Origin of the sequence: Rosistilla ulvae, assembly GCF_007741475.1 — a bacterium.
In the GTDB taxonomy this organism is placed as follows: Bacteria; Planctomycetota; Planctomycetia; order Pirellulales; family Pirellulaceae; genus Rosistilla; species Rosistilla ulvae.
In genome coordinates this window covers 2,652,889-2,768,231 of the sequence record NZ_CP036261.1, presented here as the reverse complement: position 1 = coordinate 2,768,231, position 115,343 = coordinate 2,652,889, and the positions used below count along the sequence as shown (strand labels likewise).

Annotated in this window: 84 protein-coding genes (2 of these 84 only partly in view); 37 read left to right on the top strand and 47 right to left on the bottom strand. The window is 57.8% G+C overall.

Annotation, left to right across the window (positions count from 1 at the left end; all coding sequences use genetic code 11):
- The 4 genes from EC9_RS09915 to uvrB form a co-directional block, all read left to right on the top strand.
- On the top strand, positions 1-450 hold the 3' portion of the coding sequence (locus EC9_RS09915) for a methylated-DNA--[protein]-cysteine S-methyltransferase (protein ID WP_218934706.1). 90 nt of this gene lie to the left of the window's left edge; the window shows 450 of its 540 coding nt (coding positions 91-540); its start codon lies off the left edge, out of view; the stop codon is at positions 448-450.
- Positions 451-579: 129 nt separating this feature from the next.
- Positions 580-711: a hypothetical protein gene (locus EC9_RS27150; RefSeq protein WP_261342924.1), complete on the top strand. Its 132-nt coding sequence runs from the start codon at positions 580-582 to the stop codon at positions 709-711.
- Between the two features lie 334 nt (positions 712-1,045).
- A complete protein-coding gene (locus EC9_RS09910; protein ID WP_145344562.1) occupies positions 1,046-1,252 on the top strand; it encodes a small basic protein in 207 nt (68 codons plus the stop codon).
- A gap of 463 nt (positions 1,253-1,715) precedes the next feature.
- Positions 1,716-3,818, top strand: coding sequence for an excinuclease ABC subunit UvrB (gene uvrB / locus EC9_RS09905; protein WP_145344559.1), 2,103 nt, complete (start codon positions 1,716-1,718; stop codon positions 3,816-3,818).
- Between the two features lie 47 nt (positions 3,819-3,865).
- Here uvrB and EC9_RS09900 read toward each other — a convergent pair whose 3' ends face one another.
- Positions 3,866-5,437 carry a protein adenylyltransferase SelO gene (locus tag EC9_RS09900; RefSeq protein ID WP_145344556.1) on the bottom strand — a complete coding sequence of 524 codons (1,572 nt, stop codon included), beginning with the start codon at positions 5,435-5,437 and terminating at the stop codon, positions 3,866-3,868.
- A 385-nt stretch (positions 5,438-5,822) separates the two neighbouring features.
- Here EC9_RS09900 and katG point away from each other — a divergent pair, with 385 nt between their 5' ends.
- The gene (gene katG, locus EC9_RS09895; protein WP_315852323.1) at positions 5,823-8,186 is read left to right on the top strand and encodes a catalase/peroxidase HPI; all 2,364 of its coding nucleotides are present in this window, start codon (positions 5,823-5,825) and stop codon (positions 8,184-8,186) included.
- A gap of 725 nt (positions 8,187-8,911) precedes the next feature.
- Here the strand turns inward: katG and EC9_RS09890 are convergent.
- Complete coding sequence (locus EC9_RS09890) at positions 8,912-10,315, bottom strand: DUF1501 domain-containing protein (protein ID WP_145344553.1); 1,404 nt, start codon at positions 10,313-10,315, stop codon at positions 8,912-8,914.
- A gap of 10 nt (positions 10,316-10,325) precedes the next feature.
- On the bottom strand, positions 10,326-13,370 hold the full coding sequence (locus tag EC9_RS09885) for a PSD1 and planctomycete cytochrome C domain-containing protein (RefSeq protein ID WP_145344550.1): 3,045 nt from the start codon (positions 13,368-13,370) through the stop codon (positions 10,326-10,328).
- A 215-nt stretch (positions 13,371-13,585) separates the two neighbouring features.
- Here EC9_RS09885 and EC9_RS09880 point away from each other — a divergent pair, with 215 nt between their 5' ends.
- Positions 13,586-14,167, top strand: coding sequence for a TetR/AcrR family transcriptional regulator (locus EC9_RS09880; protein ID WP_145121396.1), 582 nt, complete (start codon positions 13,586-13,588; stop codon positions 14,165-14,167).
- A 24-nt stretch (positions 14,168-14,191) separates the two neighbouring features.
- Here EC9_RS09880 and EC9_RS09875 read toward each other — a convergent pair whose 3' ends face one another.
- From EC9_RS09875 to map, 3 genes are all read right to left on the bottom strand, one after another.
- Positions 14,192-14,683, bottom strand: a complete 492-nt coding sequence (locus EC9_RS09875) for an HD domain-containing protein (protein WP_145344547.1) — start codon at positions 14,681-14,683, stop codon at positions 14,192-14,194.
- 772 nt (positions 14,684-15,455) lie between these two features.
- Entirely contained in the window at positions 15,456-16,034 is a 579-nt protein-coding gene (locus EC9_RS09870; protein ID WP_145344544.1) for a YdeI/OmpD-associated family protein, read from the bottom strand.
- A gap of 80 nt (positions 16,035-16,114) precedes the next feature.
- Complete coding sequence (gene map / locus EC9_RS09865) at positions 16,115-16,867, bottom strand: type I methionyl aminopeptidase (RefSeq protein ID WP_145344542.1); 753 nt, start codon at positions 16,865-16,867, stop codon at positions 16,115-16,117.
- Positions 16,868-17,328: 461 nt separating this feature from the next.
- On the opposite strand from map, the gene EC9_RS09860 reads away from it, so the two are divergent.
- Positions 17,329-17,715, top strand: a complete 387-nt coding sequence (locus EC9_RS09860; protein WP_145344539.1) for a group II truncated hemoglobin — start codon at positions 17,329-17,331, stop codon at positions 17,713-17,715.
- 88 nt (positions 17,716-17,803) lie between these two features.
- On the top strand, positions 17,804-18,670 hold the full coding sequence (locus EC9_RS09855; protein ID WP_145344536.1) for an alpha/beta hydrolase: 867 nt from the start codon (positions 17,804-17,806) through the stop codon (positions 18,668-18,670).
- Between the two features lie 732 nt (positions 18,671-19,402).
- Here EC9_RS09855 and EC9_RS09850 read toward each other — a convergent pair.
- The 9 genes from EC9_RS09850 to dgoD all read right to left on the bottom strand — a co-directional run bounded on the left by EC9_RS09850 (position 19,403) and on the right by dgoD (position 30,020).
- Positions 19,403-20,515 (bottom strand): alpha/beta hydrolase family protein, encoded by a 1,113-nt coding sequence (locus EC9_RS09850; RefSeq protein WP_145344533.1) that lies wholly within the window; start codon positions 20,513-20,515, stop codon positions 19,403-19,405.
- A 357-nt stretch (positions 20,516-20,872) separates the two neighbouring features.
- The gene (locus tag EC9_RS09845) at positions 20,873-21,724 is read right to left on the bottom strand and encodes an alpha/beta fold hydrolase (RefSeq protein ID WP_145344530.1); all 852 of its coding nucleotides are present in this window, start codon (positions 21,722-21,724) and stop codon (positions 20,873-20,875) included.
- Between the two features lie 109 nt (positions 21,725-21,833).
- Entirely contained in the window at positions 21,834-22,649 is an 816-nt protein-coding gene (locus EC9_RS09840; RefSeq protein ID WP_145344527.1) for a haloacid dehalogenase type II, read from the bottom strand.
- 104 nt (positions 22,650-22,753) lie between these two features.
- Positions 22,754-23,500 carry an SDR family oxidoreductase gene (locus EC9_RS09835; protein ID WP_145344524.1) on the bottom strand — a complete coding sequence of 249 codons (747 nt, stop codon included), beginning with the start codon at positions 23,498-23,500 and terminating at the stop codon, positions 22,754-22,756.
- 813 nt (positions 23,501-24,313) lie between these two features.
- Positions 24,314-25,027, bottom strand: coding sequence for a hypothetical protein (locus tag EC9_RS09830; protein ID WP_145344521.1), 714 nt, complete (start codon positions 25,025-25,027; stop codon positions 24,314-24,316).
- Positions 25,028-25,175: 148 nt separating this feature from the next.
- Positions 25,176-26,504 (bottom strand): MFS transporter, encoded by a 1,329-nt coding sequence (locus EC9_RS09825; RefSeq protein WP_145344518.1) that lies wholly within the window; start codon positions 26,502-26,504, stop codon positions 25,176-25,178.
- Between the two features lie 39 nt (positions 26,505-26,543).
- Positions 26,544-27,464, bottom strand: coding sequence for a dihydrodipicolinate synthase family protein (locus tag EC9_RS09820; RefSeq protein ID WP_145344515.1), 921 nt, complete (start codon positions 27,462-27,464; stop codon positions 26,544-26,546).
- Positions 27,448-28,842 carry an alkaline ceramidase gene (locus EC9_RS09815; RefSeq protein ID WP_145344512.1) on the bottom strand — a complete coding sequence of 465 codons (1,395 nt, stop codon included), beginning with the start codon at positions 28,840-28,842 and terminating at the stop codon, positions 27,448-27,450. Before EC9_RS09815 ends, EC9_RS09820 begins: the two co-directional genes overlap by 17 nt.
- Positions 28,842-30,020 (bottom strand): galactonate dehydratase, encoded by a 1,179-nt coding sequence (gene dgoD, locus EC9_RS09810; RefSeq protein WP_145344509.1) that lies wholly within the window; start codon positions 30,018-30,020, stop codon positions 28,842-28,844. The genes EC9_RS09815 and dgoD overlap by 1 nt, the downstream gene beginning before the upstream one ends.
- A 157-nt stretch (positions 30,021-30,177) precedes the next feature.
- On the opposite strand from dgoD, the gene EC9_RS09805 reads away from it, so the two are divergent.
- The 5 genes from EC9_RS09805 (at position 30,178) to EC9_RS09785 (ending at position 37,790) form a co-directional block, all read left to right on the top strand.
- On the top strand, positions 30,178-31,062 hold the full coding sequence (locus EC9_RS09805; protein ID WP_145344507.1) for a GntR family transcriptional regulator: 885 nt from the start codon (positions 30,178-30,180) through the stop codon (positions 31,060-31,062).
- 10 nt (positions 31,063-31,072) lie between these two features.
- The gene (locus EC9_RS09800; RefSeq protein ID WP_145344505.1) at positions 31,073-34,378 is read left to right on the top strand and encodes a PSD1 and planctomycete cytochrome C domain-containing protein; all 3,306 of its coding nucleotides are present in this window, start codon (positions 31,073-31,075) and stop codon (positions 34,376-34,378) included.
- Positions 34,379-34,402: 24 nt separating this feature from the next.
- Positions 34,403-35,857 (top strand): DUF1501 domain-containing protein, encoded by a 1,455-nt coding sequence (locus EC9_RS09795; RefSeq protein WP_246106046.1) that lies wholly within the window; start codon positions 34,403-34,405, stop codon positions 35,855-35,857.
- A gap of 265 nt (positions 35,858-36,122) precedes the next feature.
- A complete protein-coding gene (locus EC9_RS09790; RefSeq protein ID WP_145344503.1) occupies positions 36,123-37,118 on the top strand; it encodes a DUF1559 domain-containing protein in 996 nt (331 codons plus the stop codon).
- 216 nt (positions 37,119-37,334) lie between these two features.
- Positions 37,335-37,790, top strand: coding sequence for a hypothetical protein (locus EC9_RS09785; RefSeq protein WP_145344501.1), 456 nt, complete (start codon positions 37,335-37,337; stop codon positions 37,788-37,790).
- 102 nt (positions 37,791-37,892) lie between these two features.
- Here EC9_RS09785 and EC9_RS09780 read toward each other — a convergent pair whose 3' ends face one another.
- Entirely contained in the window at positions 37,893-40,427 is a 2,535-nt protein-coding gene (locus EC9_RS09780; RefSeq protein WP_145344493.1) for a protein kinase domain-containing protein, read from the bottom strand.
- A 299-nt stretch (positions 40,428-40,726) separates the two neighbouring features.
- On the opposite strand from EC9_RS09780, the gene EC9_RS09775 reads away from it, so the two are divergent.
- Complete coding sequence (locus EC9_RS09775) at positions 40,727-42,421, top strand: hypothetical protein (protein WP_145344491.1); 1,695 nt, start codon at positions 40,727-40,729, stop codon at positions 42,419-42,421.
- 112 nt (positions 42,422-42,533) lie between these two features.
- Here EC9_RS09775 and EC9_RS09770 read toward each other — a convergent pair whose 3' ends face one another.
- The 7 genes from EC9_RS09770 to EC9_RS09740 all read right to left on the bottom strand — a co-directional run bounded on the left by EC9_RS09770 (position 42,534) and on the right by EC9_RS09740 (position 53,625).
- The gene (locus EC9_RS09770) at positions 42,534-43,556 is read right to left on the bottom strand and encodes a succinylglutamate desuccinylase/aspartoacylase family protein (RefSeq protein ID WP_246106045.1); all 1,023 of its coding nucleotides are present in this window, start codon (positions 43,554-43,556) and stop codon (positions 42,534-42,536) included.
- Positions 43,557-43,565: 9 nt separating this feature from the next.
- A complete protein-coding gene (gene tadA / locus EC9_RS09765; protein ID WP_145344489.1) occupies positions 43,566-44,042 on the bottom strand; it encodes a tRNA adenosine(34) deaminase TadA in 477 nt (158 codons plus the stop codon).
- Between the two features lie 2 nt (positions 44,043-44,044).
- Positions 44,045-44,755: a 3-keto-disaccharide hydrolase gene (locus EC9_RS09760; RefSeq protein WP_145344487.1), complete on the bottom strand. Its 711-nt coding sequence runs from the start codon at positions 44,753-44,755 to the stop codon at positions 44,045-44,047.
- 47 nt (positions 44,756-44,802) lie between these two features.
- Complete coding sequence (locus tag EC9_RS09755) at positions 44,803-45,726, bottom strand: D-hexose-6-phosphate mutarotase (RefSeq protein ID WP_218934705.1); 924 nt, start codon at positions 45,724-45,726, stop codon at positions 44,803-44,805.
- Positions 45,727-45,748: 22 nt separating this feature from the next.
- Positions 45,749-47,065, bottom strand: coding sequence for an MFS transporter (locus EC9_RS09750; RefSeq protein ID WP_145344483.1), 1,317 nt, complete (start codon positions 47,063-47,065; stop codon positions 45,749-45,751).
- A gap of 168 nt (positions 47,066-47,233) precedes the next feature.
- Positions 47,234-52,048 carry a tetratricopeptide repeat protein gene (locus tag EC9_RS09745; protein ID WP_145344481.1) on the bottom strand — a complete coding sequence of 1,605 codons (4,815 nt, stop codon included), beginning with the start codon at positions 52,046-52,048 and terminating at the stop codon, positions 47,234-47,236.
- A 44-nt stretch (positions 52,049-52,092) separates the two neighbouring features.
- Positions 52,093-53,625 (bottom strand): sulfatase, encoded by a 1,533-nt coding sequence (locus tag EC9_RS09740; protein ID WP_145344479.1) that lies wholly within the window; start codon positions 53,623-53,625, stop codon positions 52,093-52,095.
- Positions 53,626-54,135: 510 nt separating this feature from the next.
- Between EC9_RS09740 and EC9_RS09735 the strand changes: the two genes are divergently transcribed.
- The gene (locus EC9_RS09735; protein ID WP_145344477.1) at positions 54,136-54,432 is read left to right on the top strand and encodes a hypothetical protein; all 297 of its coding nucleotides are present in this window, start codon (positions 54,136-54,138) and stop codon (positions 54,430-54,432) included.
- Between the two features lie 830 nt (positions 54,433-55,262).
- Positions 55,263-55,676 (top strand): GxxExxY protein, encoded by a 414-nt coding sequence (locus EC9_RS09730; protein ID WP_145344475.1) that lies wholly within the window; start codon positions 55,263-55,265, stop codon positions 55,674-55,676.
- A gap of 114 nt (positions 55,677-55,790) precedes the next feature.
- Here the strand turns inward: EC9_RS09730 and EC9_RS09725 are convergent, their stop codons facing one another.
- Positions 55,791-56,288, bottom strand: coding sequence for a hypothetical protein (locus tag EC9_RS09725; RefSeq protein ID WP_145344473.1), 498 nt, complete (start codon positions 56,286-56,288; stop codon positions 55,791-55,793).
- 359 nt (positions 56,289-56,647) lie between these two features.
- Between EC9_RS09725 and EC9_RS27145 the strand changes: the two genes are divergently transcribed.
- From EC9_RS27145 to EC9_RS09710, 3 genes are all read left to right on the top strand, one after another.
- Positions 56,648-57,493: a hypothetical protein gene (locus EC9_RS27145; RefSeq protein ID WP_145344471.1), complete on the top strand. Its 846-nt coding sequence runs from the start codon at positions 56,648-56,650 to the stop codon at positions 57,491-57,493.
- A gap of 160 nt (positions 57,494-57,653) precedes the next feature.
- The gene (locus tag EC9_RS09715) at positions 57,654-58,406 is read left to right on the top strand and encodes a hypothetical protein (RefSeq protein WP_218934704.1); all 753 of its coding nucleotides are present in this window, start codon (positions 57,654-57,656) and stop codon (positions 58,404-58,406) included.
- 241 nt (positions 58,407-58,647) lie between these two features.
- Positions 58,648-59,775 (top strand): patatin-like phospholipase family protein, encoded by a 1,128-nt coding sequence (locus EC9_RS09710; protein WP_145344467.1) that lies wholly within the window; start codon positions 58,648-58,650, stop codon positions 59,773-59,775.
- A 60-nt stretch (positions 59,776-59,835) separates the two neighbouring features.
- Here EC9_RS09710 and EC9_RS09705 read toward each other — a convergent pair whose 3' ends face one another.
- The 4 genes from EC9_RS09705 to EC9_RS09690 form a co-directional block, all read right to left on the bottom strand.
- Positions 59,836-60,423: a cytochrome c oxidase subunit 3 gene (locus EC9_RS09705; protein ID WP_145344465.1), complete on the bottom strand. Its 588-nt coding sequence runs from the start codon at positions 60,421-60,423 to the stop codon at positions 59,836-59,838.
- A gap of 35 nt (positions 60,424-60,458) precedes the next feature.
- On the bottom strand, positions 60,459-61,052 hold the full coding sequence (gene clpP, locus EC9_RS09700) for an ATP-dependent Clp endopeptidase proteolytic subunit ClpP (RefSeq protein WP_145344463.1): 594 nt from the start codon (positions 61,050-61,052) through the stop codon (positions 60,459-60,461).
- A gap of 68 nt (positions 61,053-61,120) precedes the next feature.
- A complete protein-coding gene (locus EC9_RS09695) occupies positions 61,121-61,741 on the bottom strand; it encodes a ClpP family protease (RefSeq protein ID WP_145344461.1) in 621 nt (206 codons plus the stop codon).
- Positions 61,742-61,998: 257 nt separating this feature from the next.
- The gene (locus EC9_RS09690; protein WP_145344459.1) at positions 61,999-62,850 is read right to left on the bottom strand and encodes a Spy/CpxP family protein refolding chaperone; all 852 of its coding nucleotides are present in this window, start codon (positions 62,848-62,850) and stop codon (positions 61,999-62,001) included.
- Between the two features lie 259 nt (positions 62,851-63,109).
- On the opposite strand from EC9_RS09690, the gene EC9_RS09685 reads away from it, so the two are divergent.
- Positions 63,110-64,357 (top strand): coiled-coil domain-containing protein, encoded by a 1,248-nt coding sequence (locus EC9_RS09685; RefSeq protein ID WP_145344456.1) that lies wholly within the window; start codon positions 63,110-63,112, stop codon positions 64,355-64,357.
- 120 nt (positions 64,358-64,477) lie between these two features.
- A complete protein-coding gene (locus EC9_RS09680) occupies positions 64,478-67,477 on the top strand; it encodes a secretin N-terminal domain-containing protein (protein WP_145344455.1) in 3,000 nt (999 codons plus the stop codon).
- Between the two features lie 236 nt (positions 67,478-67,713).
- On the opposite strand, the gene EC9_RS09675 is transcribed toward EC9_RS09680, so the two are convergent.
- Entirely contained in the window at positions 67,714-70,662 is a 2,949-nt protein-coding gene (locus EC9_RS09675; protein WP_145344453.1) for a YCF48-related protein, read from the bottom strand.
- A gap of 60 nt (positions 70,663-70,722) precedes the next feature.
- Positions 70,723-71,103, bottom strand: coding sequence for a fluoride efflux transporter FluC (locus EC9_RS09670; protein WP_218934703.1), 381 nt, complete (start codon positions 71,101-71,103; stop codon positions 70,723-70,725).
- Positions 71,104-71,368: 265 nt separating this feature from the next.
- Here EC9_RS09670 and ilvB point away from each other — a divergent pair, with 265 nt between their 5' ends.
- The 5 genes from ilvB to pgl all read left to right on the top strand — a co-directional run bounded on the left by ilvB (position 71,369) and on the right by pgl (position 77,152).
- Positions 71,369-73,144 carry a biosynthetic-type acetolactate synthase large subunit gene (ilvB, locus tag EC9_RS09665; protein WP_145283771.1) on the top strand — a complete coding sequence of 592 codons (1,776 nt, stop codon included), beginning with the start codon at positions 71,369-71,371 and terminating at the stop codon, positions 73,142-73,144.
- A gap of 218 nt (positions 73,145-73,362) precedes the next feature.
- Complete coding sequence (gene lepB, locus EC9_RS09660; RefSeq protein WP_145344449.1) at positions 73,363-75,222, top strand: signal peptidase I; 1,860 nt, start codon at positions 73,363-73,365, stop codon at positions 75,220-75,222.
- A 74-nt stretch (positions 75,223-75,296) separates the two neighbouring features.
- A complete protein-coding gene (gene lptB / locus EC9_RS09655) occupies positions 75,297-76,148 on the top strand; it encodes an LPS export ABC transporter ATP-binding protein (protein WP_231746066.1) in 852 nt (283 codons plus the stop codon).
- Between the two features lie 27 nt (positions 76,149-76,175).
- Positions 76,176-76,418 (top strand): hypothetical protein, encoded by a 243-nt coding sequence (locus EC9_RS09650; protein WP_145344448.1) that lies wholly within the window; start codon positions 76,176-76,178, stop codon positions 76,416-76,418.
- Entirely contained in the window at positions 76,415-77,152 is a 738-nt protein-coding gene (pgl, locus tag EC9_RS09645; protein WP_145344446.1) for a 6-phosphogluconolactonase, read from the top strand. The genes EC9_RS09650 and pgl overlap by 4 nt, the downstream gene beginning before the upstream one ends.
- A 55-nt stretch (positions 77,153-77,207) precedes the next feature.
- Here the strand turns inward: pgl and EC9_RS09640 are convergent, their stop codons facing one another.
- From EC9_RS09640 to EC9_RS09630, 3 genes are all read right to left on the bottom strand, one after another.
- A complete protein-coding gene (locus EC9_RS09640) occupies positions 77,208-78,305 on the bottom strand; it encodes an acyl-CoA dehydrogenase family protein (protein WP_246106044.1) in 1,098 nt (365 codons plus the stop codon).
- The gene (locus EC9_RS09635) at positions 78,302-79,657 is read right to left on the bottom strand and encodes a dicarboxylate/amino acid:cation symporter (protein WP_145344444.1); all 1,356 of its coding nucleotides are present in this window, start codon (positions 79,655-79,657) and stop codon (positions 78,302-78,304) included. Before EC9_RS09635 ends, EC9_RS09640 begins: the two co-directional genes overlap by 4 nt.
- Positions 79,658-79,871: 214 nt before the next feature.
- Positions 79,872-80,894, bottom strand: a complete 1,023-nt coding sequence (locus EC9_RS09630; RefSeq protein ID WP_145349074.1) for a DUF1559 domain-containing protein — start codon at positions 80,892-80,894, stop codon at positions 79,872-79,874.
- 875 nt (positions 80,895-81,769) lie between these two features.
- On the opposite strand from EC9_RS09630, the gene EC9_RS09625 reads away from it, so the two are divergent.
- Both EC9_RS09625 and EC9_RS09620 read left to right on the top strand, forming a co-directional pair.
- Positions 81,770-84,814: a VWA domain-containing protein gene (locus EC9_RS09625; protein WP_145344443.1), complete on the top strand. Its 3,045-nt coding sequence runs from the start codon at positions 81,770-81,772 to the stop codon at positions 84,812-84,814.
- Between the two features lie 1,053 nt (positions 84,815-85,867).
- Positions 85,868-86,593: a carboxylesterase family protein gene (locus EC9_RS09620; RefSeq protein ID WP_145344441.1), complete on the top strand. Its 726-nt coding sequence runs from the start codon at positions 85,868-85,870 to the stop codon at positions 86,591-86,593.
- 117 nt (positions 86,594-86,710) lie between these two features.
- On the opposite strand, the gene EC9_RS09615 is transcribed toward EC9_RS09620, so the two are convergent.
- Genes EC9_RS09615 through EC9_RS09600 form a run of 4 tightly spaced genes read right to left on the bottom strand, consistent with a single transcriptional unit; the run spans position 86,711 to position 89,373 of the window.
- Positions 86,711-87,055 (bottom strand): cupin domain-containing protein, encoded by a 345-nt coding sequence (locus EC9_RS09615; protein ID WP_145344439.1) that lies wholly within the window; start codon positions 87,053-87,055, stop codon positions 86,711-86,713.
- Entirely contained in the window at positions 87,048-87,620 is a 573-nt protein-coding gene (locus tag EC9_RS09610) for a sugar O-acetyltransferase (protein WP_145344437.1), read from the bottom strand. The genes EC9_RS09615 and EC9_RS09610 overlap by 8 nt, the downstream gene beginning before the upstream one ends.
- 17 nt (positions 87,621-87,637) lie before the next feature.
- Positions 87,638-88,537: a metallophosphoesterase family protein gene (locus EC9_RS09605; RefSeq protein ID WP_145344435.1), complete on the bottom strand. Its 900-nt coding sequence runs from the start codon at positions 88,535-88,537 to the stop codon at positions 87,638-87,640.
- Positions 88,538-88,554: 17 nt separating this feature from the next.
- Positions 88,555-89,373: a lactonase family protein gene (locus EC9_RS09600; RefSeq protein WP_246106043.1), complete on the bottom strand. Its 819-nt coding sequence runs from the start codon at positions 89,371-89,373 to the stop codon at positions 88,555-88,557.
- Positions 89,374-89,574: 201 nt separating this feature from the next.
- Here EC9_RS09600 and EC9_RS09595 point away from each other — a divergent pair, with 201 nt between their 5' ends.
- Positions 89,575-90,087, top strand: coding sequence for a MarR family winged helix-turn-helix transcriptional regulator (locus EC9_RS09595; RefSeq protein ID WP_145344433.1), 513 nt, complete (start codon positions 89,575-89,577; stop codon positions 90,085-90,087).
- Between the two features lie 214 nt (positions 90,088-90,301).
- Positions 90,302-90,745: a DoxX family protein gene (locus tag EC9_RS09590; RefSeq protein ID WP_145344431.1), complete on the top strand. Its 444-nt coding sequence runs from the start codon at positions 90,302-90,304 to the stop codon at positions 90,743-90,745.
- 213 nt (positions 90,746-90,958) lie between these two features.
- Here the strand turns inward: EC9_RS09590 and EC9_RS09585 are convergent, their stop codons facing one another.
- Positions 90,959-91,705 (bottom strand): class I SAM-dependent DNA methyltransferase, encoded by a 747-nt coding sequence (locus EC9_RS09585; protein ID WP_145344430.1) that lies wholly within the window; start codon positions 91,703-91,705, stop codon positions 90,959-90,961.
- Between the two features lie 222 nt (positions 91,706-91,927).
- Between EC9_RS09585 and EC9_RS09580 the strand changes: the two genes are divergently transcribed.
- The 3 genes from EC9_RS09580 to EC9_RS09570 are packed head-to-tail and all read left to right on the top strand — an operon-like array spanning position 91,928 to position 96,962.
- Positions 91,928-92,548, top strand: a complete 621-nt coding sequence (locus EC9_RS09580; RefSeq protein ID WP_145344428.1) for a TetR/AcrR family transcriptional regulator — start codon at positions 91,928-91,930, stop codon at positions 92,546-92,548.
- A gap of 26 nt (positions 92,549-92,574) precedes the next feature.
- A complete protein-coding gene (locus EC9_RS09575) occupies positions 92,575-93,804 on the top strand; it encodes an efflux RND transporter periplasmic adaptor subunit (RefSeq protein WP_145344426.1) in 1,230 nt (409 codons plus the stop codon).
- Positions 93,801-96,962 carry an efflux RND transporter permease subunit gene (locus EC9_RS09570; protein WP_145344424.1) on the top strand — a complete coding sequence of 1,054 codons (3,162 nt, stop codon included), beginning with the start codon at positions 93,801-93,803 and terminating at the stop codon, positions 96,960-96,962. Before EC9_RS09575 ends, EC9_RS09570 begins: the two co-directional genes overlap by 4 nt.
- Before the next feature lie 482 nt (positions 96,963-97,444).
- On the opposite strand, the gene EC9_RS26455 is transcribed toward EC9_RS09570, so the two are convergent.
- On the bottom strand, positions 97,445-97,660 hold the full coding sequence (locus tag EC9_RS26455; RefSeq protein WP_218934702.1) for a hypothetical protein: 216 nt from the start codon (positions 97,658-97,660) through the stop codon (positions 97,445-97,447).
- On the opposite strand from EC9_RS26455, the gene EC9_RS09565 reads away from it, so the two are divergent.
- The 3 genes from EC9_RS09565 to EC9_RS09555 are packed head-to-tail and all read left to right on the top strand — an operon-like array spanning position 97,650 to position 100,556.
- On the top strand, positions 97,650-99,014 hold the full coding sequence (locus tag EC9_RS09565; protein WP_218934701.1) for a substrate-binding domain-containing protein: 1,365 nt from the start codon (positions 97,650-97,652) through the stop codon (positions 99,012-99,014). The genes EC9_RS26455 and EC9_RS09565 overlap by 11 nt on opposite strands.
- Complete coding sequence (locus EC9_RS09560; protein ID WP_315852322.1) at positions 98,986-99,921, top strand: ABC transporter permease; 936 nt, start codon at positions 98,986-98,988, stop codon at positions 99,919-99,921. The genes EC9_RS09565 and EC9_RS09560 overlap by 29 nt, the downstream gene beginning before the upstream one ends.
- Positions 99,918-100,556 (top strand): ABC transporter ATP-binding protein, encoded by a 639-nt coding sequence (locus tag EC9_RS09555; RefSeq protein WP_145344418.1) that lies wholly within the window; start codon positions 99,918-99,920, stop codon positions 100,554-100,556. Before EC9_RS09560 ends, EC9_RS09555 begins: the two co-directional genes overlap by 4 nt.
- Positions 100,557-100,792: 236 nt before the next feature.
- On the opposite strand, the gene moeB is transcribed toward EC9_RS09555, so the two are convergent.
- The 7 genes from moeB to EC9_RS09520 all read right to left on the bottom strand — a co-directional run bounded on the left by moeB (position 100,793) and on the right by EC9_RS09520 (position 113,160).
- A complete protein-coding gene (moeB, locus tag EC9_RS26930) occupies positions 100,793-101,950 on the bottom strand; it encodes a molybdopterin-synthase adenylyltransferase MoeB (protein WP_145344416.1) in 1,158 nt (385 codons plus the stop codon).
- On the bottom strand, positions 101,951-102,220 hold the full coding sequence (locus EC9_RS09545; protein ID WP_145344414.1) for a MoaD/ThiS family protein: 270 nt from the start codon (positions 102,218-102,220) through the stop codon (positions 101,951-101,953).
- A gap of 16 nt (positions 102,221-102,236) precedes the next feature.
- Positions 102,237-103,007, bottom strand: coding sequence for a HesA/MoeB/ThiF family protein (locus EC9_RS09540; RefSeq protein WP_145344412.1), 771 nt, complete (start codon positions 103,005-103,007; stop codon positions 102,237-102,239).
- Between the two features lie 87 nt (positions 103,008-103,094).
- Positions 103,095-104,069 carry a hypothetical protein gene (locus EC9_RS09535; RefSeq protein ID WP_145344410.1) on the bottom strand — a complete coding sequence of 325 codons (975 nt, stop codon included), beginning with the start codon at positions 104,067-104,069 and terminating at the stop codon, positions 103,095-103,097.
- A 5-nt stretch (positions 104,070-104,074) separates the two neighbouring features.
- The gene (locus EC9_RS09530; RefSeq protein WP_145344408.1) at positions 104,075-108,091 is read right to left on the bottom strand and encodes an outer membrane protein assembly factor BamB family protein; all 4,017 of its coding nucleotides are present in this window, start codon (positions 108,089-108,091) and stop codon (positions 104,075-104,077) included.
- 889 nt (positions 108,092-108,980) lie between these two features.
- Complete coding sequence (locus EC9_RS09525) at positions 108,981-111,206, bottom strand: hemolysin D (RefSeq protein ID WP_145344406.1); 2,226 nt, start codon at positions 111,204-111,206, stop codon at positions 108,981-108,983.
- Positions 111,207-111,225: 19 nt separating this feature from the next.
- Positions 111,226-113,160 (bottom strand): efflux RND transporter periplasmic adaptor subunit, encoded by a 1,935-nt coding sequence (locus EC9_RS09520; RefSeq protein WP_145344404.1) that lies wholly within the window; start codon positions 113,158-113,160, stop codon positions 111,226-111,228.
- 274 nt (positions 113,161-113,434) lie between these two features.
- Between EC9_RS09520 and EC9_RS09515 the strand changes: the two genes are divergently transcribed.
- Positions 113,435-114,334: an efflux RND transporter periplasmic adaptor subunit gene (locus EC9_RS09515; RefSeq protein ID WP_145344402.1), complete on the top strand. Its 900-nt coding sequence runs from the start codon at positions 113,435-113,437 to the stop codon at positions 114,332-114,334.
- A gap of 24 nt (positions 114,335-114,358) precedes the next feature.
- On the opposite strand, the gene EC9_RS09510 is transcribed toward EC9_RS09515, so the two are convergent.
- Positions 114,359-115,343, bottom strand: the 3' portion of a protein-coding gene (locus EC9_RS09510; protein WP_145344400.1) for a TolC family protein. It continues 1,061 nt past the right edge of the window; only the last 985 of its 2,046 coding nucleotides appear in the window; its start codon lies off the right edge, out of view — the gene reads right to left on this strand; it ends in the stop codon at positions 114,359-114,361.

The following is a 115,343-nucleotide window of genomic DNA, read 5'->3' as shown; positions in this document are numbered from 1 at the left end:
GTCGAGCTGTTTGCCGACGCGACCTCCCCCAAGATCCAAGCAGCCCTGAATACGCCCCAGCCAGCGGCAACCGCTGAAGCCGGCCGATTCGCCTCTCGGATCGACGACTATTTTGCCGGCAATCCGACTTCGTTTGCAGACATCCGGATCGATCCGTCCGGCTGGACAGCCTTCAACACCGCTGTCTACCGCGCCTGCCGCGAAGTGCCGCCAGGAGCGACGATCAGCTACAAAGAACTCGCCCGCCGCGCCGGACGTCCCGCCGCGGCCCGCGCCGTGGGTCAGGCGATGGCCCGTAACCGGATTCCGATCGTGATCCCGTGCCACCGCATCGTTGGCAGCAGCGGTCGGTTGACCGGATTTTCAGCTGACGGGGGGATCGATACCAAACGCTGGTTGCTCGATCGGGAGAGTGGTCGATCGCTGTTCGAGATCGATCCTTCGGCTTAACAGTGGCTGCAAACGGAACCGAGTGACGGAACCGACCAACGCTAGCTAGACGAGAACGTACGCCGTCAGGATTGATGTCATCAACATCATCAGGGCGAGCAGCCACCATTTGCGGGGCGGATTCAGCCGATGTTCGCTCGCCAACTGGCGTACCGCCAATCGAGCGGTCTCGACGTCGGCCCCGGTTTCTTCGCAACATGCAACAACGGCATCATGCCAATTGCCTTGCTGAAGAAGATGAAGCACAAGATCCTTCTGTGAATCCGTCATAAAATTATCGTGAATCGAAGGTGGGAGAACCGATGCTAGGTGCAACAAACTCTAGGCGAAGGCCAATTTGAACGGAATTCGTCGCGATGCGATCATTGCATCCGCGGCAAATCCCTGGCTCGGGGCACAAAACATTTGGGTATTTTAGGAGGGGCAGGGTGGATTCGCTAGCCCTGACACAAATTCTCGCCAGCAATTGCTGCGTTGAGGTTGTTATTTCCGTAATATCCCCATAGATTATCCCCCAGAGCGCAGCGCAAAAGCGATCGCGAAACCCGTAAACTAAATTTTAACCTGCATTTAAAACGTCGGAGTGTCACCTCCCATGACAATGGATAAAAGCCTGAAGGTTCAGGCCGGAGCGATCAAGAGTCGCAATGTTCTCACCCGTGCCGAACGTATCTCGCGGTTGCAAGAACTCGACAAGTGGACGGATGACTCGAATGTCGTGGGCATGCCCAAAGTCCGCGTGCAGAAGGTTTCGCTGAAGAAAAAGAAGAAGGTCAAGAAAGAAGACGACAAGAAGAAGTAGTCTTCCGCCTTTGCAAGGGCCCCTCCTTCGGCCCCAATCCAACATACAAAAAACGGTTCGCTCTGCTCGAACCGTTTTTTTCGTGCGCAGATCGCTCACTTCGTCGCCCCGCCTCAATAACACCACCGCGACTTCTCGGCCTCGCGATCACACGATCGCCCCCACCGATGGCGTGGGCGAAGCAACAGGTCACGTTGTGTCCGATGCTCCTACCGGCCCGACGCCATCGCTCCGCGACCTGTATCGGGGCTAATCACTTTTTCAAACTGCAGCGTTGCAGGAAATGGTAACCCGCAGCGTAAGCGAGGAATTCACACGGCGCCTCAGCTTACGCATCGGGTTACCAAGAAGGCCTAAATTGAAACACTGAATAGCTCCGCGACCTGTTATTGCCCGGCTGGGCAAGGGGTACGTTGTGGGTGAGAATGGGAAGATTCAAAAATCGGCTACGTGGGGGATCGTCATGAAGACCAAACAGCTGGCACCGGCAAATTTTCATCTCGCCAGCCCCTTCCCCCCTGCAGGCGATCAGCCTCGCGCGATCGAAGCGTTGGTCAACGGCCTGCACGGCGGCAAGCAGCACCAGGTGCTGATGGGGGTCACCGGATCGGGCAAGACCTACACGATGGCGAACGTCATCCAAGAGATGAAGCGGCCGACGTTGGTGCTCAGCCACAACAAGACCTTGGCCGCCCAGCTCTATTCGGAATTCAAAGAGTTCTTCCCCGAGAACGCCGTCCACTATTTCGTCAGCTATTACGACTACTATCAGCCCGAAGCCTACATCCCGCAGCGCGATGTCTATATAGAAAAGGACTCGTCGATCAACGAAGAGATCGACCGCCTGCGGTTGGCATCGACCAGTTCGTTGATCAGCCGCCGCGACGTGATCATCGTCGCCAGCGTCTCGAGCATCTATGGTCTCGGTTCGCCGCAGGACTACAAAGAGATGGTCGTCCGGATGAAGGTGGGGGAATCGTTCGATCGCGACGCGCTGTTGCTGCGGTTGATCGACATTCAATACAGCCGCAACGATGTAAATTTCGAGCGCAGCAAGTTCCGCGTCCGCGGCGACTGTATCGAACTGTGGCCCAGTTACGAAGAATTTGCCCTGCGGATCGAGATGTGGGGGGATGAGATCGAACAGATCTCGATGATTCGGCCGGTCTCGGGCGAGATCATCGGCCGCACCGACGAAGTCTATGTCTACCCGGCGAAACACTTTGTGATGCCTGAAGACCGGATCGCCGCGGCGATCGAATCGCTCCAGCAAGAACTCGAGGAGCAGCTGGAGAAGATGAAAGGGCAAGGCAAATTGCTCGAGGCGCAACGTTTGTCGGCGAGGACTCGCTTCGACCTGGAGATGATGCAAGAGGTTGGCCATTGTCCCGGCATCGAAAACTACAGCCGTCCGCTGTCGGGCAAACCGCCCGGCGCGACGCCCGATACGTTGTACGACTATTTCCCCAAGGACTTTCTCGTTTTTGTCGACGAATCGCACGTCACCATCCCGCAGATCCGAGCGATGTTTGCGGGCGATCAAAGCCGCAAGAACACGTTGGTCGAACACGGCTTCCGGTTGCCCAGTGCGCTCGATAATCGTCCGCTGAAGTTTGACGAGTGGGAACAGAAATCGGGCCAAACCATTTTTGTTTCCGCCACGCCCAGCGATTACGAATTGGATCAGACCCATGGCGAAGTGGTCGAGCAATTGATCCGCCCCACGGGCTTGCTCGATCCGTTAGTCGAAGTCCTGCCGGCTCATGGGCAGGTGAATCATTTGGTTGGAGAGATCCGCAAGCGAGCGGCGGTGGATGAACGCGTGCTTGTCACAGCGCTCACCAAGCGGCTGGCCGAAGATCTTTCCAGCTACTTCCAGGAACAAGGTCTCCGTTGCCGCTGGTTGCACAGCGAATTGAATGCCTTCGAACGGGTCGATCTCCTAAAAGAACTGCGCGAAGGGAAGTTCGACGTGCTGGTCGGCGTCAACCTGCTCCGCGAAGGCCTCGATTTGCCCGAGGTCTCGTTGGTCGCGATTTTGGACGCCGACAAGGAGGGCTTCTTGCGCAGCGAGACCAGCCTGATCCAAACCATCGGTCGCGCCGCGCGAAACGCCAACGCCCGCGTGATTCTGTACGCCGACAAGATCACCAAATCGATGCGGCTAGCGATCGACGAAACCGCTCGCCGTCGCGAGATCCAAGAAACGTTTAATCGAGAGCACGGGATCACGCCGACAACGGTCAAACGGAACATCAAATCGGGAATCGATGCCGCCGCGAAACAGCATCGCGACACGACCGCGGCCGCCCAGGAACCAACCGAAGGCCGCTACGTCACGCTCGAATACATTGCCGAATTGGAGGCGGAGATGCTCGCCGCCGCCGAAGAGCTAGAATTCGAACGGGCCGGGGCGTTACGCGATCGGATCGATAGCCTCAAGGGACAGGTCGGCAAACGATTGGTCGAATCGGAACCCGACCAGGAATCGAGCGGGAAATCGGGGCGAGGGCGCCGCAAAAAAGGGGCTGGTCGCCGAAGCGTGCCACGCCCTAAAAAGGGATGACGATCCGATAGCGTCGCCCCCCTCGGAGCTGCGAATAATCGACGGAACTACGAACTGCACGAAAGCATCGAACATCCGACCTTATCGCGGGCCCAGTCGGGCCGCTTGGCAAACCAGTTTTCGTGCTCCGGTTGCTCGGCGTAGGGCGTCTTCAACAGTTCGTACAGTTCGTGAATCAACGAGACGTCGCCGGCGGTCGCTTTGTCGATCGCCATTTGCGCCATGTAGTTCCGTAGCACGTACTTCGGATTCACGCCATTCATGCGACGGGCGCGATCGGCATCGGACGGCTCGCTCGCTTGCAAACGCTGCACGTACGCGGTGAACCAACTTCGCCATCGCTCCAAAACCTCCCCGGATAATTCCGCGGGAGCGTAAAACGCGTCGGCGATCGGCTCCAGAAAATCAATCCCTTCGCCGATCGCGTGCTCCCGCCCGACCGACGCTAATCGGCGGAAGAAGATCGTCATATCGGTCTCGGTCAAATGCAGCAGTTGTTCCAGGTCTTCGAACAGCGTTTCGTCGCCATCGATCGGTTCATCCAGGCCCAGTTTTGCCGCCATCATCGCAGCGTATTGGACCGGAAACGCCGTTTGAAATTCCGCCAATACCTCGCGCAACGGTTCCGCATCGCCGACCAACGGCACAAGCGCGCTGGCCAGCTGAGCGAGGTTCCAGAGGGCGATCTGCGGCTGGTTGCCGTAGCGATAGCGCCGTTGTTGGCGATCGGTCGTGTTGGGAGTCCAGGCGTGATCGTAACCCTCCAGCCAACCGTAGGGTCCGTAATCGATCGTCGCACCATGGATCGACATGTTGTCGGTATTCATCACTCCGTGGACGAAACCGACTCGCTGCCAATCGATGATCATCGCCAAGGTCCGCTGAGTGACTTGACGGAAGAATTCGACATAGCCCGCCTCGCCCGTAGCGATCTCGGGAAAGTAATGTTGGATCGTGTAATCGGCCAATTGACGCAATAGATCGTGTTCGCCACGCGACGCCAGGATTTGGAAGCTTCCGAAGCGAATGAAGCTAGGTGCGACGCGGCAGACGACGGCGCCCGGTTCATACTCCGGATGACCGTCGTACATTACATCGCGCAGCACCGCGTCGCCGGTTGTGATCAACGACAACGATCGCGTCGTCGCGACGCCCAAGTGGTACATCGCTTCGCTGCACAGATGCTCGCGAAGCGACGACCGCAGCACCGCCAGACCGTCGGCGGTCCGAGAGTACGGCGTTTCGCCGGCCCCTTTCAACTGCAACATCCAGTGTCGGTCATCGTGCTTCACCTCCGCGATGTTGATCGCCCGGCCGTCTCCCAACTGCCCCGCCCACGATCCAAACTGATGCCCGCCGTAACACATCGCATACGGATCGGCTCCGTCGGGAACCACAGCCCCGCTGAAGACGCGGGCAAACATCTCCGACTGTATATCGTCGGCATTTAATCCGATCATTGCGGCAACGTCGGGGGCGGCGTGCAGCAGCTGTGGCTTCGATGGCACGCGCGGCGTGACGTACGAAAACGCGGCCTGATGAACTTGACGTCGCCGGTTGGAACGATCGGGATCAGCGGGCAGTTCATGGATGAAGCGATCGTCGATCGGCAGATGCATGGGGAAGTTCTTTTCTGTTGACGTTGGCTTGGTGGGGCGAGTTCGCAGATCGACCGATAAGGCCCACGCCGATCGAACGAGCGACGGAGGTGCCCCCACCATACCAGAGGCGCTCCGAAAACGAGACCCGACCGCTCCTCCGCCCCCGTCCTCTAATGGGGGAGATCATTGTACGGCGTACCACGGAATCCTATGGTAAAGGGTTGCGTTCATACGTCCCAAGGCAAGTCCTTGAATCCAATGCACGTAACACATGCCCGATATCCAGGGAATGCATTGGATGCATCGCTGGCATTCGCAGATACTTACTTAGGTCCATTGGACGACCGGCAGCCCTAACGCAAGACACGGTTGCACAAACCGCATCAACCTCAGGAGTGATCGAATGACCCAATCAATCTATTTTGCTTGTTTAATGACAAGCTTCGCCCTGCTCGGCATGGCAACCACCGGATTCGCCGAGGATCCACCGTCGGATGGTTCGTCGGGGGATAGTCTCAAGGGGATTCAAAAATGCCCGGTGATGAGCCCGCCGATCGATCCCAGTGCGCGGCACACCGCTGCGGGGGCGTATTCCAACGGCGACTGGTGGCCCAATCAATTGAACCTGCAGATCCTGCATCAGAATTCGGTGAAGAGCAATCCGATGGGGGATGGGTTTGATTACGCGGCGGAATTTAAGAGTCTCGATCTCGACGCGTTGAAGAAGGACATCACGACGTTGCTGACGACGTCGCAGGATTGGTGGCCAGCCGATTACGGGCATTATGGACCGTTGTTCATCCGCATGGCTTGGCACAGTGCGGGGACCTATCGCGTAGCCGATGGTCGCGGCGGTGCCGGTTATGGGACGCAGCGCTTCGCGCCGCTGAACAGCTGGCCCGATAACGCCAGCTTGGACAAGGCACGTCGTCTGCTGTGGCCGATCAAACAGAAGTATGGCAAAAAAATCTCTTGGGCCGATCTGATGGTCCTGACCGGGAACTGTTCGCTCGAATCGATGGGCTTGAAGCCAATCGGGTTCGCCGGTGGACGCGAGGACGTCTGGGAACCACAACAAGATATCAACTGGGGCCCCGAGACGACGTGGTTGGGCGACAAGCGGTACCATGGCGATCGCGAGTTGGAAAATCCGTTGGCCGCGGTCCAGATGGGACTGATCTACGTGAATCCCGAGGGGCCCAACGGCAAGCCTGATCCGTTGGCGGCAGCACACGACATCCGCGAAACGTTCGCTCGGATGGCGATGAACGATGAAGAAACCGTCGCCTTGATCGCCGGTGGGCACACGTTTGGCAAAGGTCACGGCGCGGCCGATCCTAGTAAATATGTAGGCCCCGAACCCGAAGCGGCGGGACTGGAAGAACAGGGCCTCGGCTGGAAGAACTCTTTCGGCAAGGGGAACGCTGAGGATACGATCACCAGCGGTTTGGAAGGAGCTTGGAGTACGACGCCGACCGAGTGGTCGAACAGCTATTTCGACAACTTGTTCGACTACGAATGGGAGTTGACCAAGAGTCCCGCTGGTGCGCATCAGTGGACGCCGAAGGACAAATCGGCCGAGGGAACCGTTCCCGACGCGCACGACCCTAACAAATCGCACGCGCCGATCATGTTCACGACCGACCTGTCGCTGAAGCTGGATCCGATCTACGGACCGATCTCCAAGCGGTTCCACGAAAATCCCGATCAGTTTGAGAAGGCGTTCGCCAACGCTTGGTACAAGTTGACGCATCGCGACATGGGCCCCGTTTCGCGATGCTTGGGACCTGAGGTCGCCCCGCCGCAATTGTGGCAGGATCCGGTTCCCGCGGTCGATCATGCTTTGATTGGCGAAGCGGAGATCGCACAACTGAAGAAGAACTTGCTCGACTCTGGACTTTCGATCTCCGAATTGATGGAGACCGCATGGGCCTCCGCCTCCACCTTCCGCGGCAGCGACAAGCGTGGCGGTGCCAATGGCGCTCGGATCCGCTTGGCTCCGCAGAAGGATTGGGCGGTCAACCAACCGGCGGAACTCGCCAAGGTTTTGAAGACGTTGGAAAAAGTCCAACAGGACTTCAACGGAAATCAATCGGGTGACAAGCGGGTTTCGCTGGCTGATCTGATCGTGTTGGGCGGTGTCGCTGCGGTCGAACAAGCGGCCAAGAACGGCGGACAGGAAGTGCAGGTTCCGTTTTATCCGGGGCGCACCGATGCGACCGATGAACAGACCGATGTCGAAGCGTTTGCTGTTCTGGAACCTAAGGCTGATGGCTTCCGCAACTACTACGGTCATACGCTCGACCGCCCCGCAGCGGAATTGTTGGTCGACCGAGCGAACTTGTTGACGTTGACGGCCCCCGAGATGACTGCGTTGGTTGGCGGGATGCGTGTGTTGAACGTGAACGCCGACAACTTGAAGTTGGGCGTGTTTACCAAACAGTCCGATACGTTGTCGAACGATTTCTTCGTGAATCTGTTGGACATGGACACGGTTTGGAAGAAGTCGCCGATGTGTGAACACTTCTTCGAAGGACGCGACCGAGAGAGTGGTGAACTGCGTTGGCAGGCGAGCGCCGTCGATCTGGTCTTCGGTTCGAACTCGCAACTGCGAGCGATCGCCGAAGTTTACGCCAGCGAAGACGCGAAGCAGAAGTTCGTCCACGACTTCGCAGCGGCTTGGTCCAAGGTGATGAACCTCGATCGATTTGACCTCGATCGCGAACAACGCAGTGGAACGCAAGTCGCTCTCGTCGGCGGGCGCTAAACGTTCCCGATCGCAAACGGTCCGCGCCACGTGCGCGGACCGTTTTTATTTTGACTTAGCTCTCGCAGTTGGCAGCTTGTTATACGTGCTGGGTAGTTCTGAAAAAGTTTGATGTCGCAGTGTTAAGATTGGCAGAATGATGGGGGCAGAATAATGATGCGCGACAAATCATTCTGCCAACGTTCGCTCTGTCCGGGGCATCTGGCGGAGAGTTATTTGCAGAAGGGATTTCAGAACCTTTGAAGGAAACAATTTTAAGATTGGCAGAATGATGAGGGCAGAATAATAATGCGCGGCGAATCATTCTGCCAGCGAATCATTCTGCCAGCGTACGCTCTGTCCGGGGCATCTGACGGAGAGTTATTTGCAGAAGGGATTTCAGAACATTTGAAGGAAACAATTTTAAGATTGGCAGAATGATGAGGGCAGAATAATTAATGCGCGGCGAATCATTCTGCCAGCAATCATTCTGCCAGCGTACGCTCTGTCCTGGGCATCTGGGCGAAAGTGATTTTTGCAGCAGGGATTTTAGAACATCTGAATGAGCCAATTTTTAGATTGGCAGAATGATCGGGGCAGAATAATAATGCGCGGCCAATCATTCTGCCAGCAATCATTCTGCTTAGATCATTCTGCTTAGATCATTCTGCTTAGATCATTCTGCTTAGATCCCCCGCTGCAAACGAAACCGAGTTCTGAACCCGGCAGTAACAAACGCAGCGGCGTCAACTCAAAATGTCTTTCACGACATGGGCTTCTTCGACGCCTGTCAGTTTGAAGTCGAGGCCTTGGAATTTGTAGGTGAAGCGGTGGTGATCGATTCCTAACATGTGCAGCATCGTAGCGTGGAAGTCGCGGACGTGGACTTTGTTCTCGACTGCGTTGTATCCGAAGTCGTCGGTCGCGCCGTAAGTTGTTCCGCCGCGGACACCGCCGCCGGCCAGCCAGATCGAAAAGCCTTTGATGTGATGATCGCGGCCACTTCCCTGCGCCATCGGTGTTCGGCCGAATTCGCCTCCCCATACGATCAGCGTCTCGTCCAACATTCCACGCTGCTTCAGATCTTGCACAAGCGCCGTTGTCCCTTGATCGACAAGCGATGCCGTCTTGGCAACTCCCGCTTTCACTCCGCCGTGATGGTCCCAGCCGCGATGATACAGTTGGATAAAGCGGACGCCGCGCTCGGCCAAACGGCGAGCCAACAAACAATTGCTGCCAAACGATCCATCGCCGGGCGTGCAGCCGTACATCTCGATCGTCTTCTGGGATTCGTCCGACATGTCGGTCAATTCGGGGACCGATGCTTGCATCCGGAACGCCATCTCGTAGGTCTTGATCCGCGTCGCAATCTCGGGATCGTCCAAGACCTCGTTGCGATGTGAATCGATCCGCGCGATCGCGTCGACGATCTCTTTCTGTTGGCTCGGTCCAACACCCGCCGGATTGCCGACGTAATGAACCGGGTTCCCCGTCGCGTGCAGCTGCACTCCCTGGTGCTGGCTCGGTAGAAAACCGGAATGCCACTGCCGGGAACTGATCGGTTGCGATTGACCTCCTCCTTCGCTAGTCAACACGATGTAGCCGGGCAGGTTCTGCGTTTCCGCACCAAGGCCATACAGCACCCACGATCCCATCGACGGTCGACCGCTGATCGCCGTGCCGGTGTTGAAGAATGTATGAGCCGGGTCGTGGTTGATCTGTTCGGTGTGCATCGATTTGATCACGCACATCTCGTCTGCCAGTTTCCCCATGTGCTTGAAAATCGACGTCATCTCCAGCCCCGATTTCCCCTGCCGGACAAACGGATGTTGGGGCCCCATCACCTTGAGCGCCCGGTTTTGCAGCTGAGCGATCGGCTGTCCCGCGGTCAACGACTCCGGCATCGGCTGGCCGTCGAGTCGCGCAAGTTCCGGTTTGTTGTCAAACGTTTCCAGATGGCTCGGTCCACCCGCCATGCATAGATGGATCACCCGTTTGATCCTTGGCCGATGGTGAGGCACGTCTGCCAGCGTCGCCGCGCCGGCGTCGCTATCGAGCAACGATGCCAGCGCGACTGAGCCGAGGCCAACGCGACGCAAAAACGTTCGGCGAGCCAGCATATTGTCGTTGGAACGGAAAGGATGGTTCATAGCTTCGACTCTAATACCGAGTGATTGTTTCGTTGAGGTTTAACAGCACGCGGGCCACGCTGATCCAAGCGGCCAGTTCCCCGGTGTCGAGCGTATCGGGAACGGGAGCCTTCCCGTGGGCGACCATTTGTTGGGCTTGGTCGAGGTTGCCGGCAAAGTGCTCGTAGTGGCTGGCGTAGAGTTTTTCAAGCTCTTGTCGGACGAAGGGATCGGCGTCGCGGAGCACAGTTTGGCGGTAGGCCCAATCGATACGATCAGCGACCGCTCCATCGGATTCACGCATGATCCGAACGGCAAAGGCGCGGGCGGCTTCGACAAAACTCGGGTCGTTCAACAGCGTTAACGCTTGTAGCGGCGTGTTGGATCGCGATCGCATCGCCGTGCATTCCTCGCGGCTGGGAGCATCGAAGGCCTTGAGCATCGGATGCAGAAACGTTCGCTGCCAGTGCGTGTAGACACCTCGCCGATATTGATCGGGGCCATCGTCGGCGACGTACGTTCGTCGTGGGAAATTCAGCTGAGCGTAATAGCCCGCCGGTTGATACGGTTTGCTGCTGGGGCCTCCCACCTTTTCGACCAACAGCCCGCTGATCATTAGGTTGGTATCGCGAACCATTTCGGCACTGATCCGAAACCGACCTTGGCGAGCAAACAGATCGTTGTAGGGATCTTGGGCACGCAGAGCGGCGGACGGTTTGGACGATTGTCGGTAAGTCGCGCTGCGAGCGATCATCCGCAGCATCTGTTTTATGTCCCAGCCCGAATCGACAAACTCGACCGCCAGATAGTCCAACAGTTCGGGATGGCTGGGGAACGTTCCCTGGCCGCCGAAGTCGTCGACGCTGCTACAGATACCGCGGCCGAACATTAGATACCACAAACGGTTCACCATCGTCCGCGCGGTCGACACGTTCTCTGGCTCGCACATCCAATTGGCCAAGTCGAGTCGCGTGGCACGGCCTTCGGTTTCCAAGGTTCCTAGAAATTCGGGGATCGCCGGTTCGACGACTTCCCCCAATTCGTCCATCCAGTTCCCGCGGTGCAGGATTTTGATCGGCCGAGGCGTCACCGATTTGCTGATCGGCGTCGTGGTGATCGTTTTGGCAAACCCGTTGCGAGCGGCTGTGGCTCGGTCGACTTTCACCGACTGTTCGATATGCGCCGGGTGCGTGGCCAGGTAATGTTCACGCAATTGTTTTGTTTGTTCGTCGCTGCGGGAATCGGCAGGTGTTCGCAGTGCGGCGACGAGGTCGGGGGCCAGGGCGTCGGTGATTCGCGTCCCTGCGGAGTCCCAGTAGGCGGTTCCATCAAATTGAGTAAACGCCATTCCGTTGACGACGTCACCCGGCTTGAATCCGACGTCGGCCGCATCGACTTCCAGACGAATCCACTTCCCCGTTTCAGGCAGCTTCCCTTGGCGACGGTAGGCGAGGGAGATCTGTTTGGGATTGTTGCGCCCGTAGGAGATGGCGTCACTGCCCCAGACAGCGCGGTGGTTCCAATCGCCATCGTTCCACTGCAGCATGATCGCGACAGGTGGGGTTTCCGGATCCAAATAGACCCATCCGAACAACCGCGTCTTCGCCTGGATAGTGATCGTTTGTTTGGCGTTGATGAAGTAGTGCTGCGTCAATTTGTTGGCGACTTGTTTCCACGCAACCTCCCCCGACTGAACGGGACCGGTCGCGCCAGTCACCGCGTTCCAATCGCCGCTCAACGTCGCTGTCGGCGGCTGATCGTCGAGCCAGATTTCGACACCCTCATTCGGTTCTTCTGCTGTCTCTAAAGCTGCCGCTTCCCACTCCGCTTGCCCCGCTAAAAGCGAGCTTTGCAGTTCCGCCAGGTCTTGTTGGGCGCGATCGACTTGCTGATCCAACGCCGCCAATTGTTGACTCTCTTCGGTGGTAGGGACCGGGATCTGCGGCGGACGTTGGCGTGCACCGTATTTGCCTTGCTCTTGCAGGTCGGCGAAAAAAGCCCCCAACGCGTAGAAATCTTTGGCTGTGTAGGGATCGTATTTATGATCGTGGCATTGAGCGCATCCGACCGTTGCTCCCATGAAGACCTGCGACACATTGCGAACGCGGTCGGCGAAGTAGATCGCCAGGTATTCTTTCGGCTGGGCTCCTCCCTCTTCCGTCGTTTGGTTCAAGCGGTTGTAACCCGACGCGACGATTTGATCGAGCGTGGGATTGGGCAACAGGTCGCCCGCCAGTTGTTCTCGCACAAATTGGTCGTAGGGGAGATTGCGGTTGAAGGCGTTGATGACGTAGTCGCGGTAGGGGGACATCGAGACGTCTTGGTCGCCGTGGTATCCGACGGTGTCGGCGTAGCGAACCAGGTCCAACCAATAGATCGCCATCCGTTCGCCAAAGCGAGGCGAATCGAGCAGCTGGTCGATCAATTGTTCATACGCTTCGTTCGCCGGATTGCTAACAAACTGTTCGGCTTGCGCCCGCGTCGGTGGCATGCCAGTGAGGTCCAGGGCCAGCCGGCGGACCAATGTCACCGGATCGGCGGCGGGCGATGGTTCGACACCAACCTCGGCCAGCCGCGCAGCGATCCAGCTGTCGATCGCGTTGATGCCCCAGTTGTCGTCCTGAAGCGGAGGAAGCTCTGGGCGACGCAGAGGCGTGTAGGCCCAATGGACTTCGTATTCGGCTCCCTCATCGATCCAACGCTTCAGTAGCGCGATCTGCGATTCATCGAGCGGCTTGTGCAAAGCGGCTGGCGGCATCCGGAGATCGTCGTCTTCCGAAAGAACCCGCTCGATCACCTCGCTCGTCGCCGCATCCCCCGGGACGATTGCGGCCGCGACCGCTTGTTCGCGGACATCCAACCGTAGTCCGCCGGCGACCGTTTCGGCATCGGGGCCGTGACAGGCGAAGCAGCGATCGGAGAGGATCGGTCGGATGTCGCGATTGAAGGAGATCGGCTGCGGTTCGGCCGACCGAACTTCAGCCGCCGCCAATAGAACCGCGATGCAAAGGAAGAACCAACGGCAATGGGGAATGCCACGTCGGAGAGACTTCTGGCATAGGCTGCGGATATTCATCGGTCACAGTCGCAGGTAGGGCGGGGGCGGAAGGGGCGAGCGAACAGCAAGGGGGTTGAGTTTGATTTTAACCGGTTTCCGCGGGGAATGCGCGCTCCGCTGTCGGTAATTCCTGTATGAAATGGAATTGGCGATTGCCGACCATTTCATTTGACCGATAGGTCCAAACAATGTACATTTGAGTGGTGAATTAGGTGAGCGTTGGGAGATCGGCCATGCCTTGGGAAAAATCATTCGACGAAGCGGAGGTGCTCGATAAAGCGATGCATGTCTTCTGGGAGAAGGGTTATGCATCGACATCGATCACCGATCTGACGACGGCAACCGGTATCCAACGGGGCAGTCTCTACAACGCCTTTTCCGGCAAACAGGAACTCTTCGTCCGCTCGCTGTTGAAATACGATACCGAGCAACGTCGAACGCTGATCCAGAAATTGGAACGGATGGACGACCCGCTAAAAGCGTTTAAGTTCCTGTTCGACGCGATCGTCAAGCAGTCGCTGTCCGATCCGAAGAAGAAGGGCTGCTTTCTGATCAACACGTCGCTGACGCTGGGGGATCACGACGCGGCCGCTCAGAAAATTGTCGGCACCTCGCTGCGCGAATTCACTGAATTCTTCGAGCAACAGATAAAACTAGGGCAGCAGCGAAAGCAGATCCCAAAATCGGTCGATCCCGAACCAACCGCCCGCACGCTCTTTGCCCTCTTGGTCGGCATGCGGGTCATGGCCCGCGGCAGTTTTGATAAACCGGCGCTCCAACAGGTCGCCGACCAAGCGATGCGATTGGTGGCTTAGTGGGCCGTTGCCCGCTGGCGACGGTTACTCGCCAGCAATGATCGCATCGATCCGTTGCCACAGATCCTCACACAGCCCGTCGCGGTAGGCCGCCTTGCGGAAGGCCTCGTGTTCTCGACGGTACATTTCCAATTTGCCTGCGGCGTCGCGTTGTCCTTCCTGCAGGTTGGCAAGTCGGTCGGCCGCTTTGACCGTCAACGCCAACGTGTTGGTTGTGGCAGCGAGTTTTGCGTTGGTCTTCGCTTTACGCACGCTCCGCGTTTCGCCATCCTCGTCTGTCAGGATCGCAACGGTTTCCGCCATCGCCTGGCCGAAGCTCGCTTCGATTTCTTCAATCGTGGTCGCCGTATCTTCAACGGTATCGTGCAGGTAGGCAGCCACTGGCGCTTGGTCGCCAAACGGCTCGAGCAACGCTGCAACCGCGTCTAGATGGTACGAATACGGATGCTCGCCATATTGCTGACTGCCATGTGCCCGCAGTGCAAATTCCCGGGCGGCTTGTACGTTGGTGTGCATCGATCTCCTTTCGCGGAGGGTTGTCGTTTGGAACACGCGTCATATCGGACTGCGGCTTTGACAAACACGCATCCTACAAGAAGTCATCGCCCAGAGGAGGCGTTTGTTCGAGCACGGCGTGGTGGATTGGCGGGACGCGTGGGGCGTTGCCCACGCGGTTAAACGATTGGTGCGATGTTGGTTAGTTGGTTTAACCGTGTGCCCATCGGGCCGCGCGTTGGCGTTTGGTCGCCTTTCGCTCCGCGAAAGTGCGGTCGGTTTTACTAGCACGAAGCGCAAGCGAGTGAAGTCGCGACCGCCAAGAACCGAATCACTCGCTTGCGCTTCGTGCTGGTATTACCGCCCCAAGATTCGTTTAACCGCGTGCCCAGCGGGCCGCGCGTTTACCAGCACGCAGCGCTAGCGAGTGAATTCGCGACCGCCAAGAACCGAATCACTCGCTTGCGCTTCGTGCTGGTATTACCGCCCCCAAGATTCATTTAACCGCGTGCCCAGCGGGCCGCGCGTTTACCAGCACGCAGCGCTAGCGAGTGAATTCGCGACCATTGGATGGGATCACTCGCATGCGCTTCGTGCTGGTATTACCGCCCCCAAGATTCGTTTAACCGCGTGCCCAGCGGGCCGCGCGTTTACCAGCACGAAGCGCAAGCGAGTGAATTCGCGACCATTGGATGGGATCACTCGCTTGCGCTTCGTGCTGGTATTGCCGCCCCCAAGATTCGTTTGACGGCGGGACGCGCGGGGCGTTGCCGACGTGGTTAAACGAATTGCGCTATCGAATCGGTTTGCCCTCTTCTAGCATCCCGATATATTTGGCGATCCGTTTTTGCAGCGTCTCGGGCCGTTTGGCGGTTTGCAAATGGAAGCCGATCAGATAGAGGCTGGACTTGCTGAGTTTCTCGAACGCTTGGTTCGCTTTGGGGTTGCCGCGGAGCGCTGCCAAGAAGTCGTCGTGCATCACCATCTCGCTGGCCGGGGCGTAGGCAGCTTCCCAACGACCATCGGCTTGCGCGGCGCGGACGTGTGCTAATCCAGGTTCTTGCATCCGCCCCTCGGCGATCAAACGTTCGACATGTTCGCAGTTCCGCTTCGACCAATGGCTGCGCGGACGGCGAGGCGTCACGCGTTGCAGGTATGCCTTGTCGTCGAGCGACTTTTTGATGCCGTCGATCCAGCCCCAACAGAGCGACTCGATCACGGCTTCGGTCCAGTCGATCGACGGTATGCCGGTCGCTTTCTTGAAGAGCTTCAACCACAGTTCGGGTTCTGAATCATGGTTCGCCTGCAACCATGCGCCGTAGGCAGCTGGCGTTTCGAAGGATCGGATTCGTTGAGGATCGGGTTCAGGCATTGGTTTGCGATTGCAAAGGGGCGACGCTCGGGCGAGTGAGCTAACGCAAAGCGTTCAGGCGTTGTTAGTGATTGATCGATTTACGACTGAGAAAGCGTCGCAATGATGGGAGCACCACGAGTAACAATGATCGTGTGCTCAAATTGAGCGGAGAGGTTTTGGGGATGCCCGACAAGAGTCCAGCCGTCTTGGGCTTCGGAGACAAAGCTGCTGTGGGTCGAAAGAAACGGCTCGATGGCAATGACTTGGCCAGCTGTCAGCTTGCGGCTATCTCGATGATCACAATAGCTGACGATCCCATCGGGCTCTTCGTGGAGGCTGCGTCCGATTCCATGGCCGGCGAGATTTTTGATGACCTTAAATCCGTGTCGCTTCGCGGTTTTTTGAATCGCCGTTCCGATTCGATTGATCGGCGCCCCGGCTCGAGCTTCGGCGATCGCGCGGTGCAAGGCCTCTCCCGTCGCGTCGCACAATCGTGACTTGCGTTTGGCGATCGGTGGAACAACGATCGTACCGGCGGTATCGGCAAAGTAGCCGTCGAGTTCTGCGGCGACATCGACATTCACGATGTCGCCAGCCTGGATCACTCGGGGGCCCGGGATTCCATGGGCGGTCTCTTCATTAATGCTGATGCAGGTTGCACCTGGGAAGTCGTAAACCACGCGTGGTGCCGATTTCGCTCCGAAGCGGTCCAACATTTCGGCTCCAAAATCATCCAGTTCCGCCGTCGTTATTCCCGGCTCTACGGCGCCGAGCATGGCGTCGCGGACTTGAGCGACAACGCGGCCGGTCTTTAGGATCCCAGCGACATCCTGATCGTTTTCTACTGTCATCAAACTTCCTTCACTCTGTCATGCATTGGATCCCTATCCCCAGCCGAGCGGCGGCGATGAGGGGAATATAAATGAAAACGCCCGGCGTCGCTGCGGCTATGCATTCGGGGCGATTCATGGTTTCAGGCGTAGGAAACCATCGTTGATAGCTTTTCGACGGTCCGGTAGTTGCGTGCCGTCGCCATGACGCCAAGGTGTTTATCGGCGTTGGCGGCGAGCTTGGAACGGCCGATTCCATCGGGAGCGTGCAGATAAAGGACGCAATCGGTGATTTGATACCGTTCGCTGCCTTTCTTTGCGTTGTCGAGCGATCTGATCTCGATCGATTTCTATTGCTTGGCTTTTGAACGGACTTGCAAGCAACTGTTTAGGGCGGTTGCGGACAGTCCGATGCTCCGCTTAAAACCTGGGATTTGCCAGTCGCCGAATTGCTTTTTTGCTGCCCCCAGAGGACCAACACGATGGACGCCGAAACAACTTACAGCCAATTGGGCGGAGCCGACGGGGTGCGGCGGTTGGTCGATCGGTTTTACGATTTGATGGATGAACTGCCGGCGGCAGAGACGATTCGCAAGATGCATGCCGATGACATGAGCGAATCGCGCGACAAGCTTTTCAAATTCCTCTCGGGCTTTTTCGGCGGGCCGTCGCTGTATATCAAAGAATACGGCCACCCGATGCTCCGCGCCCGGCATATGCCCTTTTCGATCGGTCAGTCGGAACGGGACCAATGGCTGTTGTGCATGAACCAAGCGATCGACGAATTGGTTGAAGACATCCATCTCGCCGCGCAACTAAAACACTCCTTCTACCGAACCGCCGACCATATGCGGAATCGGCAGGAATAGGATCGCACGCCGTCCAAGCTCGCCGCGATGCAGTTACAATGGCGGGCAAATCTCTCCTGTTTCCCTCCCCTAGAAATCCGGCGGTGTTATGACACGATTGCTTGCGTTTGGTTTCGTTTTGAGTCTCTCGGTTTTCTGTTTCCTACAAACGTCAGCCGCCGAATCGCCCGACAAAATTGCGCTCTGGGCCGACGGGGCTCCCGGTTCGGTCGATCGAATGACCGAACCAGAGAAGGTGGAAGGGACCAACGTCAGCAACGTGCATCATCCCTCGATCACTCCCTATCTGCCCGCCGATGGTGAAGCGACAGGGACGGCGATCTTGATCGCCCCTGGCGGCGGCCACAAGAAGCTTTGCCTCGGACACGAAGGAGACGCGTTGGCGGAATGGTTTGCAGATCATGGGATCGCTGCGTTTGTGATGCGCTATCGTTTGTGCCGCGAACCCGATTCCCACTACACCTTGGAAGGTCATGCGATGGACGACACGCGTCGCGCGATCCGGACGGTGCGAGCCAATGCCAAGGCGTGGCATATCGATCCCAATCGGATCGGCATCGTCGGCTTTTCCGCAGGGGGAGAATTGGCCGCGTACGCAGCGATGCATCCCGAAGCTGGCGATCCGAAGAGCGACGATCCGATCGAACGTGTCAGCAGTCGGCCCGACTTTCAAGGACTGATCTATCCCGGCAAATCGGGGACCTTCACCGTCGAAGCCGGCATGCCGCCCGCCTTTATCGCATTTGGGTACCACGACCGCGAAGATATCGCTGTCGGAATGGCCAATGTTTATCTGCAATACAAGGCGGCTGGCGTTCCTTGCGAGATGCATGTCTACAGCAACGCGGGCCACGGTTTCGGCTTCCGCCCCGGCACCACTACCGCCGCCGGCGACTGGCCAAAGCGGCTTTGCGAATGGTTGGTCGACACGAAGCTGTTGAGCCAAAAACAATAAGCCCGCGAATCCTGGGACGCGATGGAGAAAAAGGTAAGCGGGTTTGAAGTCAAGATTTCGATCCTCCCGCGGAACGAGCTTAGCCGCCAAGCACCTTCCTTTGATCTAATTTGATTCGCAGGCATTCGTGCTATTTGCGGTCAAAACCCCAGTGCATTTCGGCGCCTGCGAATCACGCCAATCACGCGAAACTGACAACGTGATTGCGGAACAGAAGGGCGGGTTTGAAGTCAAGCTTTCAATCCTCTCGCGGAACGAGCTTAGCCGCCAAGCACCTTCCTTTGTTCCAATTTGCTTCGCGGGCATTCGTGTTATTCGCGGGCAAAAGCCCCGGTGCATTTAGTGGCCCGCGAATAACGCCAATCGACGCGAAACTGACAACGCGTTGGCGGAACAGGAGAGCGGGTTTGAAGTCAAACTTTCAATCCGCTCGCGGAACGAGCTTAGCCGCCAAGCACCTTCCTTTGTTCTAATTTGCTTCGCGGGCATTCGTGCTATTCGCGGGCAAAAGCCCCAGTCCATTTAGTGGCCCGCGAATCAGGCCAATCGACGCGAAACTGACAACGCGCTGGCGGAACAGGAGAGTCGAAGTCAAGATATCGATTCTCCCGTGGAACGACTCAACTTCTAAATCACCATCCATTGATGCGTTCCACTTCGTAGGCATTCGCTTGAATCGCAGCCCTGCGGCCTGAACCGCTGAGCATCGCGGGCCAGCGCGAACTTCATCGCCTAGCGCGATGTCGGTGCGCCGAAGTGTTGGCCGAGGAATTCGAGGGTCTTGTTGTTCGACCAGGCATGCCCACCGTCGAAGAAGTCTGCGGCGATGTTGTCAGGTTTGCCTAACAGCGTGTAGACCTGTTGCAGTGTATCGAAGCCTTCGCGAGCTCCGTCGATCGGAAAGATCGGGTCTTTCACGCCATTGATCAACAGTACGGGGCGCGGCGCGTAGAGTGCGACGACGTCGTCCATTTCCGCATATTGCATGATCCGCGGCAGACAATTGCAGATACAGTGCCGGATTGGAAAGATCGATGAGCGATAGGTCGAGAACGCGCCGCCAATCATCGCTAACTTGACGCGGTCGTCCAACACGGGCAGATACATCGACAGGGTGCCACCGCCGGAGAGGCCAGCGACGCCTATCTTCTCGGGATCGACTTCCCCTTCACGGCTCTGCAGAAAATCGATCACTCGCATCGCATCCCAACATCGCAAGCCTTGCGGAGTCATTCCCAACAACAGGGAATCCATCGTCATCTGAGTGCAGCTGCGACGAAGATTCTTTACTCCCGAGTCTTGATTGCCGGAGGTCTCGTTCCAGCCGCGGACATTGATCGCCGCGGTCACATAGCCATTTTTGGCCAGGTAGACGGCGTAGTCGAGTTGTCCGTCGCGGATCTTTGCTTCTTCCTTCTCCGTTTTCGCTTCACCGATATAAGGAACGATTCCACTGTGCCCGTGCAAGCAGACGATTGCGGGGAGCGGTGCGGCGCGTTGATGCGGGACAAAATAGTAGACCGGCGCCCAGTAGGCCGCTTCGGTGCGAACGTAGATCTTGTGCCGCGTGAAGGTTTCGAACTTCTTCTCTTCGGCCCATTTCACTTGCAACGGAACACGCTCGGGCATCTTGCCCAACAGGTCGACAACCACCTGCCGCAAATCCTGTTGCCATTGCTGATGCTGTGCCAGCGTTTCGGCTTGCCACCGCATCGCTGGCTTGGAACTGTCGGCCAGATGAGCGAAACTGCCATTGATCTGATGAGGAACTTTTGCCGCCGTTGGTTCCTCGGCATTCAGCACCCCCGCGATTCCCAAGTCTCGATCGTTGCCGAGGAAACTCATAGCAATCAACAAACATGCGGCAGCGCGCACGCTAAAGTAGGGCGTCCGATTCATGGAAAATCTTTCGGTGGGAGGCGTTCGGGCGGGAGTTCAAGTTCGAACCGTTTAAGCCCGATATCCTGACACGTTTGGCAATGACTTTCAAGTCGTTGCCGCGTTTCCCCAGATCAAAAGCTCAATTGCATTTTGATGCTCTGCGCTCCCACACAATTCCTCCTAAATTCTGGCGTTATCGCGTACCGATCGTTGCCACCATTCGCATGCGAGATTCGCTCAGGCGGCTCGGCGTGCGATCGGCATTGCAACTCGTCGACTCGCCGTTCGTTGGACGCACGATTCACCTTCACGGGCCATCCATCAGACCGATTCGTCCAAGAATCCTAACACCGCTTCGGTGAACTCTTGGGGAGCGTCTTGGGGTACCCAGTGGGAACAGTTTTCGATCGCGCGGAGTTTCGCATTGGGCATCTCCTTGACCAATTGTTCGGCTGTTGAGACTGGCTGCCAGCGATCATCGACGCCCCACAGCAGCAACGTGGGTTGTTTCAATAGTTTTATTCGTTCGGTCAACTTTGTCGTATGGTTGGTGTTCAAGCTTGCGGCGTTGCGGACCAAACTGATGATTCCATCGCGTTGCAAATAGGGCTTCGAGATCCCCGTACGAAATTCGTCGGTCAATCGGTCTGGTCGCGACAGTCCAACCTTAAAAGCCTCTTCCAAGAATTGCTTCACGTCCGCCGGTTCCATCTTCGCGTTGCGAGGATGTCCCAGTTTGAGCATTTCGTCGATAGGCCAACTGTCGTACGCGACGCTGTTGGAAAGGACCATCGTGCGGACGAGATCGGGCGACCGATCGGCCAATATCAACGCGACACCGCCGCCAATATCGTGAGCGACAAAGTGGGCGGCGGGGATGTCGAGCTCCGCGAGAAAGCGTTCGACCATGTCGGCTTGAACCTCGATCGACCGATCGAATCGATCGCGATGGTCGCTGAATCCATATCCGAGTAAGTCGGGGGCGATCACGCGGTAACGCTGCGACAGCGGTTCGATAATCTCGTGGAATAGGAACGACCAGGTAGGAATGCCGTGCAGCAGCACCAACGGTTCGCCGGCCCCGACGTCGGTGTAGGCGACGGTCACCGGTTCGTCGATGATCCCGTCGAGGGTGATTCGCTTCTGACGTTGTTGAAAGGTTTGAAAATTCATGTTGGAACTCCTGTCGCAAGGTTAAGTTTTTTGAAACGCCGGTGCGTTGACGATGTGACGGGAGCGTGCAGACACGATAGCCTTCACGAAGAGGATCCACGAAGCCTCGCTACTTTGCCGCCGCCACGGGTTTAGTCTTCTGCAAAACTTGCACCAGTTCGGCCAGATCTTTGACGACGTAGTCGGGATCAGGGGCGTTGGGATAAGGCGTCTTGCCGGGGCGAGCGACGAAGGCGGTTTGCAGCCCCACGTTGGTCGCTCCCGCGATGTCCCACGCATGCGCGGCGACCATCAGCACTTCTTCCGGTTTGACACCCAGGTCTTTTAGAACCATGCGGTAGGTGTCGGGATGTGGTTTATATTTTTTCAAAGTCTCGACCGTGTATCGCTTCTCAAAGAACTCGGTCAGCCCTGCATTTTTGAACTGCGTCTCGACTCCGGCTGCCGATGAATTGGTGAGACTGACGATCTTGTATCCCGACTTCGAAAGCGAAGTGATTCCCGCAACGACGTCGGCGTGAGGTGGCAGCGAGCGAAGCGGCGTGACGATCGCCGTTTTGGCAGTGTCGTAGTCGAGGTCGATACCCTGTGTCTTCGCCACCATCATCAGCGCCGCGGTACCGATCTCACCGAAGTGGTGGTAGTTGTCGGTTAGCGTTTCGACCAACGAGTAGTGCAACATCGTCGAAAACCACAGCGGCAACAGGTCTTCGCGCCCCCCCAGGGCCTTGCCGACGGATGTCTTTAGCGGAGCGAGATCGAGGAGCGTTTCGTTGACATCGAAGATGATGACTTTGGGCCTGGGCAGTTTCTCGGTTGCCGCGTTCGGATCCTTGCTGGTCGAGGCTTCTTGAGCGCGTGTCGTGTTACTGGTAAGTGCCAGTGCAACGATCGTCAGCGCGATGGTGGATAGTGTTCGTTTCATAATGGTGCCGTGAGTTCTTGGTTAGGTTTGGAAAAGGAATCGTGTTTGGATCGAGGCCCGTATCGGAAACGCGGAGCCATTTGTTTTTTTGGGGAGCAATCGTTTTAGGCGGGGCTTTCTTCCATGTCCGATTCGACGACGTTTTCGGCGAAGCTTTGGTAGGCGCCGCCAATTTGTTGGGCGACGGGGTCGGGCCATGCGTGGAACCGTCCTTCCGCCAGGGCGTTGAAGATTTCGGTCGCTACCGACGATGGCGACGCGGATTCGTCGAATCCGGCGGCAGCTCCCATGTCGGTGTCGATCGGGCCGGGATGGACGCTGACCACCTGGGTACCTTGGTCGCGCAGCGTTTCACGCAGTCCTTGCGTGATCGAATAACTGGCAGCCTTCGATGCGCAGTAGGTCGCGAAGTTGGCAAAGGTCTTGACCGACGCGACGCTGTTGAGTTGCACGATCGCCCCGCCGCCATTGGCTTTTAAGACGGGAGCGAACGCTTGGGCGACGCGGATCAATCCGTAGACATTGGCGTTCATTTCAAACTGCAACGATTCGATCGCATCGGCAGCGACTGCGGACGAAGTTTTCAGTACCCCCGCATTATTGACGACAGCGTCGACATCGGTTGCGTTTTCAGCGGCCGCGGTGATCGATGAGGGATCATCCAGGTCGATGCGAATCGGAACAACCTTGTCGCCATGTTCGGCGACTAGTGGTGCCGCGGATTCGATGTTCCGTACCGCCGCGTAGACCTTGGCGGCTCCGCGCTGCAACGCCTCTTCCAATATCGCTTTACCGATGCCACGATTCGCCCCGGTAACTAAAACCGTTTTGTTCTTTACGTCAAATGTCATCTGATCTCTTCTGAAAAGGAAAGTTGCTTGATCTAATTGGGATTCTTGTGAAGCTTAAAAAAATGAAAACGTTTGCCCCTCTTCTAACGCGAGTTTCAGGAGGGGCGAACCAGAGAATTGTCGTTCGGTGAGGAGCGTCGCTGCGGATTCATCGTGTTGAGTACGTCGTTCGGCCCTCCCCGAAAAACTAGCTAAACGCTCGTTTTCCGACCCTCCCAGCTCCGCCGGGCGGGTGAGGTCTGTCGGTCTTCACCCTCTTCAAACGCGAGTTCGAGGAGGGTCGAACTCGCGAAGCGTCGTTCGGGGAGGAGCGTCGCCCCGCTCCCGGTGAGTTTGATACCTCGATCCGGCATCTCCTCAGGTGCTCGCCTCGGGAGCGGACTGGATCGTGTGAACATTAAAGTCGGCCATCTCCGTATCTCCTTTGTTTGGACTGCTCAGTCCAGACCCGCTGAAAAAAAACGAGGGACCCTCTCTTTTCTCTGCGTTGTCGCCTGCGGTTGCGGCGAACGCGTCTCGTGTTACCAATTCACTCTACGGGGTCTGTACCGAACGGTCAACACTTTTGGCTCGCTTCCCGTAGCGTTTGATTTGAACAGACGTCGCCGAGGAGCCAGCGACAGCGGGACGCAAAGTGCCTGCAATCGCTCGTGAAAATTGGGGCTGAGCTATCGGCGAACGCTCTTTTTAAACGGGAAAGATTTTCCGAGGCGGCAGAAGACGGTTCCCAAGTGTCTCGCGTCAGCATCGCTGTTTCGACCATCGGTCTTTTAACCTTCTCTTCACGCCTGGCGCCGATTGGATTCGACTTTTCTAGGCCAACACCATCGCGTGAAAGCAAAACGATCCGAACAGCGAGATCAGCAGCGATGCGATCAGGTAAGCGATCGTTGGCTTTGTTCCCAAGCGGATGATCCAGGTGCCCAAAAACAACTGTCCCACGGTCAATAGGACCGGTAGCCAGGCGAGATCGTGGAAGTTGTGTCCCAGGCCGCTTGCGATAAATCCCGCGGGAAGCAACATCGGAAGGCCAGCGATCAGTCCCAGCAGCGCCTGGCCAATCGCGATCAGATTGCCATCGCTCGCGACCCAAGCAAAAGGCAGATCCATGCAGCCCAACATCGCTGCGGCAGCCCATCGATATGGCCGATATCGAACGACGAACCAGAGCAGGTGAAGGTAGGTGGCACCGCACAGGAGAAGGCTGATCGCCATCGGAAAATGCAACATTCCGGCGAATCCAATCGCAACGAGCGTCGTGATCAGAAGCAGGGTGCGCGTTTGAAAGCGGACCGTGGGGGAAGGGGCTGGATCCGATCGGAGCGGTAACCACGGCAAGCTGCAACAGGCCGTCACCCCGGCAATCGCAAGGGCCAGTGCAAACTGACCGACCAAAGGGGACATCCGACTCTGGTCCGATTCGGTCCATTGATAGAACCAAGGAATCGCCCAACCTAGCAGCCCCGCCAGGACGACCAACAGCGCATAGCTCCAAGTCGGCGCGAGCATCTTTTTTGAAGTCTCCATCGGACCATTAGAGCCCTCGCGACCGCAATTGTTGCGATCGATGGAGAATGATTTTCAAAAAGGTTGGTGTCTTATACGGGACACTTCGCGTCGACATCCCCGATCAATTGCCGCGGAACCTCGCGCCCCTCTCCTCATGCCAGCCGAATCACGCGGTTGCGTCTGCGGGCTGGGCGATCGCGTCCGGAGCTGATTCGGGTGGTGGAGAGGGGGAGCGTCCGTGGGGAGCGACTAGTGCCCAGCAGACGCCGCCGAGGAGATAGATGCCGGCGAACAACAGCAGCACGAGATTCCAGTTCGCGGTCCATTCGAACAGCATTCCGACCAGGACGGGACAGGCGGCTGCGGCGAGGTTGCCGCTCATGTTGACGAGTCCCATCAGCTGCGGAACCTTATTTCCCCCAAGATCGATCGTCGATGCAAACGTCGGCGGCCCCGCCAAAGCTGCGAAGAATGAGCCTAGGGAGAGCAACGCGATCGCCAACGAAACGTCGCTGACCATCCACGCACTGAGCACCAACAGACCGCACATGGTGAGCGCTATCGATCCCATTCCGCTGCGGCTCAGTCGCTGCGATCCGGTCCGACGCCAGATCCAATCGGTGATGATTCCTCCCGACAAACTGCCGGTCAGCGTGCCGCAGAGGACCAGACTTTGCAGGAAGCCCGACGTTTCGATCGAGACGCCGCGAGTGGCCTGCAAGAACGTCGGAAACCAACTGGCAAAGAACATATATCCCGAAGCACGGCAGATCTGTTGACCGCACAAAAAAACGATCGCGGAGATCCGCGGCGGGACCAGGGCGCCCTGGCGTTCACCAACGGCAGCAGGGGTGCCGTCGGATCGCTGCGTCTTGTGTGCGTGGATCAGTTTCAGTTCTTCGGCGTTCACCTTCTCCAATTCTTCGGGGCGATCACGAAACGAAATCGCAAATCCGGTCGCCCAGGCGATGCCGGGGAGCGAGAAGAGGATGAAGACCCATCGCCAGTCGATCGATTGCAGCAGCACGCCGGTCAGCCCGCTGGCGGTGATCGCGCCGACTTGCATCCCGGCGCACAAAATTCCACAAGCCAAGGTTCGTCGCGACATCGGAAACCAATGGCCGATCGAATTGCAAGACGCTGGAAAGATGCCCGCTTGGGAAATCCCCATGACCAATTGGGCGGCAATCAACAGGCCAAACCCCGGGGCGATGCCGAGGGCAAACGCCGCGATCGACCATCCGATGGCAAACAGAGTCAACGCGAAACGGGTTCCTCGTCGCTGCGCGAACCAACCGCAGGGAACTTGGAATAAGGCGTAGCTCCAGAAAAACGCCCCCAGAAACCATCCCGATTGCTGCAGCGTGAGGCCCAGATCCTCGCGAACGGAACTCTCCGCCACGCCGATCGCATTGCGACACAGATAGGCCAGCCCCGCCGCGATGGCCAGCCAGGACATCGTGCGATAGCGGATTTTAGTAGGCTGCTGCAGCATTTTAGGTAGGCCGTCGGGGAGGAGGGATTCGATCGCGGGCTATAACACGTCCTGGAGTCGATCGAACAGTCGGTCGACTTCCGCCGCCGTCTCGGCATCGAGAGTCCAGCCGACCGGTTGGCGTTGCACCGTATTCTTGAAGATTCCACGGCGAACTAGCAGATGCTTTTCGATCGCCAAGAATCCATCGAGTCCGGCCGACAACTGCAATGCGACGATCCCGCTGATCGGCAGCGACAGCTGATAGATCCGGTCGTCGTCGCCCGCTTGCAGGGCGTTCCAGAGGGCAACGATTGCGTCCAACAGATCGGTGCCAGGCATCGTGCCGACGATTCCGCGTCGGTAGCAATCGACGAGGTTGATCCCGCCGGAGCCTTCAAAAATCTGCGCCTTCCCCGCGGTCGCATCACGCAACCGGGAGAGGTTCGGTCCCAGCGGGCTCGCTTCGGGTTTAAACAAAATCCGATCGGCACCAAATTGTTCCAACAGCTTACGGTAGACACCGATGTCGATCGCGGAACCGACGTATCCCGAAGCGTCTTGAACCACCAACGGGATCGAGATGCCGGCAGCGATCGCGGCGAAGTAGTCGCGGGTGGCGGCGCTGCTCAGGCTGGTCGATATCGGCGGGATCGCCATCACGGCCGACGCCCCCACCGATTCGGCATGCTGGGCCAGTTCAACAGCGACCGGTGTGCTCTCGGCACCAACACTGACCACCGACGTGCCGCGTCCCTGGGCTGCCTTGCAGACATGTTCGACCAGTTCGCGGCGTCCCCGTTCGCTGAGTCGCAGGATTTCGCTGACCATCGCCACAACAATCCCATCGGCTCCCGTGTCGAAGGCCCATTGGATCTCGCGGTCGAGCGTTTCGAAATCGAATTCCCCCTGCTCGGTGAAAGGAGTTTGCAAGACGGGAAGCACGCCGCGCAGCAGCGTTTCGCTAGCGGAGGATGTCATCGATTTCCTGGGTTAGAGTTTCTAGAGTTGCTTCCAAGCAACCACGGTCGAATGGGGTTTGCCAAACGGCATAGACATCTTTGTCGTACAGATCGGCTGGCGGCAGATAACCGATCGTGCCGTTGATCAGATTCATGCAGATGATCGCGTTATTGGGGAATCGCTTTCGCAGTTCGCGCTGCAACATCGAATAGGATTCGCAACAGCTGCCGACCAATACGGCGTCACCCATCCGCCAAATGTACAACGGCAGCGCGTACGTCTTGCCATCGCCCAGGCGGAGTCGGACGTCGCGGCGACGAAGCAGCCGTTCCTGCAACGTGCGGTCGGTGCAAGCGATTCGTTGTGCTTCCAGTTCCGCCGCTGATGGCCAGTCCTTCAACGGCAGATCGACCGATGATTCGACGGCCGCGAGTTTTTCAGAGGCCTTCCGCGGCTGGTGTCGCCATTTCGCTAACGGGGCTCCCGACGTGACGGCCCCTTCAAAGGCCAGTTGTGTTCCGGCGGGCTCCATTCCGGCGAGAGTCGACAACGCGGCATATCCCAATTCGCGTCCGTGCCCATCGGCGACCGCGGTGTCGCCGACATATTGATAACGGGGTGCTTGATCGCCGCAGGCTCCCAATAAAAAGACCGCGGGAGCACCTGTCGCTTGCTGGATTGTTTCGCGCATCGCGCCGATGTAATCGGGCGAGATCGCCGTGTTTTCCCAAGCCAGCGTGGTCGGGTGGCAGGCGTAGTTGACGATCGTTGCTCGCAAGTTGCCCTGCGCGTCGGTGATGCGCCCCAACAGCAGCGTTCCATCGGGTTGTCCCTCGGGATCGAAGCCGCACAAAAAGTGATCGCCGTCCGATTCGGGATCGGGGAGATCGCGGGTCGTTGCAAGTCCGCAGTGCCCGGTCTGCCATTCAAGCGTCGCTTCGCTGGCATCAGCGAAGGCTTGACGGACCGTGGCGACAGCGGTTTCCAAAATGGAATCGATCCACGGTTTGGTCAGTTCCATTCCGGGAAGCGGATCGGTCGATTCCAGCAGCGGCGGACCGGCGTGCGTGTGCGTCAACGCGAAGATCAGTTGCGCACTGTCGAGCGAAAACTCTTCCAACAACCGCTGTTGAAAACGAGGGAAGAGTTCCGGCGTTCGCCACCAACCGAGGTCGGCATCGATCAGCACCAATGGCGAATCGCCCGACAGCGACGCGATCGTCGTGGCGGTCAGCGTCAACGAGCGGTGGATCGAATCGGCCACATCGTGCGCCGCCGCCCCCCAGTTACGGGAATAGATCCCGATCGGTGGCGTGATGTCGTTTAGCGCTATCCCGATGCGTCCATGAAACGCAGCGTGGTGGAAGGTGGGAGCTGTCTTAGGTGAATCAATCATTACCAATCTCCTACGGCGCCGTCGGAATAAAAGACCCGTTGAGCCAGTTCTTGCTGGAACGGATGTTTGCGGATTTCATCTTCGTCGACGGTAACGCCCAATCCCGGTGCGGTGCCGGGCGTGACGGTCCGCGTCGCTTCATCGACGACGTAACTCTCTTGAACGACATCGCTTCGCCAAGGGACGTCCTGGTGGACCGCTTCGCAGATGATGTAGCTAGGCTGCGAGAATCCGAACTCCAGCGAAGCCGCCGTGCTGATCGGACCCTGCGGATTGTGCGGAGCCAGTGCGATTCGATACGCGTCTGCCAACGCTGCGATCCGGCGGGCTTCGGTGAAACCGCCGCAGTGCGTCAGGTCCAATTGGCAGATCTCGCAACCGCGTGCCTCAAAGAGATTGCGGAATGCGGCCAGATGAGTCAGTCGTTCGCCGGTGGCAATCGGAGTCGTTACCGCCGCGTTAATCGCCGCCAGCGAATCGAGGCTCTCCGGCCAACAGGGCTCTTCGAAAAAGTAGAGTCCATACTGATCGAGCGCCTTGGCGAATTGCATTCCCATCGCGGGGGATGGGCGGGCGTGGCAGTCAACCATGATGTCGATGTCGTCGCCGACCGCTTCCCGCATCGCGGCAACGCAGGCATCGGCCGCCTTGATCGCCTTCAAACCTTCGACGGGCATCGTCGGTGGAACCGCCATCGACTTAAACGCGCTAAAACCGTCGGCAACGGCTTGCTGCGCCAGATCGGCAAACTGGCGGGCATTGTCGACCGGCGTCTCGTAAAAACTCTCCAAGTTGCCGCCGCCCAGATGGCAATACATCCGGATCGAATCGCGAACCGGCCCGCCCCACAGACGATGGCATGGCACGCCGTGCACCTTGCCAAGAATGTCCCACAGCGCGAGGTCGATCCCGGAGATCGCCGTCGAACGAACCACGCCGCTGCCGTGCCAAAAATGCTGTCGCCACATCATCTGCCACAGATGTTCGATGCGCGTCGGGTCCTCGCCGATCAACAGTTCGGACAGATCTTGGATCGATCCAACCACACCTCGAGTGTGCCATTCGAGTGTGGCTTCCCCCCAACCGATCAAGCCAGGTTGGTCGGTGATTACTTTGACGAAGATCCAATTACGCATCCTTGCGTGACAGACGTGCGTTTCGATCGCGGTGATTTTCATATTGTTTTTCCAGCTACTAAAGTCCTGCGAGGCCAATATCATCCAAGAATCCTTCACCGGGAATTTACAGTCTTTTCACCGGGAGCACGAATTAAATTTGTTTTTGTCTGACAATGTTACTTGCGTTTGTCACCAATGACAAGTATCGTTCTGAAGTATGTCGATCACTGATTTCATTCGAAACGATCTAGCACTGCGACTGCGATCCGGACGCGATCTCCCGGCGCAGCTGACGCTCGATTCGTTGGCGGAACTTTATGATGTCAGCTTCACTCCCGTGCGGGCGGCGGTTGCCGACCTGATCGATGAGGGTTTACTGAGGAAGGGAGCGAACCGGCGGCTCGAGGCGTGTCCGCTGGCCAACGCCCTGAAAGAATTCGACCAGTTGACAGAGGCTCCCAAGCCGCCTGTCGATCCGTCGGAAAAGATCGCCGACGATTTGGTGCTGTTGAGTCTCGAAGGAAAATCGGTCTATTTGCGCGAAGAGGTGACGGCGGAGAAATATTCGCTCAGCCGTTCGGCGATCCGGAACATCCTGCATCAATTAGCTGGCGAAGGGATGTTGGACCATATCCCGCGCCGCGGTTGGCGTTTGCGACCGTTCTGTCAAGACGATTTGCTTGCGTTTATCGAGGTCCGCGAAGCGTTGGAGCTGAAGGCGTTGCAGTTGGCGCGTCCGCGGCTGGACAAGCAGCAACTGCAAGCGATCCTGGAACGAAACACACCGCCGACATCGACAACCGATCGCGTCCCCGTCGACGAATCGCTACATGAATATTTGGTCGCGACATCGAACAACGCCTACATTCGCGACTTTTTCGAACGCCAGGGCCGGTACTTCCGACTGCTATTCCGTTGGGAAGATAACGACCGATCGGCAGCCCTGGGAACACTGAAGCAGCATCGCGACGTGGTGCAAGCGTTGCTTGAAGAGGATTGGGCAGCCGCCGAAGCAGCCCTGTCTCACCACATCCGATCGAATCACCCGGTCTTGATGACCAAACCACCCACCGACGGTCTCCCGCCCCCCGCCCCCAAGTAGAGAGGCAACTATGAAGCTTGCTAGCCGAATCTGCACGACGATCATCTGCCTGACGGTGGTTGCCCAAGCGAGCCTTTTCGCGGACGACAACCAAGTCGACTACGAAACCCAAGTCAAGCCGCTGCTTCGCGAGCGTTGTTACGCTTGCCACGGAGCGCTGAAGCAGGAAGGAGGCCTCCGACTCGATACCGGTGCCTTTATGCGCCAAGGTGGCGATTCGGGTGCGGCTGTCGATTTGGAAGAGGATCCCGAATTCAACCTGCTGGTCGAGCGGACGGCTGACACCGATCCGGGCTCGCGGATGCCGCCGGAATTCGAAGGCGAACCGCTCTCGGCCGAACAGGTCGACCTTCTGAAACGCTGGATCGCGGCGGGTGCCGATTCGCCAGCCGACGAGGCCCCGGAAGCCGATCCCGCGCAGCACTGGTCGTTTCAACCGCTCGCCCGTCCCGACGTTCCAGTGGTCGACGATGCGAACTGGGGTCGCAATCCGATCGACGCCTGGATTGCTCAAGGCCATCAAGAGAATGAGCTAAAACCACAATCCGAGGCTTCGCGCGTCCTGTTGCTGCGCCGGCTGTCGTTCGATCTGATCGGGCTGCCCCCCAGCAGCGAAGAGATCGCAGCGGTCGTTAACGATCCGTCTTCGGACTGGTACGAAAAGACTGTCGACAGGTTATTGGACGACCCACGCCATGGCGAGCGTTGGGCGCGACACTGGATGGACAACTGGCGCTACAGCGATTGGTGGGGGCTGAATGCTCAACTGAGAAACAGCCAACGGCACATGTGGCATTGGCGCGATTGGATCGTTGAATCGCTGAACAATGACGTTCCCTACGACGAGATGGTTCGCTTGATGTTGGCGGCCGACGAGCTTGCTCCCGATGACCCTGCCAAACTGCGGGCCACCGGATTTCTGGCTCGCAATTTCTTCATCTTCAACCGACACACCTGGATGGACCAAACGGTCGAACATGTCGGCAAGGGCTTACTTGGCCTGACGATGAACTGCGCCAAGTGTCACGACCACAAGTTCGATCCGATCGGACATGACGACTACTACAAGATGCGGGCATTTTTTGAGCCCTATCTGGTTCGCTTGGACAACGTGCCGGGTGAATTGGATGTCAACAAGGATGGCATCCCACGCGTCTTCGATGCGCTGGTCGATGCGCCGACCTACCTCTTCATTCGTGGCGACGAAGCTCAACCCGATAAGTCGAAGGCGATTGCTCCCGGCGTGCCGAAGATGTTCGAGTTTGAAGAACTGGCGATCAAGCCCGTCGATCTGCCACCGGAAGCTTGGCAACCGGCACGCCACCCCTGGGTGTTGGATGACCATCTTGCCGCCGCACAAAAGCGTCAGCAAGCGAGCCTGCCACGCGTTGAAAAAGCGACAACGGCCCTGGAAAACGCACGCAAGATAGCCGAAGGGGCAGGCCCCGTCGAGGAATCGACCACACCGTTTACTCCTATCGTCGAAGACTTTGCGACGTTCGACGATTCGCGTTGGAAACTGGGAAAAGGCGAATGGGATCATCAACCGGGGCGCGTCAAGCAGACGATGGATGGGCACAACCGGTCGGTCTTGCAGTTGCTGGAGAAGCCGCCTCGGGATTTCGATGCCAGCATTCGTTTTCGAATTCACGGAGCTGGTGGATGGCGATCGATTGGCATCGGATTCGACGCGCCATTCGCCGCCGGAGATTCACTCAATCAATCGCGACAATTCGTCTACGCGAGTGCGCACGCTGGTGGTCCGAAGGTTCAAGTCTCTTATCTCGACAATGGCAAATCGAATTACCCTAGCGACGGGCGTGCACCTGCGGACATCCAGCTGGAAACCGATTACACGCTGCGGGTTCAGGTTCGCGGAAATCTGATCAACGCCTCGTTGAACGGCGAACCAATGGTTGCATCTCGAACCCCTTCAGCTCGGGTTGATGGCGCGATCCGGTTGGTCACGTTTGACGCGATCGCGTCGATTTTGGAATTCAAGCTTTCCGCATTGTCGGCCGACGTCAAGCTGCGTGAGTCGAGTGGGGCGACCAGTGTCGATCCCGTGGTCGCAGCGGAGTTCGAACTTGCGCTTGCGAAGGCCCAGGCCGCCGTTGCCCAGGCCGATTGGGAAAGCGTGCAGGCTCGCGCTCAAGCGATGCGGACCTCTTGGGAATCCGACGATGCTGCCGCGATCCGGGAACATGCGGTCGCCGCGATTCGGGCGGAACGGGAACATGCGGTCGCAAAGGCACGCGCGGCGGTGACGGCCGAACAGGTGTCGGTCGCGCGAGCAAACGCCGACAAATTGAAGGCGGCGGAAAAGAAGCTGGCCGCTGCGAAGAAGACGCTTGAAAAAGCGGAGGCGTTGGCCAAGGCGGAAGTCAAGGATTCGGATCAGTTCACGCCGCTGAAGGGAGCGAAGTGGACTCCCACGCGGTTCCAATTCACAGGCAAAGACGACCCCGAGGTTGAGTTCCCTCAGCAGAGCACGGGCCGGCGAACGGCGCTGGCGCGTTGGATCACCGATCCTCGCAATCCGCTGACCGCTCGCGTCGCGGCCAATCACATTTGGACGCGGCACCTGGGACAGCCATTGGTCGCTTCGACGTTCGATTTCGGTCGAAACGGTAACGATCCGACACATCCCGAACTGCTCGATTGGCTTGCTTCGGAACTGATCGATAGCGGCTGGAACATGAAGCACCTACATCGCTTGATCGTCCTCTCGAGCACCTATCGCATGGGCTCCTCCCTGAACGGCATGGAGGACCAACTGGCAAAAGATCCCGACAACCATCATTGGTGGCGAAGGGTCCCGATCCGGCTGGAATCCCAAGCCGTCCGTGATGCTGTACTGGCCGTTGCCGGGACGCTGGACGAGACGATGGGAGGGCCATCGGTGCTCCCCGCCGATCAAGACAAATCGCATCGCCGCAGCTTGTACTTCTTCCACAGCAACAACGAGAAGAACCTGCTGTTGAGCATGTTCGACGAAGCCTCGGTGGCCGAGTGTTACCAACGCGAACAAAGCATCGTTCCGCAACAGGCGCTTGCGCTTTCGAACAGCGGTCTGGTGCTTGAATCGTCGCAACAGATCGCCGCTGCAATCGCGGCCGACCATCCTGACGATGAGGCCTTTGTTCGACAGGCTTTCCTGCTGCTGTTGGGGATCCAGCCGACAGCTCAAGAAATTCAAGACTGCCAATCGGCGTTGACCGCCTGGCGAGAACTGCCCGAGGGAAGCAACGAATCGGCCCGCGGTAATTTGATCTGGGCGATTATCAACCACAACGACTTTGTCACGCTGCGTTAACCAACGTCTATCGAGAGAGGACCAATGAAAATGAATAAGTTTTTCAACGGCCATGCGCCGCGTCGTACGTTTCTTGCCGATATGGGCATGGGTTTTACTGGCTTGGCTTTGGGAGCGATGCTGCAACGCGAAGCGGGCGGTCACGAAGCCGCTTGGTCGCCGCCGACTGGCGAGCCTCACATGCCGCCCAAAGCGAAGAGCGTTATTTGGTTGTTTATGAATGGCGGTGTCAGCCAGATGGAGAGCTTCGATCCGAAGCCGATGCTGACGAAATATGCCGGAAAGACGATCGCCGAAACGCCGTTCGCCGACACGCAAGATCCCGAGAAACTCGCCCTGGCTCGCGTCTCCGCCCCCGATGGGAACGGGAACCAACGCAACCAATTGTATCCGTTGCAGATGGGATTCAAGAAACATGGTGAAAGCGGAATCGAGGTTAGCGATTGGTTCCCGCACATCGCAAAACATGTCGACAAGCTGGCGGTTGTCCGGTCGATGTATACGACTGACAGCAACCACGGCGCCCAAACGCAATTTCATTCGGGACGCCATCTGAACGATGGGAATTACCCGACGTTAGGCGCTTGGGTGCATTACGGCTTGGGGTCGTTGAACGAGAACCTGCCGCAATTCATCTCGATCGGCAAGCGGGAGTATTGGAACAAACGGGACGGACATTACCTGGGCCCCGCTCACGACGCGGTCCCGATGCGCGTCGACCCCAACAATCCGTTGGATTTCAGTAGCCCAGAGCGTCCGTTCGCGCGGTCGTCGCAAGAGATCGGACAGGATCTGATCCAACGACTCAACAATCGACGTCAGTTGGAATACCCGAACGATCCAGCGATGGCTGCCCGAATCGCCTCGTATGAGCTTGCCTTCCGGATGCAGAGTTCGATTCCGGACGTCGTCGACTTCTCCCAAGAGACAGCTCAGACGCAAGCGATGTATGGAATCGACAAACCGCACTCGCGCGAGTTTGGAATGCAGTTGCTTGGCGCCCGACGGCTTGTCGAGCAAGGTGTCCGATTTGTCCAGATCCAGCACGGCGGTGGTGGTGCGGGGGCATGGGATGCGCACTCCAAGTTGAAGCCCAACCACACCAAAAACTCGCTCGCCGTCGATCAACCGATCGGAGGTCTGTTGGAAGATCTCGAACAACGTGGTCTGTTGGACGAAACGCTTGTCGTCTTTGCCACCGAGTTCGGTCGCACCCCTGGATCCCAAAAAAGCGACGGACGCGATCACCACATCTATGGCTTCTCCGTTTGGATGGCCGGTGGCGGACTGAAACGTGGCGTTGTTCACGGCGCGACCGACGAGATCGGATTCCATGCCGTGGAGGATCGCCATTACGTGACCGACATCCATGCCACGATCCTGAAACAGTTGGGACTCGATTCCCGAAAACTTGAAATCCCCGGCCGCAAACGACTCGAGATCGATCACGGTAAACCGATCGATCAGATCATCGCTTAAGTCGAAATCGACGGCTGAAATCCCTGCCCATTGAGTGGTGCAGACGCTCGCGAAATTGAACGTCTGTCGTAGTTTCATGATTGCGACAGCCGTTCCAGGCTCTCGTTTTAGACTCACAGGTGTCGGTTCAACGTAGAGTTGTACTGGCGTCGGTTTCTGATTGGCTCACAATTTTTGTGAGCTGCTTTTTGATGGAACGATCCTTGGGAAACGTTCCGTTTCAGTTGGTTGTTTTTTAAGTTTTCTCTATGCAAAGGAAAATGCCATGCGTCGTAATGTAAGTAGGGGCTTTACGCTCGTCGAACTCCTCGTCGTGATCGCGATCATCGGAATCTTGGTTGGTCTGTTGCTTCCCGCGGTCCAGTCGGCGCGCGAGGCGGCTCGCCGAATGCAATGCTCGAACAATCTGAAGCAACTCGGATTGGCGTTTCACAACTATCACGACGTCCATCGAGCGATGCCGATCGGATCGCTTGGCCTTCTGATCCATGCCTGGACCGTTCCAGTCCTACCATTCGTGGAGCAACAATCGGTTTACGACAAATTGGAAATTGGCCTGTCCCGCGGCTTTAGCATCGGTGGCGTGAATGCTAACGTCGTCGACAACTGGACACCCGATATGTTCTGGTGCCCTTCGAGCGCTGCGACGCCGATGCACTTGCGTGTCACTGCCGGGGACGACTCCAAGATGGCGACGATGTCGTATATCGGCATCTCGGGTGCGCCGACCAGCGCGACCAACAGCAGCGATCCAACCGGTATGGGACGCTGCATTAGCGGATCGGCTGGGTATGCGTGTGCCAACGGAACAATGATTCCCAACGACAGTGTTCGCTTTCGCGATCTGACCGATGGGCTCAGCAATACCGTGGTGATTGGCGAATCGTCGTCGTGGGGCGAGACCACATCCGGGGCGCGAACTGAAATTCGTAGTTCTGCGGAATGGGGTGCCTGGGCCGGGTCGGCTGCAGACACGACTCCACCCAATAACGACACTTTTTATAAGTGGACCAGCAACCCGTATTGCCGGCAGATCACCTCGATGCGTTACCCTATCGGTACAACGCTGCAATTGAGCGGATCGGGCGGGAACCACCGCGACGGTGTCAACAACGCTTTGCATTCGATGCATCCCGGCGGTGTCCAGGTCACGCGTGGTGATGGCGGAGTCGGATTTCTTTCCGAGACCATGGAGTTCCTGGTGCTGCGTAATCTCTGCATTCGCGACGATGGCAACGTAATCCCCGGCGACGTTTTCTAAACCGTCCCGCAAATCAAAACGCTCTGCTGACGGTTCCTTTGACCGTTGGCCGTGCATGCCCAAAAAAGCTTCCGACGCGGTGCTCTCCCGAAAATGATGAGCACCGCGTTGGTTCAAGATCTAAATCCTTTCCTTATAGGCAAAATCACGCGACTTCCACGCGGATCGATTTCCTATCGACGTTTCGCATTCGTTTCCCATCGTACGTAGAACACAATGAAATCCCAATCCAAGAGTCTCATGACGACCTTTCCAGTGCTTCAGGCACGAGTCCTCGGAGCGGCTTTGTCGCTGGCCCTTCTGCTCACCCTAGGTTGCGGTGAAAACGATCCACGAACCGCCGCCGTGTCGGGACTCGTGACGGTGGACGATCAACCGCTCGACAGCGGAAACCTCTTGCTGCTATCCGAATTGGGAGAAAGCGGCGGCGCGGAATTAAACGCAGACGGAACCTATACACTCACCTGCACACCAGGGACGTATCACGTCGCTGTGATGCCGCTCGCCGTGGAAGTGGGCCCCGACGGAACGCCAACGAATCCGGAACAAGCGAACAGCGCGATGGAGATCCCCCAAAAATTCCAGGACGTCGGCAGCAGCGAATTGATCGTAGAGGTCGCCGCCGGTGAAAACACTTTTGATATCCCGCTGGCATCAACGCCTGGTCGCTAACCCGATCGGTTGCACATGTCGCTCGAGCAATGATCTAGTTCGTGGAAACACCACGATCAAGGCTCGAGCGACCACTGATCGAATCGCGCCGTCCAACAGTGACTAACGCATCGTCTTGTCGACCCACGCACGCCAAGTTGGCAGGTCAGCTTCGTCGATCATCGGTTGTGGCAGCGGCGGGACGCGTTGCACGTGGCCGGTGTTGGGGTCGTGGACGCCAACCTTGAGCAATCCGTTGGCATCGACTTCCAAAACGGCTTCCAACGGCGTTTCGCTACTGTGTTCGGGCAGATGGAAATTCCCCAACGATCGCCAGGCGTCTCCCTGCCAACCGGCCGATTCGATCAGCGTCAGCGCAGGGCGTTGCCCGGGCTGAGGTTGTAACAAGCGACGGGTCTTGCGAGCGGGCAGCTTGGTCGATCGTGTCAACACCGGGACGGTTCTCGGTCGCATCCGTTTGCCATCCCGAATCAGCAGGCCCAGGTCGTGGGAACAGCATGAATGAGGCGCGGGAAAGACGTGCGTTTGTCCCGGCAATTCCCCCATCACTGCCGACGCCGCCCCGGCGGCCAAGGCGGGGCGATCGACGGCGATAATCGGCACCTGCGAACCGATTCGTCCGTGCAGCACTTCGGTGATCTGCGGCATCCGCGTCAACATTCCGACCGTTAAACAATTGCTCAACTGGGTCGGATCGATCCCCGAATCATGGAGCGCTTGGCCGATCATGCCATTGAGATGGACCAACAGGTCGCTGCAGGCGGCACCGAACGTAGCCCGCTTGAGTGTCACCGTCGCAGCGCGACCCTGCAGCCGGAAATCGAGGTCGGCCTGCGGTTTGATCGACAACTGACGCAGCGCCTTCTCGCACGCCAATTGCAAACTGACGGCATCCTTCAGTTCTTTGCGTGGGTCGAGTCGCAGCCGACGCAAACAATCGGTCGCCGCCAAATCGACCACCCGTTGTTGCCACGTCAGCAGGCCGAGATTCCAATCGCCGACACTGGATAACAACTGCAATCGCCCACCAACATGTCGAACGACCGAGATCTCCATCGCCAACCCTGTTACCGAGGCGACCAACCAATAACAAACCTCCGATGGTTTCGGCGGCGGTAGGGCCGCATGCTCTTCGATCAACTGGCTCTGCGCCGCCGCCAGCGGGCGATCGATCAAGCGGATCGAATCGAAGCCGGCAACCTGCGCCGCTTGCATCGTGCTGCGTCGCCGCGCCTGGTCGTAACAGGCCGGGACGGTAACAGCCACGACGGCGGGGCGGCCTTTCAATTGCCAAGCGTTGCGGGCTGCATGCCGCATGATCATCCCGATCGCTACCTCGGGAGGGCACTGGCGATCGCCGATGTGGCGATCCAATTTTGTCGTCCCCAGATACAGCTGCACGCAATGGGCCAAGCGGTGCGGCGTCTTGGTTCGCAACTGGATCGCGTCCCCCCCAAAGATCGTCTGTTCCTCGCGGGTTGTCGCCACGGCGGACTGCAGCAGCGGTTGCTGGTTGCTGCCGGCATTTCCCATTCGAATTGGTTGCCCCGCTTCGGCCATCGCGGCAGCGACATAAAACATCCCCACATCCAACCCCAACACGCTCGAACGCCCGACGGCCGTGGTCGGTTCGACGCCATCGGTCAATTGTTCGCTGGGCAACGTCAGCCGCGCTCCGGTGTCGGTCCAATCCGAAAGCGTCGCCCCGGCGGACCATTCGTCGAGATCTTCGAGCACTTCGGCCAGCGAGCTGTAGCGTCCGTCGAGCCGTTTGGCCAACATCCGTCGAAGCACTTGGTCCAATCGCACGTCGACATCGGGTCGCAGCGCGAAGAGATCGGGAAGCGGTTCGTCGCGGTGCGCCCGCGCCTGTTCCAAAATCCCGCCTTGATACAGCGTCCGCCCCGTCAACAGAAAGAAGAAGGTCGCCCCAAGGCTGTAGATGTCGTTTCGACGATCGGGGTTCGAAGCGTCTTCGATCTGTTCGGGAGCCATGTATTCGATCGTTCCGACCAACCGCCCCCGTCGGCCGTGAGTGCCCGTTTCCGAACCGATCGTTGCCAGCCCGAGGTCCAGCACTTTAACGACCTCGTCGGGCGTCAGCATCAGATTGCTCGGTTTGACATCGCGATGGACAATCCCCGCCCGGTGAGCGTGCTGCAAACCGGTGGCCGCTTGGCGAATCAGGTCGACGGCGAGGGAAAGTTCCAACGGTCCCGATTCGCGGACGATCTGCGTTAACGTCGCCCCTTCGACATACTCCATCGCCAGATAGTGCTGATCGCCTTTGTGCCCAGCGTCAAATGCCGTCACGATGTTGGGATGCATCAAACGGGCGGCGGCGCGGACTTCGGTATAAAACCGCTCGACAGCTTTCTGGTTCTGCATCCGGCTCGGCGGCAGAGTCTTTAACGCCACCGTCCGTTGCATCGGCCGATGCATCGCGTGGTAGACACGCCCCATTCCTCCGGAACCGATCAACCGTGTGAGGGTGTAATCGCCGATGTCGATCGGAAGCGGAAGTTCCTGATTGTCCTCCGCGACAGAGAAATCCGATTCGTGCGGATCGTGAGCGCTGGCCGCATCAAGGTCCTGCGTAACGTCAGATTTCGGCCTTGATTTTGGTTTTTCAGACATGGCTTTGCTGTGGAGGAACCTGGCGGATCAGCCGGGTATGCCTTAAATCTTAAGCGTTATCGACATCGGCACGCTATCTGGGAGACCACAATGCAATCGAGAATGGTCAAGCTTACCGATCGTTCCGCATTGGCAGGTCGTCGCGGTCTTACCTTTTTTACCAATACCAGCGCTAGTAACGGATATTTGTTTTATCGCAACCACCCCTTTGGACGATGCAGTGAACACAGCTAAAAGACGGGTCGGCTGAAAATCCGCCGTCGGCAATGGACTTAGGCAGGAATAGCAGGGGTGACATTATGGTTCGGGCGGGCCTTTTCGGTTTCATCGTGGTATTGGCAACGGCGTCGGGACTCCAGGCGCAGATTGCCGCTACCGGTCCAGGACCGTCTCCGATCGCATACGTGCTGTCGGAGCAGGTCACCTGCACATGTGGTCAGGTCAACGAAAATTATGTCGGCGGCCCACGGGGCTGCAGCGGTTGTGGCCAACCGTTGCCCGAACCGCCAACCGGCGATGGTCCCGATGTTGCAAGCGTCTCCTACCAGCAAACGCCTGGATACGCCGCCCCGTCGTATCATGAGCAACCGATGCATCGCGGCAATGCCGGCAACTGCTGTCCCCAGCATTCGCCCAGCCGATGCGAATCGCTGCTCAATGCATTCAGCAATCTCTCCTGCCTCAACTCTTGCGGCCCGGTCCCTGCCTTGAACATTCGTCAAGCTCCTGTGATGATCGGCGGCGGTTTTGGTGGTTCGGGAAGAATGAACCTGCAAGGAACGCAAACCGTCCGTGGCACACCGATGGTAGCGACAGGAAACGGTGTGATTCCAGTCGATCAAGCCGACAGCTCGCTGCTGTTTGACGTCGCGGGCAACGTCGCCAATCCCGATTTCGTCTCGGTAGGACGTGGAACATTGGGTGGGGATGGCCGCTATACGTTCGAAGTCGAAGAGAGCATCGGCGGGACAAACCTGGGCCTGCCGGCGAACACCGTCTTCCTGAATGCCACGGCAACCGATCAGAATGGCGGCATGATCGTCAACGGTGAACTTTGGGACATCGCCGTCAATGGCCAACAGACGTTCAATATCGTCATCCCCGATGCAGCCAATGCCGGTGCGGCCGTTGTCGGGCGGTCGAAGATCGCAACGAACAACAGTCCGTTGCCCCGGACTCGCGTCTTCTTTAATTACGACTACATGGATAGCGTTCCATTGAACAATTCCGGCGTCGCGGTCAGCCGATTTACTCCCGGATTCGAATACGCGATGGGGACCAACCAGCGTGCCTCGTTCGAATTCCGAGTCCCCTACGCATCGACACTCTCTTCCGACATACGCGCCTTTGGACAGACCGCATCGGGAAATATCGAAGTCGGCGATCTGTTCTTGGCGTACAAACAGATCCTGCTTCAATCGACCGACTGGGTTGTTTCGGGAGGCGTGTCGGTAACGCTGCCGTCGACAAACGACCTGACGATCAAATTGGCCGACGGTTCAACCGCAGTGGTGGTTGAAAACCAAGCGGTTCACTTGATGCCCTATCTCGCCAGTATCGCCAATCTGACCGAGCGGTTGTTCTACCAAGGTTTCATTCAGGTCGATATCGATACCACCGGGAACCACGTAGTCACCAACGGTGGCCTTGAGAGCCGGCTGCGCGACACGACGCGGTTGTATACCGATGGCGGATTCGGGTACTTTTTGCGCCGCCGCGGCGAGAAGAAGGATGCGATCTTCGACGCGATTATCCCAACGATCGAAATGCACTATGAACGGCAACTGCAGCGCAGCAGCTCGTTGACCGATGGCGTGTTCGTATTGGGAACTCCCAACGCCGACTACCAATCGAACCTGAACATGGTCTTCGGCAGCACGTTTGAAGTCTGTCCCAACGAAGCGATTTCGATCGGCTACACCGTGCCGATCGGCGACAGTTCCGACAAGATGTTCGACGGCCAGTTGCGGGCCATTTGGAACCGCTACTTCTAATCTGACGATGCACCACTAAACTGCTCTCCCAGTGCGCCACGTCGGGGGCTGGGAGAGCAGGACATATGGGAACACGTCTTTTTTAACAGCGGCAAGCGGCAACTGCTGCTTCTTAAGTCGCCTCGCGTTGCGTCCCGCCTCTCAGCTGATGCAGCGTCTCGGGATCGAAGCCCTCGGGCAACATTCCCAGATGGCAGACCGGTTCGCCGGGGCTGCCCGCGGGCAGCGTTGTCATCCCGATCACGACGGCGTCGAACGGAGCTTCCAGGATGCAGCGTTCGCGGCCCAGCAGGTTGGTGTTAGTCGCCACGGGCTGACCTTTGACGATGACCTCTCCCGGCTGAACGTGAAACTGCAAAAAGCCACCCTTCTCGGCTCGCACCCATTTCGAAGTCTCGACGATCACTTGGTAGGGAGCCTGTTCGGGCGGACCGCCCAACATTTCCAGATCGCGCAAAACGTTGCGAACACCACGCGCCGCGTTGGCGACGACATCGGGTTCGACTTTCCAGATCTCGCCCCCTTCCATAATGATCGTCGGACAACCGACCTGGCACGCTTCGCGGCGCAAGGCGCCGCCGGGTCCCTGGCCATTGAGCACGATCTCCGATCCAAACGCGGTGGCGATCCGCCGCACGGCCGGGTTGGATAGATCGCCGCGGACGTTCGGATAATTGGTGCGGCGGATCGCGGCGGTGTGCAGGTCGATGCCAAAGTCGGCGCGGCCAACGATCTGATCGAACAGTGTCCGCGCCATTCGGCTGGCCATGTTGCCGCTAGCCGATCCGGGAAACGAGCGGTTCAGATCGCGGCGATCGGGGGTGTAGCGGGTGTGCCGGTCGAAAGCCAGCAGGTTCAGCACCGGCACCAGGATCAACGACCCGCGCGTCAGTTCCAATTCCTCTTGGATCAGTTCGCGGATCGCACCGGTGCCGTTGAGTTCATCGCCATGGATCGCGGCGGTGACAAAAACCACGGGGCCTTCCGCTTTGGCGCGGCGAACATGGATCGGCACCTGGATCATGCTACTGCTGTAGCTCTCGCTGATCGTCAGATGCACGTCGGCATCTTCCCCCAGACCGATGACCTGATCACCCCAACGACCGATGTCCAGCTTTTGTAACTCGTTGCTCAAGTTCGTTTCCTACTTCTTCCCCATCGCCCGTTTCGCGGCAAAAAAATCGGTCAACGCTCCCGAACAACGCGAGCTAAGCACGCCGGAGGTGACCGCACATTGGTGATTCAATCGATCGTCGGAAAGCAGTTCATACAGACTGCGGACCGCGCCGGCCTTGGGATCGTCGGCACCGTAGACCACCCGTGGCACGCGAGCTTGCAAGATCGCACCGGCACACATTGGACACGGTTCCAGCGTCACGTACAGCGTGCAACCCTCCAGTCGCCAATCGCCGATCGCTTCGGCGGCTTGAGTGATCGCGATCATCTCCGCATGCGCCGTCGGATCGTGCAGTTGTTCGCGTTGGTTGTGCGCAGCGGCGATCACTTGCCGCTTTTCGTTCAGGATCACCGCGCCGACCGGCACTTCGTCGGCGGTTGCGGCGGCATAAGCAAGCTCCAAGGCTCGCCCCATCCAATGCTCATCAAATTCGGGGTCGTTCATTCCTACTTGCTCTTCGAATCGGTCGGCTGTGGTTTGTTGGAGGGTTTTACTTCGCCTGAGTTCAGCCGTCGATATTGAATCTTTCGGTAAGCGACTTTGCATTGATAGGTCGCGATCCCCACCGGCGTCGACGGATCCATCTCCCCCCGAATCCCAAACTCAACACCCTGCCGCGTCTGATCGACCCACTGCTTGTCGTCGACCCAAGCTGTGATCCGATCGGGGGCGACTCGAACGCGGACACGGTACCAACGATTGTTGTCAAAATCCCCCTCGCGCGTCGTGGGGTTGTTCGAAGCGTCGGCGCCGTTGATGTTCGAGAGTCCGATCACGGCTCCCGACCAACCGCCCAGGATCAAGCTGCAGTGCGATTCGGCGACGGGAAAAGTCAGGCCGACAAAAAAGTCAAAGCCTTCCAAACGCGAAGCTTCAAACTGGATCTCGTAGCCATCTTTGGGAAACTCTTTGACCAATCGGATCCCAGTCAGCGGATCGCCCATCTCGAGGACCGCCTGGTTTTCGGAGAACTCGACCTCTCCATCGCCTCCAAAATTGCAGGGCTCCCAAACCGTATCACGCTGCAATTTCAGATCGATCCAATCGCTGTTGGGCGATTCGTCGGCAACCGTCAGCGCGGCCGATAGGCTGAAGATACAAGCGAACAGAGCGAGTCGTGGCAGCGAAGCGACCGAGCGGAGAGGGGAATATCGCATCGAAGGAAGTCCGTGAAGTGTTTCAAGGGGCAATCGAAAATGGGGACCTACAATATAGCTTCCGCAGGATCGGCGGGGCCAGTTGCCGGTTCACAGCGGCACGATTGCGTGATCGTATGGACTTCGCCCGGTTGGATCGTGCGGACGTCGTCGGCCGCGTTGGTCGTTTCGACACAGACCATCGTCCGGTAGCCGTCGTTGGGAAAATCAGCCATCGCCGCCGATTTATCGATCCACGGATTCCAAACCACCGTCGACAGGCTGCCCGATTTTTGGATCTCGATCCGTCGCTCGGCTCCGTCGTGGATCGTGACCGCGTCGGGCGTTTCGAGATAGATTCGGTCGACCTCGCGATCGATCGTCAGTTCGCCCGCCTGCGGTTTGACCTGCATCGCATCGAGCTTGTCGATGTAGCTTCGGCCCTCGAGTCCCGCGACTCGCACCGCATCGATATCTTGAACGTGGAAATAGGTGTGCAGCGCCGCCTCGGCATCCAGCGGTTCCTCGCCGGTGTTCAGACAGCTCAATTGCATCGTCAGATCGCGACCAACGATCACTCGCATCGTCAGTTCAAACGGGTGCGGCCACAACTGCCGCGTCGCCTCGCTGTCGGTCAAACGCAACGCGATCTCCAAGCTGGGATCGGCGTGTGTCTTCGTCTCGATAACTTCCCACTGCGACGTGCGGGCAAAGCCGTGCTGAGGCAATTCGGGTTGTGGCTGTCCAAACCAAGGCCAGCAGATCGGCACGCCTCCGCGGATCGGACGATCGGTCCGAAAGTTGGATTCGTCGCTCATCCACAACATCTCGCCCCAACCATGTCGATGGAACGAAGTGACATGTGCGCCGTGCAGATAGATCTCGGCGGTTGCGTCTTCGGCCAACAGGATCGCTTTGGGGAGATCGCCGTTGCCCAAGGTGAAGGCGATTTTTTTATCGATACCAAACTGCAGGTTTAAGTCGTCAATCATCGGTCTTGCAATCGAAAGGAAGTCACGAGGCGGCGGGTGCCAAAACATCGGGTCGCGCCGGAGGACGGACCCACAACGCCAACAGCACCAGCGGAATGAGAATACATAAAAAGGCGATGATCGCGGGCTCGAAGTGCCCCGAGTGATCCTTGGCCCAGCCCAACAGAAACGGTCCGGCGCCGCTGCCGGCGACCGACGCGCTCCAAGACGTCCCGCGAATCTTTCCCAGATGAGCACGCCCGTAATAACGTACCCAGACCGTCGCGTTGACCGCTACGGTGATTCCTTGCCCGGCACCAAACAACAGCCCGAAGAGATGCAATTGAGGCGATGTTTGGGCGAAGAACAACGTCAGCGTCCCCAAGCTCAACAGTCCCACTCCGGCGAACAACAAATGGTGTAACGCAAACCGATCAGCCAAGAAGCCGCCGCTGAATTGCATCGCCAACATGCTCAACGCAAACGTTTTGAAGACCGCGGCGGTGGCGTCTTTATCGATCCCGCGAGCTTCGCCGATCGCAAACAGATAAAAGACGAGGCCGGTGCCGATCATCGCCCACGCGGACATGATCGTCATCAGGATCCAAAACGTCGGCTGCCGCATCGCATCGCGCAGCGACAGCGAACGCTCTTCGATCGCGACGGTCCGCTGGGATCCGGTGGCGCGAGAGCCCTCGGCGTGAGGAAGCGGTTCGTCGGGGCGGTTGCCATCCAAATGTTGGCCTACGTCCTCGGGGCGATTGCGATAGACAATCGCCAGCAGCGGCAACATGATCCCCGCCACGACCAGCCCCAAGCCGCGATAGGTCTCTCGCCAGCCATAGCTCTCGATGCTGGCCAACAACCAGCCTGGAATGACGGCGAAGGCGCCCGCCATGCCGATACTCATGATCGCCGAAACGCGGCCCAGCTTGGTGCGGAACCACATCGACGTGGTGTTGCTGCTGAGCAAGGACAAGGAACCTTGGCCCAGAAACCGGAGGGCCAAGAAGGCGAGCAGCAGGGTCACAAAGGAATTGACAAACGAAGCGAAGAAGCAAGCCCCGGCCAACAGCAACACGATCCCGGTGATCGTCGCTCGGTTGCCGATCCTGTCGGCGATCGGGCCGACCAACATCAACGGAAACGCAGCCAGCAAGGTGCCGATCATATAGGCGGAGGTGAGCGAAATTTCGCTCAATTGCAACGAGTCGCGGATCGCTGGAATAAATGCAGAAATCGCAAAGGTTTGTCCCGGCGCGGTGCAGATCTGAGCCAATGAGGCGACAGGAACCATCAAGTAGCCGTAGAAAAATCCCTGCGGGACGCGAAGCGCTGGCGTGTGAATGGACGTTGTCAAAGCGAGCAACTCGTTTGGTTGAATGTCGCAAACCCCTTCCGCAATGACCGGCGAAGCACGGCCCAACAAGCTAAGGTCGGAATCCGACACCACTTCGCAATCCAAAGGCACTGCGGACGCCGCTGGTTTCTGACAGCAAATCCGCCTGCCTCGACACGCCCGGCGCGGTCATGGCTGCGGCTGCTCGGTTAAGCTCTCCTTAACCTGTTTCCACTTGGCGACCTGCTCCGCATTATTGGTTTGCGTATAAGAATCGAGCAAGCGGTCGACCGTTTCGATTTGCACTTGGTTCAACAGAATGCCGGCCCTAGGCAATTCGCTAGCGGCCAATCCCTCGTAGGCCTGCTGCAGCGCTGCTTGCGCTTCGACATGCTGTCCGTCGGCGGCCTGCAATCCACCGATCACGCTCAGGCTGCGATAGCGCAACCAGTTCTCCGGCGCGACGACCTCAAACATCTCCAGCCCCTCGCGAGCGTGCCTCCCCGCGGCGAGAAATTGGCCGTCGTGGGCTTCGGCATCGGCCAACATCACCAACACGCCGGCGAATCCTTCTCGCGTCGTATCGTTGGGCGTCGTCGCCAAGCTCTTCCGCATCACGTCGACCGAAAGCGAATACAGCTCCGTCGCCATCGCGTACTCTTTTAACTGATACTTCAAATTCGCTAGCTCCATCCGCGGCATCAAAGTATCGACATGTCGAAGCCCTTTGGCCTCGACGATCCGGTTCAAAATATCCTCGTAGAGCGCAGCGGCCTCGGCCCGATTGCCGCGTCCCATTTCAATTTTTGCCGCGTTGTTCAGCGACAACATCGTGTGCGGATGCGCTCGCCCCAACGACTTGCTGCGCCCCGCGACGACCTTGGCGTAAATCTCGATCGCGTCGTCGAATTGCCCTGCCAAGCTGCAGGTGTAGGCGACCTGATGCATTGCCAACAGCGTCCGCTCGTGTTCTTCCCCCAGCGACGTCCGGCGTCCGTCGGCAACCTTCCGGTAAAAGGTGATCGCATCATCCAATCGGTTCATCTTCCGATAGGTCTCGGCGATCGCATAGTTCGCATCGATCGCGACCACATCGCCGACGTCCAGCGATTCGATCCGCCGCTGCATGTCAGCGATCGATTCCTCGGCTCCCTGTTCCAGTTCGGCAGTCGCTTGGACCTGAGCCATGTTCCCCAGCGACATCAGCGTGTGACCGTGAGCTGCGCCCAGCACCTCGGATCGTCGGTCGACGACGCGGCGATACATCGCGATCGATTCCTCGCGCTGCGCGGCGGCGTCCATGCAATAGGCCAATTGGTGCATCAACAGCAGCGTGTCATCGTCCGCCTCGCCGTAGGTCTCGATCATCCCCTCGACGCCGGCCTGGAAATGGGGCACGGCGGCGGCGTAGTCCTTTGTTTTCATCAACGCGTGGGCGAGCCCTGTGTGCAATTCCATTCGGTTAACGATCGGTTCGCCGCGAGCTTCCGCCGCCTTGACCAATAGCTTCATCGACTCGATCGTCCCCTTATGATCGGCGAGCGCAAACTGCTCCATCGATAGGTTGTACAGCGACTGCAACGTATGATCGCTCTCCAGACCATAGACCTCGGTTCGGCGGCGAACGACTTCGGAATACAGCTTCGCCGACTCCTTGTGCTGCCCGAACTCGCTGTATTCAAAAGCCAAATCGTGCAGCGTCAACAAGCGATCGACGTGATTGGCGCCCAACACTTCCGACTGCCGGACGACCAAGCGTTCATAGACGTCGATCGCTTGCTGGCTGCGTTTCAGCATGCTCATCAAGCCCGCCAGATAATAAGCCACCCCAAACTCGGAACGCTCCAGCGGATCGCGGCCCGTCAACCATTGCGTCACCTGCTGGATCGACACATCGGCTCGATCGATTTCCCCACGCTCGATCCAATTCTCCGCCATCCGTAGCCTCAACTGATTTGCGAGCACCGAATCGGCACCAAAATCGTCGTCCAGCTGCTGCAACAGTTCGTCCAATTCATCGGTCCGGTCGCTGTAGACCAAGACATCGATCAGGTTTTCCGTCGGGTAGACGATGACTTGTGTCTTCCCAAGCCCAAGATTGGTATATCCCGTGCGAACCGCCATCAGTAATTCGCGGGCCTCGTCGTACCTTTCCGCCGCCCCATAGATCGCCGCCAACAACGTCTTTGAGTCGAGCACCACTTTCGCTTCCGCTTGCATCGGAGTCTTCGCAAGCGCGATCACTTCCTCCAACAACGACTGTGCCGACGCGTGATCGCCGAGTTCCCAATGGACTTCCGCCAGTAGAAGGCGAGTCTGCAAAGCCGACGGACTCACCGGCCCCAGGCTGTCGTTGGCCGCTTGCAGCACCGTTTCAAAGACCGGTAGCGACTCCTCATATCGCCCCAACGCATTTAGCGCCGTCCCCACATTGAACTGCGACATGATCGATTCTCGGTGAGCGGGCCCCAGCTTTTCAATCGACGCGCGAGCGAGTTCACGCAGCGTTGCCAGACCCTGCACCGGGTCTCCGTGATCCGAATCGATCAACGCCAGATCGTTCCGCACGATGGCAACATACGGATGCGATTCGCCCTGCGTTTTCACCAACTCTTCCATAAAAGTCGTGTAGACGTTGGAGGCTTCATCGTGGCGGCCGAGCGAATACAACTGCTGAGCCCGCGACAGCAGCGCGTCGTAGGTTGTGAAGTGCAGCGGCCCCAAGGCGGCAGCCGCCCGAGTGTGCACGTCGTTCGATAGCTGCAATGCATCGGCGAAGCGTCCCGCATCCGCCAACAATCCGACTTTTGTGATCAAACAGTCCAGCGTCTCGGCGGCATCGGGGCCAATTGATTTCGTGTACCCCACGATCGACTGTTCGTTCAATTGATGGGCTTTGTCAAACTCACCCAACAAACTGTACAACCCCGCCAAGCTGTCCTGCGTCTCGAAAACATCCGGATGCTCGTCCCCTAATTCGCTCAGCTGCGCTTGCAGAGTCGACGTCAGCAGGGTGTGGGCCTTGGCATATTTCCCGCTCGATCCAGCCACTCGGCCCAACGCCGCTTCGGTCCTTAATGTCTCGACATCTCGGGGCCCCAAGAATTCTTTCCGCAGACGCAGCGCTTCGGCCAACGCCGCCTCGCTTTCACTCCACTGAGCAAGATAGCCCGAAGCGATGCCAATCGTGTGCAACAGCTTGGCTTTGACCAGCGGTTGATCGGCGAACCGATCCTGCATGCTCTCGAGTGCTTGTTCGAAGAGCGTGCGGACTTGCAGCTGCGGCTCGGGGTTTCTGGCTGGCGATGCTTGCGCCAACAAGTCGTCGTTTAAAAACTCAGTCACCGCCGTTGCGATCGCTGCCTTTTCAGTCGCTTCCGCTTCGGCGATCCGCAGCTCTTCGTTCGATTTTTGTAACTCCTGGCCGCGTTGATCGAGCTGGTGGTTTTTGGTGCTCAGCGAATCAGCCAGCTCGGCCAGTTGAATGTTCTTCTTGCCGAGCACTACCGAAAACGAACTCAATCCCAACACGGAAACCAGCACGATCGCGGCGCTGGCTGCGGCCAAGGTCTGGTGCCGCTTGACCCAGCGGCGCAGTCGTTGCAGGCTCGATTCGCGGTACGCCGTGACCGGTTCGTCGGCCATCCAACGCTCCAGTTCGTCGGCCAGTTCCAGCGGATTGGCGTAGCGATTTTCGGGATCTTTGGCCATCGCGCGAATGCAGATCGCCGCCAGTGGTTTCGGAATCGCAGGATCGATTTGACGCGGCGCGGTGAATTCACCGTTGCGAACCTTTTCTAACAACTGAGTGATCGTTAGCGGATTGCCGTCGGCGTCGCGCGATTGAAACGGTGGTTTGCCGACCAACAAACAGTACAGCGAAGCCCCCAACGAATAGACATCGCTTGCGGGACCAATCGCATCGATCTCCCCGCTGGCCTGTTCGGGACTCATGTAGCCCGGCGTGCCGATCACGCTCCCAAATCGTGTTGGCGCCGAATCGCTTCCCGACGCGGGAGCCAGATGCGGTTCATCGACCGCCCCGGCTTCGACATCGTCTAATCCAGCGACTTTCGCCAAGCCCCAATCGACGACCAACGTCTCACCATATTTCCCCAGCATGATGTTGTCGGGTTTGATGTCGCGGTGCAACACGCCGCGAGAATGAGCGTACGCGATCGCTTGGCAGACATCCAAAACGCGACTCAACAGCTTCCGCAGTTCCAACGTCCGCTCGGGATCGCGCCACGCCGGCGCTCCCGATTTGGGGAACCGCTGGTGAAACGACGCGATCGCCGCTTCCATGCTCTGCCCGCGAATAAATCGCATCGCATAATAGGGTTGGCCATCCTCGTACACGCCCAAACCATAAACCGGGACCACGCCGGGATGTTCCAGCCCGCCGGTGATCTCGGCTTCGAGAATGAATCGCTGCCGAGCCCCTTGGTCACCGGAGAACCTCGCCTGGATCTGTTTCAATGCAACCTGCCGGTTCAGCTCTTCGTCGCGGGCGACATATACTTGTCCGAGGCCTCCCTTGGCATGATCGCGCAGCTTTTGATATCGGGTTCGGTGGCTCGCTGCCGCAGCCGCGTCGGTTGGCGAATCATCCGATGTCGTGGGGTGAAAATTCGTCGCCCACGGGTCGATCGATTCGGCAGCGATATCGGAAACCGAGTTCAGTGAATCGGTGACATCGGCATCTTCGATCGGTCGCAGCGACTGGTAGAGTGTCGACAGCGAGGGTTCCGACGGCGGGCAGATCGTTCCCAGTGCGGCTTCGGTCGAACCTTGATGCAACTCGATCTGTTTGTCGACAAGCGAGGTCAGCAGTTGCTTGGTCTGCGCGTCGATGCGATTCTCCGCATGCAGCAAATCTTCCAGCGACTGCGACTTGTCTTCCGTCCAGCGGCCGATCGCCGCGGCGACGTCACCGACATCGATCAGCCGCAATTGCACCGCCATGGCACCAACCAACAAGTTTCTATGACTTGTCGCGGACATCGTTTACTCCCGTGGGGATACTAGGGCGTCGCAAAATCATTTTGCTAGGTTCCCGATTTTTCATCTGTACTGACTGGTTTAGGTTTGCCCGGCGTTTTCTTAGCCCCTTTTCCGTTTGAATTCGATCCCGACTTCCCCTTCGCTTTCCATTGACGCTTCGCTTCGGGTTGTTGTGCCAACAGATCCAGCATCCGCGCGACGACCTCCGGATTTTCCGACGCGACGTTTTTCGTTTCCAGTGGATCGGTTTGGTAGTCGTACAGCTCCAGCTCCGCCGTCGCGTCTTTTCCGCCGGGCGACTTCCACTGGACCAACCGATAGCGTGGATCGCGGATCGCCCGCCCCAAGCGGCTGCCGCGGGGATAGACATGGGTCACGTGATCGCGAGTCGCTGCATCGGGCTTCTCGATCAGATTTGCAAAGCTGATTCCATCGAGGCCTTTCGGTTGAGGCAGCCCAGCCAGTTCAGCGACCGTGGGATAGATGTCGACAGTTTCAACGAGCGCGTTGCTGACGAGTCCCGGTTGCGATTTCGGTGCGGCAACGATCAATGGGATCCGCGCCGCCTGTTCGTAGTTTGTGTGTTTGCACCACATCCCGTGATCGCCCAGATGCCAACCGTGGTCGCCCCACAGCACGACGATCGTGTTGTCGAGCAGCCCGAGTTGTTTGGCTTTGTCGATCACGCGACCGATCTGCGCGTCGGCGTAACTGGTGGCGGCGTAGTAGCCGTGGATCAGATGCCGCGTCGTCTGTGGATCGATCTCCTTTTTGTCGTGCATGTCGCTGTAGCTTCGCAGTTCGCCACCTTTGACTGCAGCGTAACTCGGCGCACCTGTCGGTGGCACGACCACCTCGGGCATCGGCAACGCATCGGGTTGGTAGAGGTCCCAGTATTTCTGTGGAGCGACGAAGGGTAGGTGGGGCTTCAGAAAACCGACCGCGATAAAAAACGGTTGGTCTTCCCGTTTGCTGGCGGCTGTTAAACGAGCGATCGCTTCGCGGGCGATCTTGCCATCGGCATAGGTCTCATCCGAAACATCGGCCGCTTCGGTCGCCGGTCCGCGATTCCTACCCTTCGAATCGGGGCGGTGGTTTTGCAAACTCTCGGGCTGGACATATTGAGCCGCCTTGGGACGCCACAACGGCACGCTCCAGGAAGCCTTGTCGTTGATGTTGCCATGGCCTGTGTGGTAGATCTTGCCAAGTCCCTCCGCCCGATAACCATGCTGTTTGAAGTATTGGCTGAACGTGACGGCATCGGGAACTGCGAGCCGGAAGTGAGTTCCCAAATCGTAGACGCCGATCGTCTGCGGTCGCAGTCCCGTCATCAACGAATTGCGGCTGGGCGAACAAACAGCTTGGTTGCAATAGGCCGCGTCAAAGCGAACGCCTCGCGATGCCAAGGCGTCGATGTTGGGAGTGACTGCGACGGGATCGCCAAAACATCCAATCGTCGGCTTCAGATCGTCGACACAGATCAACAACACGTTGGGCCGGTCACCGCCAGCCGCGATCGCCGCCGACAGCAAACAGGTTCCGATCGCCAAAGCGAATGAAGTTTGAATGCGAACCATAGAAGGGCAACTCCGTCGAAGATGAGGGACCGGCGCCAGCGGGACCAACGTCGGGCGATCGCCGCGTCGCCCGAGACTTGCGCCCATGATAGTTGTTCTGGCGGTAAGCTTCCAAGTTGCCCAGGGGAATTCCCGTACGCCCTCCGTGGGGAGGCCAATCCAGAGTACAAAACGCCATTGCCCGGGCTGATCTCTAGTTCTTCGTGGACTTTTGCCCCGTTTTGCTGTACATTAGTTAACAATGTCGCATGGGCTCTTTGCTTTGGAGTTCCTTTCTTCTTAGGTTGCTTTCAGCCGACGCACAGTTTTGAGCGTCGCAGAAGGAACTAACTGGAAGCCGGGTGTTTTTCGGTATTCCTCTCATGCGTTTTCGACAACGCCAGATGCTGCCTTTGTTGGTACGCGCTGGAATTGTCCGTCCAGTGCTTCAGTTAGGTTGCGAGTTGCACGAGCATGGAAAGGCTCGTGGATGTCCGACCGGGGTGCGTGCATGCCTGGAGGAAGGCCGCGATGAGCGAGAAGAAGCCGACGCCTTGGAGAGTTCAAGAATCGGGGAAGGTCTGTCCCATCTGTGGCAAACGGACCTATTCCAATGGAGGAATTCATCCGCAGTGCGCGGTCTTGCAGGCCGATTCGGCACGCACCGAAAAGCTTCGAGCCGAACGGAAACGCAAGGCGAACGAAGCCAGCAGCGGCCCTAAATCGAAACCGCAATCGACAACTTGGACACAGAAAAAATGTCCCAAATGTGGGAAGGAGTCGCACGTCCGACGGAAGACGTGCGATTGTGGGCACGCATTTGGTTAAAAAGGCAACGTCTTCATCCGTACCGTCCTACGGGGAGCCTTCCCAAATCTCAACCAGCGACGATTCTGGCAGAACATTGTTCCAGTCTATTAAACCACTGATCTTCGCTGATCCACGCTAACAAAACTGAACGCAGCCAAGATCATTATCTGGCTGTTTCCTCGCACACCGACTGATTGAACCTGATCGGTGACGATTAGAGCTGAGCAGTGTTCCTGTTTATTAAAACACTGATCTTTCGCTAATCCACGCTAACGAAACGGAAAGCAGCCAAACTCATTGTCTGGCCGTCTCTCGGCACACCGACTCCTTGCTCCTGATCAGTGACGATTAGTGCAGATCAGTGTTCCTGTTTCTTAAACCACTGATCTTCGCTAATCCACGCTAACAAAACGGAAAACGACAAGTCTCGTCACACGTCGACTGCTTGCTCTAGATCAGTGACGATTAGTGCAGATCAGTGTCCCTGTTTCTCAAACCACTGATCTTCGCTGATCCACGCTAACGAAACTGAAAGCAACAAGCCTCGTCGAACGTCGACTGCTTGCTCCTGATCAGTGACGATTAGAGCGGACCAGTGTTCCCGTTTCTCAAACCACTCGGCTTCGCAGAACTATCAGAAGCCCCCCTGCCTAGTGGATCGTGTCCAAGGAATTCCCTAGTTGATCATTGCTCTAAATTCGTGGAAGGGCAGGTGCCACAACAAACTTGCATCACGGGGCCAGTTTTCGCTTTGACGTGGCGAAAAAAACAGCGAAGATTAGGGTGTGTTCCTGTTCCGCATTCGAAAGCCACGATTCCGCAGTATCGCCCAACGGGAGTGAGAACCAATGTTGAAGCAAGAAGGCTACGATCTGATGGGAGCGGCGTTCGAGGTTTACAATGTTCTCGGTTATGGCTTGGCTGAGGAGATTTATCAACAAAGTTTGGAGATCGAACTGGGGCTCCGAAAGATTCCGTTTCTCCGTAAAACCGTCGTCGATGTGTTCTTCAAAGGGCGAGTACTGAACACAAAGTATCAACCGGATCTGTTGGTCTTTGGCGAGATCGTCACGGAATTAAAAACTGTCAAAACCATCCTCCCCGAGCACCAGGCCCAACTGTTCAACTACATGCGCATCTGCAATAAACAAGTCGGCTATCTGATCAACTTCGGGGCCGCAAACGATTTGGAATGGAAACGATACATCGTCTCGGATTTGCATGCCGCGAATGCCGTCCCTGATTCGAACTGCTCAAGCTAATGCTCAAGCCCACGTGTTGCCAACAACATCATCGGTTTACCGTCGTTTGGCTTCGCCAAAGCCGAACGACAATAAACCGATGCAACAAACTGACCTCTTCCGATCGCATGTTGATCACGAGGTCCGGCGGCGCGGCAATCGCGAGACCTTGGCGATCGGCGGCGGGTCGGGCAGATCGGCCAACCACTGACGAACCTTCGCATCGATCCGCTCGATCGACACCGAGGCACCTTGCCAACGATGTGTCTTCGCTTGCAATGCAGTTTCTACTTCGCCGATGTTCTGTTTCCAGCGGTCCAACAACTGTTGGGTCTCGGCGGGATCGAGTCGATGTTTAGTCAACTGCAGTCGCCCGCCCGATGTCGCTTGTTCAAGTCGCAGGATCTGCCCTCCAGCGACCGCGTATCGCGTGCCATCGCAAAAAATACGACGTAGTTGGAACAAAGGATCAAACTGGAAAACCGGGTCAGCCGCGAAGAACCAACTGGCCGATCCATCGTCGCGGAACCCAACGACAACCTCAAAATCATCCGCCAGCACGATCACGCCACGGACCGGCAACCCGGTCGCTTCGGCTAACAGGTCTTCGCGGTCTTGAGGCTCCCGAGCCATGGTGGTCTCCGAATTGTTGAGTGATTGACGATCGCTCGCCGTCTGTTCGAGCCTCCCTATTGTGCATCCCACCGTCCAACCTGGCGATAAGGCATGAGAGTATGTCATCGCGTCAACGGATCCGCTGACAACACGATTGCCCCCGCCCAGGGCTCTACCTTGGGACATATGGACGTTGCGAGGCAAACAGGGTCGATTTTGCCGATTATTCCGTTTTTGCGGATTTAATCAAGTTTTCCGATTCCAGGCGACGATAACGAGGGCTGAGTCAAGAGACGTTGGTATTCAAAGCACAATCGAAACGTGCCCCTGTGATACCGATACGAGATAGCCTTCACACTAAAATAGGAATCGAAACGATGCGATTCTTGATCGCTAGCATGATGCTAGCTTCATTGATTGTCATGTCGACCGGCTGTATTTGCGGTCCCGGTGGATATGGGCCGTGCGGCGCAGGACCCGGCTTTTACGGCGGCGACACCGTTGGCTGCGACAGCTGTGGTCCCGGCGGCTGCGAGCCCAGTTGCGGGTTTGACGGCGGATATGCCGAACCGGCCTGCGGATTTGACGGCGGTTGCGGATGTGGTGGCGGCTGTGGCGCAGGAGCCTGCAACACCTGCTGCATCAATCCCTGTGCGGCCGTTTGCGGTCTGTTCCGTTCAATCGGATCGTGTCTGTTCGGTTGCAACACCGGTTGCGGATCACTGTACATAGACGAATGGGCCAGCAGTCCTCCCGACTGCTGCGATCCTTGCAACAGCTGTGGTCAATACACCGGTGGCGGTGGTGGCTGCGGATGCGGCGGTGGCAGCTGTGGAGCCGTCGCTCCCGCCTGCGGACGCGGCTTTGCGTCGATCTGGGGCTTCAAATACATGGGTGGCGGTTGCGGCGGTGGTTGCGACAGCGGCTGCGGATGTAGCGCCGGATCGTGCGGAAGTTATTCGTCGAGCGGAGGATGCGGATGCCAAGGCAACAGCATCGACGTCGGCTACTCCCACGGTGGCTACTCTCATGGCGAGATCATCCACGAACAGGGCCCAAGTTTGCAGCCGCAAATCCTGGAACACCAAAGCGTTCCGCATGCTGTCGAACCACCAGCGGAAGCTTTGCCGAAGCCCAAGGTCTCCCAGACCAGAGCTCGCGGCACCAATGCTCGGTTGGTGCGTCGCACTCAACCGTCCAATGCAAGTTACATTCGACGCTAGAACTCATAGAATTGACGGCGATCCAACGACGTGCCGCTTAGCACGTCAACGGATCCCGGTATCAAACTTTGTGTGAAGGCAAAGATCGCCCGGTCACTGGCCATCGGAAACGATTGCCAGGACCGGGTTTTTTGTTTTGATGCAAGAAAGCAATAATTTCATGGCTGTGCATCCAGCAATCCAACCGACGTTGTGTGTGATTGGTTTTCCGGTCGCAGGCAATGCGATGCAATTTGCCACGGAACGGGCATTGACCGAAGCCGGGTTGGATTGGAAGTTTGTCTCGTTCAACGTTTCCCCGGATGACTTCGACGAAGCGGTTCGCGGTGCCAAAGCCTTAGGGTTGGCGGGACTCGCATTTGCAGCCCCTTTTGAAACGCAGTTGGCCAACCACGTCGATCGGATCGATCCCGATCAACCACCGAACCCTTGGATCGACTTTTTGCAACCGAATCAAGGCCGCTGGGTCGGCAGCAATCAACTCGGACGCGCTGTCGTTGAACTCGTTTGCCAAGCAGTCCCCGAGCCGACCGAGGTCGTGATTCTGGGAGACGGCCCCCAAGCCCGTGGAATCGCGTCGCACTTTGCCACCAAGTCGCTCGCATGCCAGATGGTCGACCATTTACCTCTCGAACATCTTGACTCCGGCGCAGCGGTGATTCACGCCGACGCCAGCGACGGAGCCCCGTTTCCGCTGAACGGCTTGGAAACCGCAGGCTGCCAATCCGCCGGCTGTTGCGTGGAACTGTCGCTCGACACCGCGCCCCAACTTCCGCTTGGCCCGCAATCGATCGCGATTTCCGCAGTCGACGTCTTGGTCCGACGATTCGCCAACGGCTTCTGTGACTGGACTGGATTACCAGCCCAACCGTCGACACTTCGAGAAGCGATCGAAGAGTACTTTGAACTGTAATCTCTGCGGGACAATCGTGTCAGCGACGCCAAACGCTGCGACGCGCCAACGGATCATGCGCCCTGCGACCGCCCGAAAGCAAAACCCTCCGCAGACGATCTGCTATCGATCGTGCGATTGATATGGACCTGTCGACCGAGCACGCTTTACGATCCCGGACAGGAAAAGGACTCGAATCCAGCGGATGGATTGGGGCCTCAATCAACCCTTGTCTCACGCCAGCAAGAATCGCCATAGCCTCATGAAGATCGCTCTCGCATTTTCAGGCGGCGGAGTCCGCGCGACGGTATTTCACCTGGGCGTGCTCGCTCGCTTGGCCCGCCAAGATCTGCTGGGAAACGTAACAACCATCGCCAGTGTGTCGGGAGGCAGTCTGGCTGCCGGGCTCGTCTTCGCAGCCGCCGGTAACCGTTGGCCCAGCAGTGAGCAATACCTGCATGAAGTCGTACCGCGCTGCCTTTCGTTGCTGACGAAGCGAAACCTGCAGCGGACGTTTGTCCTTCAATCGCTCACGATGCCGTGGCGGTTGGCATCGGGCCGCGCGTCGGTTCTAGGTAACGTACTTGAAAGCGAATGGGGCATCCAAGGGATGCTCGCCGACCTTCCGATCAGCCCGCGTTGGATCATCAACGCAACGTGCTATCAAACGGGAAAGAACTGGCGGTTCCAACGCGATTTGATGGGCGACTACCAAACCAAATATGTCCCCGATCCCGAATTTCGGCTATCGCACGCTCTGGCAGCGTCGGCCGCCGTTCCCGGATTAATCGGTCCCCTGCTGGTCCGATCAAAGAACTACCAGTGGGCCGAATACCGCGACGACGACTGGCAAACGATCCCGCCGAAATACAAACACGTCCATCTCTGGGACGGCGGTGTGTACGATAACCTGGGAGTCGAATCGCTGTTCAAACCGGGAGAAGGGCTGCGAGACGGCACCGACTATTTGATCGTCTGCGACGCCTCGAGGCCGTTGTCGGTCGAGACGCGGCAATCGGGTTGGCGTCCCGGCTTTTTAAAAGCCTCGTTGCGACTGGTCGATGTGGCAACCGATCAAGTTCGCAGCCTGCGGGCGCGGATGTTGATGGAGCACTTTAAAACCAACCCCGGCTCCGGCGCCTACCTGCGATTGGGACTCGCCACCCGAAAAGTCTACTCACGCAGCCCCGTCCCGGGAAAAGCGGCGCTCACCGACGGTGAAGTCCAACGCGCGACGCAGATCGAAACGACGCTTCGCCGACTCACCGACAGCGAGTTCAGCCTGCTGTTTCGCCATGGCTTCGAAGTTGCCGACGCGATGCTGACGACGTACGGAAAAGAAACAATCCGCAGCCAGCCCAGCAATCGCGTGCTGTTCCGAGCCGCATGAGCCTTGCGACGAATGACCGGCACCGATAGCAGGATCGCCTTCAACCGACGCGCGGTCGATCTAGCTGGCGAATCCGCCGCTGGTGTACCAGAACGCGAACAGCATCGCGATCCAAACCACGTCCAAGAAATGCCAATAGAGTGCGGTAAAGGAGATCCCCCAATGCCGCTCGTGATCGTATTGGCCGCGGGCCAACCGAGCCGTCACGATCACCAGGGCCGCGACGCCACCGATCACGTGCAGGGCGTGCAACAAGGCGAGCACCAGCATCATGCCAGCCAAGCCCGCTTCGAGCCCCGCGGTGGCATAGCCGCCAGCGACGTGCCACATCGCCACGCCTTGGATGACAAGAAAAGCGACTGCGCCGATCAAAGAAGCGATCAACAGCACCAGCGCTTCGCGACAACGTTCGCGCCGTACACTGAAAACGCCCCAGTGCAGCAGGCCGCTAACGAAAACCAAACACAACGTGCTCCAGGCGAAAGAGAGCGGCAGCTTCTCGGCTTGGATGAACGCCGTCTCCCGCCAACTGGCGTACAAGGCAAACGACACAATTCCCGTCAGGAAAAAGACCAGCAGGGAAGCCAAAAAAAGCAGGCCACCTTGCTGGGCGCGTTTGTCTGCGGGCAATGCTGTCGTAGCAGCCATGGTAGTCACGGGTTAAGTGTTCGCCCTGAGCTAGATTAAGTCTTGTCGTTGACCGATGCGACGACCTTGTCGATCAAGCCGTATTCGACCCCTTCATCGGCCGACATAAAGCGGTCGCGATCGGTGTCTTTTTCGATCTCTTCCATCGACTTGCCGCAGTGATGGATCAAGATCTCGTTCAGCTTGCGTTTGATACGGCGGAATTCTTCGGCGTGAATCCGGATCTCTTCCGCGGTGCCCTGCATGCCGGCTAGCGGTTGGTGAATCATGATCCGTGCGTTGGGCAGCGCGAAACGCTTCCCCTTGGCACCGGCGGTCAACAGCACAGCACCCATCGAAGCGGCTTGGCCGATGCAATAGGTTGCCACGTCGCAGGAGACGAACTGCATCGTGTCGTAGATCGCCAAGCCAGCGCTGACGCTGCCGCCGGGCGAATTAATGTACAGATGGATGTCCGCCTTGGGATCGTCCGACTGCAGGAACAACATCTGCGCGACCAACGAATTGGCGACATCGTCGTTCACTTGCGAGCCGAGGAAGATGATCCTGTCTTTCAGCAAGCGACTGTAGATATCGTACACTCGCTCTTCGCGACCGCTCTTTTCGACGACGTAAGGGATCAATGGCATCGTTGGCAACCTGTGGAATCGGGGATAAATGCGTGTTGAATGGAAGTAGACTCAGCAGACCGCGACGGCTAGCCCTTGGCAGCTTCGTCTTCGGCACCCATCGGCGGCTTGGTCAAAATGTCGTCGACGATTCCGTATTCCTTGGCGGCTTGAGCGGTCAAAAAGAAATCGCGGTCGGTATCTTGAGCGATCTTTTCCACCGTCTGCCCGGTGTGTTCAGCCAGGATTCCGTTGAGCACGTCGCGATAACGCAAGATCTCGTTGGCATGGATCTCGATGTCGCTGATCTGGCCACCCACGCCACCGGCGGGTTGGTGCATCATCACGCGTGAATGAGGCAAAGCGTAACGCTTTCCCTTGGTTCCACCGACCAACAATACCGCGCCGCCGCTGGCCGCTTGGCCGACGCAATAGGTCGCGATCGGGCACGAAAGCATTTGCATCGTGTCGTAGATCGCTAGCGTTGCGATCACGTCGCCGCCTGGCGAATTGATGTAAAAATGCACATCTTTGCGGCGGTTTTCGCTTTGCAGATAAAGCAGTTTCATAACCACTTCATTTGCGTTACCCGTATGGATCTCGCCTTGCAAAAAGACGATTCGGTTTTCCAGTAACAAATCCCCAAGCGTCAGCTGACGTTGACGTTGCACGCTTTGGTAGGAATGGGAATTCCAGATCTCTTGATTCATGGGGCGCCTTCGCAAGTGGGACAGTAATTCGTCTGCTTAATGATTGCTGATTCACAATCTATGGCAAGGTGGGGTATCGGCACCGGCACCGTAAACGCATTAGATTCTTTGCGGTTTCGAAATGCCTGCATTTACCGACGGCGCGACACCTCGGCCAACCTACCCACTCGCCGACCAACGCAAAAGATCCTTGTCTCAGCGCGGGCTGAAACAAGGATCCGATGATTTATCTTGGGGGCTAGCTCCCGGCGAGCGAGCTATTCTTGCGAGGATTCGGGGCGTTGGCGATCGCCACCGCGTCGTTGCCCGCGTCCTTCGCCGCCTCGTTGGGGGCGTCCGCCGCGACCACCAGCCTCACCGCCGCGGCCACCAAAGGCTCGCTCGGGCAGTTCGAACTTTTCCCCTTTCAGCTTTTCAAAGTTGGCTTGTTGTTCGGTCGACAAAACCGCCAACAGGTCTCCTTCGACGCTCTTTCGCAGTTCTTCAACTTGAGCTCGCATCGCGTCGCGGTCGGGACGCTCTCCCCCCTGGTTGCCACCGCGACCTTGCCCCGCAAACATCTCCTGCATCTTTTCTCGCATCTTGGCTTGCGAAGCGGTTTGGGCTTCGGTCAGCTTGCTCTTTTGTGCGTCGGTGATCTTCAACTCGGTCGTGACGTAATCGGAGAACAATGCGTTGATCCCCGTCATTTGAATTGCGATCTCACGCAAACGATCCAGTTGCGGCGGTAGCAAGATCTGTTCCAACATCGCGTTGGACTCTTCCATCTGCGCTTCCCGCTCCTTTTGCATCTTGGCCATGAATTCGCCCCGCTCCTCTTCGGACATGTTGCGGAAATCGGGGCGATCTTGGCCGCGGCGATTGTTTTCGCGATCGTTCAACTTTTTCAAAGCTTCGATCTGGTCGGGCATCAATTCGATCTCCTCGCGCACCTCTTCGGAACGCAACGCCCCGGCAACGGGCAAGTGCTTGCTGGCACCGAACCCCGCGCCACCGCCGAAACCTCCACCACGGCCGCCGCGGCCACCACCAGGCTGGGCCAAAACGGGGGCTGCGAACAGCGCGATGGCTGCACAAACAAGCAACGAATTTTGAGATCGAACAAGCATGGGAAGACTCCAATCACATCAAGGTTCACGCTGGTCGTGAATCGACTCAGCTGAATAGGTTTGTATTTACTTCCGTTATTAACCGCCGCCGCGACGGCGGGTTTCGATGGTTTTCAACAAATTTGTCAATCCTTGTCCGCTTCCCCGCTCGCGGGCGGTTGAGTTTTCGTTTGCTTTGCGGATCGAATCGACGCAAAATGGCAATTCATTGCCGCTTATCGATCCGTACCTCGCAATTCGCGTTTTGGGAGTTCTCTCCGTGTCCACCTCTTTTCGTTCGCTACCGCGTGCTGTTTCCGGCCTCGCACTGCTCATCTTGGCCGCAAGCGCGGCGGATGCCCAATACCAAGCCCTCGCGCATGGCGAACGCATCATTTCGGTGGGCCCCCCGATCGAGTCGCAGCCCTCGTCAGTCGATTCGTCCGACGGGTCGCCCGCCCCTCCCTGCACCATCGATTGTGAACGGGCGGCGAATCGAGCCGCCGATTCCCCTTCCCAGGCTCCGTTGGGGAAATCGGTGATGCAGATGAATCCCCCCGAAAATGCATCCGCTCGCCCCGACGCTCCCGCTGCCAAGCCCGCCGAACTTCCGGGCCCTCGCGATCTGGCCGCCGAACTCCGCGAAGCGACTTCGAAATTTGAACACGAAATGAAGCAAGCCAAACAGCAGATCGACTCGCTCACACAGCGCCTTCAAAAGAGAGAACAAGAGGCCGCGGCGAAGCAAATCGACACACCACAGGTCGAGCAATTGCAGTCGACGATCGCTGCGATGCGGCGGGAGCATGCCAAGGAACTCTCCGCAGCGGATGCCCGTTTGAAGACTTTGGTCGATGAAGTCTCGGTCGGACTGGCGGCAACACGCAAAGAAAATCAAGCGCGCGAGCTAGCTTTAAAGTCCGAACTGACAAAGCAGACGCAGTCGATCGCCAAAAAAGTGGAAGCGGCAAAAGCCGAGGCGGCTCAAAAGTTGAAGGCGATGCAGGAACAGAGCGAGCAATTGGAAGCGGCGAAGAACGCGCTGGTTCAGCGGACGGAGTCATTCGCCAAGCAAGCCCAAGCTGCGAAGTTGGAAGCGGCTGCGAAGGCAAAAGCGAATCAAGAGTTGGCGATGCAGCTCGACGCGGCCAAACAACAACACGCTCAACAGGTTGTCAAGTTCACCAAAATGGCCGAAGTCTCGAAAGCTCAAATGATCGAACAATCGAAGGCCGTCGACGCGATGAACAAACAAGTTCGAGAGCTGCGGGCGGATCTGGCGGGCAAGACGGAAGCTTTGGAAAACAACATCAAAACGTCGGAGCTGCTAGAGAAAAAAGCAGCTGCGTTGGAGAAGGAACATCAGGCGGCGTTGGATCAGCTGAAACAGGCGAACAAGAAAAACGAATCGCTGCAACGGCGGCAGAAGGCGCTCGAAAAGGAACTGACCGCGTTGAAGCGGCAGCGCGATGCCGACCGCCCCAGCGACAAAAAACGGAAGCCAAAGAAGAAACGCGACGACAAATAGCCAGGCTTTTAGATAAATCTGTGTCGCTGAAACATCTCCCGTTCCAGCGACTCCTCGGCTCCCCACTCTCCTGCCAACGCAGCCTCTAGCTGCACTCGAATTTCCCACGGACCGAATTTCATGATATATCTGACCTCCGAAAGGCAATTCGCGAGTGTCTTAACGAACTTCATCAAGCTCGCTCTGCTGGTACTGTTCGCGGCGTCAACATTTGTCTCCCCGCGTGCCTTCGCTCAAAAGAACGGGGCTGCCCCCGTGGTGGCTCAATCTGCGGCCAAGCAAGCGGACAGATCGAAGCCCCAACCCTCTGGAACCTCCAACGGATCGAAAGAGTCGAAAGAGGGTAAGCCGGAGGACAAAGACAAAAAGTCCGAAGGCGACGAGGCTAAGCCGCCCGAAGTGGTGATGCGACCGGGCGAACCGCCTGTGCCCCCCGATCCGAAGGAGTTCGAACAGCGCCCCGATCCCGATGGGCGGATCCGTTTCCGATTCCGAAACCAGCCTTGGCCCGACTTCTTGCAATGGCTCAGCGATGTCGGCGGTTACAGCCTCGATTGGCAACAGATGCCCGGCGGGTATCTGAACCTGATCACCTACCGCAGCTACACGATCACCGAGGCCCGCGATCTGGTCAATCGGTTGCTGTTGGATCGCGGCTACACGATGCTGCTGCGCGGCCAGGTGCTGTCGATCGTGAAGATCGACAAACTCGACCCCAGCATGTTGCCTCGCGTCGAAGACGAAGCGGAACTGATGGACCTGTCTCCCTACGATTTTGCCAAGATCACCTTCCCGCTGCCGACCAAACTAAAAGCCGAAGCGTTGGCGGCGGATGTCAAATCGCTGCTGAGTCCCAACGGAAAGGTGCAACCGCTGGTCTCGTCGAACCGGTTGTTGGTGATCGATGCGGTCGCCAACCTCCGCGATGTCAGTCGATTGATCAACGCCGAACACGCCGCCGCCGATTCGCATCAGGTGCCACGCGAATTTCATATCCGATACGTCCGCGCCGACTACGTCGCCGATCAAGTCATGATCCTGCTGGGCTTGGACCCCTCGTCGCGCCGCAGCCCCAACGAATTGCAAGTCGAACAGCAGCGGTTGCAGTTATTTATGCAGATGCAGCAAAAGGGAAAAGACGTGACGAAGTTCCTGCGAGGCGACAACGCTCCGCAGGTATTTGTGACGGTGAACAAACGGGTCAACAGTATTCTGGTCAATGCCCCCGCCGACGTGTTGATTCAAATCGAACGAGCGATCGAGCAACTGGATGTCCCCAGTGGATCGGCTGGCGGCAGCCTCGTCACTGGCGAACCGGGGGAAACCGGTGGCCTTGTCGAGATGCGGCGGTACGCCTTGGTCAGCCTCAAGCCTGAATCGGTCGTGACCGCGCTCAAAGAGATCGGCGATCTCGACCCGCGAACGATGCTGCAGATGGACGCCGATGCGAAGGTGATCTTCGCCAGCGCAACGGTTCGAGATCATGAAAAGATCAGCGCGATCATCGACAAACTGGATGGTTCGGGACGCGAGATCGAAGTCATTTGGTTGAAGCGTCTCCCCGCCGACCAAGCGGCCGTCACGATCCATAATCTGTTGATCGGTAAGAAAGAGGAAGACGACTCCAATCGCAACAACTATTACTACCGGCGATATGGAGGTGGTGGGGACGATGACGATAAGCCCGATTCGGATTTCCGTGTCGAAGCCGATATCGAAAATAATCGCCTGCTGCTGTTCGCGAACAAAGCCGAACTCGAAGCCGTCAACAACCTGCTGGTCAAGCTGGGCGAACTGCCCGGCGACAGCGGCAATCCGAACACGATCCGGGTGCAGGATTCTCGCGGAGCCAAATCAACAGCCGATCTGATTCGCCAGTTGCAGCAATTGTGGCCCGCAACCGCCAATCCGATCCGCGTCGAAGGAGAATTGCCGGCGGTGGAAGAGGAGTCCGAATCGTCGCCATCCGACGACGATCAGCCTGCGGATTCCGCAGAACAAGACAACGCCAGGACGACCGCGGTGCCAAAGCGCCCGCGAGTGCAGACCGCTGTTTTCATGCGACCGCTCGGCGCGCAAGACTCCACTGAAAACGCAACTCAACCGCCCGCCAGCAACGAGAAAGCGGCCGCTGGCGACGCGAAGAATACGGGGAACGAAACGTTGCCACCGATCACGATCTCGATCGCCAACGATGGCCGCTTGATCTTGAGTTCTCAAGACACCGCGGCGCTCGACGCCTTGGAAGAGTTGATGCAGCGACTCGCCCCGCCTCCCAAGAAACACCGCGTTTTCTATCTGCAATACGCCTTGGCGTCGCTCGTTAAATTGAACCTCGACGAATACTTCGAGGACGAAAAATCGACCGACAGCAGCGACAATTGGATGCGTGCCTGGATGGGCATGGACTTCAAGGAAGAGTCGAAGAACAACGGTCTGGCCAGTCGTCGCCCCGTCCGGTTCATCTACGACATCGATACCAATTCGATCCTCGTCCGCGATGCCACGCCGCAGCAGATGGAGACGATTGCGGAGTTGATCGAAATCTACGACCGCGCCCCTTCGGAAGAATCGATCAGCGCCCGCCGCCTAAAAGTTTTTAAGCTCGAATACTCCGACGCCAACGTCGTCGCAGCGACGGTAAAAGATGTCTTCCGCGACCTGTTGTCCTCCAAAGATAAAGAGTTCGCCGGCGGCGGCGACAAGGAGAAACAGAGCTCGGGATCGTCGCGGACGTTCCGCATTTTCGGTGGCAACGACGATAAGGACAGCAAGCCGACGAAAGTCAAAGCGTCGTTCGAAGGTGCCCTGTCGGTCGGTGTCGATGCGCTCTCCAACACGATCATCGTTTCGGCGCAAGAGGAGTGGTTGCCCGCGATCGAAGAGATCATCCAATACATGGACCAAAACGCCAAACCCGACACGACCGTCGTGGTTCAATCGTTAAGCGTTCCGATGGATGCCAAGTCGATGCAGACTCTGGCCGACCTGCTGCGTCCCTGGCCTGGAAACCAGAAGCCCGAAGGAAATCAGCCAAGCAAACAGGGGAAGGAAAAGCCGAACAACAAGCAACAGCAACCCCAACAAAACGCCACACCGAAACCCAACAACGATTCGTGATTCTCAAGGAACACGCACCAGCCGCGGAGCGGCGATCGCATAAAGCCTGGCGGCGCCAGCCCCAGGCCGGCAAATGCCCCACGCATACGCGCATCCGATTTACAAGCAAGCGCACCAGCCGCGGAGCGGCGATCGCATATAGCCTGGCGGCGCCAGCCCCAGGCACTCAAACACCTACGCCTACTCGACCGCGACGCCGCTACTCAAACACCTACGCCATCACCGCGGCGACGCCGTTACTCAAACGCCAAGGCCTGCCATCCGGTGGGCGAACACGAGATCGGCGAATCGGCGACTTCGTTTGGCTGTAACGTTTTCAGCCGCACGAACCAGACATCGCCGGGAGCGACCGGCAGGCTGCAGAGATCTTTTCGGCGGATCGCCAGTTCGGCATTCCATTGCCCGTCGTGATCGGTCGTTTTGACGAACCACATCGGTTGCCACTGCGCAAATCCGTTGCAGGTATCCCGACAACGGCCGCTGCGATCGATCTCCAACTGGTAAGTCGTCAACAGATCGCGGTCGACATCGATCTGCAAGCTCAACCGCTGCACCTGATCGAGGTCTGCATCGCGCTGCCGCAGCGACGCCGGTTCGGTCGGTTCGGTGCCGGGAAAGCCATCGGGAATCGCAATGTAGATATAGTCGGCGTCGTAGCCGACGCGCAATGGTGTCGACGAATCCTTGGGACCGGCTGGCCCCCAAAACGTCTCGTCCAGCCGACCGTCGAGCACGGGCCGGTTGGTGCTGAAGACCGCCCGCACCCCAGCCGATTGCCTAGTCCCCTGCTGAGCGGCCAATTGGTCGCGAGCAAGCGTCTGCCACGGGCCGGCACTCAACGCTGCCGACAATCGCTCGAGACCGGAGATCAGTGCCGGGCTGGCGGCTTCGCCCAACACGCCCACTTGCGATATCAAGCGGATCGGCTGCTGACGCCAGATCAGGTCGGGGGTCTCCGTTTCGCGGATCGTTCGCTTCGATTGATCTTCGCTACTGCTGGCCAACACCACCGGTTGGGTTTGTTCGAACGGCGATCCATACGCGACGGGCGAGGCCCGTTTGGTCCGTTGGGCGAGGCTCGCCGATCGGCTCAAACCTTGCGGCAATCGCGTCCATTCCTCGCTGGCATCGATCGACGCTAACATCAGATCGGCCCAATGACCAATGGAACTCTCGGGAACCAACGCCGCCGTCTCGCGCAGCGCCTCGCGATAGAGCGCCGGCTCGCCATGCTGATGGCACTGCAAGACCAACCGCCGCATAAATCGTGGACGATCCGACGGACGGATCTGAGCCGTCAATTGTTTCAGCCTCGACGCAAACAATTCCTTGGCGTCGTCGGCCACCGAACAGGCATCGATTAAATGTTGAATCCATTCGCCATGCCGAGTCCGCGGTTGCAGCCCCGCCAATTGAGATCGGCTGCCATGCGGCGGTAACCGTCGCGACAACCCGCCCGCACCGATCGGCAACCGATGCAACAACGATTCGATCGACTGGACGCTCGCTTCGCGATCCAACAAGCGGTCGGCGACCATCACATCGGCCTGACTTTGACCGGGCGACACGACCGACAGCGCCTCGGCCCACGCCTCCCCCACGACCACTCCCGCCGCAGGCAAGATCGCCGACGGATGCACGACCACATCGCCGCGTTCCCCAGCATGCACATGAAAGACCCGCGCGACCGTTGGGCTTGCCGTCGCCGATTGCAACCACGCGGATCGCTGTTCGGCGGTCAAATCGTCTCCCAGTACGACCACGGCAGGCTGAGCAGTTTCCAACGACTGGGCGATCGCTGCGCGGTAGGCTTGCCGATCGGCAGATTCCACGATCGCAAGCAATTCGCAACCGCCCACGTCGCTCACCCCCTGCAGCACCAATTCCGCAGTCGAATTTTTCAACGGATCGGACGACCGTTCGCCTTCCGATTCGTGGATCACCGCCATCGATCGGTAACCGTGCTCCAAGGATGTAGCGACAATCATCGACCAAGCTAAATCGCGAGCCCTTCGGCTGACAAACAGCGCTGCGGCGCGACGCGGGCCGCCACGCTGCGTCTGCCACGTCAGGCCGCCGTCGGCGGTGTGCAAGATCGTTCCCATTCCACACGCGGCCCATCCCTTTTGATCATCCAGGAAGTGAAGATCGTGGATCGGCGCGGTGATCCCGCTGCCGACGGCAACGATTTCGTTTTGAGCTGTCTTGCGAAAGATCTTGTCTCCCGGAACGCCCGCCATCCAAACCTGGCCGCCGTCGCTGGCCAGGCACCGAAAATCGTAGCGGCTGATGTCGACAGTCGTCGCTTGCCGGTTCAGCGGTCGCCAACTGCGGCCAGCATCGCGACTGAAGGCGACAGCACCCTCATGACCGGCCAACCACTGCTCGTTTGCGGTCGCCGTGATGCACTGCATCCGGCGATCGGAGAAGACCGGATCGGTTGGCGCTTCGGGTCGGTCGCTGCGAAACAGCATCCCCGATCGGTCCAGCGTCAACATCGCGCCGCCGGCCATCGCGATCGATCGAATCGCTTGGGATTCGGATCGCGGAACCGGCTGCCACGAACGGCCGGCGTCGTAGGTGATGAAGACCGATCCCAAGTGGACCGGCGACCAATCGCCCGCGGCAATCGCCGTCCGCCGCGAGGTGAATTGCAGCTGCCGAATACGAGGCAGTTCGTTTTCCAAACGCTCCCAAGTTTTGCCGCCGTCCTGGGTTTGCAGCAACACGCCGCGGCTGATCTGCGTATCGCTCTCGTACCAACCGCCCGCAGCCCAACCCTGTTGCGGATCGATAAACTGCACGCAGTCCAACCGGCAACCGACGCCACTGTCCTGCGCCAACCAATGTTCGCCTCCGTCGGGCGTGTACCAGATGACGCCGCGGTCACCGACAGCCCAGCCCTGCTTGGCATCGATGAAACAGATGCTCCGCAAGGAGGCATCATCGCGCAAGCTCTCCCGTTTTTCAGTCGCTGGCGGATCGGCGGCCTGCAGTTGCGGAGGCTGCGGTATTGCAAAAACTGCCGCCAGCAGCAGCAGCCCTAACACAAGAACAACCGATCGCGGGGATCGGCTTGGCCGCTGGGCGTGCCAAGCGGCGGCGGCGCCCGGTTGCGCATGCTGTGGCGCAAGCGATGGATCCGAAGTCACAGCGGTCTGTTGAATCGGTGCGTTTGCAGTCATGAACTTGTTTGAATCGTTGACGAGTGGTTGGAATGAACTTGTTCGAGAGCTGTCGATAGCTCAGGTGTAGAGGGCTCGGATGCCAAAAATTCCCAGGCAAACCGCTCCGATACCCAGCACGAGGTTTGTGGTCACATAGGCGGCGGCGGGGCCCAAGCCATCTTTTTCTGCGAAGACAACCGCTTCGTAGCCGAAAGTCGAAAAGGTGGTCAGGCCACCCAAAAGCCCCACGCGAATCGCCAACTGCAGGCGATCTGGCATGCTGGTCCCCAGGATCGTCGCTTCGGCCAAGCCGCCGATCAACAGGCATCCCAGCACGTTAACGGCGATCGTTCCGGCGGCACCCAGCCCTAAGGCGGTTGTGGAGGCCAATGTGACCAAGAATCGCAAAGCGGAACCGATGGCACCGCCGGCGGCGACGGCAAGAACGTCAGCGAGCATGGCGAACCCTTCGCGGCGAATGCTTGTCCGTTCCATCTTTCGGACAATTCGGAGTCACCGGCGCATTGGGAATCGCGTCGGCAGGAGTCAAATGCCTGCTGAGATTGACCGGCATTAGCCCTCTCCAAATCAAGAATCATTGTGTAAACTGACCGAGCAGGCGATCTGCCTGCGCGTCGCATAGATTCGATGTTTTGATGACTTCGTGTAAATGCCAGTTCGTTCGAACAGACCACTACACCCCCAAATGAGCGAGACGTTTTAGATGAGTACAGCTAGCACCAAATCCGACTCACAGCTGATGACAGGTGCGGATATCCTAGTCAAATCGCTGGTGGATCATGGTGTCGACGTCCTGTTCGCCTATCCCGGCGGGTGCAGCATGCCGATGCATCAATCGCTGACGAAATTCGGGACCGAAGTTCGCACAATCCTGCCGCGCCACGAGCAGGGTGGCGGTTTTGCAGCTCAAGGTTACGCCCGCAGCACCGGCCGCGTCGGAGTTGTGATGGCGACCAGCGGTCCCGGAGCGACCAACTTGGTCACCGCGCTTGCCGATGCAAAACTCGACAGCATTCCGATGGTTGCGATCACCGGCCAGGTTCCGACCGGCGTGATCGGCACCGACGCGTTCCAAGAGACTCCGATCGTCGAAGTCTGCCGCGGAATCACCAAGCATCATTATTTGGTCACCGATCTGAAAGATCTGCCTCGCGTGATGAAAGAGGCGTTCCATATCGCGACCACCGGCCGTCCGGGCCCCGTTTTGGTCGACATGCCTAAAGACGTTCAAATGGCGTCGATCAGCGTCGAAGAAGACGTAGAGATGAATCTGCCGGGCTATTTTGCCGAAGCACCAAAGGTTGCTCCCGAAAAGGTTCGCCAAATCGCTGCGGCGATCAAAATGGCGAAGCGACCGATGATCTACGCCGGTGGCGGTATCATCGCTGCAGGTGCTAGCCCTCAGTTGCGTGAACTGGTTCGCAAAACCGGGATCCCAACCACGATGACCGTAATGGGACTCAGTTCGTTCCCGAACCAGGACGAACTGTCGATGGACATGCTGGGCATGCACGGATCGGCTTACGCCAACTATGCCGTTCGCGATTGCGATCTGTTGATCGCGTTGGGCGTTCGTTTCGACGATCGCGTGACCGGCAAACTGGCCGAATTCGCCAAGCACGCCAAGATCATTCACGTCGACATCGACGCTTCGGAATTGAACAAGAACAAACCGGTTCACATCCCAGTCAACGCGGACGTTGCCGATACGCTGAACGAACTGCTGAAGATCGTCGAAGCCCCCACCGACATCAGCCAATGGGTCGCCGACTGTAAGGCCCTGAAAGCCAAGTATCCGTTCAAGTACGACGAATCGTTTGACGGCATTCTGCAACAGCATGCCATCCGCACTCTGTCGAACCTGACCAAAGACCGCGACACCTATGTCTCGGTGGGCGTTGGTCAGCACCAGATGTGGGCGGCTCAGTTCTTCCAGTTCAACAAGCCACGGACTTGGGCTTGCAGCAGCGGATTGGGCACGATGGGCTTCGGTCTGCCTGCGGCGATGGGAGTTCAAGCGGCAAACCCCGACGCATTGGTGATCGACATCGATGGCGACGGCAGTTTCCAGATGAACATCCAGGAACTGGCGACCTGTTTCTGCGAAAAGCTGCCTGTGAAGGTCCTGTTGCTGAACAATCAGCATCTGGGAATGGTGGTTCAGTGGGAGGATCGCTTCAACGAACGCAACCGCGCCCACACCTACTTGGGCCCGATCGATCACGAAGAAGCTCGCGGTAAGAGCAACGTCGATCGCTTCGCCTACGCTCAGAAGCGTTATCCCGATTTCGTCGGGATCGCCAAGGGATACGGCTGCGGTGCGGCCACGGTCAGCAAGAAGTGCGACCTCGAAGGAGCCCTCTTGGAAATGATCAACTACGACGGTCCTTATCTGTTGGATGTCGAAGTTCCTTACCAAGAGCACGTGTTGCCGATGATCCCAACGCAGCACACCGTCGACGACATGATCCTGGAATAAGCCCAGGCGATTCAGTACCGCTGGCGTAGGCATCGCTGGCGGATCAATATTTGGCTGTCGCCCCGATCGAATGATCGGGGGCGACAGCCTTTTTTCGCATCGATCTTGGATCGGCGGCCTATTAGCTAGCACGTCGCAGGCCGCGCGAGAATTCAAGTTTCTCTAAACTGCCACTTCCGTTACACTACCGGCCAACGGATCATCCAGCGGAAGTCACTATGAATGCAGCATTGAGTAAGAAGAAGCGATCGGCTCGCGACAGCGAGACTGCCGATGCGAAACCAAATCAATCGTTTCGCGAGACGGTAGAATCGATCGTCGTGGCGATCATCTTGGCGCTGCTGTTCCGCGCGTTTGTCGCCGAAGCCTTCGTGATTCCGACAGGTTCGATGGCCCCGACTTTGATGGGGACGCACAAGGATATCTATTGTCCGCACTGCGGTGAGAACTATCGCACCGGGGCGAGTCTCGAGCTGCCCGACCGCAACACCGGCATGGTCGTTGTTGGCACGATCTGTCCCAATTGCCGATCCGAAACGCCACTGGATCTGGAGGGGAACCCAAACGACGCGACCTTCTCGGGCGACCGAATTTTGGTCAGCAAGTTTTCGTACGCGTTTGGTAAACCGGAACGCTTCGACGTCGGCGTCTTCAAGAATCCTGGCAACGCCAAACAAAATTACATCAAACGGATCGTGGGGCTGCCCAACGAAACCGTCCAGATCACCAACGGCGATCTCTACATCCGCCCCGATGGATCGCAAGATTTCAAGATCGCCCGCAAACAACAACTCTCCAAGCTGTTGTCGATGAGCCATCTGGTCCACGACTCGGCGCACCAGTCGAAAGAATTGTTGGACGCGGGATGGCCGCTGCGTTGGCAACCCTGGGATGAGGGAGCGACTTCGCCGCCGGAAAACTCTTGGAAGACGCGAGCCGACACCGGCGGGATGACAGCCAAGATCGACGCCGGCCAATCTGAAACGCGTTGGCTGCGGTACTATCACGACTGGCCCGGCACCGATGCGTGGGACAAAGCCCGGAACGGGATCAAGCTTGATAACGCCCGTCCCTACCGCGTGCTGCCGATCACCGACTTTTACGCCTACAACGGCTACCTGACCGTGCCGCGTTGGAAGGTCTACGACGAACAGGGCCAGTTCCTCAGTTCGTATCGTTCGGGGCAGAGTCTTTCGCAGTTTGGCGATGTCCAGCAGGGAGCCTACAGTCGGATGGGCGCCCACTGGGTCGGCGATCTGTTGATGGAGATCAACATCGAAACCGAACCGGGCGAAGGTGCACTCGATCTGATGTTGGTCCGCGCGGGCGTCGAGTATCGCTGCACGATCGACCTTACCTCCGGCGACGCGACGCTGAAAATTGTCGACGGCGACAAACAGCATCCCTTCGATCCGCCAGCCGGACAGGCCAGCGACGATCCAGCGGCGCTGCAGTCACCCGTCGGACAGACGACAGCGCGAGCGGGAGATCGGATCGATATTCGCTTCAGCAATTACGACGACGAACTGCGGCTATGGATCGATGGCGACGAGGTCCTTTTCGATCGGCCAACGACCTACGACAGCCGCAGCTATCGAACGCGGGAAGAGGATCGCCCGTACTGGACCGCCGAAAATCCATTGGATGGTGCTCCGTTGGCGATCGGCGTCTCGGGCGTTGCCGCGACGCTGAACCATGTCCGCGTATTGCGCGACAAGTACTACATCGCGTTGCCAAAGCAATCGCGTTACGGCAGTGCGTTTAATGATTACTCAAGCGATCACGGCGTCGCCAACGACCCGCGCAGCGTAGGCCGCATCTTGGGAAATCCCGAGGACTGGGGCACGACCAAGCTGTGGGCCGCTCGCCGTTCGCAAGAATACACGATGGACGAAGGGCAATATTTCCCCTTGGGCGACAACAGCCCCGAGAGTGCCGATGCCCGGGGCTGGACCGGCAAGCACTTTGTTCCTCGCGACCTGTTGGTTGGCAAAGCGGTCTTCGTCTTCTGGCCTCACCCCTGGAATACGCCGGTCCCCTTCACGCCTAACTTTCGCCGCATGAAATTGATCCATTGATCCCCGCGCCGTCGAACCCCGACGACGCGCTGCGACGTTGAACTCCGCAAACTCCATTGGCAAGGATGCCGAACATGTCACTAGCGATTCTCGAAGCGATCGATCTTCATAAAACGTATGGTCGCCGCAAAGTCGTAGACGGTGTGAACCTGCACGTCAACGAAGCGGAGATCGTTGGCCTGCTGGGCCCCAACGGTGCCGGTAAATCGACAAGTTTTAAGATGATCTGCGGGATGGTCGATCCCGATCGAGGCCGTGTCTGCCTGGGCGGCGAAGAGGTCACCGATTGGCCGATGTTTCGCCGTGCCCGCGACGGCGGGATGGGATATCTGCCGCAGGACTCCAGCGTTTTCAAGAAGCTGACAGTCGAACAGAACATCCTGGCGCTGTTGGAATTGCTGGGACACAACCGCAAGCAACGGCAGGCCCGCTGCGAGGAACTGCTGACCGAATTCAGCATCACCCACATTCGCAAATCGCGTGGCGGAAAGCTCAGCGGTGGCGAACGCCGCCGACTGGAGATCGCCCGCTGCCTCGTATCCAACCCCCGGATCATCCTGTTGGACGAACCCTTTGCCGGTATCGATCCGATCACGGTGCAATCGATTCAAGGCGTGATCCACCAGCTGCGAGATTCGGGGATCGCCGTCTTGATCACCGACCACGCAGCACGCGAGATCTTGAGCACCGTCGATCGATGTTACGTGATCGCCAAAGGCCAAGTGTTGGTCGACGGAACGCCCGACGTTGTTAAGCGTCACCCGCAAGTGCAAGCCGAATATCTTGGCGACTTGGACGCCGCCGAATCGCACGGGCAAAGCAGCCAAACCCTGCGACACGATTCCCCCGCTCCAGCCGCCGCCGCTCCTCCCGCTAGCTCGGGACTGTTCAAATCCTCCGCCCCCCGCCGCCGCACCGACGTCTAATCGCGCCGCCAGGATCGCAAGACAGATTTGAAACGTTTGCGGATTGCGGCGAATCGAAATACGAAAGACGCCAACCTCTCTGGCAAATACCTGCTTATGGAGGTTGATGTATCTTTTGCCGCTGCAAAAAAGTGGCTTAAATACGGAGTGTTCCGCGACCTTCCGGTCGCGCCGATTGCAAACATTCGCATCGACTCCCACTTCGCACTCCGTGTTCAGAGCGAAGCGAATCGATTCTTCATTGACGTTCAGGACCTAACGAAATTATGACTAAACCGACGCTCGGATCGCTCGAAGTTTTTGACGACATCGCCAGCATCAGCCGCCAGGCTTGCGACGACCTGATTCCGCTGTGCTGCGACGCGATCGCCGCTCGCGGCGTCTGCCGGATCGCGCTGGCTGGCGGTTCGACGCCGAAGCTGCTGTATCGATTGATGGCCGAGAACCAACAGGCGTTCGATTGGGCCAAGATCGAATTGTTCTGGGGAGACGAGCGGAACGTGTTGCCCGAGGACGACGACAGCAATTTCCGGATGGTCCGCGAGGCGATGTTGGATCACGTGCCGATTCCCGAGGCGAACGTCTTCCGCGTGCCGATCGATCCAGCCGATCCCGCGGCGACGGCGCTTCAATATGAAGCGACGTTGAAGGCGCAGTTCGGCGGCGATTCACTCCAGTGGGACCTGGTGCTGCTGGGAATGGGAGACGACGCGCACACCGCGTCGCTCTTCCCACAAACGACAGCGATCGACTCGAGCGACCGTTTGTTTGTCGAAAACTGGGTTGAAAAGTTTGATACCTTCCGTCAAACGCTAACCGCTCCGGCGATCAATTCCGCTCGCAACGTCTGGTTCCTAATCGGTGGTGCCGGGAAGCGCGAAGCGCTGCAACACGTCTGGGGCGATCGACAAGCTCCGGCGGAATTCCCATCGCAATTGATCCGCCCGTCGGCCGGCAAGTTGCGATGGATGATCGCTATCGATGCGATGCCAGAAACGGCGTAGCGCAAGAAGGATGGAAACCATCGCGGCGTCCCGCGCCGCGACTCCTGCTAGCGATTTATTCGATCCCCGCCAATTCGCACAGGTGCGCGTTGGCGATCGGTTGCGGGCAACTCCAAACCAGGAAGAAGAGCGCTTCGCGGCACCATCGTCCGGCGGGATGTCCCTGGACAAAGCCGGCTCCTTTGGCTGCCGTCAACGCCGCCTGAGAGGCTCGTAGCGCCAACCGATTGGCCCGGCCACGGAGATCGGCAGTCGAACAGACCTGGTTGCCGCTGGCGACACTCAACAGATCGACTTCTAAATTGCGGACCTCGGTCTGCAGTTGCTCGGCGACCGGAAGCAGGGCTTCGCGTTGTTGCGCCTCGGCCGTCAGAAAATCGACAGCCGCCTTCGATAGCCCAATCGCCAGAGTCGACGTTTGCAGACCGCCCGTCCCCGCGCCGACGCCTTGACTCATCACATCTTCGATCGGTCCGGCGATCAAATCGTCGGGGCCGATCGCGACATCTTGCAGATCGACGCGATCGGTCGCGCTGGCCGAAAGGGCAACCAATGGGATACCGGCTTGCGCGGCAACGCCTGGGCGATCGGTGGGGACCGCTGCCAACAATTGCCGGCCGTCGTCGAGCGTCGCCCCAACAACAATCACATCCGCATGCGCCCCACCCGTTACCCAGGGGCTGTAACCCGACAAGCGATAGCCGTCGCCGACAGCTTCAGCTCCCAGCACCGGCGTGCTCAGATGGCGGCGACTGGTCGTCAGGTGACTGATTCCGACCGTCGCAAATTGACTGCCATCCAACAGCGGCGGCAGCCAGCGTTTTTGAAGGGCTTCGTTTTCGCAGCCTTCGATCCGGCGGCAGGCTCCCATCCGTTGGGTGATGATAAACGTGGTCGTCAGATCGGCAGCGGCCAACCGCAGATAACCTCGCGTTTGATCGGCGTCGGACCATCCGAACCCGCCCGCGGTGGTCGGCATAAACCAACGAAAGACTCCCGCCGCGGCACACAGTTGCAACTGCGCCGCGGGCCACTCGCCACTGCGGTCGGTCTGGTCGGCGAGCGTCTGCAGCCGATCGCACAAGGCGTCCATCGCGGCGGAATCGGGAGCCTGCACGACTTCGACGGCTGCATTGTCTGCGGGTTGATTCATTGAGGCTGCTCCTTCGTCAGGACTTCGCTTGCCGTCGGATCGTGGTCGACGGACGGATCGTGAAGCATGCCGACGCTTTTGGCAATCAGCATCGCCACGGTCGCGTCGCCGGTCACGTTCACGGTAGTCCGACACATATCCAACAAACGGTCGATGGCGAAGATCAACGCCAGACCTTCTTCGGGGACGCCAATCGCGCCCAACACGATCACCAACATCACCATCCCGGCACCCGGCACGGCTGCGGAACCGATCGAAGCCAGGGTGGCGGTCAAGACGATCGTGACTTGATCGCCGAGGGTCATGTCGATGTTATAGGCTTGAGCGATGAACATCGCGGCGACGGCTTGATACAGACTGGTGCCATCCATGTTAACGGTCGCTCCGACGGGCAGCACAAAACTGGCCACCTCTTCGTCGACTCCCAGATGCTCCTGCACGCGTTCCATCGTCACCGGTAGCGTCGCGGCGCTGGAGCTTGTCGAAAAGGCGAGCAGTTGTGCCGGCGAGATGCCACGGAAAAACGAGACATAGCTGCGGCCGGTGAAGATCACAACCAAGGCTGGATAAAAGACAAACGCCATCAGGCCCAGCCCCAGAAGGACGCAGAAGGCGTAGACCGAAAGGGCGATCAACAGGTCCGAACCCGGAGCGTCGACGATTAATGCACTCAACAGCGCGAAGACGCCAAAGGGGGCTGCCAGCATGATCAGATCGACTAGCTTGAGGATCACTTCGTTTAAGCCGTCGAAGAAGTCTTTGACCGGTTTGGCCGAATCCTTCGGGATCAGGATCAGGCCGATTCCAAAGAAGACGACAAAAAAGATCACCTGCAACATGTTCCGATTCGACGACGATGCGGAGAAGATGTTGTCCGGGACGATGTCGACCAGCGGTTGCAACGGCCCCTGCGACTTGGTCGCCGCAGCTTCGGCTTTGATCTTGTCGATCTGTTGCGATTGCCCTTCGCCGCCGGGACCGCCACCGGCGCTACCCAGCAGATCGTTGCGGGTCTGTTCGGTGATCGAACGTCCCGGAGCAACCACGTTGGCAACCACCAGCCCCAACGTGACCGCGACGATGGTCGTGCACAGATACAACAGGATCGTGCGACCGCCCATCCGCGAGAATTTGGAGATGTCCTGCAGATCGGAGACGCCTTTGATCAGCGAGGTGATGATCAAGGGGATCGCGATCAGTTTCAGCATGTTGACGAAGATCTGCCCAAACGGCTTGATCCAGTTCGTCGTGAATTCGGTCCAGCCGAAGTGAGACGCCAGCAGCCCAAAGAGTAGCCCGGCGAGCATGCCCAGAAGAATTTGCCAATGGAGGGCAAGACGAGGTGACGACATCGAGGGCTCGTTGGATTTGGGGTGGGAAACGCTGTGATCGTTGAGCTATACGCTATCGAATCTGTCGCGATTTGCAAGCAAGCCGCCGCCGCGCCAACGCAGCGGAAACGAAAAACAGCGGGCCGAATCGATTCGGTCCGCTGTCGAGGTGTGCAATGGTCGATCGCGGGACATCACAGGGGGTGAACCGCCGCGATCTCTACCGTTGTTCGGGTTACGGCATTTGGAAAGGTTGGCCGTCGTCGCGAGCGATCATCTTTTCGAAGACGCTGTTGACCAAGGTTGGGTCGGCATTTTGCTGAAGCGAGTTGCCGCTGAACTCAACCGTTTCGGTGACGAACTTCACGCTGCCGTCAGCCAGTGCGAACTGGGCTCCGCCGGGATGGTAGCTCGAAAAGCTGACATTGGCGACGTCTTGCACATCGAGGCTGTAGTTGATTCGGCCGCGCGAGGTTCCAACCGCCGAACCGATCGATTGATTTAGAGCCGCCACGGTGGTGGTGTCAGTGTGACGAACGCCAAACACATTCGCCGCTGCGTCGTAGAGGACTGCTCCGCTGGTGGAAACCCTGTGTTGCCAGCGACGTTCCCCGAACAACAGCGTGTTGGAGGTACCGTCGGTGATGTCGCGGAAGCGGACGCCGGTGTTCTCCAGGAATAGGCCTTGTCGCCCACTGCCCGAGGTGCCACCCGATACTCCGCCCATCGTCCCATTGATGATCACGTCGCCGATGGAGTTGGTGCCGATGTAATTGCTCGAGGCGACCTCGATGTCAGCCGCTGCCGTATCGCGCAACGTGCGATAGGTTTGGTTGTTGAGATCAGGGGCGACATCCGAAGGACACTTGAACGTACTGATCGGAATCTGCATCAACGCACGCGTTGTGGCATTGTTTAAATCCGTCGCGATGCGGGTGCCCCCGACGTCTAATTGATCGTGCAATGGCGCCTGCTCGATAAATGGCAAAATCAAAGCCCCCCAACTCCACTTTGATTCGGCGGTCGTCATCGTAGGGAGCGATTGCTTGACCCAGCCGGTCGGAAACGTTTTGTAGGTGTCGTGGTAGTTGTGGCAAGCCAGAGAGACGTTCTTAAGGTTGTTGCTGCATTGCATGCGGCGAGCTGCTTCGCGAGCGGCTTGGACCGCGGGCAACAACAAGCCGACCAAAATACCGATAATAGCGATAACAACAAGTAGTTCCACTAGGGTGAAACCAGTTCGAATTCGTTTTGGCATCAAATGATGCTCCGTTAAAAAGGGACGTTAGCGACCGAGCCTCGAGGCGCGAAGTGCAGACCTTTAGCCAGTGCTTCTGTGAACAAGGAACAGCAATCCAATGCGTGCCAAGCAAGGAATTCAAAAAGGCACGCATCCTGACTCGCTCCGCTGAAGAAGCGGGCGAATCCTACCGGGCAATCTCATGTAGGAGAGATCGTTGAATAGTCAACGAACGAAACAGACCGGCTGGTACCGTCAAGCTTGACGGTTTCGTAACAGCTTGTCTGATCCATTCTAACATTCAACCGCGTTTCGGCGAACAAGTTTCTGTGAAATGAACAATTTTGGTTACTTTGAGAACGCGCGTCGTAGCAGTTTGTACTGCGATTAATTTGTGATAATTCGAAAATTGCGCAAGCTTCTGCGTCGCAGAGCGTTAGACGTCTCGACGCCCATTGAGAACGCGAGACATTTGGTTGTAACGCGCTGCAGTGCCGTGGGCCGTTCTCCCTCTTGTGCCAACGCAGGGTGTCGGGCAATGGCGTCTCTGCAAGAAGCTGCCGACTGCAATCACCTGATCTCGCTTGGCAGTCAGGTCGAGTCGCAAGTTGCAACTGTTTCAGGTTCATTCAGTCGTTGGGCGTAGACGCTCACGATAACCCGACGCGTAAGCGAGAAAGTCACACGCTGCCTCGTTTCCCCGTCGGGTTACCATTTCCAGAGACGCTCCAGTTTGAAACACTGAATAGCCCTGGCAACTGTTTCAGGGCGGAGTGTTACCCGCTGGCGAAGACGCGATACAATGGGAAATCGAAGGGATTCCAAGGCAGCAATGCCACGGCGATGTCCATTCACCCAATCGACGATTTCTCTTCCTGCAAGGAATATCCGACATGTTTGGCCTACGGCTTGGCTTTGAGCATCCCGGCTACTTGGCCCTGCTGATATTGATTCCGGTGTTTTGGCTCGCCAGCTATCGCGGACTGGCGCTGCTGGGGCCGGTGCGGCGGACTTTTGCGTTGCTGTTGCGAACGCTTGTTGCCGCGGCGATCGTCTTGGCGTTGGCCGGGGTACAGCTGGTCTGGACCGATGACCGGATGACGGTCATGTATCTGTTGGATCAAAGCGAGAGCATCCCGGTGGCCAAGCGGGATGCGATGCTGCAATACGTGATCCGCAACGTCGCCGCCCAACGCAACACAGCTCGCGCCGACAGGGCGGGAATCATCGTCTTTGGTAAAGAGGCGGCGGTGGAGATCCCACCGTTTGACGACGACATTCCCGATCTCCGTCGGTTGGAAAGTTATCTTGGCCGCAAGGATGCCACCAATCTCGAGGCGGCGCTGAAGTTGGCTCAAGCGGCGATGCCCGACGACACCTCGCGGCGGATCGTCGTCGTGACCGATGGGAACGAAAACCTCGGCAACGCGAGTCAGCTGGCATCGCGAATCGCCAGAGCTGGCATCGGGATCGATGTCGTTCCGGTCCAGTTGGATGCGACGTCGGAAGTTCTGGTCGAAAAGATCGATCTGCCTCCCGATATTCGTCGCGGCCAACCGTTTGAAGCCCGCGTGGTGATCAATAACTATTCTCCCGGCGGCGAATCGAAGAAACCGATCCCGGGGCGGTTGGAGGTGACTCGCAAACTTGGCAGCGACGAACAGGTGCTGCTGAACGAACCGATCACGTTGGATCCCGACAAACCGACTGTCTTTCCACTGCGACACACGATCGACCAACCGGCTCCCTATACCTATAAAGCCCGCTTTGTCCCCGACGATCCGGCGAGCGATGCGGTCAGCCAGAACAACGAGGCGTCGGCCTACACGTACGTTCGCGGCAAGGGACGCGTGCTGTTGATCGAAGATTGGGCCAGGCCGGATGAATATCGCGAGATGATCGAGACGCTGCGCAAAGCGGACATCGAGATCGTCGTCATGCCCAGCAACAATCTGTTTACGTCGATGGCCGAACTGCAGGCCTACGACGCGGTGATCATAGCGGGCGTGCCGCGGACCAGCGGCGAGGATGCGGATTCGATCAGCGGATTCGACGACGATCACATCGAGATGCTCGTCCGCAACACGCAACAGCTCGGATGCGGCCTGCTGATGCTCGGCGGACCCGATGCGTTTGGCGCCGGCGGTTGGGCGGGAACGAAGCTTGAAGAGGCGATGCCTGTCGATTTCCAGATCCGCAACACCAAGGTCCAAGCGATCGGCGCGTTGGCGATGATCATGCACGCCTCGGAGATGGCTCAAGGCAATCACTGGCAGAAGGTGGTCGCACGCAGCGCGATCGAAGCCTTGGGGCCGGCCGACTACTGCGGCATCATCCACTGGGCCGCCGGCGGCGACCAATGGTTATGGGGCGGACGAACGGGGCTGCTGCCGGTCGGCAGCGGGAATCGCAGATCGATGCTGGCAGCGGTCAGCCGGATGACGCCGGGCGATATGCCGCAATTCGATCCTGCGATGCAGATGACGCTCGCTGCGTTGAACGCCAACCAAGCCGCTCTGAAACATTGCATCATCATCAGCGATGGCGATCCCAGCCCGGCGGCTGGCGGAACGATCCGCGGATTCGCCAATGCGGGGATCAAGATCAGCACCGTCGCGGTCGCATCGCATGGAACGATCGGCAGCAATCGTTTGCGCGACATCGCCAAAGATACCGGCGGCAAATATTACGAAGCCAAAAGCCCCAAAGCGCTTCCCAAAATCTATCAACGCGAAGCCCGTCGCGTCTCGCGTCCGCTGGTCTACGAACCGCCCGGCGGCGCCACGCCTCAGATCTCCCAGCGACATCCGGTCCTCGAAGGGATCGACGCCCCCTTGCCACCGATCTCGGGATTTGTGCTGACCGAAATCAAACAGAGTCCGTTGGCTCAGGTCTTGATCCGATCGCCGATGCCCGAACAGCCCGACAACCAAACCATCCTCGCCGCTTGGACCTACGGGCTGGGCCGCGCCGCGGTGATGACAACCGACACCGGCAAACGTTGGGCAACCGATTGGCCCGAGTGGGATGGCTACGACAAGTTTTACAGCCAGTTGGTCCGTTGGATCATGCGACCCAGCGGCGACACCGGCAAGTTCACGATGGCGACCAAAGTTGAAGATGGCCGCGTTCGCGTGGTCGTCGAAGCGCTCGACAAAGAGGACGACTTTCTCAACTTTCTCGATATGAATGCGTCGGCGATCGGCCCCGATCTCAGCCCGCTGCCGCTGCAGATGCGACAGGTCGCGCCGGGGCGCTACGTCGGTGAATTTGCGGCGGATGAATCGGGCAGCTACTTCTTAAACGTCGTGCCAGCCGCCGGCGAAGCACCGCTGTCGCAAGGTGTGACCGTTCCCTACAGCAACGAATTCCGCGTCCGCACAGTCAACGAAGCGTTGCTGAAGGCGCTCGCCGATACCGAGCCGAACGGTGGCGAAGCGGGCCAGTTGACCGAGCCGTTGGAAAAGTCGAGCATCGGGGCGCTGACCGATCACGCCACCTTCCGCGGCGGACTGGCGCATGCCCGCAGCATCCGCGACGTCTGGCCGCTGTTTGTGTTGGCCGGGTGCTGCATCTTCCTGGGCGATGTCTTTATCCGCCGCGTGGCGATCGATTTCAGCTGGATCGGCCGCTTGCTGGCCTCCCGTCGCGGGCAAGCCAGCGACGCGGAGAACTCACAGACCGAGAGGATGGCGGCGCTGCGCAGCCGCAAGCTGGAGATCAACGAGGAACTCGATCGCCGCCGCTCGGCAACGCGGTTCGAACCGCGAGGCGATCCGACGCCGGGCGGCTCGACATCCGCTGCCGCGACGACGTCGACCAATCGACCGTCGGCGGGAACTCCAGCCAGCATGGAACCACAAAAAGAAGAGAAGAGCTACACCGAGCGGTTACTGGAAGCGAAGCGGGCGGCGCGGCGAAAGTCGGACGAATCGTAGCCGAGACATGCCGCCTGATATCGAAGCGGCGCGCCACGCAGGAAAAGTGTCGCAGGGCAAGTCCGAGTTGCGATTTGAGGTATCCACCGGTGTGCGTTAACGCGGCGTTGTCCAACGAACCAAGACGCTTGCGCCCACCCCCGTGTGCCACTGGCTCTGCCAGTGCAGCAGAGCCAAGCACGGGCCGAGCCCGTGGCACCCTGAACTCCAACACGTGCTCGACCTTGGTGTGCCACTGGCTCTGCCAGTGCAGCAGAGCCAAGCACGGGCCGAGCCCGTGGCACCCTGAACTCCAACACGTGCTCGACCTTCGTGTGCCACTGGCTGTGCCAGTGCAGCTGAGTGAAGCACGGGCCGAGCCCGTGGTACTCTGAACTCCAATGTGTACTCTTCTCCGTGTGCCACTGGCTGTGCCAGTGCAGCTGAGTGAAGCACGGGCAGAGCCCGTGGCACCCCGAAATTCAACGTGTGCTTGCCTTCGTGTGCCACTGGCTCCGCCAGTGCAGCCGAGTGAAACAGGGGCAGAGCCCGTGGCACCCAGAACTCCAACGTGTGCTCTCCTCCGTGTGCCACTGGCTCCGCCAGTGCAGCCGAGTGAAACAGGGGCAGAGCCCGTGGTACTCTGAACTCCAATGTGTACTCTTCTCCGTGTGCCACTGGCTGTGCCAGTGCAGTCGAGTGAAGCACGGGCCGAGCCCGTGGCACCCCGAATTCCAGCATGTGCTCTCCTCCGTGTGCCACTGGCTCCGCCAGTGCAGCCGAGTGAAACAGGGGCAGAGCCCGTGGCACCCAGAACTCCAACGTGTGCTCTCCTCCGTGTGCCACTGGCTCTGCCAGTGCAGTCGAGTGAAGCACGGGCAGAGCCCGTGGCACCCCGAATTCCAACACGTGCTCGGCCCCGTGTGCCACTGGCTGTGGCAGTGCAGCCGAACGAATCACGGGCCGAGCCCGTGGCACCCTGAACTCCAACCCGTGCCACCGATTTTGTGGCATCAGCCGACGGCGGGTGTTTACAATACATCGCTTTCCCAACCTCGATGGAGCTAACTCGCGATGCGTTTTCTGACCTGTCTAATTCTCGTTGTCAGCTGTGCGGTTTGTCTTGTCGTTCCGGCGGCAGCGGACGATGCGAACCAAGCCGCCGTTCATCTGGACGCCAAGGTAGAGGTGCAGATGGATTATCTGTTGTACCTGCCGAAGGACTACGACAAGCAGAAATCATGGCCGTTGGTGCTGTTCCTGCACGGAGCGGGTGAGCGTGGCGACGATCTGGACCTTGTAAAAATGCACGGCCCGCCGCGGTTGGTCGAAGAGGGGAAGGAGTTTCCGTTTATCGTCGTATCGCCTCAATGTCCCAAAGGTCGCTGGTGGCGAGAGTTTGAATTGATGGCGTTGTTGGACGATGTGATCGCGACGCACAACGTCGATGAAGACCGTGTCTATGTGACCGGTTTGAGCATGGGGGGCTTTGGCAGTTGGGGCTTGGCGGCGTTCAGTCCCGATCGCTTTGCCGCTATCGCACCGATCTGTGGCGGTGGCGAACCTCGCTCGACAAGGAACTTCACACACGTCCCGGTCTGGGCATTCCACGGTGCCAAAGACACAGCGGTTCCGTTGGAGCGAACGCAGGCGATGATCGACGCATTGAAGCGGCAAGGGGCGGAGCCGAAGCTGACGATCTATCCCGAAGCGGGCCACGATTCGTGGACCGAAACCTACAACAACCCCGCATTTTATGAATGGTTGTTGGCGCAAAAACGCGTCGCCCAAGAAGACTAATGCAGCCAGCAAACAGTTTTTGGTTTAACCGCGTGGGCAACGCCCCGCGCGTTTTTGAAGGCGACGCGGCCCGATGGGCTCGCGGTTAAACAAAAAACAAAGTTCGTCCGTAGCGATTCAGTCCTGGTAGAAGACCGCTAACCAAACGGTCGGCTCGGTCGCCGATGTCGATTCGACGCGGTGGCGGCGATGCGCTGCGATGTCGACGTGATCCCCAGGGATCACGTCGATCGATTCCTGCGGATCGGCGAACTGCAGCGTCGCAGCCCCTTGCAGCAGCAGCACCCACTCGCGCTCGGGCTGGTCGTACCAGAAGCCGTCTGGGCTGCGATGCCCCGTCGAAACGATCCGCTCCACGCGGACGCCGCGTCCGGTAGCGAGGATGTCCGTCAATTCTTCGGGGACGTTTTGGGGAAGGTTGGCCAACAGATTGCCCGGCCGCGCGGCTGCCTCTTCACTCATCGGAATCCCCCGCGATGTTCTCGCGGATCACGCGACAGGGATTCCCCGCCGCGAGCACTCCCTCGGGGATGTCTTTTGTGACCACGCTTCCTGCACCGATCACGGTCCGGGAGCCGATCGTCACGCCCGGCAGGATGATCGCCCCGCCGCCGACCCAGACATCCGAACCGATCGAGACCGGTTTACCGAACTCCTGCGTCCGCCGCAGTTTCGCTTCCAACGGATGCGATGCTGTGTAGATCTGCACGCCCGGACCGAAGAAGCTGAAGTCGCCGATGTCGACCGCGCAGACGTCCAGAACGACGCAGTTGAAATTGAAATAGACGCGTTGCCCCAGCCGGATGTTGCTGCCGTAGTCGCAGTAGAAAGGGGGCTGAATCCAGACCGAATCGCCGCCGCTGCCAAGCAGTTCGGTCAGCAGGCGACGTCGTAGTTCCTGGTCCCGCTCGCGCGAAGCGTTCAAGTCGTGGCAGAGGTCGCGAGCACGTTCGCGCTGGTCAACCAATTCCGGATCCAACGCGTCGTATAACGCGCCGGCAAGCATCTTCTCTCGTTCGCTTCGCAATGCGGTAAACCTTGTTGTTAGGATTGCGTCTCCCACAGGTAGCTGTCCTGTTTACGGAAGCCGGTGATTTTCAGCGTGCTATCGGGCTGAACGTCCAGCAGCGTGTAGGCGTTGCTGGCCTGATCGCCCCCTTCGACCATCGCTACCAGTGTACAGTAATGGATGCCGCCGATTTCCTTCAAATCGTTGCGGTGGCTGTGCCCTTGGAAGACCGCCAACACGTTGCCCGAAGCTTCGAACAGCTGTCGCGCCGCGGCGTTGTTTTTCACGCCATGGTGGTTGCTGACATCCAAACGTTGGTGAGCGAAGACGATCGTCGGCTTATCGTTTGCCTTCAGGTCGGCGGCCAGCCAATCGAGCTCCGCCGGCGGGAGGTTGGCATCGGTCCACTTAAAGTTTTTCCGTTGATACGGCTGCCCGTCGCTGCGGAAACAGGAATCCAACACGATGAAGTGGAACCCGCCGCGATCAAACGAATAATATGACTTCGGCTGCTCCACCGCCCCCAGGAACTCTTCTTTTTTCAGCGTATCGACGCAGTGGTTTCCCAACACGTAGTGACGGTCTTTGCAGATCGCCGAAAAGGGACGGTTGATCGTCTGCAGGTAGCGGCTTTCGGTTTCGACGCTATCGGCGGCGTCGATCAGATCGCCCAGTTCGACAAGCATCTGCGGCTGCTCTCGCTCGAATTGCTTCGCCGCTTCGTCCAGCTTGCCCAAGGTCTTGCGGTAGTGTCGCGATCCGCCCGGCGGCTTGTCGGCGTAGTGCAGATCGGTCACCAAGGCGACGCGCACGCCAGCCGGTTTCTCGGCGGCCAAAAGCGACGTCGGACCGGCTGCAGCGGCTGACAGAATCAGCGTTCCATTTTTCATGAACGCGCGGCGTCCGCCCAGTCTATTTTCTTGTTGTTGGTTCATCGGAGGGAGCCGGTTAGTTATTTGGTTTGGATCAGTTTCAGTCCGGTCGTCGCGTCGGGGACCGCGCGGGTCACGCGGCCGGTGCATCCGGTCCCTTTGACGCAGCGACCGCTGGCGACCAGAAGTTCACCGCCCGGGAGTTTTTCGATGCCCAAAGAGCAATTGAATTTGTAGCGTCCGATCATCTTGAAGTTGGCGTCGGTGACCAAGGTTTCGGCGGGACTGCCGTAACAACCGAACCACCAGCGGTCGTGAGCGAACGTGGCGGTTTGGATGCCCAATAAGGTTTGTCCGCTGGCGACAATGTGCTTCTTAACGAATGTAAAATCGGCGTCGTACTGGTAGACGTAGTTCACTTCGATATCGGATGGCAGACCGCCGACGACGTAGAATCTGCCGTCGTAAACGCCGATCCCGCCGGCACCGTGGAAGACCTCTTGGGTCTCGTGGCGAGCGACTTCCTTCAGATCTGCCGCATCGTAGACGTAGACCCACGAATCGGCATTCCCCTGGGGATCGTTGAATCGGCCCAGATTGACGGCAACGTAGATCTTCCCTTCGTCGACGCAGAGGTCGCCATGGTGGTTGGCGACAGGGATTTTCGTGATCACCTCTCCGTCGAGATCGGTTTTGACAAGCGTCGTGGTAAAGCTCCAATAGATCGCATCGCCATCGGTGCAGACGCCTTGCAGGTGATGCGGGTAGGCCCCTTCGCAATCGACTTGATTGGGAAATGTGGAGACTGTTTTTTCGGCGGGCTTGGTGTCGTCGGCCGACAGGCCGGGAGCGACCGCAGCCGCGAGGATCATCAGGAAAGCGATTGAAGCAAATTTCATCCGTCGACTCTTTCGATGTGGTGGGGAATTCTAGGTGTGATTCATTGGCGGTTTACCGAGGCCCTATTCTACCAGTTCCCAATGTCCGCGCTAGCGGATCGTCGACGGTGTCGGCTTCTGGCTCCATTTTGTCCGTTCTCCTCCCCAAACGTGCAACGCTTGTCACTTGACTCGCAATTGGTCGTCACGTAAAGTATTTTCATGGCACCAAAAAAGAGAAGTGAGCCGACGCAAGTCCGGCGACCGCTGCAGCAAGAGCTCAAGAAGAAGGCTCCGTTTACGTCGCCACATCAGGAGGCGGTGCTGAATGTGCTGCGGACCAGCGACCAGTTTCAAAATCGCTTTGGGCGGCTTCTGCGGAAGTATGGCCTGACCGGTTCGCAGTACAACGTGTTGCGAATCTTGCGAGGGGAGGGAAAACCTTTGCCAAGCCTGGAAATTGCCGATCGGATGATCCAGGTCGTACCCGCGATCACCGGTTTGATCGATCGACTGGAAAAGCAGGGCTTCGTTAGCCGAGACCGCAGCACCATCGATCGTCGCGTGGTCAACGTCGCGATCACGAATAAGGGGCTCGACGTTTTGGAACCGCTAGATCGGCCTGTGAACACGTTGCACAAACAGCTTCTCAAGCACCTCGATCGCAGCGAACTGACGCAACTCAGTCATCTGTTGGAGAAAGCTCGCAGCCGGATCGACGCTTTGGACGATTGAGTCGTCTCCCCTTTTTGCCGCATGCTTGATGCATCAACAGAGTTCCCAGCGAGTATGAAAAACGAGTGAAGTTTGCCGCTGTCGACGCGTTTTATCGATAGACGGTTTGAATTGGGATTATCCCCACAACGAAGCATTTCCAATCGGCAGCTCCTTTGTTCGGGACCTGTCCCACGACTCAACCACCACTTCAATTTTCGAGGAGCCACACAAGATGACCAGCAACCCCCTTCAAGGCGCCGCCGCCGTATTGGGCCGAATCATGATCGCAACCATCTTTTTGATGAGTGCGATCGGCAACAAGATTCCTAAGTTCAATGACGTTGCCGCCTACATGGGCTCCGAAGGCGTCCCGATGCCGAAGGTGATGTTGGCCGGGGCGATCGTGTTTCTGATCGCCGGCAGCCTGTCGATCATCCTGGGCTTCAAAGCCCGCATCGGTGCGACGCTGTTGTTGGTCTTCCTCGTCCTGGCTACCTACTTCTTCCACGACTTCTGGACCTTTGAAGGAGACGCCAAACAGATGCAGATGATTCAGTTCATGAAAAATCTGTCGATGATGGGAACGATGATCTTCTTGATAGCTCAAGGTTCCGGCCCGATGAGTCTCGACAATCGCAGCACACATGTGCGGGAAGAGGAATCGCCCGCGGAGTAAGGTGGGGTGTGTCGGCCTCCGGCCTCGGCATTTTGTTTGCCCAAGGCAGACCGGCGGTTTACACCGCCGGCAATTCGTGTGTCGGCCTCCGGCCTGGGCATTTTGTTTGCTCAAGGCGGACCGGCGGTTTACACCGCCGGCAATTCATGTGTCGGCCTCCGGCCTGGGCCGTGCGTCTGCTGCCGCTCCACGGTTGGGAGAGCCGAATTGCTGTCAGGCGGCGGGCTTGCTCGCGATTAGGCCGCAGCGGTGTGGTAGGAGGTCGGCGGTGCCAAATTTTCGCGTCTTGCGGACTTCGAAACCGACTTGATTCAGTTGGGCTGCGAGCTGGTCGGCGTCGAACAGTTGGGCGGTGTGCGTTTCGGTCGCGCGGCGGTAGGCGGTGTCGACTTTGCGAAACGAGGTGATGTGGCGATGCAGCCGCTGTTTCGCGTCGTCGTTTTCGTAGCGGACCAGACAGGCCCAGTCTTCGCCTTCGGAAAACGTTCGCTGGCCATTTTGATTGAGTCCGATTTCGGTGACGTCAAAGATGAACAGACCGCCCGGTTCCAGGGCGTCGAAGAGACGGCGAAACAAGTCGAAAAGATCGGGATCGTCCCAGGAGGTCGTTCGATAACAAAGGACCTCGCTGAGTGCCGTCACTGCGCGGCAGCGGGGGAATTCGTAATCCCAGACCGAGGCGACGTGGAATTCTGCCGATGGCAGCCGCTTGGTTGCCAGATCGATCATCGCCGCTGAGATGTCGACTCCGACGGGCGCAAATCCGGCCGCGGCCAATCGCTGCGTCCATCGGCCTCCGCCGCAACCGAGGTCGACAATCGTGCCCCGATCGATTCCGGCGGCTCGAAAAATCTCTAACAGCCCCGGCTCCCAGCTCGCGCACAATCCGCTGTAGCCGACGTCATGGATGTACGCGACATCGTCCTCGTAAAGGCGGTCGGTTTGTGGGTTGGTTGGCATCTGTTACCTCCTTGGTCCTCGAACGCGCGGTCAGCTCCGCAAGCCCGATCTTCGTTTTGTCTACCGCCAGTTTTTAGCGGATCGATCCCGATCGTGCAGGCGATGGAGACAACGGCGGCGAGCCGGACGACTCGACTCCCTTGAAAAAACGCTACCCGCCGTGAACCTCTGGTGGCGCAACCCGCTCAGGGATGCCGGGCGGAAAGCTCAGAAGGATGTCGCTTGCATACCGACCGGTCGGTCGGTATGATCGCCAAAATGGGAAACAATGATCAAACTTCCGAAACGCCCGACACGGTAACACGGATTCTCGACGCCGTGATGGTGTTAATTCGCGATGGCGGGCTGCCAGCGGTGACTCTGTCTGCAGTTTGCCGCAAGGCAGGTCTCAGCAAGGGGGGGCTAATGCATCATTATCCGTCGAAGGAAGCGTTGGTCAACGCGTTTCTACATCGGGGCGGGGAGGAGCATTTGGCGCTCGTTCGGCAGGCGACGCAGCCACATCCGGCTGGATCGGGAAAACGGTTGCGGGCGTATGTCGATTTGTTTCTCGGCGAATCGACCACTTTGCAGTGCGACGAGGATCGCGATTGTGCCGCCGTGATGATGGCCTTGATTCAAGGGGGCCGCGACAGCGAAGAGGTCCGGAAGTTTTACGAATCCCTGCATCAGATGTTAAGCGGCGATGGCGTCTCGGATGATTTTCTGGAATTGGTTCTGGCGACCGTCGACGGGGTTTGGCTGCAGTCGGTGATCGACCCCCTCGAGACGATGGGGCCGCGGTCCGAACGGATCCGGCAGAGCCTGACGCGTTTGATCGCCGATGAAATCGCCGGCAAATAACCGAACAACTTTAGGAAACGACAACGATGAATCAAACGGTTGCTCCCCGTTCACGACTGCGATGGCTTCGCACGGCGATCGGATCGGTGCTGGTCGTGTTAGCGGTGGTCGGCATTTTGGCGGCGATCGGCTATGCCAAGACGATGCAGATCAAAGCGGCGATGGCCGCGCCCCCGCCACCCGAAATGCCGATCTCGGTCACCGTGGCGACAGCTGAAGCGAGTTCCTACCGCCGATCTTCGGTGGTCGTGGGAAACGTTTTGGCTCCCGAATCGATTCGGTTGCAGACCGAACTTGCCGGCGTTGTCACCGAGATCCCGATGATTCCCGGTGGCGTCGTCGAAAAGGGAGACGTGTTGTTGCGGTTGGATATCCGCACCGAAGAGGCGATGTTAAAAAGCCTGGAAGCGTCGCGCAAGCTTGCTCAATCGACAGTCGAACGTTCGCGACAACTCAATCGCATCAACGCGGGTAGTGAGTCGGAATTGGATGTCGCCGAGGCGGAACTGTCGCGAGCCGATGCGGGAATCGAAGAATTGAAGGTGCGAATCGACAAGAAGACGCTGCGGGCTCCCTTCCGGGCGAACGTCGGGCTGTTCGATTTGCATGTCGGCCAGTACCTGGTCGAAGGAACGGAGATCACCATCTTGGAAGGGATCTCCGATTATCTGAATATCGACTTCTCGATGCCTGCACACGTGGCCGATGCCATCTCGATCGGCGACGAGGTGTCGCTGCGTGTGCGATCGGCTCAAGAGCACGCGACGGCCACGATCGTCGCGTTGGACGCGTCGGCGAATCCGGTTTCGAGGTCGCTGACCGCTCGGGCCCGATTGTTGAATCCACCGGCTAAATTGCAGCCGAACGATTCGGTTCACGTCACGGTGATGTATGGCGATCCCATTCCGGCACGGCTGATTCCCGCCTCGGCGGTTCGTCGGGGGCCCAGCGGGTCGCTGGTCTTTGTCGCGGGGGAAACCGACAGCGGACTGCGGGCTCAATCGCGGAACGTCGTCGTCCTCTCCGGCGGCAGCGCGGTCGCGCGGGTGATCGATGGGATCGAGGCGGGGGAAGCGATCGTCGCCGACGGTTCGTTCAAAGTCTACGAAGGAGCGTTGTTGAGCGACAAGCAGGCCGACATATCGCAAACCGCTGAGAGGGCTGCGGGCGAGTCGATACCTTCCGCCGCTCACGGCGCCGACCCGGCCAGCGCGACCAAGATCGAACACGTCGTCGAAATGGAGGCCGGGAAATGAAATCGTTTACCGACATTTTCATCCGTCACCCGGTCCTGGCGATCGTGGTCAATCTGATCTTGGTCCTGGTAGGGATCCGCTGTGCCGCGTCGCTCCCCATTCAACAATTTCCAAAACTGGAAAGCACCTCGATCACCGTCACGACGATCTATTTTGGCGCCAGTGCCGAAACGGTCCGCGGATTTTTGACGACTCCCATCGAACGGGCGGTCTCGTCGATCGCGGGAATCGATTATGTGGAATCGAGCAGCATCGCGGGGATCAGCACGGTCACGCTGCGATTGAATTTGAACCATGATTCGACCAAGGCGCTCGCCGAAGTGAACGCGCGGTTGCAGCAGGTGCGCAGCGAATTACCTTCCGAAGCCGAGCCGCCATCGATCGAATTGGTCCGCGCCGATCGCCCCTACGCCACGTTTTATCTGAGCTTTACGTCGGATCGATTCGATCTGCCGGCGCTGACCGATTATCTGACTCGCAACGTGCAACCGCGGCTATCGATTATCAGAGGCGTGCAGAAGGTGGGCATCGAAGCGGGGCAGACCCCGGCGATGCGGATCTGGATCTCGCCGCAACGGCTCAGCGAGCTGAATCTAACGCCCGGCGATGTCTATTCGGCGCTGCAGCGGAACAACTTTCTGGCAGCGATTGGGCAAGTGAAAAACGATTCAGTGCAGGTCGACCTGTTGACCAACACCGACCTTCGCAGCGTCGATGAATTCGCTGACTTGATCGTTTGGCAATCCCCTTCGTCCGCCAGCGGCCCCGGGACGATCATCCGTCTGTCGGATGTCGCTCGGGTCGAACTTGGAAGCGAGGAACCGACGGCTACGGCGATGTATCGTGGTCGCGAGGCGATCTATGTGAGCGTCTGGCCATTGCCCGGCAGCAATGAGATCGAAGTCGCAACGCGTCTGCGGGCCGCGATGGCAGAATTGCAGCCCGATCTGCCGGCGCATATCGATATGGAACTGGCTTACGACGGCACCAAGTTCATGTCGAAATCGTTGGCTGAAATTTCCAAGACGCTCAGCGAAACGATTTTGATCGTCGGCTTCGTCGTGTTCCTGTTCATGGGCTCGGTACGAACGGCGATCGTCCCCTTGGTCGCGATGCCGGTCTCGTTGGTTGGCGCGGCGATCGTGATGTATCTGATGGGCTTCTCATTAAACCTGTTGACGCTGTTGGCGATCGTGCTGGCTGTGGGGTTGGTTGTCGACGACGCGATTGTCGTCGTCGAAAACGTGCAGCGGCATCTGCAGGAAGGTCACGACAAGATCAAGGCCGCACTGATGGGATCGCGTGAACTTGTCGGTCCGATTTTGGCGATGACGATCACGCTGGCCACGGTCTATGCGCCGATCGGTTTTCAAGGCGGTCTGACGGGGATGCTGTTCCGCGAGTTTGCGTTTACGTTAGCCGCGGCGGTTGTCGTTTCGGGGATCGTAGCGGTCACGCTGTCGCCGATCATGAGTGCTTACCTGGTCCCTTCGGGAGGCCGCGAAGGAGCGATGACCCGTTTCGTGAACCGGATGTTCGCAGCGATTCGCGACTTCTACGGCAGGCTGTTGGGCGGAGTCTTGCAGTTGCGTTGGTCGATCGCTTTGGCGACGCTGTTGGCCGGAGCGGCGGCCGTTCCGTTGTACATCTTCTCCCCAAAAGAACTTGCGCCGGTCGAAGATGAAGGAGCGGTTGCGGTGATGCTGACCGCGGCTCCCGATTCGACGCTGGCATCGTCGACCCGTTGGTCGGGACAATTGTCCGACAGCTTTCAAGGGATCGAAGAGACCGATTACATGTGGGCCGTGGTCACGGCCAGCGGTGGGTTCGGCGGCTTGATTACCAAGGATTGGGACGAGCGCGATCGCAATACTCAGGAAATGTTGCCGGAGGTGTTTGGCACCGCGTCGCAGAACCCGGGGCTGGAAGCGTTTCCAGTGCTTGTGCCGCCGTTGCCAGGAGCTGGGAATTTTGATGTCGAGTTGGTGCTGAAGAGCGATCTGCCGGTCTCGCGACAGCGGGAACTGGCTGAAGAAATCGTGCAGCGGGCGCGGGAGGCGAACATGTTTATGTTTGTCGATGCCGATCTGAAGGTCGACCTGCCGCAGGCACGCGTGATCGTCGATCGCGAACGACTGGCCGATCTCGGGCTCGACCAAGCGGCTGTCGGTCGCGAGCTGGGCGTTTTGTTGGGAGGCGGTTACGTCAACCGATTCAACTATTTCAATCGCTCGTATCGAGTCATCCCACAACTGGAAGCTGTCGATCGGCAATCGACTGGGGCTTTGATGGATCTACGTGTTCGTGGACCTTCGGGGGAATTGATTCCCGTATCGACCTTCGCGTCGATCGAACCGGAAACCGCCCCGCGGACGCTCAGCCGATTCCAACAGCAGAGTTCGTTCAAGGTCTTCGCGGCCGTCTTCCCCGGCGTCACCAAAGAGCAAGGGCTGACCGTATTAGAGGATATCGCGGAATCGGTTGTCGGGTCGACGATGACACTCGATTACGCCGGTGAATCGCGCCAGATCCGCAACGAATCGGGTTCGTTGGCGGTGACGCTTGGCTTCGCGCTGCTGCTGATTTATCTGGTCCTCGCGGCCCAGTTTAAATCGTTCCGCGATCCGTTGATCGTGTTGTTCGGTTCGGTGCCGTTGGCGATGACCGGCGTTCTGACGTTAACCTGCTTAGACTTCACCACGATCAACATCTATTCGCAAGTCGGTCTGATCACGCTTGTTGGTTTGGTCGCCAAGAACGGAATCTTGATCGTCGAGTTTGCCAACGTGTTGCAGGAGACGGGAATGGCCAAGCGCGCGGCGATCATCGAAGCGTCGCAAACACGTTTGCGTCCGGTGTTGATGACATCGGCGGCGACGATCTTGGGACACTTGCCGCTGGTCTTCGTGACCGGCGCGGGAGCTCAAGCTCGCAACAGCATCGGGATCGTGTTGGTTGCCGGAATGGCCGTCGGCACCGTCTTTACCCTGTTTGTCGTCCCAGCGCTCTACCTGTTGCTGGCTGCCTCGCATCGGCACGACACCCGCGATTTCGAACGCTCTCAGGAAGCGATCGACCATTTGTCCCCCACTGCCCATCGCAGCAGCGACTCGCAAGAAGCAGTCGGCAACCGCGATCAGCATCCAAGCTTGGCGTGAGCCACGCGGCTCGGGAGACCAAGGGACTGGTAGCAGTGCCGTCTCGCTACTCGCGTTTGCCCACATGCTAGTCGCATGGGGCGAGTGCTCCGTCGACCGATCCTCCGAATCGAGGCCGACGCATCAAATTTGCGCGACGGATCGCGTTGCGACTGGGGCACTGCCAAACCGATGTCATCGGAGAGGCCCATGTGTTCCGTATGAGCAACGAGACATGCGATCTTGTCGCAGAATTGCGGTGGGATGCCCCAGTTTTCAGCACCAGGCGATGTGAAAGGTTGGGTTTGGAAACAGGAGTGAATGATTCGCAGTGCTGCTGGAGTGAGTCCGCAGGCCGAACGTACTGGCAGAGATGCTAACGTTGCCAGTCACGATGGCGAAAGTACCGTGCCAATCAAATCAGTGGTTTTCTGTCCGGTTCTAAGGAAACAAGCGAAGTACGCTTGCCTAAGGTCCTACAGGGTAACGATGCGGGAAATCGATCATGGTATGCTGGCTTCCTTCCTTTCTTTCGACAGCTTGAAATTGGTAAACATGTCATCGAAGAATCGTTTTTTACTGCTCATCATCGTGTCAGCTGTTTCGCTGGCTGGAATTTTTGCCACGTTGAATTTTGGCAGGCAGCCAACCACGGACGTCCAGCAAAAGCCGTTGGTGCTGTACTGTGCCGCCAGCAACCGTGCGGTGATGGAGTCCATTCGCGCGGACTACGAACGGGAGTTCGGCCGCAAGGTGGAGATCCAGTACGGCCCGTCACAAACCTTGCTGTCATCCATCGAGGTGACTCGGTCGGGAGATCTATTCTTGCCAGCCGATGACAGCTATATCGAGATGGGACGTGAGAAGCAATTGATCGCTGAGGTGTTGCCGATCGCGCGGATGCAGGCGGTGGTCGCAGTCAAGCGAAACAACCCCAAGTCGATCGAGCAGTATTCGGACCTGCTTCGCGATGAGGTGCGGCTGGTTCTGGCCAGTCCCGATTCGGCTGCGATTGGCAAAGTCGTTCGTGAGGTATTGAGTGTCGATAACCAATGGGAACCGATGGCCTCGTCCGCGAGCGCGTTACGAGCAACTGTCAATGAAGTGGCTAACGATGTAACGATCGGCGCAGCAGATGCCGCGATCGTCTATGACGCTGTCTTGCACACTTATGAAGAGCTCGAGTACGTCGAGTTGCCAGAACTGGCTGATGCCGCTTCTCAAATTTCGGTGGGAGTGATCGCGTCGACGGACCAGCCCCAGGCGGCGCTCCATTTCGCCCGCTATCTTTCGGCGCAAGACCGCGGACTGCAGCATTACGCTGAGTTTGGTTTTCGCACCCAAGGCGGAGACGCTTGGAGCGACGTGCCGGAGTTGTCGATTTTTGCTGGCTCGATGTTGCGTCCTGCAATCGAGGAAACGATCGCCGCGTTTGAAAAACGCGAAGGCATCAAGGTCAACCGAGTTTACAATGGCTGCGGAATCTTGGTTGCTCAAATGAAGGCGGGGCAACACCCGGACGCCTATTTCGCGTGCGATTCGGAATTCATGAACCAAGTTCACGATCTGTTTCCCGAGCCGGTTCCGGTCTCGCAAAACGAACTGGTAATTTTGGTACAAAAAGGCAATCCAAAAAACATCCGTTCGTTGCGGGATTTAGCTCGCAAGGACTTGCGAGTGGGGATTGGACACGAGCATCAATGTGCGATGGGATGGATCACGCAAAACACCTTCCGCGAAGGTGGAATCCAGCAAAAGGTGATGCCCAACGTGACGGTTCAGTCGCCGACGGGCGACATGCTGGTGAATCAAATGCTGACCGGTTCGCTCGACACCGCCGTGGCCTATTTGAGCAACGCAGCGGGTGCGTCGGAATCGTTAGATGCGATCCGAATCCAAGACATCTCATGTAGCGTTGCAACTCAACCCTGGGCGGTCGCGGAAGAGTCGAAGTACCCAGAATTGGCCGGGCGGCTGTTCCAACAAATCTGCTCGCAATCATCGCAGGGGATATTCGCTGCCGAAGGTTTTCGTTGGCAAATGGATGCGAACACGGAAAACGATCACCAATAGTACGGCTTCAAAATCCGACAACTCTTCAGCTCTCACAACTATGACAAACGAAGTCGAACCTGATATAGCTGCAACAACGACAAAGGGGCTTGCAGCTCGTCGCCGACGAAGCGATGTGCCGTTCTTTCTCGTCATGAGCGCGATCTCCGCCCTCTTTGTGCTGCTGATTGTCTTGCTGTTGGCTGCCGACATCCTGTTTACGTCGTTTTCTGACTTTACTGCGGCGCTGACGAAGCCGGAAATCCAAGTGGCGTTTCGGCTGACCATGTTGTCCTGTACCGCTGCGGCGATCCTTTCGATTTGGGTTGCCACGCCGCTGGGATATCTGCTCTCTCGCTATCGTTTTCCCGGGCGCTGGCTGATCGACACGTTGGTGGACATCCCGATTGTGCTGCCGCCATTGGTGTTGGGCCTTAGTTTGTTAATTCTATTTCACCTTCCGATCGGTGGTTGGGAACTCGAAGCCTGGCTCCGCGACAGTGTCGGTTTTCCCATTACGTATCGCTGGCCCGCCGTGGTGCTGGCGCAATTTTCGGTGGCCTGTGCGTTTGCCGTGCGCACGATGCGGGTGACGTTCGACCAGATCGACCCTCGTGCCGAAGACGTCGCACGCACGCTCGGCTGCACCCGCGCCCAAGCGTTCATGCAGATCGCGATCCCCCAGGCGTGGCGTGGTATGATCGCGGCAACCACGATTGCGTGGGCACGGGCGTTGGGAGAATTCGGACCGATCTTGGTCTTTGCGGGGGCGACACGAATGCGTACTGAGGTACTCTCGACGACGGTGTTTTTAGAACTCAGTGTCGGACAGCTGGATGCCGCCGTCGCGGTCTCGCTACTGATGGTCGCGATGGCGGTTGTCGTGCTGCTGGTCTTGCGAGTTTTGGGAACAGGATTGACGGCATGATCGAACTACGTGACGTCACCATCGGGGCGGGTGAATTCCGACTGAGGCAGTTATCGTTTCAGGTTCGCTCCGGCGAATACGTGGCATTGATGGGCCGAACCGGACGTGGCAAAACAACGATCCTCGAAGCGATCTGCGGGCTGCGTCGAATTCATCATGGCCAAATACTAATCGAGGGAACGGACGTCACCGATTGGATGCCCGGCGACCGACAAATCGGATATGTACCACAAGACCTCGCGCTGTTTCCCACGCTCAGCGTCGCCGAACACTTGACGTTTGCTCTGAAGCTGCGTGGCCAATCGCGTGCCGCGATGAAGCATCGATCGGAAGAGCTGAGCGAGATGTTGGGCATCACGTCGTTGCTAAGTCGCAAGATCGATGGGCTCAGTGGCGGAGAGTCTCAGCGTGTGGCGCTCGGCAGAGCGTTATCGTTTCATCCAAGCGTGCTGTTGCTCGATGAGCCGCTCAGCGCACTGGACGAATCGACGCGACTGGAGATGCGTGAGTTGCTGCGGCGGGTCAAGGAAAACACTGGCGTGACGACGCTGCATGTCACCCACAGCAGCACCGAGGCGGCCGCGCTTGCCGACCGTCGGTTTGTGCTCGATGACGGCAAGATCACCGCTGAATGAACGTTGCTTTGACCATTCCAGTTGCACATTGGTTCGGCCGCAATTGCGACAGGGATTTAGCAACTAGCCGGTGGGGGTGAGCGTAGCGAAGACCAGCGGAAAACTAAGAATTAGGATTGTTGGTAGCGGAATTCGTCAAGACTTTCGTTGAATTTGCCCGCCGATCCGAAACTCTTGACGAGTTACGCTACGCTAAAAATAAGCTGCGACGCTGCGCTAGGTTAAACGTAACGCGATTAGTATCGCGGCATCGAAGGGTCGATCTGGGTGGCCCAGGCATCAATCCCGCCGCGCAGATTGCGGACGTCTTTGAAACCAAGCTCTCGTAGTTGATGCGCCGCTTGGGCGCTGCGACCGCCGAGTTTGCAGTGCACCACGATGGGTTTGTCGGTTGGCAATTCGTAGCGGCGATCGGGAAGTTCGGCAAGTGGGATCAGGGTCCCTCCCAAACTGCAGATCTCGTACTCGTGAGGCTCGCGGACGTCAACCAAAACGAATTCCGTACCGTTATCGAGCAGGTGCTTCAAATCACTCGGTTCGATATCCCTGGGGCTTTGCTGGTTCGTTTCCTCACTGACCGGAGACGAGCCACAAAACTGGTCGTAGTCGATCGGCGCGGTAATCGTCGGTGAGTCACCACAGACGGGGCAATCGACACTGCGTTGCACCTTCAACTCTCGAAACCTCATCTCGGCGGCATCGATCAGCAGCAATCGGCCCGACAATGAGTCACCGATTCCCAGGATCAACTTGATCGCTTCGGTGGCCTGAATCGCACCTACAATTCCTGGCAGAATTCCCAGCACACCTCCCTCGGCACAATTCGGCACGGTTCCCGGTGCGGGCGGTTGAGGATAAAGGCAGCGGTAACAAGGTCCGCCCGCGTGACCGAACACAGACGCTTGCCCTTCGAAGCGAAAAATCGAACCGTAACAGTTCGGCTTTTTCAACAGCACACAAACATCGTTCACCAAGTACCGCGTCGCAAAGTTGTCGGTTCCGTCGATGATGATGTCGTATGCACCGGCAATCCTCATTGCATTTTCACTTGTCAGTGCTGCGTCGATCGCATCGACCGTGATCAATGGATTGATCCTGGCAACCGCCTCGGCCGCCGACTCGACCTTTGAGCGACCAATGCTCTCGGTCGCATGAATGATTTGACGCTGGAGGTTCGAGTATTCCACGCGATCAAAATCGATCATTCCCAGTCGCCCGACACCGGCAGCGGCCAAATACATTGCCACCGGTGAACCCAAGCCACCGGTTCCCACGATCAGTACCGAAGCGGCACGCAGCTTGGATTGTCCCGCCAGTCCAACTTCCGGCAAACTGAGATGCCGGGCGTATCGCTGCAGTTCATCGGGCGATAATGCCGTGTTGTCCTTGCTCATCTATCCACCCGCGATCGCTGGCACCAGCAAGATCTCGTCGGATTCGGCAAGGGGAGTGGCACCCGCGTCCATATCTCGCGCGTTCGTATCATTCACAAATACGTTGACGTGAGAGAGGATATCGCCGGACGCATCGAGCAGTTGCGGCTTCAATGCAGGATGCGACTCGACCAAGGACAGCAGCGCTTCATCAACGCACAGACCTTGGACATCGACGATCCCAAGGCCGCCGGTATGCTGACGCAGGGAAGTGGGAATGATGACGTTCATAAATTAGGATCTCCTTTCAATCGGTTTTGGATTGCGGCGTTTGGCTGCAGACCGGGCAATCGCTTCGACGTGCAAACTTCAAGGTGCGAAAGCTCATATCACGCAGGTCCATTTTTACTAACCGGCCGGCCAAGGGGGTGCCGATCTCCGCGATGACTTTGATCGCTTCGACCGCGCCCATACAGGCGACAGTCCCAGAGACGGCGCCGAACACGGGAAACTGACGTTTCCAAGTCGGAGGAGCTTCAGGGAATAGGCACCGCAGGCATGGGGAACGCCCCGGTAAAATCGTAGTGATGTGGGCTTCCATTTCGTACATCGCACATTCGACCATCGGTTTGCCTTGGCGAACTGCTTGCTCGTTCATGAGGAACCGTTCGGGGAACAGCGGCGCACAATCGACGACGACGTCGCACTGCTCGACCAGTCGGGCAGCATTTTCGGGGCCGACGTTTTCACCGACCGCCACGATCTCTAAACGTGGGTTCAGTTCGAGCAAGCGACGCCGGATGGATTCGATCCGCGGCTTGCCGATCCAATCGTGAGTCATCAGCAATTGCCGATTCAAATCGCTCGGTTTCACGTTTCCACCGTGAGCGAGAATTAACTTGCCCACACCGGCAGCGGCCAGTTCATAGGCGACGACGCTGCCGACGCCGCCGACCCGTGAAATCATCACCGATGCATTTTTGAGTTTCTGTTGTCCTGCAGCGCCGAAATCGGAAACCCACATCTGCCACTGGTAGGTGGCATGCTCTTCGGCGGTAAGTGACTGGGGAGAGTGCATGTTGAATTCAAATGAGCAAGCGAGAGTCAAGGAGAAATTGGATCGGTGCGATTCCGAGCCTCGTCCGTCTCCCAAGCAATGCGATCTTTATCGGCCTGGGGGAATGGTCAGCAAAACGGGTTCAGCGGATTCGGCGGGCAAGGCGTCTGAAATCATTGATCCCGCTACCGCGTCATCCCAACCATGGGACAATAGCAAATCGAACCCTGGATTCATATTCTTGACTTGGCACGAGCAGGGGCCTGCCATGAACTTGCAGGCGGTGTCGATCGTGACGGGCATGATTCCGCGGCCCACCAGTCCGTACAGCACGCGGCCGCGACCAAAAACAGGGAATGCTTGCGGTTCGGTCTGCGACAATTCAGCTTCGCTGCCCGCCAGTGCGGCTAACAGAAAAGCTTCCTGTGGATCCTGGCGGTCGAGCGTTACGATCGAAAATTCAATTCGCAGCGGGATCCGATTGTTCGTCAATCGAGCCGGCTCAATATCCATCTCTTCGGCTGTGGGCACGGTCAGTGTTTCTTGATTGGCAGCGATTCGCTGCTTGAGTGCGAGCAAGGCCCGACTGTCTTTACCGACGTCGCCACAGGGAACAAAGATCCAGACCGCCGATTGCCCGCTGCTTAACCGCTGGGCGACTTCCTTTCGCACGGGCGAGTGCAGCAGGCGATCGACCGCCTCGTAAGTCAACTCCACTGCCTCGATCACGCGATCGGTAACTTGCTCTGCAGTGCGCGGATAGAGCACGACCATAAGCGGCGATTCGTGGGGCTGATGCTGCTGCCACATCTCGCGCAATCGCTCGTCCTCGATCGTTGCCGCGTCGACCGTCTGCACCTCAAAGTTTGCTCCATCTTCCGCCCCTGCCGTTTGCAAACGTTGCAGGCTGGCCTGCGCAGCTTCGTTGAGTGGTCCCGAAGATAGCACGAGAACTTCGTACTTATCCGCCGGCCAACGTTCCAGCGCGTAACGAAACACGGGGACTTGGCAAGCCAGCGCAACGGTGGCAGCGGCACCCAGCGCGATAGCGGCTAGGACGAATATGGATATAGGCTTTTGCATTTCAATTACCTCTTCTCGGTTTCACGTTTTTCGATTTCGATCCCCGATAGGACGGCTGAGCCTTTTTTGGGCACGAACCGCAATAGCAGTTCGCCAGCGATAGGAATTTGCTCAAGCAAATGCTCTGCGGTCTGTTGGCCCGAACCTTCGGACGGGTCGATCGTCACATCGCTCAGCACCACTTCGTCTCGCACGTAAACATCGAATACTCGTCGCCCCTTGCTGGCAATGGGCGAGCTAGAGAAATGCAAACGCACATCGTAGTGATGAATAGGGGCATCCGAAGCCGCCGTGGTAGCCACCAGTTGCTCGCGGGGTTGGCTCGCCTGAGCATCTGCATTTTCGGACTTTGATTTCTTCGCGACGTCCTTGCCCGGTGGCGATTTGACTCGCATCCCAATGCGCAACTCTGTCAGACCTTCTAGCCCCGATGCAAGCACCCAGGGCCGATCCACGCCTTTGACTAGCGACGAGTGATGCTGAAACGGCTTGGCCTCGGCATTGGTCTGGATATCGATGGGAATTGAGTCGGCAGCCATTACGGGATACTCCAGCCACAATTGGCCATCGGGTTGTCGGCGATGTCCGGGCGCGCCAAAGTTGATCGCCATGCGTTCGAGCAACTGCTCGGGCGTAGCAGTACCTGCAATCAAGTCGATTGTCCACATATCGATGTCGGGCATGTGGACCAATGCCAACGAGGTTTGATTCTGGTAAGCGCAACTGCACGTCCGCGTGTAGTCTGGCGCATTGAGCACGCCGTTGGCGACGACAAGGTTGGAAGTACAACCCGATTTAAAACCACCCAAGTTGCCCGTGCCACCTTCAGTTAACATGTCGTAATACCCGGCGGCACCGGAGCGGAAAGTAAGCAGATTTTCACTGGCAAGGATGCTGTTACATCCGTACGCACGCGTGATCTTCCACGGCTGGAGTTCTCCCGTCAACGGGTTCTTCACCATCCTCTGCTTGCCGGTCAGCAAGTTGAAGGCGCCCGCTGATTTAGCGTAAGAGTTGGCGTTGGTGATGATCAAATCATTGTGCAGAATGCACGGTCCCGAGTAGGCCAGGCCGGGGTTCTGCCACTTGATCGTGCCATCAGCCGCATGGTAGACGGTCATGCCGCGGCCTGTTTCGGCCGTCAAGCGATCGCTGGCCTTCGCGCCAGCGTGAAGTAGCAGATCGAACTGTGGCGAATAGCCCAACCACGTTCCAAAGATATTTTCGGTGACTTCCCACAGCGTCTCACCGGTTCGGTAATCCATGGTCAGGATGCGGTAGTCATCGGGCTCCGGTTGACCGCGCCGCAACAAGGCATCTTCGACGTGACTGGGATTTTTGTCCAGGCAATAGAGCTTGCCGCCACCGGCGACGATGCCGTTGTGCCAGAAACTATGCTTAGCCATCACCTGCCATAATTGCTTGCCCGTATGACGATCGAAACCGACCAAGCCGACGCTCGCGGCCCGGTCGAGGCTCTTCGAGCCAAAACCAGCTCGATTGCGTTTGAGACCTTTGTCCGATTCGAACTCCAAGTCATGCCGCTCGCGATATTTGGCAAATCCCAAACCGCCAATCAGCACGTCGTCGTAGATACCGATATAACCCCATTCGGCTTGATCGCCGTTGTCGTCGCGGGGCAGTTCGATTTGATGCAGCGTTTCTCCGGTCAACGGGTCGAGCACCAAGCAGGCGTTGCCAACCAATATGTAAACACGATCCTCGGTTACGACATAGTTGGTACCTCGTCCGTTCGCGCCCGGTATGTGGACTTGATTGTATTTGGTACTCAGTGGCTGATCTTCGTAAGTTGTATCAAAATAGACGTCGAACGTTCCCAGATCGCCAAAGTCTCGTTTCCAGACGACGCGACCTGTGTAGACATCGCGGCAACTGAGGCTGTTCATACCCTGAATGTACAGTCGCCCACCGACAACTTGCTCCGGTGGTCCATGACCATGACGCGGCAGGACATCCATATTGCTATTGCCGCCGAACCACAGCACGCCCAGCGGTAACTTGACTCGGCTATCGTTGGACTTGCGCGTATTGGCCACGTCCCCGTTTTGATGCGTCCAATCGGCGGAACCTGGCAGCGCCCCGACGCGGCGGACACAGACCCCGTAATCGCAATCTTCGGCCTCAGCCTTTTCGAGTCCCATCGCATCGACGAGCTTCGCCAAGTGGGCAGCATTTATCTCGGCAGCACTTTCATCGCCACTGTTATCGGAGGTCAATAGATGCAGCGTGCCTCCATAGGGACGCACTGTTTGATACAAGCTGGCTAGCGTTTCAGATTGACGCCCCGTGCTTCGGATCTCATCGACGATCTCCGCCACACAATCGGGCGCGATGAACACCATGTGCCCCACGTACTGCGGCGCACGAAAGGCAGCGGCCTGGGCATGATGCACCGTGACGCCTTGGATGCCTTGTGAATCGAGCTGCCTGCGTGCCTGGTGTACGCGTTGCATATCCGAATCGACCATGGCCAGTTGCACAAACGGTGATTCGCTGGCCAAGCTGCGGGCAATCCCTGAATCGGTTGATCCATACCAAAAGGCATAGCCTTCGGGCGATGAGCTCGCGAGCATCTGCTTCACGATCTGAAGGTCTGCGGCGGTGGTATCCCAGCCAGCTTCCTGTCCGCCGTGCGTTGGGGCCTGTTGTGCGACAACCTTCTCCTCGGCAGGCGATTCGGTCGCCAGAGCAGGCGAAGTTTTACTATCGCCAAAGGCCAGCAGTTTGCCGTCAAGCGTGACGGCGAAGAGCTTTTCGGAAGCGACCAGTAACCGCTCGACTTGCGCTTCGCAAGGCAACTCAAATACGATCTCAGCCGGCTTGTCTTGGGTGGGCAATCGAATCGCGGTGATGTGGTCACTGCCTGCAGCGATGAGTTTGTCGCCAGCGAGGATCAAATCGCCGCGTCCATCTGCGGCGATTTCCCAGATTAACTTTTCGTCCGTTCCATAAGCCCGAACCATCGGTTGATCGTCAGCCATCTCTGCTGAATAGATGGTACCGGCCGCCAACACGGGTTCGTTAGGCATGAAGGCCGTTTTCTTGCCTGTGGTGACATTAAAGGCGCGCGTTCCTTTTCCCCGCGTGTGCACATAGAAGAAATCGTCCGCCGCAGCGACAAACGATCCGCCGTTCCCCTTGCCACCTGCATTCAATTCGAAGTAGCGCAATTCGCCGGTGGCCCGATCCAAGACCGCGGGAACCGAGCGACCGCCTGGCACGATCAACTCGTCTTCGGTCGCCACCAGGGCACCTTGAGGCGCCACGCCCGCGAAGGATGGAGCGCTGTGGGGCTGCTTAATGTACTGAGCCCCCGTGCTATCGTTGAGCCACTGGATCTCGCCGGACTCAGCATCCAGTGCGTAGATGAACGTGCCCATGAAAGGCCAAATGCTGGCAGCGAAGTAAACTCGATTATCACGCACGACGGGACCGCCGCGAGCTGGCCAAGCCGACGTGAGCCGCCGGTTGCCGATAACATGTTGGGCATTCGGTGCGCCGCTGAATTTCCACTCGAGCGATCCATCCTCGGCGTTAACGCAATACAGGAAGCCATCGTCGCTGCAAAAGTAAACTTTGTTCTGCCACCCCACCGGTGGTAAACGCACGGGAGCTTCCGTGACGAACGACCACAGTTCACGCCCCGTGTCTGCATCGAGTGCCTGCAATTTGTCTTCATCATTGAACCCGACGAACATTCGTCCATCGACGACGATCGGTTCAAAGATCCGGTCGTAGGTCATCAAATCCAGGTTGAGCGGATCGTCCCAGGCGGGCAAACGCTGCGTGAATTCTCGCTGCCATAGCGGGCTGAGTGAATCAGCAACCGTGTTGGCAGTCGCCGCCGAACGCTGCGCATCGCTGCGCCACATCGGCCAGTCATCCGAAGCGAACGCAGGCAATGGAATTTGAGCAATGCCAGCAGTCACGATCAGCAGCAACCGTCGGATGCTGCCAAAAACAGAAACCTTGGGCGGGGAAGAAACATTGGGTGGGAACATAGGTAGGCATCATCCATCGAATTGCATCGACCGGGGAATTAATTGCGTCGACCGGGTAATCGAGTCAGACACAACCAAACAGCAGGCAAGTATCGTAAGGGGAATGAAGTGGCGTAATATCGGAGCTTAGACCGCCTCAAGTATAGACGACTGATGGCGCAGGGGAGGCTACGGCAATCGCACGTTCAAACCCAGCAAAAACCGGGCTAAATCGCATCGAGAACGGTTCCGCTCCAGCCAGCACGAAGTCGTTTGCCGCGAATCGCGGCCTTTCACGGTCGTCTCCTGCCGCAAAACATCCGACGCCATTGGACGAAATGCGGAAGAGCTTACTGACGAACAGCCCACACGAACTTCGACTGGAAGCTTCGGAAAAGCCCCCCCCCAAAGGCAGTATTCGCTGTTCTCAGTCTTCTCAAGATCGCAAATCGGTCGGATCCAATATTTACCCTTGGTAGGGCAGACAGCGAATGAAGTACGCCCTCTCCGTACTCCTGGCTTGGCCATCGTCACGGACGCCGAAAATCATTCCAATCGACTTGATGCCGCGCCAGTTCGCAGCAAAAAACGGTTCATCAGGAACGGCGATAGTGTAATCTTTTCGACGTTCGTCGCGACCATGCGATGTTTGGACGATTACGTGCTTACGGAGTCCTTCTACGCGGTCTTGCTCCTCACGCTACTCAAGGAACCGTTGTATCAATCGTCTCGCAAGATTCCCTTGGTTGCACTTGCCAGTCAGGATGCAATCCGCATCCGCGGCAACGTTGCGTTTAGCGGGCTCTTACTGGCAGTGCATCGCGTCGAGCGTGATGAAAACATTTCAACAAGGTCGTTGTTGTGGCGGCGATCAACATCGATCTTGTCGAAACGCGGATGCTCAAGTTGGTTAGTGGAAGCGGAATGTCTGTCGGAGAAAGCGGAGTAGGCGAGTGCCAAGAGGCCGCGATCCGACGTAGATCTTGGCTTGACCACGAAAACCTTGAATGAGCTGTTGGTCTCCGTCGGGAATCGCGATCCGGGCTTGGTACGATGCAGCGGACGGACGCTCGGCGCCTGTTGCATCAGTCGTGGTGTCGAGGTCTCCCCCCGACTTAATACTCAGCTCTCGAGGCGTCACCTTCGTGTCGACGGCTGCGATTTCGGCGACGACCGATTCCCAACGTCTGCCAAGTATTTCGTCGAGAACAATTTCGACGGGGTCCGCTTCGCTGACATAATTAGCAGCCGTTTGATCGATCACAGCGACCGCTTCAAACTCCGAAGGATCTCCGATCAGGCAGATGCAAGTGCTGGCTGGTAAATAACAACCGATGTTCTGGCTCTGCAGAGGCGTGCCCGACCACACACCTAGTTGACCGGAAGTTGTCGTGGCTTCCGGCGTTCGGGGCGGTGAGAAAATCGTACCAGCAGTCGGTGCGGTCAGCAGGAGACGAGAATGACGATCGCGTACTTGCGTCAATCGAACCTGCATCGCTTCCAATGATGTCTGTGTGTACGGGATCGCCGTTGCGGCGCTGGGATCGGCGGACTGCTGACGCCGAAGATTTGTCAGCTTGGTTTCAAGTTGTTGCAGCTGTCCACCAATTTTTTCTGCTTCGAAGTCGAGCGTTGGGTTGACGAGTCGCGCCAGCGGATCGCCAACCTTGACCTTTGCGCCTGGTTCCACATACTGCTGTGCCAAATTGCCCTCGACATCAACATAGACGCGAACGGCCCCACGCGGCTCAATCGAGACAACGGCATAAACGTGATGGGGAACGGGCACGAATGCGAGGAACGAAAGCAACATCGCAATCGCAATACATGTTCCTATCAATCGCTTGCTATTCACTTGTGACAGCTTCCCAGGAATGAGGAAATACTTGCCGGCCTTTACTAGCGGAATGATTAGTATTCCCACCAGCGAGATCGTGATCAAAACGTCTCCGATCGGCTTGAGCCCGTAGGGTTCGAAGATCTTTGAAGCAAACCATAAGATCAGCACCAGCACGAAAATACGATAGAAGAACGACGCCACGGCATACCCCGCGAAAAGCGTACGAAGCTTCGATGGAATCGTCGATTCGGTACTCCATGGCAGGCCGAGGCAATGAAATTTCAAAAATCCCAGCAGTGCGGATTGTGCTTTACGGGCGAGGTTGGGAACCTCCATCAAGTCGGACAAGATGTAATATCCGTCGTATCGAAGCAGAGGATTGCCATTAAACACCAAGGTCGAAACCGAACAAATAAAGATCGTATTCAAACAGAGGAAGTTCAATAGTCCTGGCGTAGTGGCGACCCAGATAAATGAACACAATGCTGCCAGAGTCAATTCAAAGTACATCCCTGCAGCACCAATCGCCGCGCGACGCCACTTGCTTGCAACCATCCACGAATCGGACGTATCGCAATACAAACATGGCGTGAAGACGAGAAACATCAAACCAATCTCATGACATTCTGCGCCGAAATGCTTGCAGGTTAAACCATGCCCAAGTTCATGCACGACCTTCGCAAACGCGAGCGCCAGCATCATCCAAACCAAATTCCCAGCACCAAAAAATTCCTGGAACGCTGGCAAGCGGCCCAAGAAGTAATCGAGATCGATCAGTATCATTGACACCGCAGCGATCATCATTGCGACACTGATGGCAATACTGATTGGGTGAAAGACACAACGAATTGAACGATAGATTTTCCCGAGAAACCAATCGGGATCAACACCCGGAAAGCGAATGGCGAAGACGCTGAACAAGCGTGAGATCCACTGCTGCCTTTTTTGCTTACGATGTCGCTGCAGAAGCTGCTCACCTTGCCCCAATGATTCTGAATAGACAACACCACTGCGATGAAGTTGCATCACCAGCGATTGTAATTGCGAATGTGTAGCCGCCAACTGAGGAAACTTCTGGCGAAGCGACTCCTTGATTTGGACCAGCGACCGTTTCCCGTCGAGCAGTTCGAGGACCGCAAACTGTTGGGCGCTGAGGCGGAAATACTTTCGCGCCAACGAATCTTTTAGAATCCACTGGCGTTGTCCCTGGTGGGTTTGTTGACTGACCTGCAAGTCCATCCGCATCCGCAAGCGAACTGGCGTGTGTTGGGCGGCGGTGATTGGCGACGTCGCCATATGTCAATGCAATCCAAAATTATGACAGGCGAAACAAAATTTTGGCCTGAACAAACTCAATCAGTTCGTGCAACCAAACATAAGCGATGGAACGGCGTCCGCAATGAATGCGCCCCATCACCTTGGCTCCCACACGAAGATTCGCAATCTCTTGTTCCTCGACATCTACAAAGATCCGGATGCCTAGACGCTGCGATTCATCGAGCGATGTGAAGTCTTGAATTTCGCGAACCGTGCCGTGCAGCGTACGGCCAGGTTCGGAAGCGAGGATGAACGAAACGACTAGCGGAAGTTCAGAATCATGTTGAGCCTGACGAAAGTGTCCTATGCTATGATCCGGCAGATGCAATTCCAATTGCCATGGACCTTCGAGCTTGGCGACGGTCATCAGAATTTGTCCTTGCGTCACCGGTCGCGCTGTCAGCAAATTCTTCAAGTCCCACGTGATCACTTCACCAGCGATCGGTGTTCGGATATCGAGGGTTTGCCGCTGAGTTCTCAAAAGCTCCAACTGTGTTTCCAAACTCTGACGCCATTGCTCCAGTTCTTCTTCCTCCGCAGCAAGACGGTTGATTTGCGACGGCGACAAACTGCCCGCCGTCGCATCGGTTCGCGACGCGCGCGCTGAACGGAGTTTATTCGTTGTCGTCTGCAATTCACCTTGCAGTTCTTCCAGTTTCAGATCAGCATCAAAGTTCTGAACCCTCGCGATCAGATCGCCTTTGTCAACGCGACTGCGATGCGTCACAGCCAAGTCGGTGATGACTCCATCGGCTGGCGCGAAGATGAAGTTGCGTGTCGATGGTTCCAAAGTGCCTTCGGTGGCAAGACTGAATTCAACCGGCACGAGGATCGTGCCCAAAACAAGAGCCGTCATCAGCACAGTGGCAACCAGCAATTTTGGCCAAGCGCGAACGCGTACCACCCACGCCATATCGCCCAGCATGGACCATAGGGGAAGCAAAAATACGCGTCGATGCTTGCGGGCGTTTCGGACCGCACTCAATGAATGTTTTGCAACGGCGTCGATTTGCGACATCATCAGCGGCTGCCCCGAGAAATTCTCTGCAATCAGCACTCCATGAATCTCGGAGGTAAAGTCAGTTTCGTCGTCGATATCGGTAGCATCGATCAACGGCACAACAACCAATTGGGACGTCCCCGATTCGTCAACGAAGGATTCGATGGCTTCGCAAATCTGTGGCGGCAACTCTTCATCCCCACATGGATATCGGATCGTTGTCTCCATCGGAGCCACGCGGCGGGCAAGCGATTCGGCGCGTCGAACCAGATTCGAGCGACGGTTGACACTGTCCAAACCGCTGACCGCCTCCAATCGATATTTGGACCCGCGGTTTTGCAGCAGCAACACCCGGTCGCAATCAATCACTGCCCGGCCATCGTTGGCGATCAGATAGAAAACCTCGCTAGGCTCGAGGCTGCGGTGAATCGAACTCGCGAAATCGTCGATCTGTTGCCAACGCTGGCGATCGGTTCGAAGCGAATTGAGTTCCGAGTGTCGATGGAAATTTGCTGCAATATCACAAATGATGGACAGCAAGCGAAAACACGATTCTTGGCTTGAGCTATCTAGTTTTGCTGGCAGATTTAGCAAGATGACAGCGAACCGTAGAGAACCATCGACGACTGCAGCAACGGCAATCAGGTCATCGGTAGGATTCTCGGTCACCTGCTGTTCTTGTAAGAACTGTGGCACGACAAACCTTGCCTCGCCACTGGCCGCTGTGCTTTTGATCAGTGAGTGAAGCGATGCATCAACCGCCTCACTTGCGGGGCCGATCCGGCAAGCCAAGGAATGCTCTGTACCGTTGAGCAGCCAGACGCTTGCACCGCGCAGTGCAACCACCGACGCGATTCGCCCCAACACTTCCGCGTAGAATTCGCTCGGCGTGATATTTTCGTAGGCAAGCTGGGATAACTCGTCAAAAATCACTGAGACTTCGTCAGTGTTTTGATCTGCGAATGTCAATGGTCGTTCCTCGATTACAAGCACCTCGGCAACTGGTAAAGTCCTTAAACACAACTCCACATCCCATGCCTAACATTTCTGAGTTAAACCTCAAAAACTTTGCACGAGGCGCTTCTGTGATAGTACGTTAACTTTTCGGTCCCATCGGATAGTGATAACATTGCATCGGCGACGCAGGACCACCGATCCAGTTGTTGCCGGGATAGGAAAGGTTCCTGTCCCTCTGATTTAGATTACATTGAATCAGCTTGAAGCTCTTCGTCGTAGCGGTAAATATCAAATGGAATTTCTTATTGTTTTGGCGTTGTCCGTTTTGGCGAACGATTCTCCGGCGAGCCCGATCGTAGTTGAAGATGCGGCAGTAAAGTTGATTCGGCATGTTCGCTTACCGGCCAACGAGCCGGGCGTGTTAACGGAGTTCTTAGTCAAGGAAGGTGATATCGTTGAGCAGGATCAGTTGTTAGCGAAGTCCGATGACCGTTTGGCGGCACTTGACAAACACATCGCCGATTTGGAATTTCAAGTTGCGACTGAAAAAAGCGAGAATGACGTTGACGAACGCTATGCGGAAAAATCACTCGCCGTTGCACAATCCGAATGGCAACTGTCCGCCGAGGCGGCTCAGCGCGTCGCGACCAGCATTTCGGCGACCGAACTGTCCAAGCTGAAGCTGGTTGTCGAGCAAGCCAAATTGGCTCGCGAACAGGCGCAACGTGACTTGCGGATTGCCAAGTTGACGAAGCAAGTCAAGCAGCGCGCCGTAGAATCAGCTCAACAGAAAGTAGAGCTTCGTCTTACCAGGGCTCCTTTTAAAGGGATGATCGTCGAATTGATGACCCAGGCAAACGAATGGGTTGATCCTGGGCAACCGATCTTGCGGATCGTCCAACTCGATCGCCTGCGAGTTGAAGTTAATTTGGATGGTAAACGGTATGGGCCCGAGTTGAAGGGACGCCCCGTCAAGCTGAAAGTTGCTTTACCGCCAGGTGATCGCGAGGTGGAATTCGATGGCGAGGTTACGTTTGTTAGCCCTGAACTGCAGCCCGTGACAGGCCAAGTCCGCGTGTGGGCCGAAGTTATCAATCGTGATCTTTTGCTGCGACCTGGAAGTCGTGGAACACTCACAATTCGTAAATAACAAATCGTTTGTACCGGAACGTATTTATCTTGCGGTCGAGCCGTCGATCATCGTGACCGCGTCCTGAAGATCGACTGTGAACAACGAAGCTTGCTGCGTCACGGGATGCTCTGATGAATTCGAGGCAGCAGAGTTTTCAGTTGGTGAAACACTCGTTGACATATGGCTTCCACCCGAGATCGCGGCTTGCTGAGCGTAGGGGCCGCGACTGATCACGCCTGGCGAATCGAAGCGGTAATCGTTTGCTTTAATACGAAGCCGATTCCTGAGTTCTTTAGCATCACCGTAGGCTTTGTTCGGCCAACCACCTTCGCTCAAGCGAATACCTCGCATCGACAGCAATGTCCCTTTTTGGAGCTGTACATTCTTCAAGGCGATCGAGTATTGAATCAGCGCTTCGTAGAAGCGGGTCTGGGCCCTGGCCACTTCCTGCTGTGCTTCGAGTACGTCGTCAACCGATACGCGGTCGACTTTCAATACCTCCTGGGCCGCGGCGACACGGTGGTTCGCCGCATCGAGTCGGTTATAGTTGGTCCGCACCGAAGCATGGGCTCGGCTGACTTCGGAAACAGCATCGCCTAGGCCATGTGAAACGATAAGTTCTTGCTCACGCAATATCGCGCGATCGCGGTTGACTTGTAATTCAGCTTGTCGGATGCCAGCCCACGCTTGACGAAAACCAACTGGAACGTTGAGTTCGAAACCAACTTGCCATTCTTGGTGATCACCGCTTCCAAGGTCTTGAAAGGCACTCGAATTGGGTGGCCCGCCTCCAGTCAATTGATCGCCGAACCCACGCATACGATATTGGGCAACAGCATCCAAGCGGGGAAGTCGAAAATTGCGAGCTGCGATGAGTTCCATTTCGCTACGTTTGATTTTCCATTTCTGACGGCGAAGCTCGACGCGACGAACCATTGCCTCGTCGAGTGCCTCGTACCAATCGAACACGATCTTTGCCTGGGTGGGCGTATCTGCTGGCCGAATCATCTCACCATCGTTGGCAGGC

Coding starts and splice junctions, on each gene's coding strand:
- EC9_RS27150 (WP_261342924.1), top strand. CDS start 580: ATGTTCGCTCGCCAACTGGCGTACCGCCAATCGAGCGGTCTCGACGTC.
- EC9_RS09910 (WP_145344562.1), top strand. CDS start 1,046: ATGACAATGGATAAAAGCCTGAAGGTTCAGGCCGGAGCGATCAAGAGT.
- uvrB (WP_145344559.1), top strand. CDS start 1,716: ATGAAGACCAAACAGCTGGCACCGGCAAATTTTCATCTCGCCAGCCCC.
- EC9_RS09900 (WP_145344556.1), bottom strand. CDS start 5,437: ATGCATCTGCCGATCGACGATCGCTTCATCCATGAACTGCCCGCTGAT.
- katG (WP_315852323.1), top strand. CDS start 5,823: ATGACCCAATCAATCTATTTTGCTTGTTTAATGACAAGCTTCGCCCTG.
- EC9_RS09890 (WP_145344553.1), bottom strand. CDS start 10,315: ATGAACCATCCTTTCCGTTCCAACGACAATATGCTGGCTCGCCGAACG.
- EC9_RS09885 (WP_145344550.1), bottom strand. CDS start 13,370: ATGAATATCCGCAGCCTATGCCAGAAGTCTCTCCGACGTGGCATTCCC.
- EC9_RS09880 (WP_145121396.1), top strand. CDS start 13,586: ATGCCTTGGGAAAAATCATTCGACGAAGCGGAGGTGCTCGATAAAGCG.
- EC9_RS09875 (WP_145344547.1), bottom strand. CDS start 14,683: ATGCACACCAACGTACAAGCCGCCCGGGAATTTGCACTGCGGGCACAT.
- EC9_RS09870 (WP_145344544.1), bottom strand. CDS start 16,034: ATGCCTGAACCCGATCCTCAACGAATCCGATCCTTCGAAACGCCAGCT.
- map (WP_145344542.1), bottom strand. CDS start 16,867: ATGACAGTAGAAAACGATCAGGATGTCGCTGGGATCCTAAAGACCGGC.
- EC9_RS09860 (WP_145344539.1), top strand. CDS start 17,329: ATGGACGCCGAAACAACTTACAGCCAATTGGGCGGAGCCGACGGGGTG.
- EC9_RS09855 (WP_145344536.1), top strand. CDS start 17,804: ATGACACGATTGCTTGCGTTTGGTTTCGTTTTGAGTCTCTCGGTTTTC.
- EC9_RS09850 (WP_145344533.1), bottom strand. CDS start 20,515: ATGAGTTTCCTCGGCAACGATCGAGACTTGGGAATCGCGGGGGTGCTG.
- EC9_RS09845 (WP_145344530.1), bottom strand. CDS start 21,724: ATGAATTTTCAAACCTTTCAACAACGTCAGAAGCGAATCACCCTCGAC.
- EC9_RS09840 (WP_145344527.1), bottom strand. CDS start 22,649: ATGAAACGAACACTATCCACCATCGCGCTGACGATCGTTGCACTGGCA.
- EC9_RS09835 (WP_145344524.1), bottom strand. CDS start 23,500: ATGACATTTGACGTAAAGAACAAAACGGTTTTAGTTACCGGGGCGAAT.
- EC9_RS09830 (WP_145344521.1), bottom strand. CDS start 25,027: ATGGAGACTTCAAAAAAGATGCTCGCGCCGACTTGGAGCTATGCGCTG.
- EC9_RS09825 (WP_145344518.1), bottom strand. CDS start 26,504: ATGCTGCAGCAGCCTACTAAAATCCGCTATCGCACGATGTCCTGGCTG.
- EC9_RS09820 (WP_145344515.1), bottom strand. CDS start 27,464: ATGACATCCTCCGCTAGCGAAACGCTGCTGCGCGGCGTGCTTCCCGTC.
- EC9_RS09815 (WP_145344512.1), bottom strand. CDS start 28,842: ATGATTGATTCACCTAAGACAGCTCCCACCTTCCACCACGCTGCGTTT.
- dgoD (WP_145344509.1), bottom strand. CDS start 30,020: ATGAAAATCACCGCGATCGAAACGCACGTCTGTCACGCAAGGATGCGT.
- EC9_RS09805 (WP_145344507.1), top strand. CDS start 30,178: ATGTCGATCACTGATTTCATTCGAAACGATCTAGCACTGCGACTGCGA.
- EC9_RS09800 (WP_145344505.1), top strand. CDS start 31,073: ATGAAGCTTGCTAGCCGAATCTGCACGACGATCATCTGCCTGACGGTG.
- EC9_RS09795 (WP_246106046.1), top strand. CDS start 34,403: ATGAAAATGAATAAGTTTTTCAACGGCCATGCGCCGCGTCGTACGTTT.
- EC9_RS09790 (WP_145344503.1), top strand. CDS start 36,123: ATGCGTCGTAATGTAAGTAGGGGCTTTACGCTCGTCGAACTCCTCGTC.
- EC9_RS09785 (WP_145344501.1), top strand. CDS start 37,335: ATGAAATCCCAATCCAAGAGTCTCATGACGACCTTTCCAGTGCTTCAG.
- EC9_RS09780 (WP_145344493.1), bottom strand. CDS start 40,427: ATGTCTGAAAAACCAAAATCAAGGCCGAAATCTGACGTTACGCAGGAC.
- EC9_RS09775 (WP_145344491.1), top strand. CDS start 40,727: ATGGTTCGGGCGGGCCTTTTCGGTTTCATCGTGGTATTGGCAACGGCG.
- tadA (WP_145344489.1), bottom strand. CDS start 44,042: ATGAACGACCCCGAATTTGATGAGCATTGGATGGGGCGAGCCTTGGAG.
- EC9_RS09760 (WP_145344487.1), bottom strand. CDS start 44,755: ATGCGATATTCCCCTCTCCGCTCGGTCGCTTCGCTGCCACGACTCGCT.
- EC9_RS09755 (WP_218934705.1), bottom strand. CDS start 45,726: ATGATTGACGACTTAAACCTGCAGTTTGGTATCGATAAAAAAATCGCC.
- EC9_RS09745 (WP_145344481.1), bottom strand. CDS start 52,048: ATGTCCGCGACAAGTCATAGAAACTTGTTGGTTGGTGCCATGGCGGTG.
- EC9_RS09740 (WP_145344479.1), bottom strand. CDS start 53,625: ATGGTTCGCATTCAAACTTCATTCGCTTTGGCGATCGGAACCTGTTTG.
- EC9_RS09735 (WP_145344477.1), top strand. CDS start 54,136: ATGAGCGAGAAGAAGCCGACGCCTTGGAGAGTTCAAGAATCGGGGAAG.
- EC9_RS09730 (WP_145344475.1), top strand. CDS start 55,263: ATGTTGAAGCAAGAAGGCTACGATCTGATGGGAGCGGCGTTCGAGGTT.
- EC9_RS09725 (WP_145344473.1), bottom strand. CDS start 56,288: ATGGCTCGGGAGCCTCAAGACCGCGAAGACCTGTTAGCCGAAGCGACC.
- EC9_RS27145 (WP_145344471.1), top strand. CDS start 56,648: ATGCGATTCTTGATCGCTAGCATGATGCTAGCTTCATTGATTGTCATG.
- EC9_RS09715 (WP_218934704.1), top strand. CDS start 57,654: ATGGCTGTGCATCCAGCAATCCAACCGACGTTGTGTGTGATTGGTTTT.
- EC9_RS09710 (WP_145344467.1), top strand. CDS start 58,648: ATGAAGATCGCTCTCGCATTTTCAGGCGGCGGAGTCCGCGCGACGGTA.
- EC9_RS09705 (WP_145344465.1), bottom strand. CDS start 60,423: ATGGCTGCTACGACAGCATTGCCCGCAGACAAACGCGCCCAGCAAGGT.
- clpP (WP_145344463.1), bottom strand. CDS start 61,052: ATGCCATTGATCCCTTACGTCGTCGAAAAGAGCGGTCGCGAAGAGCGA.
- EC9_RS09695 (WP_145344461.1), bottom strand. CDS start 61,741: ATGAATCAAGAGATCTGGAATTCCCATTCCTACCAAAGCGTGCAACGT.
- EC9_RS09690 (WP_145344459.1), bottom strand. CDS start 62,850: ATGCTTGTTCGATCTCAAAATTCGTTGCTTGTTTGTGCAGCCATCGCG.
- EC9_RS09680 (WP_145344455.1), top strand. CDS start 64,478: ATGATATATCTGACCTCCGAAAGGCAATTCGCGAGTGTCTTAACGAAC.
- EC9_RS09675 (WP_145344453.1), bottom strand. CDS start 70,662: ATGACTGCAAACGCACCGATTCAACAGACCGCTGTGACTTCGGATCCA.
- EC9_RS09670 (WP_218934703.1), bottom strand. CDS start 71,103: ATGCTCGCTGACGTTCTTGCCGTCGCCGCCGGCGGTGCCATCGGTTCC.
- ilvB (WP_145283771.1), top strand. CDS start 71,369: ATGAGTACAGCTAGCACCAAATCCGACTCACAGCTGATGACAGGTGCG.
- lepB (WP_145344449.1), top strand. CDS start 73,363: ATGAATGCAGCATTGAGTAAGAAGAAGCGATCGGCTCGCGACAGCGAG.
- lptB (WP_231746066.1), top strand. CDS start 75,297: ATGTCACTAGCGATTCTCGAAGCGATCGATCTTCATAAAACGTATGGT.
- pgl (WP_145344446.1), top strand. CDS start 76,415: ATGACTAAACCGACGCTCGGATCGCTCGAAGTTTTTGACGACATCGCC.
- EC9_RS09640 (WP_246106044.1), bottom strand. CDS start 78,305: ATGAATCAACCCGCAGACAATGCAGCCGTCGAAGTCGTGCAGGCTCCC.
- EC9_RS09635 (WP_145344444.1), bottom strand. CDS start 79,657: ATGTCGTCACCTCGTCTTGCCCTCCATTGGCAAATTCTTCTGGGCATG.
- EC9_RS09630 (WP_145349074.1), bottom strand. CDS start 80,894: ATGCCAAAACGAATTCGAACTGGTTTCACCCTAGTGGAACTACTTGTT.
- EC9_RS09625 (WP_145344443.1), top strand. CDS start 81,770: ATGTTTGGCCTACGGCTTGGCTTTGAGCATCCCGGCTACTTGGCCCTG.
- EC9_RS09620 (WP_145344441.1), top strand. CDS start 85,868: ATGCGTTTTCTGACCTGTCTAATTCTCGTTGTCAGCTGTGCGGTTTGT.
- EC9_RS09615 (WP_145344439.1), bottom strand. CDS start 87,055: ATGAGTGAAGAGGCAGCCGCGCGGCCGGGCAATCTGTTGGCCAACCTT.
- EC9_RS09605 (WP_145344435.1), bottom strand. CDS start 88,537: ATGAACCAACAACAAGAAAATAGACTGGGCGGACGCCGCGCGTTCATG.
- EC9_RS09600 (WP_246106043.1), bottom strand. CDS start 89,373: ATGAAATTTGCTTCAATCGCTTTCCTGATGATCCTCGCGGCTGCGGTC.
- EC9_RS09595 (WP_145344433.1), top strand. CDS start 89,575: ATGGCACCAAAAAAGAGAAGTGAGCCGACGCAAGTCCGGCGACCGCTG.
- EC9_RS09590 (WP_145344431.1), top strand. CDS start 90,302: ATGACCAGCAACCCCCTTCAAGGCGCCGCCGCCGTATTGGGCCGAATC.
- EC9_RS09585 (WP_145344430.1), bottom strand. CDS start 91,705: ATGCCAACCAACCCACAAACCGACCGCCTTTACGAGGACGATGTCGCG.
- EC9_RS09575 (WP_145344426.1), top strand. CDS start 92,575: ATGAATCAAACGGTTGCTCCCCGTTCACGACTGCGATGGCTTCGCACG.
- EC9_RS09570 (WP_145344424.1), top strand. CDS start 93,801: ATGAAATCGTTTACCGACATTTTCATCCGTCACCCGGTCCTGGCGATC.
- EC9_RS09565 (WP_218934701.1), top strand. CDS start 97,650: ATGGAGTCCATTCGCGCGGACTACGAACGGGAGTTCGGCCGCAAGGTG.
- EC9_RS26455 (WP_218934702.1), bottom strand. CDS start 97,660: ATGGACTCCATCACCGCACGGTTGCTGGCGGCACAGTACAGCACCAAC.
- EC9_RS09560 (WP_315852322.1), top strand. CDS start 98,986: ATGCGAACACGGAAAACGATCACCAATAGTACGGCTTCAAAATCCGAC.
- EC9_RS09555 (WP_145344418.1), top strand. CDS start 99,918: ATGATCGAACTACGTGACGTCACCATCGGGGCGGGTGAATTCCGACTG.
- moeB (WP_145344416.1), bottom strand. CDS start 101,950: ATGAGCAAGGACAACACGGCATTATCGCCCGATGAACTGCAGCGATAC.
- EC9_RS09545 (WP_145344414.1), bottom strand. CDS start 102,220: ATGAACGTCATCATTCCCACTTCCCTGCGTCAGCATACCGGCGGCCTT.
- EC9_RS09540 (WP_145344412.1), bottom strand. CDS start 103,007: ATGCACTCTCCCCAGTCACTTACCGCCGAAGAGCATGCCACCTACCAG.
- EC9_RS09535 (WP_145344410.1), bottom strand. CDS start 104,069: ATGCAAAAGCCTATATCCATATTCGTCCTAGCCGCTATCGCGCTGGGT.
- EC9_RS09530 (WP_145344408.1), bottom strand. CDS start 108,091: ATGTTCCCACCCAATGTTTCTTCCCCGCCCAAGGTTTCTGTTTTTGGC.
- EC9_RS09525 (WP_145344406.1), bottom strand. CDS start 111,206: ATGGCGACGTCGCCAATCACCGCCGCCCAACACACGCCAGTTCGCTTG.